The 115343-nt window shown below is 27.6% G+C and carries 108 protein-coding genes, 1 tRNA gene and 4 pseudogenes (2 of these 113 running past the window's edge); 50 read left to right on the top strand and 63 right to left on the bottom strand.

Features of this window, described 5'->3' with window-relative positions:
• Positions 1 to 164 carry the beginning of a hypothetical protein gene (locus BPP43_RS05390; protein WP_015274393.1) on the bottom strand. The gene continues 418 nt to the left of window position 1, outside the view, so 164 of the gene's 582 nt are visible here — the first part of the coding sequence; the start codon lies at positions 162 to 164; its stop codon lies beyond the left edge, outside the window.
• A 165-nt stretch (positions 165 to 329) separates the two neighbouring features.
• Here BPP43_RS05390 and BPP43_RS05385 point away from each other — a divergent pair, with 165 nt between their 5' ends.
• Positions 330 to 1304 (top strand): aldo/keto reductase, encoded by a 975-nt coding sequence (locus tag BPP43_RS05385; RefSeq protein WP_015274392.1) that lies wholly within the window; start codon positions 330 to 332, stop codon positions 1302 to 1304.
• Positions 1305 to 1407: 103 nt separating this feature from the next.
• Here BPP43_RS05385 and flcA read toward each other — a convergent pair whose 3' ends face one another.
• The 4 genes from flcA to BPP43_RS05365 all read right to left on the bottom strand — a co-directional run bounded on the left by flcA (position 1408) and on the right by BPP43_RS05365 (position 6160).
• On the bottom strand, positions 1408 to 4887 hold the full coding sequence (gene flcA / locus BPP43_RS05380) for a periplasmic flagellar collar protein FlcA (protein ID WP_015274391.1): 3480 nt from the start codon (positions 4885 to 4887) through the stop codon (positions 1408 to 1410).
• A gap of 100 nt (positions 4888 to 4987) precedes the next feature.
• Complete coding sequence (locus BPP43_RS05375) at positions 4988 to 5326, bottom strand: F0F1 ATP synthase subunit delta/epsilon (RefSeq protein ID WP_252832421.1); 339 nt, start codon at positions 5324 to 5326, stop codon at positions 4988 to 4990.
• A gap of 97 nt (positions 5327 to 5423) precedes the next feature.
• A complete protein-coding gene (locus tag BPP43_RS05370; protein WP_013244811.1) occupies positions 5424 to 5732 on the bottom strand; it encodes a hypothetical protein in 309 nt (102 codons plus the stop codon).
• A 17-nt stretch (positions 5733 to 5749) separates the two neighbouring features.
• Positions 5750 to 6160: an acyl-CoA thioesterase gene (locus tag BPP43_RS05365; RefSeq protein WP_013244812.1), complete on the bottom strand. Its 411-nt coding sequence runs from the start codon at positions 6158 to 6160 to the stop codon at positions 5750 to 5752.
• Between the two features lie 178 nt (positions 6161 to 6338).
• Between BPP43_RS05365 and BPP43_RS05360 the strand changes: the two genes are divergently transcribed.
• Together BPP43_RS05360 and BPP43_RS05355 are read left to right on the top strand one after the other, a co-directional pair.
• Positions 6339 to 7082: a PilZ domain-containing protein gene (locus BPP43_RS05360; RefSeq protein ID WP_013244813.1), complete on the top strand. Its 744-nt coding sequence runs from the start codon at positions 6339 to 6341 to the stop codon at positions 7080 to 7082.
• An 11-nt stretch (positions 7083 to 7093) separates the two neighbouring features.
• Positions 7094 to 7675: a 5-formyltetrahydrofolate cyclo-ligase gene (locus tag BPP43_RS05355; protein WP_013244814.1), complete on the top strand. Its 582-nt coding sequence runs from the start codon at positions 7094 to 7096 to the stop codon at positions 7673 to 7675.
• Here the strand turns inward: BPP43_RS05355 and BPP43_RS05350 are convergent.
• The 7 genes and pseudogenes from BPP43_RS05350 to BPP43_RS05320 form a co-directional block, all read right to left on the bottom strand.
• On the bottom strand, positions 7672 to 8181 hold the full coding sequence (locus BPP43_RS05350) for a chemotaxis protein CheW (protein ID WP_014932661.1): 510 nt from the start codon (positions 8179 to 8181) through the stop codon (positions 7672 to 7674). The genes BPP43_RS05355 and BPP43_RS05350 overlap by 4 nt on opposite strands.
• 366 nt (positions 8182 to 8547) lie before the next feature.
• Positions 8548 to 9201, bottom strand: a complete 654-nt coding sequence (locus BPP43_RS05345; RefSeq protein ID WP_015274388.1) for a DUF4405 domain-containing protein — start codon at positions 9199 to 9201, stop codon at positions 8548 to 8550.
• 539 nt (positions 9202 to 9740) lie between these two features.
• Entirely contained in the window at positions 9741 to 12017 is a 2277-nt protein-coding gene (locus tag BPP43_RS05340; protein WP_015274387.1) for a heavy metal translocating P-type ATPase, read from the bottom strand.
• Positions 12018 to 12205: 188 nt separating this feature from the next.
• Complete coding sequence (locus BPP43_RS05335; RefSeq protein ID WP_015274386.1) at positions 12206 to 12784, bottom strand: hypothetical protein; 579 nt, start codon at positions 12782 to 12784, stop codon at positions 12206 to 12208.
• Positions 12785 to 13045: 261 nt separating this feature from the next.
• Positions 13046 to 15007 carry a methyl-accepting chemotaxis protein gene (locus BPP43_RS05330; RefSeq protein ID WP_015274385.1) on the bottom strand — a complete coding sequence of 654 codons (1962 nt, stop codon included), beginning with the start codon at positions 15005 to 15007 and terminating at the stop codon, positions 13046 to 13048.
• 79 nt (positions 15008 to 15086) lie between these two features.
• Positions 15087 to 16482: pseudogene (locus BPP43_RS05325) on the bottom strand (MATE family efflux transporter).
• 21 nt (positions 16483 to 16503) lie between these two features.
• The gene (locus tag BPP43_RS05320; RefSeq protein ID WP_015274384.1) at positions 16504 to 17469 is read right to left on the bottom strand and encodes a DUF3089 domain-containing protein; all 966 of its coding nucleotides are present in this window, start codon (positions 17467 to 17469) and stop codon (positions 16504 to 16506) included.
• A gap of 207 nt (positions 17470 to 17676) precedes the next feature.
• Here BPP43_RS05320 and recA point away from each other — a divergent pair, with 207 nt between their 5' ends.
• Positions 17677 to 18867, top strand: a complete 1191-nt coding sequence (gene recA / locus BPP43_RS05315; RefSeq protein ID WP_015274383.1) for a recombinase RecA — start codon at positions 17677 to 17679, stop codon at positions 18865 to 18867.
• A 20-nt stretch (positions 18868 to 18887) separates the two neighbouring features.
• On the top strand, positions 18888 to 19352 hold the full coding sequence (locus BPP43_RS05310) for a GNAT family N-acetyltransferase (RefSeq protein WP_015274382.1): 465 nt from the start codon (positions 18888 to 18890) through the stop codon (positions 19350 to 19352).
• A gap of 105 nt (positions 19353 to 19457) precedes the next feature.
• Here the strand turns inward: BPP43_RS05310 and BPP43_RS05305 are convergent, their stop codons facing one another.
• The 3 genes from BPP43_RS05305 to gatC all read right to left on the bottom strand — a co-directional run bounded on the left by BPP43_RS05305 (position 19458) and on the right by gatC (position 20972).
• Entirely contained in the window at positions 19458 to 19790 is a 333-nt protein-coding gene (locus BPP43_RS05305; RefSeq protein WP_013244824.1) for a preprotein translocase subunit SecG, read from the bottom strand.
• Between the two features lie 86 nt (positions 19791 to 19876).
• Positions 19877 to 20611, bottom strand: a complete 735-nt coding sequence (gene lepB, locus BPP43_RS05300) for a signal peptidase I (protein WP_013244825.1) — start codon at positions 20609 to 20611, stop codon at positions 19877 to 19879.
• A gap of 34 nt (positions 20612 to 20645) precedes the next feature.
• A complete protein-coding gene (gene gatC, locus BPP43_RS05295; RefSeq protein WP_013244826.1) occupies positions 20646 to 20972 on the bottom strand; it encodes an Asp-tRNA(Asn)/Glu-tRNA(Gln) amidotransferase subunit GatC in 327 nt (108 codons plus the stop codon).
• Between the two features lie 237 nt (positions 20973 to 21209).
• On the opposite strand from gatC, the gene BPP43_RS05290 reads away from it, so the two are divergent.
• Positions 21210 to 23504 carry a BspA family leucine-rich repeat surface protein gene (locus BPP43_RS05290; protein WP_015274381.1) on the top strand — a complete coding sequence of 765 codons (2295 nt, stop codon included), beginning with the start codon at positions 21210 to 21212 and terminating at the stop codon, positions 23502 to 23504.
• A 156-nt stretch (positions 23505 to 23660) separates the two neighbouring features.
• Here BPP43_RS05290 and proB read toward each other — a convergent pair whose 3' ends face one another.
• A complete protein-coding gene (gene proB / locus BPP43_RS05285; RefSeq protein ID WP_013244828.1) occupies positions 23661 to 24806 on the bottom strand; it encodes a glutamate 5-kinase in 1146 nt (381 codons plus the stop codon).
• A 179-nt stretch (positions 24807 to 24985) separates the two neighbouring features.
• On the opposite strand from proB, the gene rsxE reads away from it, so the two are divergent.
• The 4 genes from rsxE to BPP43_RS05265 all read left to right on the top strand — a co-directional run bounded on the left by rsxE (position 24986) and on the right by BPP43_RS05265 (position 28238).
• Complete coding sequence (gene rsxE, locus BPP43_RS05280; RefSeq protein WP_014932673.1) at positions 24986 to 25633, top strand: electron transport complex subunit RsxE; 648 nt, start codon at positions 24986 to 24988, stop codon at positions 25631 to 25633.
• 2 nt (positions 25634 to 25635) lie between these two features.
• Positions 25636 to 26217, top strand: a complete 582-nt coding sequence (gene rsxA / locus BPP43_RS05275) for an electron transport complex subunit RsxA (RefSeq protein WP_081445696.1) — start codon at positions 25636 to 25638, stop codon at positions 26215 to 26217.
• A gap of 15 nt (positions 26218 to 26232) precedes the next feature.
• A complete protein-coding gene (locus tag BPP43_RS05270) occupies positions 26233 to 27054 on the top strand; it encodes an RnfABCDGE type electron transport complex subunit B (protein WP_015274380.1) in 822 nt (273 codons plus the stop codon).
• Positions 27055 to 27350: 296 nt separating this feature from the next.
• Complete coding sequence (locus BPP43_RS05265) at positions 27351 to 28238, top strand: DUF58 domain-containing protein (RefSeq protein WP_013244832.1); 888 nt, start codon at positions 27351 to 27353, stop codon at positions 28236 to 28238.
• Positions 28239 to 28573: 335 nt separating this feature from the next.
• Here the strand turns inward: BPP43_RS05265 and BPP43_RS05260 are convergent, their stop codons facing one another.
• Positions 28574 to 29752: a peptidoglycan DD-metalloendopeptidase family protein gene (locus tag BPP43_RS05260; protein ID WP_013244833.1), complete on the bottom strand. Its 1179-nt coding sequence runs from the start codon at positions 29750 to 29752 to the stop codon at positions 28574 to 28576.
• A 205-nt stretch (positions 29753 to 29957) separates the two neighbouring features.
• Between BPP43_RS05260 and BPP43_RS05255 the strand changes: the two genes are divergently transcribed.
• Both BPP43_RS05255 and BPP43_RS05250 read left to right on the top strand, forming a co-directional pair.
• Positions 29958 to 30977, top strand: coding sequence for a CapA family protein (locus BPP43_RS05255; protein ID WP_015274379.1), 1020 nt, complete (start codon positions 29958 to 29960; stop codon positions 30975 to 30977).
• A 355-nt stretch (positions 30978 to 31332) separates the two neighbouring features.
• Positions 31333 to 32946: pseudogene (locus BPP43_RS05250) on the top strand (peptide ABC transporter substrate-binding protein).
• A gap of 463 nt (positions 32947 to 33409) precedes the next feature.
• On the opposite strand, the gene BPP43_RS05245 reads toward BPP43_RS05250, so the two are convergent.
• On the bottom strand, positions 33410 to 33742 hold the full coding sequence (locus tag BPP43_RS05245) for a winged helix-turn-helix transcriptional regulator (RefSeq protein ID WP_015274378.1): 333 nt from the start codon (positions 33740 to 33742) through the stop codon (positions 33410 to 33412).
• A 121-nt stretch (positions 33743 to 33863) separates the two neighbouring features.
• Between BPP43_RS05245 and BPP43_RS05240 the strand changes: the two genes are divergently transcribed.
• Positions 33864 to 34421 (top strand): flavodoxin family protein, encoded by a 558-nt coding sequence (locus BPP43_RS05240; RefSeq protein WP_015274377.1) that lies wholly within the window; start codon positions 33864 to 33866, stop codon positions 34419 to 34421.
• Between the two features lie 274 nt (positions 34422 to 34695).
• On the opposite strand, the gene BPP43_RS05235 is transcribed toward BPP43_RS05240, so the two are convergent.
• Positions 34696 to 35376 (bottom strand): HAD family hydrolase, encoded by a 681-nt coding sequence (locus BPP43_RS05235; RefSeq protein ID WP_015274376.1) that lies wholly within the window; start codon positions 35374 to 35376, stop codon positions 34696 to 34698.
• Between the two features lie 8 nt (positions 35377 to 35384).
• Positions 35385 to 35918: a peptide deformylase gene (def, locus tag BPP43_RS05230; RefSeq protein ID WP_013244839.1), complete on the bottom strand. Its 534-nt coding sequence runs from the start codon at positions 35916 to 35918 to the stop codon at positions 35385 to 35387.
• A gap of 152 nt (positions 35919 to 36070) precedes the next feature.
• On the opposite strand from def, the gene BPP43_RS05225 reads away from it, so the two are divergent.
• Positions 36071 to 37261, top strand: coding sequence for a sensor histidine kinase (locus BPP43_RS05225; RefSeq protein WP_013244840.1), 1191 nt, complete (start codon positions 36071 to 36073; stop codon positions 37259 to 37261).
• Positions 37262 to 37264: 3 nt separating this feature from the next.
• Positions 37265 to 38605, top strand: coding sequence for a sigma-54-dependent transcriptional regulator (locus BPP43_RS05220; RefSeq protein WP_013244841.1), 1341 nt, complete (start codon positions 37265 to 37267; stop codon positions 38603 to 38605).
• Positions 38606 to 39037: 432 nt separating this feature from the next.
• Here BPP43_RS05220 and BPP43_RS05215 read toward each other — a convergent pair whose 3' ends face one another.
• The 8 genes from BPP43_RS05215 to BPP43_RS05180 form a co-directional block, all read right to left on the bottom strand.
• Positions 39038 to 39502 carry a PTS sugar transporter subunit IIA gene (locus BPP43_RS05215; RefSeq protein ID WP_013244842.1) on the bottom strand — a complete coding sequence of 155 codons (465 nt, stop codon included), beginning with the start codon at positions 39500 to 39502 and terminating at the stop codon, positions 39038 to 39040.
• 81 nt (positions 39503 to 39583) lie between these two features.
• Positions 39584 to 40651 carry a DNA replication/repair protein RecF gene (gene recF, locus BPP43_RS05210; protein ID WP_015274374.1) on the bottom strand — a complete coding sequence of 356 codons (1068 nt, stop codon included), beginning with the start codon at positions 40649 to 40651 and terminating at the stop codon, positions 39584 to 39586.
• Between the two features lie 71 nt (positions 40652 to 40722).
• Entirely contained in the window at positions 40723 to 41010 is a 288-nt protein-coding gene (locus BPP43_RS05205) for a putative quinol monooxygenase (protein WP_013244844.1), read from the bottom strand.
• Positions 41003 to 41599 (bottom strand): aminoacyl-tRNA hydrolase, encoded by a 597-nt coding sequence (pth, locus tag BPP43_RS05200; protein WP_015274373.1) that lies wholly within the window; start codon positions 41597 to 41599, stop codon positions 41003 to 41005. The genes BPP43_RS05205 and pth (BPP43_RS05200) overlap by 8 nt, the downstream gene beginning before the upstream one ends.
• The gene (gene pth, locus BPP43_RS05195) at positions 41596 to 42195 is read right to left on the bottom strand and encodes an aminoacyl-tRNA hydrolase (RefSeq protein ID WP_014932684.1); all 600 of its coding nucleotides are present in this window, start codon (positions 42193 to 42195) and stop codon (positions 41596 to 41598) included. The genes pth (BPP43_RS05200) and pth (BPP43_RS05195) overlap by 4 nt, the downstream gene beginning before the upstream one ends.
• Positions 42196 to 42223: 28 nt before the next feature.
• On the bottom strand, positions 42224 to 42820 hold the full coding sequence (locus BPP43_RS05190) for a 50S ribosomal protein L25 (protein WP_013244847.1): 597 nt from the start codon (positions 42818 to 42820) through the stop codon (positions 42224 to 42226).
• A gap of 26 nt (positions 42821 to 42846) precedes the next feature.
• A complete protein-coding gene (locus BPP43_RS05185) occupies positions 42847 to 43800 on the bottom strand; it encodes a ribose-phosphate diphosphokinase (RefSeq protein WP_014932685.1) in 954 nt (317 codons plus the stop codon).
• A 24-nt stretch (positions 43801 to 43824) separates the two neighbouring features.
• Positions 43825 to 43896 (bottom strand) — tRNA-Gln (locus BPP43_RS05180).
• A 223-nt stretch (positions 43897 to 44119) separates the two neighbouring features.
• On the opposite strand from BPP43_RS05180, the gene BPP43_RS05175 reads away from it, so the two are divergent.
• The 4 genes from BPP43_RS05175 to BPP43_RS05160 all read left to right on the top strand — a co-directional run bounded on the left by BPP43_RS05175 (position 44120) and on the right by BPP43_RS05160 (position 47878).
• Positions 44120 to 44503, top strand: a complete 384-nt coding sequence (locus BPP43_RS05175) for a RidA family protein (protein WP_013244849.1) — start codon at positions 44120 to 44122, stop codon at positions 44501 to 44503.
• Positions 44504 to 44602: 99 nt separating this feature from the next.
• Positions 44603 to 45460 (top strand): DUF368 domain-containing protein, encoded by an 858-nt coding sequence (locus BPP43_RS05170; RefSeq protein ID WP_013244850.1) that lies wholly within the window; start codon positions 44603 to 44605, stop codon positions 45458 to 45460.
• Between the two features lie 85 nt (positions 45461 to 45545).
• A complete protein-coding gene (locus tag BPP43_RS05165) occupies positions 45546 to 46823 on the top strand; it encodes a tetratricopeptide repeat protein (RefSeq protein ID WP_014932686.1) in 1278 nt (425 codons plus the stop codon).
• A gap of 14 nt (positions 46824 to 46837) precedes the next feature.
• Positions 46838 to 47878 (top strand): tetratricopeptide repeat protein, encoded by a 1041-nt coding sequence (locus BPP43_RS05160; RefSeq protein ID WP_013244852.1) that lies wholly within the window; start codon positions 46838 to 46840, stop codon positions 47876 to 47878.
• A 48-nt stretch (positions 47879 to 47926) separates the two neighbouring features.
• On the opposite strand, the gene BPP43_RS05155 is transcribed toward BPP43_RS05160, so the two are convergent.
• Positions 47927 to 48292, bottom strand: coding sequence for a helix-turn-helix domain-containing protein (locus BPP43_RS05155; protein ID WP_013244853.1), 366 nt, complete (start codon positions 48290 to 48292; stop codon positions 47927 to 47929).
• A gap of 254 nt (positions 48293 to 48546) precedes the next feature.
• Here BPP43_RS05155 and BPP43_RS05150 point away from each other — a divergent pair, with 254 nt between their 5' ends.
• From BPP43_RS05150 to BPP43_RS12110, 3 genes are read left to right on the top strand one after another with little or no spacing between them, the layout of a single operon-like run.
• Complete coding sequence (locus BPP43_RS05150; protein WP_015274372.1) at positions 48547 to 49344, top strand: undecaprenyl-diphosphate phosphatase; 798 nt, start codon at positions 48547 to 48549, stop codon at positions 49342 to 49344.
• A 20-nt stretch (positions 49345 to 49364) separates the two neighbouring features.
• Positions 49365 to 52037 carry a DNA translocase FtsK 4TM domain-containing protein gene (locus BPP43_RS05145; protein ID WP_252832416.1) on the top strand — a complete coding sequence of 891 codons (2673 nt, stop codon included), beginning with the start codon at positions 49365 to 49367 and terminating at the stop codon, positions 52035 to 52037.
• A 19-nt stretch (positions 52038 to 52056) separates the two neighbouring features.
• Positions 52057 to 52956, top strand: a complete 900-nt coding sequence (locus tag BPP43_RS12110) for a DNA translocase FtsK (protein WP_252832420.1) — start codon at positions 52057 to 52059, stop codon at positions 52954 to 52956.
• 66 nt (positions 52957 to 53022) lie between these two features.
• Here BPP43_RS12110 and BPP43_RS11715 read toward each other — a convergent pair whose 3' ends face one another.
• Both BPP43_RS11715 and BPP43_RS05140 read right to left on the bottom strand, forming a co-directional pair.
• Positions 53023 to 53172: a hypothetical protein gene (locus BPP43_RS11715; RefSeq protein ID WP_013244856.1), complete on the bottom strand. Its 150-nt coding sequence runs from the start codon at positions 53170 to 53172 to the stop codon at positions 53023 to 53025.
• Between the two features lie 97 nt (positions 53173 to 53269).
• A complete protein-coding gene (locus tag BPP43_RS05140; RefSeq protein ID WP_015274371.1) occupies positions 53270 to 53488 on the bottom strand; it encodes a hypothetical protein in 219 nt (72 codons plus the stop codon).
• A 115-nt stretch (positions 53489 to 53603) separates the two neighbouring features.
• On the opposite strand from BPP43_RS05140, the gene mutL reads away from it, so the two are divergent.
• The gene (gene mutL, locus BPP43_RS05135) at positions 53604 to 55418 is read left to right on the top strand and encodes a DNA mismatch repair endonuclease MutL (protein WP_041752816.1); all 1815 of its coding nucleotides are present in this window, start codon (positions 53604 to 53606) and stop codon (positions 55416 to 55418) included.
• 458 nt (positions 55419 to 55876) lie between these two features.
• Here mutL and BPP43_RS05130 read toward each other — a convergent pair whose 3' ends face one another.
• From BPP43_RS05130 to BPP43_RS05120, 4 genes are all read right to left on the bottom strand, one after another.
• Complete coding sequence (locus tag BPP43_RS05130; RefSeq protein ID WP_015274369.1) at positions 55877 to 56032, bottom strand: hypothetical protein; 156 nt, start codon at positions 56030 to 56032, stop codon at positions 55877 to 55879.
• 81 nt (positions 56033 to 56113) lie between these two features.
• Complete coding sequence (rpmE, locus tag BPP43_RS05125) at positions 56114 to 56278, bottom strand: 50S ribosomal protein L31 (protein WP_435369423.1); 165 nt, start codon at positions 56276 to 56278, stop codon at positions 56114 to 56116.
• Positions 56232 to 56333, bottom strand: a complete 102-nt coding sequence (locus BPP43_RS12755) for a 50S ribosomal protein L31 (protein ID WP_015274368.1) — start codon at positions 56331 to 56333, stop codon at positions 56232 to 56234. The genes rpmE and BPP43_RS12755 overlap by 47 nt, the downstream gene beginning before the upstream one ends.
• Positions 56334 to 56420: 87 nt before the next feature.
• Positions 56421 to 56753: a rhodanese-like domain-containing protein gene (locus BPP43_RS05120; RefSeq protein WP_013244861.1), complete on the bottom strand. Its 333-nt coding sequence runs from the start codon at positions 56751 to 56753 to the stop codon at positions 56421 to 56423.
• 134 nt (positions 56754 to 56887) lie between these two features.
• On the opposite strand from BPP43_RS05120, the gene tyrS reads away from it, so the two are divergent.
• The 4 genes from tyrS to BPP43_RS05100 all read left to right on the top strand — a co-directional run bounded on the left by tyrS (position 56888) and on the right by BPP43_RS05100 (position 64896).
• Positions 56888 to 58084, top strand: coding sequence for a tyrosine--tRNA ligase (gene tyrS, locus BPP43_RS05115; RefSeq protein WP_015274367.1), 1197 nt, complete (start codon positions 56888 to 56890; stop codon positions 58082 to 58084).
• 32 nt (positions 58085 to 58116) lie between these two features.
• Entirely contained in the window at positions 58117 to 61029 is a 2913-nt protein-coding gene (locus tag BPP43_RS05110) for an LPS-assembly protein LptD (protein WP_041747843.1), read from the top strand.
• A gap of 15 nt (positions 61030 to 61044) precedes the next feature.
• Positions 61045 to 62400 carry an ankyrin repeat domain-containing protein gene (locus BPP43_RS05105; RefSeq protein WP_015274366.1) on the top strand — a complete coding sequence of 452 codons (1356 nt, stop codon included), beginning with the start codon at positions 61045 to 61047 and terminating at the stop codon, positions 62398 to 62400.
• An 87-nt stretch (positions 62401 to 62487) separates the two neighbouring features.
• Positions 62488 to 64896 carry an ankyrin repeat domain-containing protein gene (locus tag BPP43_RS05100; protein WP_015274365.1) on the top strand — a complete coding sequence of 803 codons (2409 nt, stop codon included), beginning with the start codon at positions 62488 to 62490 and terminating at the stop codon, positions 64894 to 64896.
• On the opposite strand, the gene BPP43_RS05095 is transcribed toward BPP43_RS05100, so the two are convergent.
• The 8 genes from BPP43_RS05095 to rpmF all read right to left on the bottom strand — a co-directional run bounded on the left by BPP43_RS05095 (position 64890) and on the right by rpmF (position 71003).
• Positions 64890 to 65477 (bottom strand): hypothetical protein, encoded by a 588-nt coding sequence (locus tag BPP43_RS05095; protein WP_015274364.1) that lies wholly within the window; start codon positions 65475 to 65477, stop codon positions 64890 to 64892. The genes BPP43_RS05100 and BPP43_RS05095 overlap by 7 nt on opposite strands.
• Positions 65478 to 65874: 397 nt before the next feature.
• Positions 65875 to 66447 (bottom strand): RnfABCDGE type electron transport complex subunit G, encoded by a 573-nt coding sequence (locus tag BPP43_RS05090; protein ID WP_013244867.1) that lies wholly within the window; start codon positions 66445 to 66447, stop codon positions 65875 to 65877.
• Positions 66444 to 67535: an RnfABCDGE type electron transport complex subunit D gene (locus tag BPP43_RS05085; RefSeq protein WP_013244868.1), complete on the bottom strand. Its 1092-nt coding sequence runs from the start codon at positions 67533 to 67535 to the stop codon at positions 66444 to 66446. Before BPP43_RS05085 ends, BPP43_RS05090 begins: the two co-directional genes overlap by 4 nt.
• Positions 67536 to 67539: 4 nt before the next feature.
• On the bottom strand, positions 67540 to 68847 hold the full coding sequence (rsxC, locus tag BPP43_RS05080; RefSeq protein WP_013244869.1) for an electron transport complex subunit RsxC: 1308 nt from the start codon (positions 68845 to 68847) through the stop codon (positions 67540 to 67542).
• 52 nt (positions 68848 to 68899) lie between these two features.
• Positions 68900 to 69754: a 3-oxoacyl-ACP synthase III family protein gene (locus BPP43_RS05075; protein ID WP_013244870.1), complete on the bottom strand. Its 855-nt coding sequence runs from the start codon at positions 69752 to 69754 to the stop codon at positions 68900 to 68902.
• Between the two features lie 14 nt (positions 69755 to 69768).
• On the bottom strand, positions 69769 to 70188 hold the full coding sequence (locus tag BPP43_RS12105; RefSeq protein WP_252832415.1) for a phosphate acetyl/acyltransferase: 420 nt from the start codon (positions 70186 to 70188) through the stop codon (positions 69769 to 69771).
• Entirely contained in the window at positions 70163 to 70789 is a 627-nt protein-coding gene (locus BPP43_RS12100) for a phosphate acyltransferase (RefSeq protein ID WP_252832414.1), read from the bottom strand. Before BPP43_RS12100 ends, BPP43_RS12105 begins: the two co-directional genes overlap by 26 nt.
• Before the next feature lie 19 nt (positions 70790 to 70808).
• Positions 70809 to 71003 (bottom strand): 50S ribosomal protein L32, encoded by a 195-nt coding sequence (rpmF, locus tag BPP43_RS05065; protein WP_013244872.1) that lies wholly within the window; start codon positions 71001 to 71003, stop codon positions 70809 to 70811.
• A 223-nt stretch (positions 71004 to 71226) separates the two neighbouring features.
• Between rpmF and BPP43_RS05060 the strand changes: the two genes are divergently transcribed.
• The 3 genes from BPP43_RS05060 (at position 71227) to plsY (ending at position 73891) form a co-directional block, all read left to right on the top strand.
• On the top strand, positions 71227 to 71661 hold the full coding sequence (locus BPP43_RS05060; protein ID WP_013244873.1) for a hypothetical protein: 435 nt from the start codon (positions 71227 to 71229) through the stop codon (positions 71659 to 71661).
• Between the two features lie 123 nt (positions 71662 to 71784).
• Positions 71785 to 73254, top strand: a complete 1470-nt coding sequence (gene der, locus BPP43_RS05055) for a ribosome biogenesis GTPase Der (protein ID WP_015274363.1) — start codon at positions 71785 to 71787, stop codon at positions 73252 to 73254.
• Positions 73244 to 73891 carry a glycerol-3-phosphate 1-O-acyltransferase PlsY gene (gene plsY, locus BPP43_RS05050; protein ID WP_014932705.1) on the top strand — a complete coding sequence of 216 codons (648 nt, stop codon included), beginning with the start codon at positions 73244 to 73246 and terminating at the stop codon, positions 73889 to 73891. Before der ends, plsY begins: the two co-directional genes overlap by 11 nt.
• A 144-nt stretch (positions 73892 to 74035) precedes the next feature.
• On the opposite strand, the gene greA is transcribed toward plsY, so the two are convergent.
• Entirely contained in the window at positions 74036 to 74500 is a 465-nt protein-coding gene (greA, locus tag BPP43_RS05045) for a transcription elongation factor GreA (RefSeq protein ID WP_013244876.1), read from the bottom strand.
• A gap of 174 nt (positions 74501 to 74674) precedes the next feature.
• On the opposite strand from greA, the gene BPP43_RS05040 reads away from it, so the two are divergent.
• Positions 74675 to 75727, top strand: a complete 1053-nt coding sequence (locus BPP43_RS05040; RefSeq protein ID WP_014932706.1) for a DegT/DnrJ/EryC1/StrS family aminotransferase — start codon at positions 74675 to 74677, stop codon at positions 75725 to 75727.
• A gap of 4 nt (positions 75728 to 75731) precedes the next feature.
• Here the strand turns inward: BPP43_RS05040 and BPP43_RS05035 are convergent, their stop codons facing one another.
• The 4 genes from BPP43_RS05035 to dnaN all read right to left on the bottom strand — a co-directional run bounded on the left by BPP43_RS05035 (position 75732) and on the right by dnaN (position 80750).
• Positions 75732 to 76574, bottom strand: coding sequence for a hypothetical protein (locus tag BPP43_RS05035; RefSeq protein ID WP_015274362.1), 843 nt, complete (start codon positions 76572 to 76574; stop codon positions 75732 to 75734).
• Positions 76575 to 76720: 146 nt separating this feature from the next.
• On the bottom strand, positions 76721 to 78205 hold the full coding sequence (locus tag BPP43_RS05030; protein ID WP_015274361.1) for a hypothetical protein: 1485 nt from the start codon (positions 78203 to 78205) through the stop codon (positions 76721 to 76723).
• A gap of 20 nt (positions 78206 to 78225) precedes the next feature.
• Positions 78226 to 79014 (bottom strand): hypothetical protein, encoded by a 789-nt coding sequence (locus BPP43_RS05025; RefSeq protein ID WP_015274360.1) that lies wholly within the window; start codon positions 79012 to 79014, stop codon positions 78226 to 78228.
• A gap of 608 nt (positions 79015 to 79622) precedes the next feature.
• Entirely contained in the window at positions 79623 to 80750 is a 1128-nt protein-coding gene (gene dnaN, locus BPP43_RS05020; protein WP_013244881.1) for a DNA polymerase III subunit beta, read from the bottom strand.
• A 168-nt stretch (positions 80751 to 80918) separates the two neighbouring features.
• Between dnaN and hdhA the strand changes: the two genes are divergently transcribed.
• The 3 genes from hdhA to tmk all read left to right on the top strand — a co-directional run bounded on the left by hdhA (position 80919) and on the right by tmk (position 83668).
• Positions 80919 to 81719, top strand: a complete 801-nt coding sequence (gene hdhA, locus BPP43_RS05015; RefSeq protein WP_013244882.1) for a 7alpha-hydroxysteroid dehydrogenase — start codon at positions 80919 to 80921, stop codon at positions 81717 to 81719.
• Positions 81720 to 81862: 143 nt separating this feature from the next.
• Complete coding sequence (gene mraY / locus BPP43_RS05010) at positions 81863 to 83011, top strand: phospho-N-acetylmuramoyl-pentapeptide-transferase (RefSeq protein ID WP_013244883.1); 1149 nt, start codon at positions 81863 to 81865, stop codon at positions 83009 to 83011.
• 45 nt (positions 83012 to 83056) lie between these two features.
• The gene (gene tmk, locus BPP43_RS05005; RefSeq protein ID WP_013244884.1) at positions 83057 to 83668 is read left to right on the top strand and encodes a dTMP kinase; all 612 of its coding nucleotides are present in this window, start codon (positions 83057 to 83059) and stop codon (positions 83666 to 83668) included.
• Here the strand turns inward: tmk and BPP43_RS05000 are convergent.
• Together BPP43_RS05000 and BPP43_RS04995 are read right to left on the bottom strand one after the other, a co-directional pair.
• On the bottom strand, positions 83637 to 84053 hold the full coding sequence (locus tag BPP43_RS05000) for a single-stranded DNA-binding protein (RefSeq protein WP_014932711.1): 417 nt from the start codon (positions 84051 to 84053) through the stop codon (positions 83637 to 83639). The two genes, tmk and BPP43_RS05000, sit on opposite strands and share 32 nt — an antisense overlap.
• A 103-nt stretch (positions 84054 to 84156) precedes the next feature.
• Positions 84157 to 84810 (bottom strand): DNA-formamidopyrimidine glycosylase family protein, encoded by a 654-nt coding sequence (locus tag BPP43_RS04995; protein ID WP_013244886.1) that lies wholly within the window; start codon positions 84808 to 84810, stop codon positions 84157 to 84159.
• A 177-nt stretch (positions 84811 to 84987) separates the two neighbouring features.
• Between BPP43_RS04995 and BPP43_RS04990 the strand changes: the two genes are divergently transcribed.
• From BPP43_RS04990 to BPP43_RS04970, 5 genes are read left to right on the top strand one after another with little or no spacing between them, the layout of a single operon-like run.
• Entirely contained in the window at positions 84988 to 86472 is a 1485-nt protein-coding gene (locus BPP43_RS04990) for a hypothetical protein (RefSeq protein ID WP_015274359.1), read from the top strand.
• Between the two features lie 28 nt (positions 86473 to 86500).
• On the top strand, positions 86501 to 87391 hold the full coding sequence (locus tag BPP43_RS04985; protein WP_013244888.1) for a patatin-like phospholipase family protein: 891 nt from the start codon (positions 86501 to 86503) through the stop codon (positions 87389 to 87391).
• A gap of 18 nt (positions 87392 to 87409) precedes the next feature.
• On the top strand, positions 87410 to 88000 hold the full coding sequence (locus tag BPP43_RS04980) for a histidine phosphatase family protein (protein WP_013244889.1): 591 nt from the start codon (positions 87410 to 87412) through the stop codon (positions 87998 to 88000).
• Between the two features lie 19 nt (positions 88001 to 88019).
• On the top strand, positions 88020 to 89000 hold the full coding sequence (locus BPP43_RS04975) for a cobalamin biosynthesis protein (protein ID WP_015274358.1): 981 nt from the start codon (positions 88020 to 88022) through the stop codon (positions 88998 to 89000).
• Between the two features lie 38 nt (positions 89001 to 89038).
• Positions 89039 to 89548 carry a nitroreductase family protein gene (locus BPP43_RS04970; RefSeq protein ID WP_015274357.1) on the top strand — a complete coding sequence of 170 codons (510 nt, stop codon included), beginning with the start codon at positions 89039 to 89041 and terminating at the stop codon, positions 89546 to 89548.
• A gap of 398 nt (positions 89549 to 89946) precedes the next feature.
• On the opposite strand, the gene recN is transcribed toward BPP43_RS04970, so the two are convergent.
• From recN to BPP43_RS04950, 4 genes are all read right to left on the bottom strand, one after another.
• The gene (gene recN, locus BPP43_RS04965) at positions 89947 to 91674 is read right to left on the bottom strand and encodes a DNA repair protein RecN (RefSeq protein ID WP_015274356.1); all 1728 of its coding nucleotides are present in this window, start codon (positions 91672 to 91674) and stop codon (positions 89947 to 89949) included.
• 2 nt (positions 91675 to 91676) lie between these two features.
• Positions 91677 to 92549, bottom strand: coding sequence for an NAD(+)/NADH kinase (locus tag BPP43_RS04960; protein WP_013244893.1), 873 nt, complete (start codon positions 92547 to 92549; stop codon positions 91677 to 91679).
• Positions 92550 to 92987: 438 nt separating this feature from the next.
• Positions 92988 to 93716, bottom strand: a complete 729-nt coding sequence (locus BPP43_RS04955; protein ID WP_013244894.1) for a hypothetical protein — start codon at positions 93714 to 93716, stop codon at positions 92988 to 92990.
• A gap of 135 nt (positions 93717 to 93851) precedes the next feature.
• A complete protein-coding gene (locus BPP43_RS04950) occupies positions 93852 to 94286 on the bottom strand; it encodes a PepSY-like domain-containing protein (protein ID WP_013244895.1) in 435 nt (144 codons plus the stop codon).
• Between the two features lie 299 nt (positions 94287 to 94585).
• On the opposite strand from BPP43_RS04950, the gene BPP43_RS04945 reads away from it, so the two are divergent.
• Both BPP43_RS04945 and BPP43_RS04940 read left to right on the top strand, forming a co-directional pair.
• Positions 94586 to 94978 carry a MarR family winged helix-turn-helix transcriptional regulator gene (locus BPP43_RS04945; RefSeq protein ID WP_013244896.1) on the top strand — a complete coding sequence of 131 codons (393 nt, stop codon included), beginning with the start codon at positions 94586 to 94588 and terminating at the stop codon, positions 94976 to 94978.
• A 2-nt stretch (positions 94979 to 94980) separates the two neighbouring features.
• Complete coding sequence (locus BPP43_RS04940) at positions 94981 to 95640, top strand: YczE/YyaS/YitT family protein (RefSeq protein ID WP_015274355.1); 660 nt, start codon at positions 94981 to 94983, stop codon at positions 95638 to 95640.
• Positions 95641 to 95746: 106 nt separating this feature from the next.
• Here BPP43_RS04940 and glyS read toward each other — a convergent pair whose 3' ends face one another.
• Positions 95747 to 97834, bottom strand: a complete 2088-nt coding sequence (glyS, locus tag BPP43_RS04935; RefSeq protein ID WP_015274354.1) for a glycine--tRNA ligase subunit beta — start codon at positions 97832 to 97834, stop codon at positions 95747 to 95749.
• A 154-nt stretch (positions 97835 to 97988) separates the two neighbouring features.
• On the opposite strand from glyS, the gene BPP43_RS04930 reads away from it, so the two are divergent.
• On the top strand, positions 97989 to 98987 hold the full coding sequence (locus BPP43_RS04930; RefSeq protein WP_013244900.1) for an aldose epimerase family protein: 999 nt from the start codon (positions 97989 to 97991) through the stop codon (positions 98985 to 98987).
• Positions 98988 to 99023: 36 nt separating this feature from the next.
• Positions 99024 to 99659, top strand: a complete 636-nt coding sequence (locus tag BPP43_RS04925) for a class I SAM-dependent methyltransferase (RefSeq protein ID WP_015274353.1) — start codon at positions 99024 to 99026, stop codon at positions 99657 to 99659.
• Between the two features lie 411 nt (positions 99660 to 100070).
• Here BPP43_RS04925 and BPP43_RS12665 read toward each other — a convergent pair.
• Positions 100071 to 102495: pseudogene (locus tag BPP43_RS12665) on the bottom strand (TIGR03960 family B12-binding radical SAM protein).
• A gap of 13 nt (positions 102496 to 102508) precedes the next feature.
• Positions 102509 to 103213, bottom strand: a complete 705-nt coding sequence (locus BPP43_RS04915; protein WP_015274352.1) for a B3/B4 domain-containing protein — start codon at positions 103211 to 103213, stop codon at positions 102509 to 102511.
• Between the two features lie 269 nt (positions 103214 to 103482).
• On the opposite strand from BPP43_RS04915, the gene BPP43_RS04910 reads away from it, so the two are divergent.
• The gene (locus BPP43_RS04910) at positions 103483 to 103944 is read left to right on the top strand and encodes a hypothetical protein (protein ID WP_013244904.1); all 462 of its coding nucleotides are present in this window, start codon (positions 103483 to 103485) and stop codon (positions 103942 to 103944) included.
• Positions 103945 to 104059: 115 nt separating this feature from the next.
• Positions 104060 to 105871, top strand: a complete 1812-nt coding sequence (gene lepA / locus BPP43_RS04905) for a translation elongation factor 4 (protein ID WP_013244905.1) — start codon at positions 104060 to 104062, stop codon at positions 105869 to 105871.
• 131 nt (positions 105872 to 106002) lie between these two features.
• Here the strand turns inward: lepA and BPP43_RS04900 are convergent, their stop codons facing one another.
• From BPP43_RS04900 to BPP43_RS04880, 5 genes and pseudogenes are all read right to left on the bottom strand, one after another.
• Positions 106003 to 106806, bottom strand: a complete 804-nt coding sequence (locus tag BPP43_RS04900) for a metal ABC transporter permease (RefSeq protein WP_015274351.1) — start codon at positions 106804 to 106806, stop codon at positions 106003 to 106005.
• Positions 106807 to 106829: 23 nt separating this feature from the next.
• Positions 106830 to 107567 (bottom strand): metal ABC transporter ATP-binding protein, encoded by a 738-nt coding sequence (locus tag BPP43_RS04895; protein ID WP_015274350.1) that lies wholly within the window; start codon positions 107565 to 107567, stop codon positions 106830 to 106832.
• Positions 107568 to 107584: 17 nt separating this feature from the next.
• Positions 107585 to 108439, bottom strand: a complete 855-nt coding sequence (locus BPP43_RS04890; protein ID WP_013244908.1) for a metal ABC transporter solute-binding protein, Zn/Mn family — start codon at positions 108437 to 108439, stop codon at positions 107585 to 107587.
• A gap of 82 nt (positions 108440 to 108521) precedes the next feature.
• Positions 108522 to 109190 carry a flavin reductase gene (locus tag BPP43_RS04885; RefSeq protein ID WP_014932732.1) on the bottom strand — a complete coding sequence of 223 codons (669 nt, stop codon included), beginning with the start codon at positions 109188 to 109190 and terminating at the stop codon, positions 108522 to 108524.
• A gap of 74 nt (positions 109191 to 109264) precedes the next feature.
• Positions 109265 to 110264: pseudogene (locus BPP43_RS04880) on the bottom strand (glycosyltransferase family 2 protein).
• Between the two features lie 125 nt (positions 110265 to 110389).
• Between BPP43_RS04880 and BPP43_RS04875 the strand changes: the two are divergent.
• Both BPP43_RS04875 and BPP43_RS04870 read left to right on the top strand, forming a co-directional pair.
• Complete coding sequence (locus tag BPP43_RS04875) at positions 110390 to 111046, top strand: NYN domain-containing protein (protein ID WP_015274349.1); 657 nt, start codon at positions 110390 to 110392, stop codon at positions 111044 to 111046.
• 183 nt (positions 111047 to 111229) lie between these two features.
• Entirely contained in the window at positions 111230 to 112066 is an 837-nt protein-coding gene (locus BPP43_RS04870; protein ID WP_015274348.1) for a prephenate dehydrogenase, read from the top strand.
• Between the two features lie 152 nt (positions 112067 to 112218).
• Here BPP43_RS04870 and pyrG read toward each other — a convergent pair whose 3' ends face one another.
• A complete protein-coding gene (pyrG, locus tag BPP43_RS04865) occupies positions 112219 to 113838 on the bottom strand; it encodes a CTP synthase (RefSeq protein ID WP_013244913.1) in 1620 nt (539 codons plus the stop codon).
• A gap of 145 nt (positions 113839 to 113983) precedes the next feature.
• Between pyrG and BPP43_RS04860 the strand changes: the two genes are divergently transcribed.
• The 3 genes from BPP43_RS04860 to BPP43_RS04850 all read left to right on the top strand — a co-directional run.
• A complete protein-coding gene (locus tag BPP43_RS04860) occupies positions 113984 to 114490 on the top strand; it encodes a hypothetical protein (protein WP_015274347.1) in 507 nt (168 codons plus the stop codon).
• 129 nt (positions 114491 to 114619) lie between these two features.
• On the top strand, positions 114620 to 115021 hold the full coding sequence (locus BPP43_RS04855; RefSeq protein WP_015274346.1) for a hypothetical protein: 402 nt from the start codon (positions 114620 to 114622) through the stop codon (positions 115019 to 115021).
• Positions 115022 to 115132: 111 nt separating this feature from the next.
• Positions 115133 to 115343 carry the start of an ABC transporter substrate-binding protein gene (locus tag BPP43_RS04850; protein ID WP_015274345.1) on the top strand. Its footprint extends 2378 nt past the window's final position, so 211 of the gene's 2589 nt are visible here — the first part of the coding sequence; the start codon lies at positions 115133 to 115135; the stop codon falls past the right edge of the window.

Genomic DNA, 115343 nt, shown 5'->3' with positions numbered 1-115343 from the left:
ATGTTATTATTTTCTTTTGTTTCAGATTTATCATTATTTTCGTTGTTATTAATTTCTGTTTTATTATTATTATCTTTTATATTGTTACTTTCTTTGGCAGTTTCTAGAGTTCTGCATCCAACAGTACATAAAATAATAATAAAAGTTATCATCTTTTTGAACATTGATTCTAAACCTCCAAATTATTATATATATAAATCAAAAATAATAACTATTGTAAAAAAATAATATATATATTTTCGGTAAAATATCAAAAATGTATATAATTATTTAAATTTACAATTTTTTAAAAATATATTAAAATATTAATATAGAGGGGTTATTAAATTATGAATAGATATGATAATATGATTTTTAATAGGTGCGGTAAAAGCGGTTTAAAATTACCTATAATATCTCTTGGTTTATGGCACAATTTTGGTGAGAATTGTGATTATAACAATATGAAAGATATTATAAATACTGCTTTTGATAATGGTATAACACATTTTGATTTGGCTAATAATTATGGTCCTCCATATGGTGCTGCTGAAATTAATATGGGTAAAATTTTAAATGACGGCTTTAATAAATATAGAGATGAAATTATCATAAGTACTAAAGCAGGCTATGATATGTGGGACGGACCTTATGGAAATTGGGGAAGTAAAAAATATTTAATAGCTAGTATAAATCAAAGCTTAAAAAGATTAAACCTTGAATATGTTGATATATTTTATCATCATAGAATGGACAGTGAAACTCCTCTTGAAGAGACTATGGAGGCATTAACTAGAATAGTAAAGAGCGGTAAAGCCTTGTACGTTGGTCTTTCTAATTATGACGGAGCTACTATGGAGAGAGCTTCTAAAATATTAACTTATGCTAATGTGCCTTTTATAATCAATCAAAATAGATATTCTATATTTGACAGAACAATAGAAAGTAATGGGCTAAAATTAAAAGCAAAAAAATTGTCAAAAGGAATAATAGCTTATAGTCCTCTTGCTCAGGGACTTCTTACAGATAAATATATTGACGGCATACCTAATGATAGCAGAATAGCAGTAGATGGAAGATATTTAAAAAAAGATGCAATTACGAGAGATAGATTAAGACAGATAAAAGAGCTTAATGACTTAGCTAAAGAGAGGGGAGAGACTTTAGCACAAATGGCTTTGAGATGGGTATTAAAAGACGAAGAGATTACAAGTGTTTTAATAGGAGCTTCTAAACCTAGCCAAATAATGGAAAATCTTAAAATAATTAATAAAAATAATTTAACAGATTTAGAGCTTAAAAAAATTGATGATATAACTTTATAAGTAGGGTAGAGATAATATAATTGAAATAGCTAAATAAAAATATTATATAATAAAAGCCTATGATACAAAAAATATATCATAGGCTTTATTATTTAATAGATTTTTACTTCAAATTAAACATAGTCTTTGGTATATAATCATCTATAATAACGCTATTTTTTAAGTTTCTTTTGCTTTGTATAGCCATCATATTATATTTTGAAGCACCAATATTTTGATTGTCTATATTAACAGTTCTTTTTTCAGCCATATCCAAATCTATATTAGATGTTCTTAATTGGTCAAAATATTCACTAGCAACAACAAAATTCTTAAATGCCATCTGTTCATTTTCTATTTTGTTGCTTACAACAGAATTATAAGCATAAGATACACCTATGTTGTTATGTAAACTAGCTAAATAGCTAATAAACATAAAGTCTTTTTCTGTACGCATTTCAAATTTGTCTCTTCTGCTTTCTAATGCCTTATTCAAAGCGTTTCTATAAAAACCATTAGCCAAATTAGCTCTATCCAAATGAAGAAGAGAATTACCTAAAGCATATGATACAATGCTGTTATCAGGATTTTTGTAGAATAAATCATTAAATCCTTGAAAAGCTAAATCATATTCTCCATCTAAATAATATAACCAAGATAAATTATAAAGTAATTGGTCGCTTCTCAAATCTGGAGCTAAATTATCATAAGCTATCTTATAATGTTCTTTTGCTTTTTTATAATCATTATCTTGATAAAAATACAAATTAGCTAAATTAAAATTAGCATCTGGATACAAGCTATTTTTTTCTAATGCTAATTTGAAATTATTAATAGCACTTCCATATTCTTTTAAATTATAATATATTTGTCCAAGCATATTGTATACATATTCCTCTCCAACATTATAAGGATTAGAAGTGTATAGAGGAAGAGCTGAATTTATTAATATCTCTTTAGCTCTGTCATAATGCTTTAATCTAGCTTCATAATCTGCATATCCAACAATAGATTCTAAATTGTTTGTATATTTTGCTAATAATTTTTCAAACAATTTTCTAGCACCATAGAAATCATCTTTATCTAATAAATATTTTGCTAATTTAGGATAAACATCATCATCTATATATCCGTTTTTTAATCTATTTATATGATTTTGCAAATCTTTAACATCTTGATAATTATCTTGATATATTTTTATAAGCATTACTCTCTTTCTTGGTATAACATTATCTCCAAATTTGTTTATCATTTCTCTGTAGTTTTCATAAGCATTGTTATAATAATTAGGTTCTACTAGAGTTTTAGCTCTGCTTATCATAAGAACACCAAGATCATCGTATATTCTCTTTAAGTCTTTTTCTTTATCAGTATATGTCATTAAATTATTATACAACTCTTCACCGCTGTTATAATCTTCTTCTGATAATTCTTTTTCACCTTTATTTCTGTAGTAATATCCAAATAAAAGTCTAGTATCAATATTTCTAGGTTTTATATCTACAGAAGTTTCTAATTTTTTTAGTGCATAATCAAAAGCAGACCTATCTATATATTCTTTTGCGTATTTGTTGTACCATTTAATTTTTTTAGGAGTTAATCTGTCTCCCTTAGCAAAATTTCTTTCTGCTTCATCAAATTGACTGTTATATATATTTTCTAAACCCATTTTGAAATATCTATTAGCTAAAACAGGCTTATATATAAATTGATATGAAAATAATACTACGCCAACAAATAATACTAAAAATATTGCGGCAATCCTTATTATTTTAGCATATTCTTTTAATGAGCTAGGAATAGGTATAATATCTAATAATCCGCCTCTAGAATCTGAAATACTTAAACCTAATTCATTATTTATAAAATCTGTTATATATTCATTAGACTCGCCTTTCTCTAAAGCTTTTAATAATTTTTGCATAGAGTTTTTGGAGAGTTTTTCATTTAATATCGCATCTAAAACATGATATCTAGTAATAGGAGATAATCTTTTGATGTTGTCTATAACTTCATCATCATTTATGTCTTTGTCAACATCTTCGTATTTTGATTCTCCTAAACTATCAGCAGAATCCGGAGAAGGTAATGTGTTTTCTTCTTCGATTATTCTTACATTACCAGCAACATTTTCAACCATCAAATTATCGTTATTTGATTCTAAGCTATTATTGTCTATGTTGTTTTCTAATTCGTCTGCATCTTGAGTTTTTATATTATCATCTAATGCAGTTTCTAAATTATTATTACTCTCTTCTTTAGTGTTATCATCTAATATACTATCTAAATCGTCTAAATTATCAGTATCTTCTTGTTTAGGTTCTTCTTTTTCATTAGTATCATCATCTAATATACTATCTAAGTCGTCTAAATTATCAGTATCTTCTTGTTTAGGTTCTTCTTTTTCACTAGTATCATCATCTAATATACTTTCTAAGTCGTCTAAATTATCAGTGTCTTCTTGTTTAGGTTCTTCTTTTTCACTAGTATCATCGTCTAATATACTTTCTAAGTCGTCTAAATTATCAGTGTCTTCTTGTTTAGGCTCTTCTTTTTCACTAGTATCGTCGTCTAATATACTTTCTAAGTAATCTAAATTATCAGTGTCTTCTTGTTTAGATTCTTCTTTTTCATTAGTGTCATCGTCTAATATGCTTTCTAAGTTATCCAAATCATCTAAATTACTATCATTATTAATAATTTCTTCTTCTAATGTATCATCTAAATCATCTGGTAAATTATCTGCTAAATTGTCAATATCATCTGTTATTGTTTCTTCTATACTATCATTACTGTCATTACTATAATCATCTAAACTTTCAGGTAAAGGTAAATCATCTAATATAGGTAAATCAGGAATATTGTTATTTAATTTACTATTGTAAGAATCATTAATTTCAGAATTAAGCTTGTTTTCTAATTCTTTATCTTTAGGTAAATCTAAATTAGTTAAATCTGTATCATTATCTAATTTTTTATTATCATTTTTTATATCATCTAAATCATCAGGCAATCCCAAGTCATCAGGCAAGCCTAAATCATCATCAATGCTATCTGGTAAATCTAAATTATCTAACTCTATCTTTTCATCATTATCATCTAAATTATCAGTTACACCTAAATCATCAGGCAATCCCAAGTCATCAGGTAAGCCTAAATCATCATTAATGCTGTCAGGTAAATTATCTAATTCAGTATTATTATTGTCTAAATTATCAGCTGTATTCAACTCTTCAGGCAACCCCAAATCATCAGGTAAACCTAAATCATCATTAGTGCTGTCAGGCAAATTATCTAATTCAGTATTATTATTATTGTCTAAATTATCAGCTGTATCCAATTCTTCAGGCAACCCTAAATCGTCAGATAAACCTAAATTGTCATTAGTATTATCATCAGGCAAATCTAGGTTATCTAAATTATCTAAATCATCTATAGACGGTACATCATCATCGTTATTTGGTGTAGAATTCGCCATATATTCGTCTGTAAATACTGACTTAAAATTGTTATAGTCTTCTTGTGATAATTCTTTTGGTAAGTTTTTGTTTCCTATTATAAAAGCTAAACTTCCTAATCTTTCTAAATCTTCGATTTTTGGCATATTCAATATCTATAAACTGTATTCACATATTGATTATAGTAAAATATAAAAAATATGTCAACTTCATTATCGGTTAATAAATAAAATTCAATAGAATATTTTATTTATTAACTTTATTAACTATTTCAATTTGTTTTTTACATTTATCTATTTCAATATTGTTTCTTCTCTTCTCTTCAATATTAATAGTCATCTGTTTGCTTAATTTTTCTATCTTCTCATTTAATATTGAAACATCAATGTCTTTTGGATATATAGCTTTTTCCACCAAAACACCAATAACATTTTGTGTTACTTCAGCAATACCGCCTTCTACATATAAATTGATTAATTTGTTCTCTTCATCATATATTCTAAGTTCTCCATAGGATATACTTACTATATATGGACAATGGTCTGTATATATGGAAACATACCCATTTACAGAAGGCAGTTCTATATGTTCTATTTTTATAGACCTTAAAATAGGTCCTTCTTTAGTTATTACCGAACATACTAATGTTTTTTATTATTTTTTGTAGCCATAATTCTAAACTCTAAATTATTTTTTTATATTTTAAAACAATAATAAAAAATATCAATGATAGTATAAACAAAATAAAAAATATAAAAGATACTATAAGTAGAAATTTTATAACAATTTTTAATGAATTAATCTCTTTGCTGAAATAATCTATATATCCATTCATTTTGGCATCAACTCTTTCAAGCATAAGTTTTTCAGTTTCATCTAGCCTTTTATACATATTTTTGGCTTTATTTTCTAAGCTAGTTCCTTTTATAATATCGCCGACCATATTGGCAGAAGATAAAACAGTAAGTACTATATTAATCCATTTCATCATATTTTTTATTATCCTTTTTATTTTCCTTTAGCCATTATATTATATAAATAATCATCAGGTTTAACTATATCTCCGTTTTTGTTTATGAAAGGATGAAGTGTGTAGCCAGTAGTGTGTAGTATATCAGGGTTATTTTTATTTCTAATTTCATATTTTAGTTTTAATGAAACGTTTTTTAATTTATCTACAGATGTATGAACAACTATTAAATCATCATATTTTATTGATATTTTATAATCTACAAAAACTTCTTTTACAGGCAAATATATTCCATAAGCTTCCATTTCTTTATATGAAATTCCTAATTCTCTTAAAAGCTCTGTTCTTCCTATTTCAAAAAACTTAAGATAATTAGCATGATAAACTATTCCCATTTGGTCGGTATCAGCATATATGATTCTTATTTCAGTTTTGTTAATATGCGGCATATTTTGTTGTATTCTCCTTAAAAAATAGTATTTATAGAGTATATAAAATTATTATAACATAATTATAAAAAATTATAATAGTCATTTATTTGAAATAGAAAAAATATTTTACTATAATAGTATTGTATAATTATTTAAATATGTTATAGTTAATTTAATTGTATATAAGGAGCAAGGAATGGATAAAGTAAAGGCTGTATTAATAGAAAGCGACTCTAATATTGTAGATAAATATAAAAATGGGCTTTCAGAATCTTTTGATATAAGCACTTTTAAAGATACTCATTCATCTATGTCATATATTATCAAAAATAATATAGATATTTATTTTTATATGATTAGATATAATGAAAAAGATGAAAATAGTATTAGTTTTTTTGCTGATAAAATCAAAGATATTAATCCGCAAATAAAATTAGTTATTATAGAAGCGGAAGATGATTTTGATAATAATAAATATCCTTATGCTATAATTTTTAATAAGAAATCTGAAATGAGCCATGTTAATAATGTTCTTTTGCAGCATGTTAATAATAATGATAGTTCTCAGAGAAGACAATATTCTAGAGTAAATTGGCCTTTAAATGTTATTGTGTCATATAAAGATAAAATGCGCGGCACTATGGAGAGAAATATTCTGTCTATTAGCGGTAATGGTGCTTATATTCGTTCTGATATTAATATTCCAAATAAGGGTGATATGTTAGGTCTTACTATTTCTTTTAAGGATTTTAAATTATTCACTGAAGCTAAAGTTGTTTTCATTAATAACGGCACAGAAAGACCAAATTTCCCTAAAGGTTTTGCTGTACAATTTATTGATATAGGTGTTGCTTCTCAAAAGATTATTGACCAGATTATAAGAGATAAATTATTACAAGAAATATTGATAGAATATGAAGATGAAAACTTCTCATCATAATAAAAATTAAAGTGCTTATAAAAGAAGAGAAACAAATTTTAAGAAAATCATTAAAGCTTATACGAAGTAAGTTAGACAGCAGTTTTATAGAGAGTAGGGCTTTAGCTATTACAAATAAATTTTTTAATATAGTAGATATAAATAAATTTAGAGAAGTTTGTTTGTATATAAGTTTTGCTAATGAAGTTCCTACCAAAAATATCATTGAAAAACTATTAAATAAAAATATTAAAGTATCTGCTCCATATATAATAGATGACCATAATATGACATTAAAATATATAGAAGATTATAGCAAGGATATTAATTTTAATACAAAGTTTGGTAATGGTGAGCCATTTGCACATTGTAAAGATTGTAATGTAGAAAATGTAACAATGTTTATAATACCAGCTTTAGCTTTTGATGAAAATTGCAACAGACTAGGCTTTGGAAGAGGGTATTATGATAATATTCTAAAAGAGAATAAAAATGCTTTAAGAATAGGGCTTTCGTATGATTATCAAATACTTCCAATATTACCTAAAGATGATAATGATGAAATATTAGATATTATAATAAGTGAAAATAAAGTAATAACAGCAATATTTTAAGCTTCTATATTTTCTTCAGTCTCATCATCATCGCCGACTATTAATTTTTCCAAGTCAAGAACAACCAATAGTTTGTCTTCTAGTTTAGCAACACCTTTAATGTATTTTTGACCTATTCCTGACAACATAGGAGGAGGAGGCTGTATGTTAGAAGTGGCAATAGATACTACCTTAGAAATAGCATCTATAATAATACCCATATCTACATCATCTATTTTTACTATAATAATACCAGTATTTTTTTCACCGTCATTTTCTTCTAAATTAAATCTTTTTTTAAGATCAACTATTGGAATAATATTTCCCCTAAGGTTAATAACTCCCTCAACATAATCTGGGGCATTAGGTATTAATGTAATTTTTTCCATTTTAATAATTTCTTTAGCCTGCATAATGTCTATAGCATATTCATTATGACCCAATCTAAAAGTAACTAGGTTAATACTATTTTCTACATCAACCTTATTTTCGTTATTTTCAATAGGTTGTTGTTCTATTTCAGCCATATATAATGCCTCCATATATTTTTGCAGTTATTAGATTATCGGAAATATATTTGCAAAATTAATAAATATTGTTTTAATCATTAGTGGCATATTTTATTATGTTTTTATTAAAAAGTCAATAAAATATGTTTTGATGATATTGTAGTATGTATTATTAAAAGCTATATGTATTTATGAATATAATAATACCATAGAGATAAAATTTTATCACTATGGTACGGAGTAGTATGATTTATTTGGTTTTTTAAAAAAAGTAAATCTCTAAATATGTATATTTTTATAATTAACTATTTTTAAAAATCATTCTATTTTTTATATAAGCTATTAAATTATTTATAAACCCATTTAACACAATTTTATAATCTTTTATTGATTAACCTTATTTAATTTAGTGCTTAATCTGCATAAATAATAAGTAATAAATATAAATAGCCCCATTATAGCAATATGGTCCATAAAGAAAAATGCAGCAGGCTCATCATAATTATTAAGCTTTGTAATTAAAAATATTACATTGTGTAAATCTCTTTTTATGAATGAAACTATTCCATATATAGCTATTAATAAAGCGATTGTTATGCATATTGGTTTTTTTATATTTATAAATTTTTTACTCATATTTATAAATATACCCCAATGCATTCCTAAATGTGCTGACATGAATATAAATCCCCAGTAGCTGCAAATTACATGTAGTTTTTTATTAATTACTTTGATGCTGCTAAGATTAAAAAATTCTACTAAATCTTTATTAAATAATATACCAGTTATAATTAATCCAAGCATACATATAAAAAGCATAACATTTATAAATGTATTAAATGTTCTAGTTAAATTATATTTTCCTTTAAATAGATTTTTGCACCAATTAAAGTTTAGTATATGATGAACTATAAAGAATGCAAAAATTAAAAAACCTAAATATTCATGTATTGTACGGCCTGTTAGATTATATGCTAATAAAATGAAAAAGAGAATGGTCATTATTATATCTATAAATATTTTTATTATATTTTTCATCTATAATTTACCTCCTGTTACAAAATTAGTTAATTTGTAAGTTACAAAGTAATTTTTTATTGAGATAATATAGCATGCTATTTACTTTATTAGACGAATTGAATGATTAAAAGTTTCTTATAATTTGTTTTTTTAATAAATTTTGTATAAAAAATTATGATTGTTGTATTAATTTATGATGAATATATTTTATTTATTTTGATATAGATAAAAAATAAATTTCATTTACATGCCCGCCCTTTTATGTTTGATGCTTAATTTAGAATTATTATTTTAATTTATTTTACTGCTAAATGATAAATTATAGCACCCGCCCCAATATTAATTAAATTTGCATATCTATTAACGCACGGTAAATAAAATTTTATTTTTTATAAAAATTTGAATAATAATTTATTATTATTTATTAATTTCACACTGCGTGCGTTGAACAATATAAAAAATATAAAAAAAATAATCCATGTAAATTATCAAATTAAATTCACATGGATTAATGGAGTAAAGTATGAATAAAAAACTAAGTATATTAAAAAATAAAGTTATTTACTAGGTTTAAAAAAGTTTAATCTCAAAGCATTAGTAACAACAGAAACAGAACTTAAACTCATAGCAAGAGCAGCAAATATAGGATTTAAAAGCAAATCCTTACCCATAATAGCAGTTAAAAATCCTCCTATAGAAGAAGCTATTAAAGGCTCTCTAAATACATGCAAAACTCCTGCAGCAATTGGTATTCCTATTACGTTGTAGCAAAAAGCCCAGAATAAATTTTGTTTTATATCTCTCATAGTAGCTTTGCTTAATTCTATGGCAGTAACAACATCATTAGTATTTGATTTTACCAATACTATATCAGCACTTTCAATAGCAACATCAGTACCGCTTCCAATAGCAATACCAACATTGGCCTGAGTGAGGGCAGGGGCATCATTTATACCGTCACCTACCATAGCAACAGTAAAACCTTGTTCCTGAAGTTTTTTTACTTCATTAGATTTCTCTTCTGGAAGAACTTCGGCAAATACAATGTCAATACCAGCTTCTTTTGCTACAGAATTAGCTGTGTTTTTATTATCTCCTGTAATCATTGCAGTTTTTATTCCAAGTTTATGAAGTCTGTTTATTGCCTCAATGCTTTCTTTTTTTAATTTATCAGCAACTGCTATTATTCCTAAAAGTTTATTATCATAGGCAACATACATAGGAGTTTTACCTTCTTTTGAAAGTTTATCCATATATGAATTGTAATTTTCTATATTGATATTTTCTTTATTTATTAGTTTATCATTGCCCATTAAAACTTTTTTATTATCAATATATGTTTCTATACCAAAACCTGATATAGCTTTGAAATTTTCTATACTAAGAAGTTTTATATTTTTTTCTTTAGCTTCTCGCACTATTGCCTCACCTAAAGGGTGTTCGCTTCCATTTTCAGCACTTGCCGCTATTAAAAGAAGTTTATCTTTATCATCAGAAATAATATCTGTAACATAAGGTTTGCCTTCTGTAAGAGTACCTGTTTTGTCAAACATTACAGCATTTATTTTTTGAGATACCTCTAAAGCCTCAGCATTTTTAAAAAGTATTCCAAGTTCAGCACCTTTTCCAGTACCAACCATTATTGCAGTAGGTGTAGCAAGCCCCAAAGCACAAGGACAAGCTATAACAAGTACAGATACAAATACTGTTAAAGAGAATACAAAATTGTGAAGAGCTATAAACCAAATTATACCGGATATCAAAGCTATAGTTATTACAGCAGGTACAAAGTATGAAGAAACAACATCGGCAATATGTGCTATTGGAGCTTTTGAACCCTGAGCATCTTCTACAAGTTTTATAATCTGAGCTAATGCAGTATCAGCTCCTACTTTTTGAGCTTTGAATTTGAAACTTCCTGTTTTATTTATAGAAGCACCAACCACTTTATCACCAACGCTTTTTTCAACTGGTATACTCTCACCTGTAAGCATTGATTCATCAACACTGCTGTATCCTTCTATTATTTCTCCGTCAACAGGAATCTTCTCTCCAGGACGAACTAATACTATATCATCAACTTTTACATCTGAAATTTTTATCTCTTTTTCTTCTCCATTTTGGATTATAGTAGCAGTTTTAGGCTGAAGCCCCATAAGTTTTTTTATTGCTTCTCCAGTTTTTCCTTTGCTTCTAGCCTCTAAATATTTACCAAACTGTACTAATGTGATTATAACAGCAGCTGATTCATAATAAAGATTATCTCCATGAGGATTAAGTCCCATAAATGATAAAACAGTAGAGTAAATACTATAACTAAATGCAGCAGTTGTTCCTATTGCTACAAGTGAATCCATATTAGGCGAACCTCTAAAAAGTGCAGGAAAACCTAATGTGTAAAATTTATAACCTGATATCATAACAGGTACACATAAAAATATTGCTACTATAGAAAAAACTTGCGGATTAATGTGATGCACCAAAAAACTAGGTATTGGAAACTTAACAAAACTTACCATTGGTGCCATCGATATATAAAACAAAGGTATAGAAAATATTGCTGATACTATAAGTCTTATTTTCTGCTCTTTTATCTCTCTTGCTTTTACAACAGCAGGGTCTTCCTCTTTACCTAAAACCTGATACCCAGCTTTTACTACAACATTAACTATATCATCATACTTAAGCTTTTTTTCATCATAGTTAAATACAGCTTTTTCAGTAGCTATATTAACATTGGCCTCTTCAATGCCGTCAGTTTTTTTTAATGCTCTCTCTACTGCTCTTGAACAAGCAGCACAGTGCATTCCGCCTATTTTTAAAGTCATTTTCATATATATAAACCCCTATATAAAACGTAATTAATTTTACTATCTTTTATAAAATGTTACAATAGTCTAACAATATAATTATAATATATTTTTAATAAAATTCAAGTAGGGTATAGGGGTATATATAAAATAAATTAAAAAGAGACTCTATAATAAATATAAAGCCTCTTTTTAATTATTTATTAATAAAATTAATTATTTTTAAATTCTGGTAAACTATCTGCATCAAAATGATATGAGTAGTGAGCATCTCTTATACTTAATCTAAGATATGCAGTATTATCATCATTAATTTTTAAATATAAATTATATGTAGCATCATTATAATATTCAGTAGATTTATATTCTTTTTCAGATGGCCTTTCTATTGTATCAAAAAAGAAAGTTGCCCCAGAAGATACAACTATATAATCTTCATATATTTCAACATATATATTTTCATCTGATGCCTTAGTTACAACAGCATCATCTAATGTTTTTACATAATATTGAGCAACACCTCTATACATATGTAAATAGTTATCTAGCGGAGGAAGAGGAGGCTTTTCTTCTGTATTATTTCCTGAATTATTGCCATTGTCTGTTGGGTTATTATTATCTGTATTTCCATTATTACCGGAACCGCTGCCATTGTCTGTTGGAGTTTCTACATTGCCTAATTCTGTTTTTTCTTTTACTCCTTGGCTATTGTTTGGATTAGTATTATTGTTTGAGCATGAAATTATAAGTGCTATTACAATTAATATTAGCAGAGGTATCTTATTGTTCATTTTTTATCCTTAATATGATTATATATTAAAAATATTATAGCATATTTTAAAAAAATCAATTTTGAACATTGTTTTTTAAATAAAATATTTTTAAAATTATTAATTTGAACGCACGTTAAGCTTATTTTTATATATTAATAAAATTATTATTTTAATAGAGCTAAGTTTTTATAATTTTTTTTACCGTGCGGTTAGACTTTTATATAATAAAAGGGCATGCTTATATTATAAACATACCCTTTTTTAATTTATTTTTATAAATTATTCTTCTTCTCTAAGTTTGAAATATTCAATAGAATCTATTAAATCTTTAGATTCATCTAATAGAGATTGTGAAGCAGCAGTAGCTTCTTCTACTAAAGCAGCATTTTTTTGTACAGAGCTATCCATTTCCATAATAGCTAAGTTTATTTGTTCTACGCCTCTTTTTTGTTCTTGTGAAGCATTATTTATTTTTTGCATAATATCTGCCGCTTTATCCATTTTCTCTTCTAACTCTATAAATATACTTTGAGATTCTTTTACACTTTCAGTAGCCAAAGTAACTTTATCATTACTATCATTAATAAGATTAGTAATATTTTTTACAGATTCTTGAGCATTCTGTGCTAAGTTTCTTACTTCACTAGCAACAACAGCAAATCCTCTTCCTTGCTCACCAGCACGTGCAGCCTCAACAGAAGCATTCAAAGCAAGTATATTTGTTTGGAAAGCTATATTTTCTATGAGTTTAGTTATATCCATGATTTTGCCGCTAGCTTCATTAACGTCATTCATTTTTATAACACTTTCTTTAACTATATTTCCAACTTTGTTAATATACTGTTTAGCCTCCATAACCATTTGAGAGCTTTTTAATACTCCATCAGCAGACTCATTTATATTGCTTGCTATTTCATTCATAGAAGAAGCAGTCTCTTCCAAGCTTGAAGCCTGCATTTCTGTTCTGCTTGCAAGGTCATTGTTACCGCTTAAAACTTCATTTGCCGCAGTAGATACATGGTCAGCAGAGTTTTTAACAGTATGTACTATTTTATTAAGATTATCTAAAGTAGTTTGTATACCGTTAGCTATAATTCCCCATTCATCTGTTAACGCTAAAAACTGTTTTGGAGGAGTCCAAGATATATCTCCATTTGATAGTTTAACCATATCTTGTGCTAATAGATAAATAACATTACTTACTTTTTTCTTTATTATAAGAGGTGTAATTAAAAATGCTACAATCATTATAATTAATGAAATAATGATTATTCTATTTCTTATATTATTGCTTTCTCTAAATATAACATTGTTTGGAACAAGTAGTTTTAATCCCCAATATTGTCCTGATGTAAGTTCCAATGGTACAAATGTATATGTAACATTCTTTTTTAATTTTTCACTATAAGCAGAGAAGTTTGTTGCTGTTCCTTTATTAATTACATCTAATACATTATATTGTTTATAATAATCATATGCTGCATATAATTTTTTAGTTACATTATTAGTATCTTGTGCATCATATAATATATTTCCGTCGCTATCAAATAAAGAAGCTTCTGCACCTTCAAAAGGCTGTATATTTGCTACTAAAGAATTAATAGAAGAAACTAATATATCTGTAGTTATAACCCCAATAACATTTCCATTATTTCTAATAGGTACACACCAGCTAAATATTTGCTCTTTTTTAGTTCCAAACAACAAATATTCATATATAGGTGTAATATAAGGTTTTCCTGTTGATAATGGTTTTGTTATATAATCTTCTGTTAATTCTTGAGATGTAAAACCTCTAGATTCTTTTTGATTTCCGCTTCTAGCAACATAATAGCTAAATTGACCATTTGCTGCAGAATATTTTGGGTCATTTATGTAATTTATGTCATCTCCTACATAATTTGGTAAGAATGTAATAGACATTCCGCATACATTTGGATTCATTTTATCCAAAAAGTTATTTATCATGTTTTCGTATACTGTTCTTGTTCTAGTACCATCATTATATAATGTTTCAACATCATATTGTAAACCTGTTGTATATAATAATTCCTCTCTCAAGAAAAATTGTAATATAGTAGCTTCACCTGTAGAACTTTGTTCAAGAACTTTATATGATAAATCTTTAGTGATAGTGCTTACAGATTTTACATTTATAGCGCCGGAAACAATAATCATCAGCAAAAATGGAATTAAGATAACGGCACTAATCTTTACCTGTAAATTTAATTTTTTAAACATACTTCTCTCCAATATATTTTACTAAAAAATACATATTTATATATTTTCGTCATTAGTTTTTTAAAATAAACTACATCTATTAAATTGTTGTTATTCTAAACTTTTTATCATTTTTTTCAATATTTTTTATAAGTTTTTTAAAGAAAATATAGAACATAGTTACAGTAGTTAATACGGCTATAATATCTGCTATAGGCTCAGCTAAAAGTACAGCCATCACTTTGTTTTCAATAAATATTGGCAATATGAATATTAGAGGTATTAATAGTATAACTTTTCTTAAAATAGCTAAAAAAGCTGAAATTTTAGCATTACCCAAGGCTACAAAAGTCTGCTGACATGCTGATTGAGCACCAAGTATAAGGGAGCTTGCCATATATATTCTCAAAGCCCAAATACTATAGTTAATTAAAGTTTCATCGCTTGTAAATATCCTCACAAATAAATATGGAAAAAAGATAGAAATTACCCACATTAAAGTAGAAAACATTACACTGCTTATAAGAAGTATTTTGAAAGTAGCTTTTACTCTGTCAATATTGTTAGCTCCATAATTATAGCTTATTATAGGCTGAGAGCCTTGTGTAAGACCATATATTGGAAGAAAAGAAAATTGCATTATACTGCTTAATATAGTCATAGCACCAACAGCCAAATCTCCTCCATATTTAAATAGAGAAGTATTAAAACATACAAATAAAATACTCTCTGTAAATTGCATAATAAAAGGCGAAAAACCTAATGCTAAACATGGAAGTATTACATTAGGAGATATTTTTAAATACTTTATTCTTAATTTTAATATAGTTTTTTTAGAAGTCATGAAATATAATATCCATAAACAAGATACAGCCTGTGAAATTATAGTAGCAAGTGCAGCACCTCTCACATTCATATTAAAGCCAAATATAAATATAGGGTCTAATATTATATTACAAATCGCTCCTATTAAAACTGTAAACATACTAGTTTTTGCCTTTCCCTGTGCTGTAATGAATGCGTTTAATCCTAATGCTAATTGTACAAATATAGTTCCTATAGAATATATTCTTAAATATCTTAAAGCATATATAATAGTGTTTTCGCTAGCTCCAAAAAACAAAAGAAGCGGCTTAGCAAATATTAATAGAAATATTGTAATAGTAACAGCTATAATTATCAAAGCCATAGCAGAATTGCCTAATATCTCTTCTGCTTTGTCATAACTTTTTTTACCCATCATAATTGAAGAGCGGGGTGCTCCGCCCATACTAATAAGATATGCAAATGCTGATACTGCCATTATTATAGGCATAGTAACCTCCAACACCTGTTAAAGCAATAGCTCCAATATCTTCAATATGCCCTATATACATTCTATCAACAACATTATATAAAACATTAATAATCTGTGCTAATATAGCAGGTATCGATAATTTGAATAATAATCTTCCAACAGGTTTAGTGCCTAATTCTATTTGTTTCGTATTTTCCATTAATTTAATATACCTTTATTATTATTTCCAAAAAGCTCCGACTCTTTTTCTAGCATTTTCTTTTAAGTCATTATAGTATAATGCTATATCATATACATGATAATTGCCTTTTTCAAACATACCATCAATATAAAAATCATCTGCGTTAATAGAATCACATTTTATAACGCCTCTTTTTTTGTCAACTTTAGCACTGGCAAAATTTTTTACAACGTTAAAATTAGTGCCGGCAAAGAAACAAGAGCCTAAACTTTCTTCTTTTGCAGCTTTATCTTCTTCTAATGTCCATGTAATAGAGTTAATAGCTATAGCTCCTTCAAGAAGGGTAGGGTTATAACCATTAAATTCTGGGCTTTCTACATCATAAGAAATTATTACACCAGTATCATATTCTCCTTTTGCAAATCTTAAATGAGGGTTCTCTATTAAATCATTTGTTGTAACAGAATATCCTATAATATATGCAGCAACCAATCTGTTATTTAAGTTTTCATTAGTTTTGAAATAGTCTTTCAATATTTCTTTTATCATCATAGCACCTTGTGAATGCCCCATTAATATAAAAGGTTTATTGTTATTGAAATTTTTAATAAAATAATCAAATGCTGCTAGTGCATCTTTTTTTGGTATGTCGTTAAAATATTTTTCTTTGTTTTTTATATTATTATTTGTATCTAATATATATAGAGCATCTGCTTGTCTATAAAAAGGCGCATATATGTTTCCTACTTCTTCAAATATAGTGCTTTGAGATATTAAGGCATTAGTAGCATTTTCTCTCATAGGCTTAAAATCTATAGGGCATACAAAGTCTTTATTAGTGCCCTCACCATACCATACTGTTGGGTACAAATAAAATACATCAACTTCATTATTTTTATCTTCTGATATTTGAAGCCAATTATTTTTATCTGAGTAATCTATATTAGTTTCTTTACAGCTATATAGTAAAATGCTTAACAGTAGTAATAACAACAATTTCTTCATAAATTAATTTCCTTAAATAAACTTTTTTATTATTATTTTATCGCTATATATTATAAATTATAATTTGATATTTTAAATAATTTTATTTATATAAAATGATTATTTTTTAGTTTTATTTATAATAATATCTTGACAAAATAATGTATTTTTGTACAATATAATAAATTTTATAAATGATATTTAAGTTAATAATTTTTTGGAGAGAATATGGCTACTAAGAAGAAAGAAACAGCTGAAGTAAAAAAAGACGGTAAAAGCGAAGCAATAGAAGCTATTACCGACCAGATAAATAAAAAATACGGACCAGGCTCTTTTATGAGGCTTGGAAGCAATAAAACTGTTAATGTTGATGTTATCTCTACAGGGGCATTAACTTTGGACCATGCTTTAGGAGTAGGTGGAGTTCCTCGCGGTAGAATTATAGAGATTTACGGGCATGAGGCTTCTGGTAAAACTACACTCACTTTACACATTATAGCAGAAGCACAAAAGGCAGGCGGTTATGCTGCTTTTATAGATGCTGAACATGCTTTAGACCCAGTGTATGCCAGTGCTTTGGGGGTTGATATTGATAATTTATATATTTCTCAGCCAAACTCTGGTGAAGAGGCTCTTGAAATATTAGAAAAAGTTGTGTCTTCTACTGCTTTTGATATTGTTGTTGTGGACTCTGTTGCAGCATTAGTTTCAAAGGCAGAACTTGCAGGAGATATAGGGGACGCTCATATTGCTTTACAGGCTAGACTTATGAGCCATGCTTTAAGAAAACTTACTGCTATAATAAGCAACACAAATACTGCTGTAATATTTATTAACCAATTAAGACAAAATATTGCAACTACTGGTTATGGTGCTGGTCCTACTGAAACTACTACAGGCGGTAAGGCTTTGAAATTCTATTCTTCTGTAAGGCTTGATATTAGAAGAACTGAATGGATTAAAAAAGGCGATGATACTATAGGTCATAAAGTAAAAATAAAAGTGGTTAAAAATAAATTATCTTCACCGTTTAAAGTGGTTAATCTAGAGATAATATTTGGTAAGGGTATATCTTCTGAGGGACTTTTAATAGATTTAGCAATGGAAGCAAAAATCATCACAAGAAGTGGTGCTTGGTTCTATTATAATGGAGAGCAGATTGCACAAGGTAAAGAGAAGGTAAGAGAACTTCTTGCAGCAGACCCAAAAATGCGTATGGAACTTGAGATACAGATTAGAGAGGCTCTTAATATGGGCGGTGTAGACAAGGTTAAAGAAAAATTAGAAGAATATCTAGAAAATAAAAACCCTGCTGTTGATAAAAATCAAAAAGAAGAGAAAAAAGAAGAAGAAAAGCCTGTTAAAAATACAGATGACACTGACCTTTTGATGAGTGCTGAAGAAGCTTATAACGAATAAATAAAAAATTGAGTAACAATATGAATTTAATTATAAGAAAAGCTAATATAGATGATGTATTTTATATAAGTAAGCTTCATGCTATATGTTGGAAGCAATCTTATAAGGATATTGTATCAGAAGATTTTTTAAAAAAGATATATTTAGATGACTGGTGTGAGGAGTTTTCTGAAGGTATAAAAACAAAGACAAGAGAAGTGCATATTGCTATATTAGATGATAATATTATAGGTGCTATATCTTGCGGTAATAATAGATACAACATAGAAAACTATGGAGAGATAATGTCTTTATATGTTCACCCAGTTTATCAAGGCTCTGGTATAGGCAGTGAATTATTAAATCATTGTATATCATATATGAGAGATAATGGGTATAAAAACTTATGTCTTTATGTTTTTGATAAGAATGAAGAGGCTAAAAGATTTTATATAAAAAACGGATTTAAAGATTCTGGTACAAAAAAAGATATTAAAAATAGATGATAATAATAATATAGAAGAAGCATTATATATTTATGATAATATATAAATACTTCTTCTATTATTATTTATTTTACAATTAAATATTTCAATTCTTAAATTAATCAATTAATTATTAGTATTCAAATTAGTGTTTGGTAAAGTATTATTTGTTGCTGGCACTTGTTGTGTTGTTGGTATATTAGGAGTAGTAGTTGCTTGGTCAAAAGCTGTTTTTTGAGTGCTTATAGCCATAGATATAAGTAAAGCTCCAACGATAAATATTGTAGATAAAATAGTAGTTGCTTTAGTTAGAGCATTTCCTCTTTGGCTTCCAAGTACATTTGCTTGAGCACTAGAAAATAAGCCTTCTGCTTTACCGCCTTGTATTATTATAAGTAAAAGTAGTAATACACAAATTATTGAATAAACGATTATTCCTAAAGTTAGTAAAGCATTCATAAATATATATCCTTATAAAAAATTATAATTTTCAGTTTTTAATTAAAATATTATATCATTTATATAATATTTTTCAAGCATTTTATTTAATAAGATATAACCTTGCCGTCTATGAGTGAGAAATGAATACTTCCAAAGTCTCTGCTGTCGTATGCATAGTCTCTATTGTCTGATAATACAAAATATTCATTATAGCCTATAATATAAGGACCAAAATTATCCCTTGAAGATATATTACTTTCTAATATTCTATTATCTTTTCCAATATTTGCCCAAGGTTCATTTAATTCAGTTCCATTTATATATACAGTTTTGTTCTTTATTTCTATGGTTTCATTTGGAAGACCTATTACTCTCTTTACTAAATATCTTGTGTTGGATATATTAACATTTCCAAAAGTGAAAAAATAAACTGTATATGATATAAACTTTTTAAAAATATTTTCTTTTTTGCTTCTAGGATCAACTATAAAGACTATATCTCCCCTCTCAGGTCTAGAAAATACTATAGTTTTTCCTGTTAGTTTTGATACGAAAGGCTTTATTGCGAGGGCATATCTTAATTTTGAGGTAATAACAATTTTATTTGGTTCAATGGTATTCATCATAGTTGAACTTTTCATCTTATCAAAACGTACAAAAAGCGTAATGATTCCAAAGAGTATAAATGCTATAATAAAACCTAAAATAAGCCTTGCTATAGTTTTATATAATAAATTATTGCTTCTATAATATATAAATATAAAAGGCTTTAATATAGATTTTAATGCATTTTTCTTTTCTTTTTTTATGCTTTCTCTGTCATCATAAGAATAGTTCATTATGAGTATTTGAAACCTTATTATAAATTATTTTTTAATTAGATTTTTTAGCTTGGTGTTCGCTATTTTCTAAAGCAGCAGGTACAGCAGGAACTACTATATAACCATATTCACCGCTTCTGCATAAATCCATTATCACTTCATTTTTTAAAGTGTCTCCTGCAACATCTTCTCTCAAATATTCAGGCAAATCAATAACATGATATAAAGGATCTATATTATCAACATTTACATCAAATAATTCTTCTATAAAAGCTAAATCTTTATTTAATCTATTTAACATTTCATCTTTTTGATTATCTTCTATTTTTAATCTAGTTTGATATAAAAGAGCTTCTAATTCTTCTCTGTTAGTTGTCATAAAAAAGTCCTTATTTTTAATAATTGAAATAATATTATAATAAAAATGATATTTTTTCAATATTATTATTATAATAATTTACAAACTAAGATATAAACTAATTTGATTTTTTATTATAAATTATTACTAAAAATTAAAAAAAATTATTAATAAAAAATAATTTATAATATAGAAATTCATCTAATATCTTATATACTATATAAGTAAAAGTTATGTAAACTAATACTGAGAGGATTTATGAAAAAATATAAACCGCAAACAAAAGAAGAATTAAAAAATTTAGTATTTACTGATGGTATAAAACTTAGTTGTGTAGATACAAGCCTTATTACAGATATGAGTTATCTTTTTCAGAAAAGTGAAAGAAAAGATTTTGAAGGCATAGAAGAGTGGGATACTTCTAATGTTACAAATATGAAAGGTATGTTTAGTTTTGCTAAAGCATTTAATCAGAATATAAATAATTGGAATGTTAGTAAAGTTGAAGATATGAGTTATATGTTTAAAGCATGTGATTCTTTTAATCAGCCTATTAATGATTGGGACGTATCCAATGTAAAAACTATGGAAGCTATGTTTCATTCTGCTCTTTTTTTTAATCAGCCTTTAGATAAATGGAATACTTCAAAGGTTGAAAACATGTATGAGATGTTTTGCCGATGTAAAAAGTTTAATCAGCCTTTAAATAGTTGGAATGTATCTAATGTAAAAACTATGGAATCTATGTTTTATTCTGCAGATTCTTTTAATCAACCTTTAGATAAATGGAATACAAAAAAATTAAGTAAAATGTACTCAATGTTTAAATATACTGACAGCTATGACTCTTATGATTCATTAGCAAATTGGGATTTAAGTAAAGTATCAGATATTAGTGATTTTTGTGCTAACTATGAAATATTATATAAAAAATTACCTTTAAGATTTAGAGTATATATGCAGGCATTTTATGGTTCTCACAAAGTTTATGTATCTATAGGAAATAATGAAGAATATGATTTAGTATCAAGAGATTATATAACTATCACAAAAGAGAATGTAGGAGAAGTATATAATGCTATATCAAAAGATACAAATAAAAAAGTTTTGGCATTAAAAAAGAAATTAGAAACAGAGTTTACTGAAGAGCTTTCATCTGTTACTAATAATTATAATTTCAAAACCATAGAAGAAGCAGAAAAGTATGTGGAAGATAATTATAATAAAAAAGATGATAAAAAGGTAAGCTTTATAAATGATTATAAGGTTTTAATAAAAGATAAATCGAGAGAAGTTGATAATAAAGTTTTAAAATATATATATTTAGAATATTTGATTCTTAAGAGAGATATTAAAAGATTAACACAAATTGATAATATAATTAATTTACTTGATAAAGATTCATTTATAGAGTTTATTAAAAATGTTTATGATAAAACTAATAAAGAAACTGCCGCTATTATTTATTGTATATATGGAGGAGATGATGCTCTGTATAATGTATATAAAAAAGAACAAGATACAAAACTTTCTCTTTTAATAATTAAATTAAATATTGAAAGTAAGTATGCACTTAGGTTATTGTATAAAATATATACAAGCACAAAAAAATCTGAAGTTCGTTATGAATCTGATAAATTGATTGACGAAGTGATGGAAAAAATGGATATTGACTATAATGAGTTTCAATTAAGATTCTCTTCAAATCTATTATTTAATTCTGAAGGAGAGATTCTTTTAAATAAGGATTATAAATTAATTTTGAATAGTGATTATACTCTCAGTTTATTTGACACAAAAAATAATAAAGAATTAAAAAAGATTCCTCAAAACTTTTATGAGAATTTAAAAGAAGAGATAAAAAGTTTAAGAAAAGAAGTTGCTGACTTTATAAAAAATACTTCTCATCTTTTAAGTGTATTGTTAATAGAAGGAAAAACATATAGTTATGATTTTTATAAAGATGTTTTTGTTGATAATACAATGATGAATAAGTTTGCTTCAACATTAATATGGAATCTATATGATAAAGATTATAAGTTTTTAACAACTTTTAGATATTCAGGAGACGGAAGCTATTCAAACTTTAATGATGAAGAAATAAAAATTGATAATAATAGTTTTGTGGGTTTAGCAAGTCCTGTAGAAATGGACGATGAAACTATATCTAAATGGAGAAAACAGCTTGAAGATTATGAATTATCACAGCCATTAGAGCAGTTATCTCTTATAAAACTAGATAAAGATAATTTGCAAAAAGAAATAGAGAAAATTCAAAATGCTGAAATAAGCTATATTACTTTTAAGAATTTTGGAAGCAGATATGATATGGATGCAGATTTTTTAGGATATAAAGTTATTAAGTCATATTCCTTTGAGTCAGATAATGGGGATAGTTTTTTAATAACAGCAGATGTTAATGCAAATACAAACTACAGCGATAAAGTAAAAATAAATGTTTATTTTGAAAATGGAGGAGAGACAAGTAAAAGATTTATTTATAGTTTGTTAATATTAATGATTCATGACTTTAGATTAACAGATTTATTTTAATTAAAAAATAATTTGCATATATTTATCTACTGCTGTGTGTATTTTATAGTATTTCAGTTTTTTTTACTACCAATTACTATTAATTTGCAATTTTTGCGTAGAGAAAAAGTTAAATAAAAACTTTTATTAATAATATAATTGTTTAGATATATTATTTTATAATAACACTATATAATCTCTTGTAATTAGAGCATCATAGTTCTTGTAGCCTAATATCTCTAATATAGAATCAGAATGTTTGCCTATTATTTTATTTGTATCCTCAGAATTATAATTAATAATGCCTCTTGCAAACTCTTCACCATCTTCATCTATAATGCTTACAATGTCGCCTTTCTTAAAATTGTTTACAACCTTTGTTACGCCAATAGGAAGAAGACTAGATTCTTTTTCTATTATAGCTTTTTTAGCACCAGCATTTACAACAAGTTTTCCTATAATAGTTGTAGCATAAGCAATCCATCTTTTTTTTGTGTTAAGTTCATTATTTTCTTCTACAGGGTAGAATATAGTTTTTTCTTTTGTATTGAATATATTATTTAAAATGTTTGGAGTTTTTCCATTAGCAATAATTAAACCGCAGCCTGACCTTGTAACAATTTTAGCAGCCTGCAATTTTGTTTTCATTCCGCCTCTTCCGCCTTTAGAAGCATCAAGACCTAAACTTTCTATCTCTTTTGTAACCTCAAAAACTTCATGTATAAAATTAGCATTTGGGTTAGTTTTAGGGTTATCATCATAAAGCCCATTGATATCAGAAAGTATTATAAGTAAATCAGCATCAAGTTCACTAGCTACTAATGCAGATAGTTTATCATTATCAGAAAAACTTATTTGAGTAACATCATATAATAATTTAAGCTCATCACTAGAAACAGTATCATTTTCATTTATTATAGGTATTACATTGTATTTTAATAATGTATCTAAAGTAGAACGCAAATTTAAATATCTTCTTCTGTTTGAAAAGTCTTCTTCTGTAAGTAGAATCTGTGCTGTAACAATATCAAACTTTGAAAATCCATCTTCATAAATAGACATAAGCTGTGATTGCCCAATTGCAGCACATGCTTGTTTTAGTGATACTTCGCTTAAATCTGTTGCATTAATTTTTTTCGCTCCCAAGCCAACAGCTCCAGATGTAACAACTAAAACTTCTTTGCCCATTTTTTTATATTTAGCTATAGCCTCTATAAAAGAATATATTCTAGCTAAAGAAATATATCCTTCATCATTTCTTAATACATTAGTTCCAAATTTGAAAACTATTCTTTTTATGTTGTTTAAATCTATATTTTTCATGCAAAACATTATAATTAAAAAATAAAAAAAATAAAGTTAATAATTATGAATATTTAAAAATATTGTAAAAAAATATTGATAATTATATTTTAGTAAATTATTTGCTCGTGCTTGAAATTATACTTATATATGTTAAAATAATAGAAAATAATCTTAATTAAATCAGGGTTAAATTAATTATGAAAAATTCTAAAATCTTTATTGATGGAGTATGGAAAAATAATCCTACTTTCGTACAGATTCTTGGAATGTGTCCTAGCTTAGCAGTAACAAATAGTGTTATGAATGCCATTGGTATGTCTGTGGCTACAATATTTGTACTTGTTTGTTCATCAGCTTTAATTTCTATAGTAAAAAAGATTTATGCTAATGAAGTAAGAATTATGGGATACATTGTAGTAATAGCTGCTTTTGTAACTTTAACAGATATAGTTATGAAGGCTAAGTTTTACACTTTATCATTGGCATTAGGACCATATATACCGCTTATTGTTGTAAACTGTATAATATTAGGAAGAGCAGAGGCTTTTGCTAATAAGAATGGTGTTATACCTAGTATTTTTGATGCTTTAGGTAATGGTGTAGGTTTCTTTATGGCTTTATTATTATTAGGTTCTATCAGAGAGATTTTAGGTAATGGTACTTGGCTTGGATTTGACATAGTTGGAACTGTAAGAGGTTTTGTTGAATCTGCTATGCCTTTTGCTTTGAATGCTTATAACGAAATTACTACTCCTTGGATTGTTATGATATTAGCTCCTGGTGCTTTCTTTACTTTGGGAGTATTAATAGCTATCAAAAGAACTATAGATGCTAGAGTGAGGTAATTATTATGAATTTAGTACTTCTTTTTGTTGCTACTGTATTGGTTAATAATTTTGTATTAACTAAGTTTTTAGGGATTTGTCCTTTCTTGGGAGTTTCTAATAAATTAGATTCTGCTGTGAGTATGGGTATTGCGGTTACATTTGTACTTGTACTTACTGCTGCTGTTAGCTGGATGATACAGTATTATATATTAGTACCATTTAAAATTGAGTTTTTGCAAACTATTTTGTTTATTATAGTAATAGCTGCTTTAGTACAATTTGTAGAGATGGTGGTAAGAAAGACTAGTGAGAGTTTATATTTATCTTTGGGTATTTATCTTCCTCTTATTACTACTAACTGCTGTGTATTAGGTTTGGCTTTATTTGGTGTTTTATACAAATATAATTTTATACAAAATATAGTATTTGCTTTAGGTGCTGGAATTGGTTTTACATTAGCATTAGTAATAATGGCTAGTATTAGAGAGCGTTTAACTACTGCAAACATACCAGAAGCTTTTAAAGGACCTGCTATGCCTTTTATTACAGCTGGTATATTAGCACTTATATTTTATGGTTTTTCAGGTATCATAAAAATCTGATAAAGGATAGTAAAAATGGTTACATCTATATTAGTGGCTTCAATATCTTCTGCTTTAATAGCTTTGATATTGGCTGTTTTATTAATATTTTCTTCTAAAATCTTTAGAGTTGAGGTTGATGAGAGAGTTACAGAAGTGACAGAGATGCTTCCGGGTGCTAATTGCGGAGGATGCGGTTATCCTGGTTGTGCTCAATTTGCTAAGGCTTTAGTTGCTGATGAAGCTCCTGTTGACGGCTGTTCAGTGGGCGGTGCTGCTACTGCTGAAGCTGTTGCTAAATATTTAGGTAAGGTTACTCCGCCTCAAAAAGAGAGAACTAGGGCTTATATATTTTGTCATGGGCATAAGGATATAGCTAAATCTAGTCAAGTTTATAATGGAGCTCAGACTTGTGTTTCTGCTGTTATGGCGGGAGGAAACAAGGACTGTTCTTATGGTTGTGTTGGTTTTTATGATTGTATGAAGGCTTGTGATTTTGGCGCTATTATAAAAGATGAAAAGACTGGTATGCCTGTGATTGTTGAAGATAAATGTGTATCTTGTAATGCTTGTGTTAAGGCTTGTCCTCAAAAACTTATAGAGATTCACCCTGTATCACAAAAGTTTCATGTATATTGTAAGTCTAAAGACAAAGGTCCTATTGCTAAAAAGGCTTGTGATAGGGCTTGTATTGGATGCAGTATTTGTGTAAAAAACACTAAAGAGGGCGGCATGAGAATGGACAATAATTTGGCTATAGTTAATTATGAAGATTATGCTATCACAGAAGAGAGTATAGCTAAATGTCCTACTAAAGCTATTACTGACGAGAGAGTTAATTCTGTAGTGAATCTGTAATCAATAAACATTAATAATAAATTAACAAGGGTATGCTTGAAAAAGTGTGCCCTTGTTTTTTATATGCATTGAAATTATTATATGATTGAATAAATATATTTTGTAATTTTTATTTTATTCAAATTTTTCCAGCCTTCGCCCTAAAGCTACTTCCTTCGGTCGCAAAAGAAGAGGGGTGCTACCCTCATGGCAAATTTCGCATGGTGCAAAGCCACCACAAATATTTAAATTAAAAAATATAAAAATTGACAAAACCTCAAATCTTTTGTATAGTTTAAGTATTAAAGGAAATAAATATGTTTAGAGATAGCACAGTAACAACCAAAGACATACTAAAATCTGTTAGACAAATAGAAATAAAAACTTCGCGTATAGTAAACTCTTATTTTTCTGGGCAGTATCATTCTGCTTTTAAGGGGCATGGTATAGAGTTTGATGAGGTGAGAAAGTATAATATTGGCGATGATGTGAGGGCTATGGATTGGAAGGTAAGTGCTAGGTATAATGAGCCTTTTATTAAGAGATTTAGAGAAGAGAGGGAGCTTAATGTTGTTATATTAGCTGACTTTTCTGCTTCTACTGATTTTGGACTTACAAAAACTAAACATAATCTTATTGTAGAGCTTAGTGCTTTACTTTCTTTTTCTGCTTTAAAAAACAATGACAAAGTAGGGCTTTTAATATTTACTGATACTGTTGAAAAGTTTATTCCTCTAAACAAAGGGAAAAATCATGTGCTTAGGATTATTAGAGAGCTTATAGAGTTTGAACCTAAAAGTGCTGAAACTAATATTGCTAATGCTTTAGAATATTTTAATAAGATACAAAAAAGAGACAGTATTACATTTCTTATAACTGATGCATGTTCTGATTTGCCGAAAAAACAGATAGACATTACAAGAAAGAGAAATGATTTTGTTGTGTGTTTGGTTAATGATAGATTAGAATATGAAATGCCTCATTTGCTTGGTACATTAGTTTTATCAGATTTAGAGAATGATGAGTATGTTTATTTTGATATGGGCAATAAGAATGTGAGAGAGGCTTATATAAATGAGCAGAGTAAAATGCTTGAAGATAAATTACAGTTTTTGAAAAGAAATTCTATAGAAAATATAGTATTAGACACATCTAGTAATTATATTAATGAGGTTATGAAATTTTTTATCAAGAGAAGAAGATAGTGATTTTTTTGTTGCTTAGTAGAATCATGTAGTTTATAAAACGTAGGAAGTGTCTTCGGTATTGCCACAAAGAAACAAAAATGCTGTATTTTTAATTAGCTTTAATACTATAATATAGGATATCTATTATAAAAAATATTAACTATAATATTTGCGTTTTTTGCAACTTTTTTGTAGCGACAAAAAAGTTAGAATAAAAAACTTAATACAAACAATAAAACTAAAACAATGTAAATATTTATTAATATGTTATTATCAATAACTGTATATAAATAAAAAAGGAAACAGTGTTATTTACTGTTTCCTTATTTTATTTTTTAGATTATTTATTTTAATTATCTTCTTTTAATGAATTTTCCTATAGGTATAAAGTCTGCAGGGTTTAATGCCACTCCGTTTCTTCTCACTTCAAAATGTAAATGGCTTCCTGTAGAATTACCAGTGCTTCCCATTCTTCCTATCATTACACCCACACCTACATTAGCACCAACTGTAGTAGTGATTTTATTTAAGTGTCCGTAGTATGTAGTATATCCTTTATCATGACGAACTATAACCAAATTTCCAAATCCACCGCTGTATCCTGCAAATATAACCTTTCCTTTTCTAGCAGCATATATAGGAGTGTTTAAACCGCCAGGTATATCAACACCTAAATGTTTTCTTCTTACACCTGTAATTGGATGTACTCTATATCCAAATACACTGCTTATTCTTGTTACAACTGTAGGTAAGCTGAACATTTGACCAAACTTATCTATTCTTTCATCTAATGTATATTTAGCACCTGGTAAAAATATTTCATCACCAGTGTTAATGTTATCTCTATCTATTTTATTGAAGCTCAACACTCTATTAAGTTCAACATCGTATCTGTCACTAATCTCTTCTAATGTTTCATTTTTCTTAACAATATAAAGCAAACCATTTCTATTTGGTATCATTATAGTTTGTCCTGGTCTTAATTTATTAGCATTGCTTATTTTATTAACGCTAACTATAGTATCTAAATTAGCACCTATTTTTTTTGATATGCTAGTTAAATTATCGCCTTCTTCTATTGTATATTCATCATATTTAAGACTAATAGTACCATCACTTACAAGAGAATTATCAGAAACCAAATAATCATAAAAAGCATCAGATGCCTTTTCTACAGAAGCAACGGGAGTTGAAGCTACTGCTGGTATGTCTTTTATATCTTCTTCTGTAACAATATTATTAGTTTCTATTTTCATTTCTTTTACTTCATCTAATATTTTATTATATACTTCAGATGTGCTTTTTGAATTATCTGTGTTTTGAGCATATAAATTGTTATTAGAATTTCTTTTTGAACCAAGTATTAAAAAGTTAATTAAAACTATGAACATTATAAATGATATAGCTATTAATAATGATTTTTTTAGAAAATATGGAAAAAGATTTTTATCACTATCTTCTATTAAATATTGTTTTATTTTCTTTATAATATTTTGTTTTCTTCTTACTCTTGTGTATTTAAATTTTCTCATGGCAGTTAGTTCTTTTTATTAATTTTAGATTATTAAATTATTAAAATTGTTATTAGTATAATACTAAATTTTTATATATTGTCAAGCATATAAAATGTAAATATTATCTAACTTTATATTAACTCGGTAAAAAAGAAAAAACTTTTAATATAATTTGTAAACATAATATTGAATTTATTTATTTTTATGGTAAAATCATATTATTATGAGAAATTTTACTTTATTATTAATATTATTATTTCAATTTTCTTTATATCCAGAAATAACATTATCTTTTGTAGGCGATGTTATGACAGGAAGTGACCATCCAGATAAAAGTTATTTGCCTCCTAATGAAGGAAAAGATGTTTTTAAAAGTGTATCATCATTTTTAAAAGCTTCAGATATAAGTTTTGCAAATTTAGAAGGGGCTATAGCAAACTCAGAAACAAAATCTGCTAAAACAGGTAAGCGTTCATATTCTTTTCGTATGCCTCCATATATGGCCGATAGAATATCTGAGGCTGGTTTTGATATAGTTGCTGTTGCTAATAATCATTCTAGAGATTTTGGTGCTAAGGGTTATAGTCAGACTCAAGAATATGTAAAAAAAGCTGGTATGGAAGTTGTAGGCAATGTTTTAAATCAGGCTTCTTTTATAGAAGTTAAGGGTAAAAAAATAGGATTTTTGGCTTTCTATTATTTTTCTTATGCTAATAATTCTATACAGGATATTGCAGCTGCTAAGGCTTTAGTTGAAAAAACAAAAAAAGAATGCGATTTTTTAGTTGTAAGTTTTCATGGCGGAGCTGAGGGAAGCAGTATGTTTAGAGTACCTAAAACAACTGAGTATTTTTATAAAGAAAATAGGGGAGATGTTTATAAGTTTGCAAGGGCTGTTAGCGATGCGGGAGCTGATTTAGTAGTTGGTCATGGTCCGCATGTACTTAGAGCTATGGAAATGTATAATAATACTTTTATTGCTTACTCTCTTGGAAATTTTGTTGGATATAAACAATTCTCTTTGTCTGGAAATAATGGAATTAGTGCTATATTACAAATTACTTTAGATGATGATTTAAAAGTTTCTAAAGCAAAAGTTATACCTGTACGTTTAGTAAATGGCGGTATACCTAGTGTTGATCCTGCAAATACTGCTATAAAAAAATTAAATGAATACGCTGATTTAGATTTTCAAAAGACAGGCGTTAAGTTTAATGATGATGGCGAGTATTTAGTTAAATAAATTTATATTTTACTCTTGTTATATATTTCTTTTATTTCTTAATTTATAAAAGATTATTTTAGTATTTAAATACCGCACGCTGTATTTATTAAAATTATATATAGATGTTTCTATAATATAAATTTTTTTGTTTCTTAATTTTCTTACCGTGCGGTTAATAGGTAAAAAAAATAACTATATAATTATTTTTCATATAATTATTTTTCATATAATTATTTTTCATATAATTATTTTTCATATAATTATTTTTCACTCAATTAAATACTAGATAAATTGATATGAAAAAATATTGATATTTACTATAAATCATTATAAAATCATCAAACATAAAAAATATAGGAGTCTTTTTATTATTATGAAGATTAAGTTATTATTATTTATTTCTTCTTTGTTTTTGTTTGCATCTTGCGGAGGCGGAAATAAATTCGAAGAAGGAGTTTTACGCTTGAATGTTGGGCCAGAGCCTCAAAGTATAGACCCAACATTGAACTCTGCAATAGACGGAAGTATGTATATAATACATGCTTTTGAGGGTTTAGCACAGAAAGATAAAGAGGGTAAAATTGTAGGTGGTGTTGCTGAGAGTTGGGATATTAGTGAGAATGGCACTAAATATGTGTTTCATATTAGAAGCAATGCTAAGTGGTCTGATGGTAAGCCTGTTGTAGCTGATGATTTTGTATATAGCTGGAGAAGGGCTGCTGACCCTAAAACTGCTGCTAATTATAGTTATCAAATGGAGCCTTTAAAAAATGCTAAAAAGATTACTGCTGGTGAGATGCCTGTTGAATCTTTAGGTGTTAAGGCTATTGATGATAATACTTTAGAGGTTACTTTGGAAGCTCCTACTCCATATTTTGACCAGCTTATGGCTTATCCTGTATATTTCCCATTAAGAAAAGATATTATAGAAGCTAATCCTGATACTTGGACTATGAGTGCTGATACTTATATTGGAAATGGTCCTTTTAAAATGACTGAAAGAGAGATAGACAGTAAAATAGTAATGGAAGTTAATACTAATTATTGGAATCGTTCTATTATAGTTCCAAAGAAATTAATTTTTATATTGATGGATAATCCTACTTCTGTTGTTGCTGGTATAAAAGACGGTTCTATATATTTCTCTGATAGAGTACCTACTCAAGATATGGATACATTAAAAGAAGAAGGATATTTAAAAATAGAACCTTATCTTGGTTTGTATTATTATAGTTTAAATATTACTAATGAAACATTAAAAGATAAGAGAGTAAGAAGAGCATTAGCTTTGGCTATTGACAGAAATTATATAGTATCTCAAGTTACAAGAGGAGGGCAAACTCCTGCTGCTGCTGTTGTACCGCCTCAAATATCTGATGTTACTGGAAAGTTTAGAGAAAATGGACAAGATAGTTTTAGTTTAAAGGCTGAAGATTATCAAAAAAATATAGAAGAGGCTAAAAAATTATTAGCTGAAGCAGGCTATCCAAACGGAGAAAATTTCCCTGTACTTGAGTTTAAAACTAATCCAGGTGAGCATACATCTATATTTGAAGCTATTCAGCAGATGTGGAAAAATAATTTAGGAATAGATACTACTATAGTAAGTGAAGAGTGGGCAGTATTTCAATCATCACGCTATAGCAGAACTTATGTTATAGCAAGAAATGGTTGGATTGGAGATTATGATGACCCTATGTACTTTTTTAGGTATTGTTTTTAAGTTACAGTCCTACAAAATGTGGAAAGTTATAATAGTGCTATATATGATAGATTATTAGCTAATGCTTCTGCTACAGATGACAATACTATAAGAATGCCTTTGCTTCATAAGGCAGAAGAATTATTTATGGAAGATATGCCTATCATTCCTTTATATTATTACACATTGCCTTTATTGGTAAATGATAATTTAAAAGACGTTCAGTATGATGTGCTTGGCAAACATAAGTTTTTCTATGCTTATTATGACAACACTGAAAAATAATATATTATAAACTAATAAATTAAAGAGAGCCTTTTGAATAGTCAAGAGTCTCTCTTTTTTTAAAATTATTTACGCACCCCGCCCTATAAGTTTTTTGTTTTCAACTGCAAAATCTAACTTTCATTAATTTTATTGTTTTAAAAGAAGCACACCCGCCCTAGTTATTATTATTTTTTTAAGTTTTAATTCCGCACGCTGAGCTTATTTATAAACTTAGTTAAAATTCTTTTTTTAATACGATTAAATATTGTTACTTAGCCTACCGTGCGGCAGATAACGCATCAAATTTAAAAAAATCTTGGGTGGGGGCAGAAATTAGAATTTAAAGCAAAAAAGAAAAATGACGCAAAAATTAGAGTGAATGCAGAAAATCTATAGGGAGGGGTATGTAAATTAAATTTTAAAACACAACAACTTTTATTTATTTTATTTTAAACTTTATTTGTACAAAATTTTAATAATATCATTTTCTGTTTTTCTCGCCCCAAACACATATGGCATCTAATATTGGTATTAAAGATTTGCCTCTTTTTGATAAGCTATATTCTACTTTAGGAGGTATTTGAGGATATTCTTTTCTGCTGATTAAATCATCTTTTTCTAATTCTTTTAAAGTTACACTTAACGTTTTATGAGATATGCTTGATATTATTCTTTTTAATTCATTATATCTTACAATTTTTAATTCTGATAATATATATAGTATTATCATTTTATATTTACCAGATATTAAAGACATTGTATAAGCGAATCCTGTATCTTCCATATATTTTTCTTTTAAATTATCTTTTTTCATAAAATATATCCTTATACTTTACTTTTAGTTAGTATATAACATTTTTGTTAGTACTTGATTATAATAATATATAATACTATAATTATAATATCAATAGTAATTTGATAGATAGGAGCAAAAAATGAAAAAAATATTAATTTTAAATGGCAGCCCAAGATTAAACGGCAACACTTTTTCTTTAATAGAAGAATTTACAAAAGGTGCGAAACTTAATGGAAATGATGTAATTAGATTTGATTTAGACAGAATGGATATACATTGCTGTAAGGGCTGTTTGAGAGGAGGTAAAAATCCAGATAGCCCTTGTTCTCAAAAAGACGATATGTTAAAAATATACCCATATTATAAAGAAGCAGATATACTCGTTTTAGCTTCACCTATGTATTATTGGGCTTTTTCTGCTCAGTTAAAAATAGCTATAGACAGATTATTTGCTGTTACAGAAATAGACCCAAATTATAAGACTCCGTATAAAGAGTGTTTTATGCTTATGGCAGCAGAGGGAAATGATGAAAATAATTCTAAACCTGTTATAGAATATTATCATTACTTACTAAATTATCTTGGATGGAAAGATTTAGGGTATTTGATAGCTGGAGGAGTGTTTAATGTTGGGGATATTAAAGATAAAAAAGAATTATTAAATAAAGCATTTGAAATGGGAAAATCTATATTATAAAAAATTAAAGAGAGGCTTTTGTATACTCAAGAGTCTCTCTTTTTTAAAATTATTTACGTACCCCGCCCTATAAGATTTATTGCTTAAAACTAATAATATGAATTTCATTAGTTTTATTGTTTTCTTAAAATAAGCACACCCGCCCTAGTTATTATTAGTTTTTTAGGTTTTCACTTCGCACGTTGAGCTTGATTAAAAATATAATTAAAATTGTTTTATAAATAGAATAAAATATTTTGCTTAATTGACTGTGCGGTAGAAAGTATAGAAAATTTTACTTGTTGTAAGCTAATACAAAATCTTCTACTTCTTTGAAACTGTTTATATAACAATCATTTTTTAAATTTAGTAATGTTTGTTTGTCTGTAATGCCGTATAAGGCAATTAGTGCTTTGATATTGGCGTTTTTGGCAAACTCATAATCTGGAACACCATCTCCCACCATAATAGTTTCTTCTTCTATTAGGCTATAATCTTTTTTTAAGTTATACCAAATGTTTACATCTGGCTTTCTATAAGGATAGATTCCATCGCCTATAACAGCTTTAAAATAATTAAATATATTTAGTTTTTTTGCTGTTGTAATTGTTATCTCGTTTGGCTTATTTGATATTATAAACATATTAATATTGAGTTTATAAAGTGATGTAAGCGTTTCTAATACATTGTCATAAAGCTTTGTATTGTCTGTAGAGTGTTTACTATAATAATCAATATAAAAATTATACACATCATTTTCAATACTTTCTAAATATTCTTTGTCATATTTATCAGCAAAATGATTTAATACTCTATTTATTAAAAGCCTAGCACCATTGCCAACATATTTTTTTGTGTATTCTATATCTAAACTTGGAAATTTTATATGTTCCAAAGTTTTGTTTACACTGGCATTTATATCTGGAATGGAATCTATCAAAGTGCCGTCTAAATCAAATATTATATTTTTTATCATAACATATTTTATGCAGAAACAGTTTTTTTATGAGTGTTTCTAAGCTCTTTTAAATCTTTTTTTAATCTTCTTTTTTGATATGATTCAAGCCTATCTATAAAAGTAATTCCATTAGTATGGTCTATTTCATGCTGAAGAACTTTAGCTATATAATCTTTAGCATCTAATATTTGTTCTTTATTTTCTGTGTCTATATATTTTACTTTTATTTCTTTGTATCTTGCAACCTCATCGCTTATTTTAGGAAAAGATAAACAGCCTTCTTCTAATATTTCAGTATCTTCTCCATGCCAAATTATTTCAGGGTTAATTAAAGCCAACTTAAAATCAGGTTTAGTTTCATCATCAAAATCAGGTACAGATATTACTATTACTCTTTTTAATACACCCACCTGTACAGCAGCAAGTCCAACCCCATTAGCCTTATACATAGTTTCAAACATATCATCTATTAAAGTTAAAATCTCTTCATCTACATTTTCTACGTAAGATGATTTCTCTTTTAATCTATCGTCTCCGTAAATTACTAATTTTCTAATCATATATTTTTTATACTCCTCGTAAAATCCGCTTCTTCTATTAATAATACTTATTATATAATAATAAACTTTTTGTTTATAGTCAAGTGGCAAAAAGTAATATTCTAATTAAATATTAGTATTGAAGTTTTTTGTTTTTTTATTATACTTTTAGAATGAATAGAAGAAATCAATTTTTTGATAAGATAATAAAAAACTTCGATAAAGTTTCGGATATAGAAAAAAAAAGAATAATTGAAAGATTAGCTTTGCTTTCAAATTCTCAAAATATAATAATAGAGAATTTAGAAGAAGGCATAATAGCAATAGATATCAACGGTATAATTCAAGGTATAAATAAAAAAGCATGTTTTTTGTTATCTATACCAAGAAACTCTGAAGATAAAGCAATTTCAAAATGTATAAATAACACCAATATAGGAAGATTAATATTAGAACTATTAGAAGCAAATAATACAGATACGAAAATTATAAAAGATGATAAAAATGACAGAATGCTTCAAATAGATATTTTGCCACTTGGAGATTCTGGAATCATTATAGGAACTTTAATAAAAATATTTGATATTACAAAAAGCTATGAAAGTGCTCAGAAGCTTAAACGTGCTGAACAGTTGGCATCTTTTACAACGCTTGCAGCTGGGGTTGCTCATGAAATAAAAAATCCTCTAGGCTCTATTTCTATATATGTGCAGTTGATAGAAAAAATTATTAAAAAAAATATGGACAATGATTGCCAGTGTTATAATGAGTTTAGAGATTATTGTAATATTATTAAAGAAGAGATTAGCAGGCTTGAAGATACCATTAATTCGTTTTTATTTTCTGTTCGTAAATTAGTTCTTAATTTGGAAGATATTAATATAAACTCTTTGATACTTTCTACTGTTGATTTTTTGAAATATGAAATAGAAAATAATAATATAAAAATAGATATAAAATTTGATATAGAAAATTTAATTTTAAAAATAGATGAGAAATATATAAAACAATGTTTAATTAACATAATACAAAACTCAATAGATTCTATTATAGAAAAGAAAAAACATAATAAATCAGATGAGAATAATATATCAATAAAGTTAAAATTATTAGATAATTATGCTTTAATATCAATTAAAGATACAGGCATTGGTATAAAAGAGGAAGAATTATCAAAGATATTTGAGCCATATTTTACAACCAAAAGAAACGGCACAGGCTTGGGACTTACGAATGTTATACGAATAATAGAGGCACATAATGGAAGTTTTAATATAGAGAGCAAATATGGTTTTGGAAGCGAGGCTATTATTAAACTTCCTTTGATGCTTGAGAATCAAAAATTTTTGGAGAGTGATTTTTAATTTATGCCTAAGATATTAGTTATAGACGATGAGAAAAACATAAGAGACGGTATAAAGAAGTCTTTAGAGTATGAGGGCTATGAAGTAGTTACTGCGGAGAATGGAGAGAAGGGAATAGAAACAGTTTATAAAGGCGGAATTGATTTAGTTATTACAGACTTAAAAATGCCTGAAAAGACTGGAGAAGAGTTTTTGCATGACATATTAGAGTTTGATAAACATATACCCGTTATAATACTCACAGGGCATGGCAATATAGAAACAGCTGTTGATATGATGCGTCTTGGTGCTTATGATTTTATGACTAAACCTTTTAACATAGACAAAATGCTTCTTATTATAGCAAGGGCATTAGAAAATAAAAACATAAAAAAGACAAATGAAACATTAGAAAAAAGAGTTGACTATCATGAAAGTTTTTATGGAATGATAGGTCATAGCAGTAAGATGCTTAAAGTATATGAAGCAATAAAACAGGTGGCAAGAACAAAAGCTACTGTACTTATAGAAGGCGAAAGCGGAACTGGTAAAGAATTAGTTGCTAATGCTATTCATCAAATATCAGACAGAGCCAAACAGCCCTATATTACTGTGAACTGTGCTGCACTTTCTGAGGGTGTTTTGGAGAGTGAATTATTTGGTCATGAGAAGGGTTCTTTTACTGGTGCAATAGATAAAAAAATAGGTAGGTTTGAGGCTGCCAATAAAGGTACTATATTTTTAGATGAGATAGGTGAGATTAATCAGGTTGTTCAGGTAAAGCTTTTGAGAGTACTTGAAGAGAGAGTGATAGAGAGGGTAGGTTCTAATACTCCTATTAGTGTTGATATTAGGGTGATTGCTGCTACAAATAAAAAATTATCTGAAGAAATAAAAGAGGGTAGGTTTAGAGAGGATTTATATTATAGGCTTAATGTTATAAAAATAGAAATGCCTCCTCTTAGAGAAAGAAGAGAGGATATACCTTTACTTATAGATAATTTTATTAAAGAGTTTTCTCAGGTTCATAATATAGAGATTACTAATGTAGATAAAAAAGTATATAAACTATTATCTTCACTACAATGGGAAGGTAATGTACGTGAGCTTAGAAACACTGTAGAGACTATGGTTGTGATGTCTAAAGATGGCAAGATAGATGAAAGCAATATTCCTAATTGGGTTTTAACATCTAGCACAGATGATTTTATTATAGATAAAGAGATGACATTAGAAGAGCTTGAGAAAAAATATATAAATCATCTTTTAAGCAAAAACAATTTTAATAAAGCACAAGTAGCAAAGATTTTAGGTATAGAGCGAGCAACACTTTACAGAAAGCTTAAAGATTATAATGTTGATTAATTGTATCTAGTTCCAACATATAATAAAAAATATAAAAAATTTATTGTTCTTTTTCCCGCCTTACGCGGTGCGTACTTCGTCAAAGAACCTTATATCCTTCAGATACGCTTCGCGAAAGTGCAAATGTTTTAGCTTTATATTTTGGGATATATAAAATAATGTCTATATTCTGTATATACATCAAAAGCTATACTTCATTAAATGCAGCCTTTTTGCTTCTTTGGGTCACGCCTTACCTAAAGGTACTTCCTACGGTCGCCCTGAAGGACTCCCTTTGGTCGCCGGCACTTCCTTCAGTCGCAAAAGAAGTGGGGGTGCGTACCCTAAGGGCACGCTTCGCAGGGGGGGGGGGCTAGCCACCGCAATAATTAAAAAAAATATATAATAAAAGGGGCTTTTAAAAGCCCCTTCATAAATTCATTTTTCAAAAAATTATTTTACAGCTGTCATTATAATTTCAGTTGTATTTACTTCTCTTGGGTCTGTTTTTGTAAGTGATTTTAATTCGCTGTAATTTGAAATTATTATAGGAGATGTTATATCATATTCTTTTTCAACTTCTTCCTTTTCAAATTCTATAAGTAAAGTACCTGCTTTTACTTTATCTCCTTCTTTAACATGAGCTTTAAAATATTTTCCGCCAAGTCTTACAGTATCCATTCCTATATGTATTAATATTTCAACTCCTCCAGCTAATAAACCTATAGCATGGTTTGTATCTATCATAGTAATAACTTCACCATCTACAGGAGCATATACTTTACCTTCAGAAGGTATAATTGCCATTCCATCTCCAAGTGCTTTGCTTGAAAAGGCTTCATCTTTTACTTCTGTAATATCAATTAATTTTCCATTAATAGGTGCTTTTATTTGAATTTTTTTAGAGAATAATCCCATAATATAACACTCCGTTTTTTATTGATTATTTGTAATAAGTTTAACATAAACAATTATAATGTAAAGAAGTTTATTAAAAATTTAATTTTTTATATTAACAATATCAAAAACTCTACTCTCTTCAAATTTTGATAACTTTTCTTTTTCAGTAACTGTAATAAATACTTGACCTAATGTTTTTATATATTCTAAAATACTTTCTCTTTTAATGTTATCAAGTTCAAGCATAGCATCATCTATTAATAGTATTGGGGATTTTTTTCTGTATTCATATAATATTTTTTCACTTGCCAGTTTCATTATAAGAGTAAGCATTCTTTTTTCACCTTGAGAAGAAAATTTTCTTGATAGAGAATCCTTATAAAAGAATTGATACTCGGCTCTATGTATACCAAAATATGTAGTACGCATTTTTATCTGCTCTTTTATTGTACTTTCTAATTTTTTTATATATTCATTTTCATTTGCTATATCTTCTATTGTAGATAAATATTTTATTTTGTATGGGTTATCATTTTGAAAAATAGTTCTGTATATTTCATTCATCTTTTCTTCTAAAAGCATAGAATATTTTTTATTTTCATTAGCAATATATAAAGATAATTTTGCTATATCTTCATTATAAATATGAGCATCATTTGGACTTGTTGTCAGATAAATATTTCTCATTTTTAGAAGTTTGTTGTATTTTATGAGTGATAAAAGATATTCATTTGAAATGCTTGATATTAGCATATTAAAATAATCTCTTCTAAGTTTAGGCTCTGATGTTACCATATCAGTGTCATTAGGAAGAAATATAACATAAAGTATTTTGCCTATTAAATTTTTTCTTGAGGTAATTTCTTTTTTGTTTATAAATACTTTTTTTGTTTTTTTTTGATATACTATTTCTATATTAGTGTCATAATTCAAATCATCTTCTTTGAATATTCCTCTTAAAAAATAATTATCATTTCCATATTTTATTAATTCTCTGTCTAAACGAGTTCTAAATGATATTCCATTTCCAAGAATATATATAGCTTCTAGTATATTAGTTTTTCCACAACCGTTTATTCCATATAGTATATTAATATGCTTTGAAAATTCGAATGTATTTTCATTATAATTTCTAAAAGAACGTAACGTTAGTTCTTTGAGTATCATAAATATCCTTAAATATAATAATTAATGATTATACACTATAATTATAAAAGTTTTAATATATTTAATTATTTTTATATATTTATTTTTTTGTATAATGTTACATCCATTTCGCCGTCAAGAAACTCAGCTAATTTAGGAACTATAGTTATAAAATGATTGCTGCTGTTATGAGACTTTATAGCTTCTTCATCTTTCCATTCTTCTATAAAAGTTAAACATAATCCGTCTATGCTTTCATAAATATCATAAGCTATACATCCATCTTCTTTTCTGCTTTCTATTATTAATTCTTTAGCCAATTTTAAAAAATCATCTTTTTTATCTTTTTTTATATAGTTTTTGGCTACAATTTTAATCATTGTTTGTGTCCTTATTATTTATTCTTTTATTATATTTGTTTTGTGCTATAGTGTATGATTCAAATAATATAGTTTTTATAGCCTCTATTACATTTTCACCCAAATCATTATCTATATTTTCTCTCTCACTTTTACTAAAAGAAGATAGAACATAATCATTAACCTTTTTTCCAAAACTTGGTCTTCCTATTCCAACTCTAAGTCTTATAAAATCATCAGTTTGTAATTGTGCTATTAAACTTTTTATTCCATTATGCCCGCCAGAACTTCCGCCTTTTTTTATCTTAAAAATTCCAAACGGTATATCCATATCATCATATATTACTATTATATCTTCTGGTTTTATATTGAAAAATTTTGATATATAAATGGCAGATTCTCCAGAGAGATTCATAAAAGTTTGAGGTTTTAATAGTATAAAATCTGTGTTATTAAGTTTTGCTCTTGTAAATAATGATTTTTTTTTGTTATTGTCGAATTTGAGAGATAGGTTTTGTGCTAATTTGTCAATAATAATAAAACCTATATTATGCCTATGATTTTTATATTCTTCGCCCGGATTACCAAGCCCAATTACTAATTTTGTCATAGATACTTCTTTTTAGATGTTTTATTATTAGATTCAAATAAAACCTTACATATAGCATCAACTACATCATCAGTTATATCTTTTATTTTTTTTCTTTCATCTTTTGTGAAAGGGGATAAGACGAAATCAGCTATTTCTTGACCTTCAGCAGGTGCACCTATACCAATACCAACTCTAGTAAAATTATTGCTTTTTAATGACTCTTCTATGCTTTTGATACCATTATGTTTTATAGGACCTTCTTTTTCTTCATTGTCATTATCATCAGCATCATTTTTAGCGATTACAAGTTTGAACTCGCCTACAGGAATATTCATATCATCATATATAACAATAATATCATCAACTGCGATTTTCATGAAGCTAGCCATATATAAAGCAGCCTCACCAGAAAGATTCATAAAAGTTTGCGGTTTGAGGAGAAGATATTCAATTTTACCATATTTAGCCTTACCAAATACAGTTTTCTTTTTTTTAATATCTAATTCTACATTAAGTTTCTTGGCAACCTTATCGAGTATCATATAACCGACATTATGTCTATGATTTTGATATTCATTACCAGGATTGCCAAGTCCCATAACTAATTTCATCATAAAATAAGATTATCCTGTAATTTTATTATTATGCTTCAGCAGCAGCACCTTTGTTAGGAGTATCTTCATCTTGTGTAGTAACAACAGTAACAACAGCTTTAGAACCGTCACCTACAGGGTCTACACCTTCTGGGAATTTAATATCACTTATGTGTAAGCTGCTTCCAACTTTAAGTTCTGTAACATCAACAGTAATTTCTCTAGGTATAGAACCAGGGAAAGCTTTTATAGGTAATTCATATTCAACTTGTTCTAATGTACCGCCGCCCAAACGAACACCTTCAGGTATTCCTTCAATACGAATAGGTACGAAAGTTTTGATTTTTTTGTTTCTATCTATTTCATAGAAATCTATATGTCTGATAGTTCTTTTGATACCATCTAATTGATAGTCTTTAACTAGAACTTCTCTTTTTTGATCGTTTTGTATATCTAAAGTAATAATATCATGCTGTCCAGCTAAAGAGAATATTTTTACGAATTCTTTTAATTCTACAGCAATAGCATATTCTTTGCCTCTTCCGTAAAGAGTAGCTAAAGCATATCCGTCATTAATTAGTTTATGACCAACGCTTTTTTTAGTAGTATCTCTTTGTAAAGCTTTAATAGTGTAATTTTCACTCATTTTAGTTTCCTTCAAAAAATAATGTTTTACTGATCAAATAAAACGCTTATAGAACGTTCTAAATGTATATATTTAATAGCATTAGCAATAACAGGAGCAACAGAGAGCACTTCTATTTTACTGCCTAATCTGTCAGTCATTACTTTTAAGCTATCAGTAATATAAAGTTTTTCTACTTCACTAGCATTGATTCTCTCGTAAGCATCACCAGAACATACTGCATGAGTTATAAATATATATATTTTTCTCATACCTGCTTTTTTAAGAGCTGCAATACCTTTAAGTAATGTTCCGCCGGTATCAATAATATCATCTATAATGATAGCATCTTTACCTTCTACATTACCAATAACATTCATAACCTCGCATTCATTTGCTCTGTCTCTTCTTTTATCTATAATAGCAATATCGAGATTAAGAGTTTTTGCTATAAATCTAGCTCTTCCTACACCGCCTATATCAGGTGAAACAACCATAGCATTTGATATATCTATATCCTTTCTTATTTTTTCTAAGAAAACATTTTTAGAAAGCATATGATCAACAGGTATATCAAAAAAGCCTTGTATTTGAGCTGCGTGCAAATCAAGAGCTAAAACTCTGTGAACGCCAGAAGCTTGCAAGAGGTTAGCTACTAATTTAGCAGTTATAGGCACTCTAGGTTCATTTTTTCTATCTTGTCTAGAATATCCGTAATATGGTATAACAGCAGTAATTCTTTTAGCACTAGCTCTTTTTAAAGCATCTATTACACAGAATAATTCCATCCAACTTTCATTGCTGGAAGGTCTTCCTGTAGGCTGAATTATGTATGTATCTTTATTTCTAGCAGTTTCTTCTATTTGTACGAAGGTTTCACCATCAGCGAATTTGCGTATTTGCATATTGCCCAATTTAATGCCTAAATTATCAACAACATCTTTAGCAAGCTGAGGGTTAGCTGTACCGCTTAAAACTAATATTTCTTCTTCTATACCCATAATTACAACCACATTAAAGAAAAGTTGGGGTGGGAGGATTCGAACCCCCGAATAAATGGACCAAAACCACTTGTCTTACCGCTTGACGACACCCCAGTATTGATTTTTTTATTTCTAAAAGCTTATGAGTACCGAATTATACTACATAATAAAAAATTGTCAAGAGGCTTTATTGTTAATTAATAAATATATTTTATATTTTATTATATAAAATAGTATAAAGTTTTATATTATTTGCTTGATATTTTGTAAAAAATTATTATAATTCTTTCAATAAAATGGTGATTAAATTAAATAATATAAAAAAGGAGAATCTTTTATGGAGAAAAAAATAATAAAAACTCACAAAGCACCACAAGCTATAGGTCCTTATTCTCAAGCTGTTAAAAGCGGAAATTTTATATTTGCTTCAGGTCAGATACCTCTAGACCCTGTTAGCGGTGCTATGGCTGAAAACAATATTCAAGCACAGACAGAAAGAGTAATGGAAAATATTAAAGGTTTATTAGAATCTGAAAACTTAACTTTTGCTAATGTTATTAAAACTACTTGTTTCTTAAGCGATATGGCTAATTTTGCTGCTTTCAATGAAGTATATGCTAAATATTTCACAGAAAACCCTCCTGCAAGAAGTACAGTAGCTGTTAAAGCTTTACCTAAAGATGCTTTAGTAGAAGTTGAAATTATAGCTGTTGTAGAGTGATTTTGACTATTAAAGCCATGTGTTTTGATGCATGGCTTATTTTATTTAAGCACTTTAATAAAAAATAAATCATAAAAAAATCTAAACAAAGAGAATAAAATGAACATAAGAAATTATATATCTTACCTTATTAAGGGTATGGCTATAGGTGTGGCAAATGCTATACCTGGTGTTTCTGGCGGTACTATAGCGTTTGTACTTGGAATATACGAAAATCTTACTTATGCTATATCTACTTTGCCTACTGCTATTATTAAATTAAAATGGAAAGAGGTAGGGGAGAGCTTAAAAATATTAGTACCTGTTTTTTTGGGTGCTGGAGTTTCTATAGTACTTTTTTTAAATATTATTAATTATTTATTTCAATATTACCCTATACCTACTAAAATATTTTTTGTAGGGCTTATACTTGGTTCTTTTCCGTTTGTTACTAAGACTATAGATAAATTTGATTTTAAAGTATTTATATCTTTTTTTATAGGTGCTTTTATAATGGCAATATTTGTTTACTTCGATATTAATAAGCCTGCTGGAGAGACTACTTATACTGGAGATTTTTCTATATTTTATGGAATTAAATTATTTTTCTGCGGTATAGCTGCGGCTGTTGCTATGGTGATACCTGGTATATCTGGTTCTTTGCTTTTATTAATATTGGGTGAGTATGAGAATGTATCTAATCTTGTATCTACTCTTACTAAAAATTTTGCTAATGTATATCCATTAATGTTTTTAGGTCTTGGGGTTGCTATAGGAATTTTTACTATATCTAAACTTGTTACTATTGTTATACAAAAACATAAATCTATATTATTTGGTTTTGTACTTGGTATAATAGTTGTATCTTTTTTAAGTTTATGGCCTAATATTACTACTTTAAGTTTGGGAATGCTTACTGCAACAGTTTTATCTATGTGTTTTGGCTTTTTAATTGCTATGATTATGGAAAAAATATAAAGTTTTTATTTATTTTTTTATAGCATAGTGTAAAATTTATAATATATGCATCCGACTATTATAATAGTACAAAGAGGATAATAAGATGAAAAGATTAAAAAACAATAAATTATATCTATTATTAACTTTAGTATTAGTAGCTTTTGCATACTTATACACTAGTTTGATTGCTCAGACCTCTTCTGATAGAATTAGTATAGAAAATTATAATGATTTGCCTAACTCTAGAAGACTTGTAACTAAACTTAATATTAAACATATAGAAGAAAATAAAGTGGAAGTAAGTTGGGTTGGTATTTATCATCCGAATTTGATGTATTATGTTTATAGAAGTGAAGACCCTATTTTAAGTAAAACAGTGCTTACTAATGCAAAAGTGGTAGCTTCAACAAAAGCAACTAACGCTTCTACTACATATACTATCTATGATAATTTACCTAAATATGATAAATATTATTATGCTGTAATATCATATATAGATAATATTAATTTCTACACTGCTACAGAAAATATGGATTTGATGCAGTTTGAATATTATGACCCATTTAAAAATGATATGACTAATATCAATAATGAAATAAATACTAATGAAATCATTACTAATAATATTATTACAAATGATATTATAACTAATGACCTTAATACTAATAATACTTACTTTACAAATGATATGCTTACAAACATAGTAAGTAGTAATGATTTTTTAAGTTATTATCCGAATACTAATTTATTTGATACAAATTATACTATATTGCCTCCTACAAATTATGTTGATCTCTATTACACTACTAATAGAATAGACTCAAATAGAGGAATAGTTTTCAGTACAAATTATTACAATTATACTAATTATTATAACTTGACTAATAATTATACTAATTACTATAACACTACTAAAATATATATAATTAATCCTACTAATGATTCATTGACTAATGAAATTAATACTAATGATTTTGTTACTAATGACTTTACAAATCAAAGCCGTATGGTTGAAAACGTTACAAATGAATTAAAGGTTACTAGTTTTACAAATGATAAGAATGAGAATATTGTTAATGTTGAGATAAAAAAAGATAACACTAAAAAGACTCCAACTGAATATCAAAGATATAGTTCTGAATATCAGAGGGCTTTGGCTCAGTTTAAGGCTAATAATTATGCCGGAGCAATTAAAATTTTAGAGCCTATATCAAGAAAAAAAGTTGATAGTGCTTTATATTATGATATTAATTTACTTCTTGGTAAATCCTATAAGAGTGCTGGAAGAAAAAAGAATGCTTTAGATACATTGAAAAAAATAAAATCTATTAATCCTAATGAAGTTAATTTCTGGATTAATCAAGTTTTAAGTGATTTATAATAAAAGGAGAGATTATGAAAACTTATGCAGCAGTTTTAGCTTCTGTTATTACAGTTGTAGCTATATTGATAGGTGTTTTTATTACTAAAGTTTCTACCTTGTCTTCTCCTGAAAGATATTTCCAGAAAGGAAAAAGATATTATGAATTAGAAAATTATAATGAAGCTATCAATAATTTAAATGAATATTTGTCTATAGACAGCAGGTCAAAACCTGTAAGCAATGTAGCAGAATCTTATTTTATTGTAGCTGATTCATTAAAGAAAATGAAAAATTATAATTTAGCTAAAAATCGTTTATCTGAAATAATAGACGGTGTGGGTTTTGAAGCTTATCAGCTTGATGCTATAATAGCTTATGCAGATATAGCAAGATTACAAAACAGTGCTGACCAATATATCATTGCTAAATTACAAAATAATTTAAAACCTGCTGATAAATCTTTAGCTTCTACTATAAATATGCAATATGGATATCAGTTGTTCTTTGAGAAAAAATATGGTGAAGCTTTAAGTTATTTTTTAAGGTCAGATGGTGAGTTAGCAGTTTTGGGAAGAGCTAGAGTTTATTTTGCTATGAATGAATATGACAGAGCTTTTGAAATATATGAAGATTTCTTAAAATATTATAATACTAGCATTTATTATAATGAGGTTTCAAGAACTTATCTTATTCAAGTACCTGCTATAGCTCATAGAATGTATGTTCAAAAGAATTATGTTAAAGCTAGAATGTATTATAATAAAATAGCTACTCTTTTCCCTAGAACAAAATATCAGGAAGAGGCTTTATTTAAAATTGGTGAGTCTTATTATAATGAGAAAAATTATAATAGTGCTGTAGATTATTTTAATAGAGTAAGATTAAATAATGTTTATACTCTTGATGCTGAAGCTTTGCTTTATATTGGATTATCATACTTCAAAGTTGGAAGATATTCTGATTCTTATAAAGCTTTAGATACATTTGTTAATACTTATCCAGATAATCCAAATGTTTCAAGAGCTAAAGATTATATGGCTGCTTTACAAGAAACATTATTAGCTATTAATTAAGTTAATAACTTTTAATAAATAAAAGACCTTGAGCAAATTAATTTTTGTTTAAGGTCTTTTTTTATTGTTTTCTGAACTTGATAATTTATTTATATCGTCTATTAAATTGGATATGATATCTAATTTATTTGATTCAACTTTTTTTAATTTTTCATAAGTGTTTAGAAGTTTATCATCTCTATTTTCTAGGTTGCTGCTTTTTATAGTTAATAGACTTTCTGGAGTTGTTTCTAAGGCTCTTGCTATTTTATTTAATCTTTTTACTGATATATTTCTATTACCAACTTCTATGCCTTGCAAATATTTACTTGATACCCCTGCATGTTCTGCTAGGGCGTCTATAGTCATTTTTTTGCTTTTTCTAAGTAATCTTATGTTGTAACCTAAATTATATAATAAGATTTCATTTTCCATATATAAAGTCCTTTTATAATAGAATATTTTATATTATATGAATTTTTAATCTTTAAAAAAACAATATATAAGTTGTATATTGCATGAAAATACCTATTTTTTTGTTTGAAATGTAGTAGATTCATATTAAAAAGTTGCTCTATAAAAATATTAATTAGAGTTTACATAATTTTTTTGTGTTGTTTTTTTTAAACTATCCGAGAATTATAACAGTATTATGTAAACAATTTATAAAGAATAGGGGTAGTTTTTTAATGGTAAAAGCAATTATATTAGGATTTATTCAAGCAGTTACTGAATTTTTGCCAGTATCTAGTTCAGGTCATTTGAGAATAGCAGAATATTTCCTTCAGTTTAATACAGAAAACATATTATCTTTTGAAATAGCACTTCATTTTGGTACATTTTTAGCCACTTGTTTGGTATTTCGTAAGGATATTATTAATGCAATAGTTGGTTTCTTTTCTGGATTAAAAGATATTAAATATTCAAGCAAAAATAGCGAAGGTTTCAGGGTTGGGCTTATGGTAATTATAGCTTCAATACCTGTTGCTATAGTGGGTTTGTTTTTAGAGGAATATTTAAGCAATATTGATACAAAGAGAGTAGGGCTTAATCTTATTATAACTGGTTCTATACTTCTTCTTACAAAAAAAGCTGATAGAGGAATTAATAAAGATGCTCTTACAACAACATATTATAATGCTTTATTGATTGGTTTTGCTCAGGCTATAGCAGTTTTCCCTGGAATATCAAGGTCTGGTATGACTATAAGTGCTGCTTTATTTTTGGGGCTTAATAGAGATTTTGCAGGAAGATTTTCTTTTTTAATATCTTTGCCTGCTATATTTGGTGCTTTGCTTCTTTCTTTAAAGGATTTAACAGACTTTAATGTTACTTATGTGATAGTTGGTCTTCTTACTTCTTTTATATTTGGAGTTATTGCTTTAAAGTTTTTAATGTCTTTTCTCAAAAAAGGAAAGCTTTATTACTTTAGTTTTTACTGCATAATAGTTGGTTTAGCTGTGTATATATATTTTATTAATGCTTAAAAATAGCTGGAGTTTTTATAATGTTTACTAAAAGAAAATTAAACATACAAAAAAGAGCTGAGAGTAAAAATGTTTATCAATCATATGATGATAAAAATAGAAACCCTATATATGATATTATTGGTTTTTTATGCATACTTTTTGCTGGTATATTAATTTTATCATATTTGAGTGCTAATATAGGAGAGATGAATACTTCTCTTGCAACAAATAATTTACTTGGTAAGTTTGGTGCTTATATTGCTGAGTATTCATTTTCTGCTTTTGGTGTTTCTTCTTTTGTAATACCTGCATTTTTTATATATGCTGGAGTAAATATTATATTAAAAAATTCTGTTAAAAATATTTTGATGTTTGCTCTTCTTTTATCATTTGTGATGATGTTGTCTAGCATACTTCTTGATATATTACTTGGAGATAAGGCTTTTTATTATAAAGGCGGAATGATGGGAGAGGTTATAGGAGGCTCTCTTGCTTCATTATTTGGAAATATTGGTGCTGTAATAATAACTTCTGCTATACTTCTTATTACTATAATAGTATTTGCTAAAGTTTCACTGCTTGATTTAGTTAATTATTGCAAAGATATGGTAAAAAAAATAGATTTAAAAGATGTTGAGAGAAAAATATCTGATACTATAAAAACTAAAAAAGAAGAAATGAAAAGAGATGAAATGAAAGAAGAAGGAAATGAAAAAAATTATAAAAAAGAAAATAATAAAAAAAGTTCTTCTATGGATTACTTGCCTATATTTAGTAAAAAAGAAGTATCTGATTTTGAGTTTAGCAATACTCCATTTATAGAAAAAATATCTTTCAATCATTATAATTCATCTGAGAGAAAATATAATAAAAATGAAAATATAAATGATAATCTAATGGACGACTTTTTTAATAAGAGAAATGATTTTGATGATGCTAAGAATAAAGAATTAGATTATATGGTTGAGAGTTTAAATAATTTGAAAAGAGATAATTATGGAAGGATTAATGTTAATGCAATAGAAGATAGAGAAGAGGATATGGGCAATTCTTTATTTGAGGCTGCATTTGGAAATAATATAAAAACTGATATAAAAAAAAAAGAAGATGCTTTCAATCAATATAATGAATTAAAACAATATGATGATGAATATAATAAAAATGTTCATGAGGCAATAGAAAATATTGATTGGGATTTTAGCATTAATAGAGCCAAAAAGTCAGATTTTAAAAAGGCTGCTTACGAAGGTAATATTAATTATTATGATACAACAGAAAATTTTTTGAGAGCTAAAAATAGTATAAATAGCGATTATGATGAGAGTGTGATACTTGAAAATATATATAAAAACAGAGAGAGAAAGTTTAAAGAGTTAAATAATAATGATGAGAAAATAGAAAATAACAAAATAGAATATATTGAAGATTTAGATAAATTATATAAAGAGTATAAAGAAAAAACTCTAAAAAAAGAAAATACTATAAATCAGCCTATTGATGATTTTAATGATACTGATGCCTTATATAAAACTAATAGCTCTTTTAAAACTGATAATAAAGAAAATATATTAGATAAACTAAGAAGAGTTGCTAATGAAAATAAACAATTAAAAGAAATGTATGACAGAGAGCATGGCAAAATAAAAAGAGGAAGCAATAACAAAGAACAGTTAAATTATTCAGAAACAACAACTAATAAGAGCAGTCACTTTGAGTTTCCTATGGGTTATGCTTCAAAGAGAGCTTATAGAAGAGAAGACCATATACCAAATTACAATAACAATAATATTATTGATGATGATAGTATATTAAATTGTTTTGATTTGGACGAAGAAGAGCTTTACAATGTTGATAAATCTTATAATGATATAGAAGATGTAAAAATAAAAGATGATTTGAGAGAGCTTCATAATTTTTCAAATGATTCTAAATATTATGATAATACAAGCAATAATGAAGAAGAATATGATGTTGAAAAAGAACTTCAGAAATATGCTGAAAAATTAAACTCTATAGAAGATATAAAAAATGATAATGAAACTAATAGCGGTTTTATAAATATAGAATCAGAAAAAAAAGTAAACACATTAAAGGAGCCTCAAAAGCCAATACTATATAAAAATCATAAAAATGATTTTGACTTAATACAATCAAACTTTGACAGCAAGTATGTAGATAAACATTATAAAGCTCCTCCATTTGATTTGCTTAATAGATCAATTCCTGTAAATGATAATGCAATGCTTGAATCTATAAAACAAACAGCAATACAATTAGAAAATACATTGCTTGATTTTAATATAGAAGCTAAAGTTACAGGAGTATCAAGAGGACCTGTTATTACAAGATATGAGCTTGAATTAGCGGCAGGTACTAGAGTGTCAAAAATATCAAACTTAACGGACAATATTGCTTTAGCACTTGCTTCAGAGAGTGTGAGAATAATAGCACCAATACCAGGTCGCTCTGTTATAGGTATAGAGATACCAAACAAAGTGAGAAATGCTGTATTTTTAAGAGATGTATTAGAAAGCAGCGATTTCAGACAATCAAAGCTTGATATACCATTTGTACTTGGAAAAGGAATATATGGAAACAATGTTGTATCAGATATGTCTGAAGCTCCTCACTTGCTTGTTGCTGGTACTACTGGTTCTGGTAAAAGTGTTTGTTTATCTACAATAATACTTTCGCTTTTATTACAAGTTTAGACCTGATGAGCTTAAGTTTATATTTGTAGATAAAAAGAGAGTTGAGCTTTCTATATATAACGGCATACCGCATTTAATGTCTCCTGTTGTTTCTGATGAGAAGAAGGCTACTATAGTGTTGAGATATATTGTAGACATAATGGAGAAAAGATACGAAAGAATGGAGAGATTCTTCGTTAGAAATGTTAAGACTTACAACGAAAAAGTAAAACAGCTTCTTAAAGAGGGAGAGACAGAGTTTAACGGAGAGCCTTTAGAGTTGTTCCCATATATAGTTTTAGTGATAGATGAGCTTCACAATTTGATGGTTGTTGCATCAAAAGAGGTTGAGGATTTAATATCACGTTTGGCTGGTATGAGTAGGGCTGTTGGTATACACTTAATAATTGCCACACAAAGACCTTCTGCAGATGTTGTTACTGGTGTTATAAAGGCTAATTTACCTACTAGAATTGCATTCCAAGTACCTAACAAAACAAACTCACGTATTATAATAGATATGTCTGGTGCCGAGCAGTTATTGGGTAAGGGAGATGCTTTATTCTGTTCTTCTGGAAGCCAGATGCCTGAGAGGGTTCAGGGTGCTTTTGTTTCTGATAATGAAGTTAAGAAGGTGGTTGATTATTTATCTGGAGAGATGTCTCCTATGTTTGATGAGAGCTTGATTGCGGCATTAGAGGGAAGCGATGATGACAAAAACACTGATGAAGAGGATATATTAGACGAAGAGCTTTGGGAAGATGCTGTTGAACTTGTTGCTAGAACAGGCAAGGCTAGTGCATCATTCTTACAAAGACGTTTAAAAATAGGTTATAACCGTGCTGCTAGAATAGTAGAGATTATGGAGCGTCAGGGTATTGTAGGGCCTGAAAACGGCTCTAAGCCAAGAGAAGTGCTAATTACATTAGATGACAGATAATAAAATTTTAAGGCTCGTTTACAGTTGGTAGGCGGGCTTTTTTAATACAAAGTTTATATAAAAAACTTATTTTGAATTGCTTTCTACTATTTTAGTTATATATTCATCGTCTTGCAATCTGTTGTTTATATTGGCTTCTTTATTATCTTTGTCATTGCAAGAAACAATAAAACTAAATAATATTAGAGTTAGTAATAATAATATTTTTTTATACATAAAAACTCCTAATATTACTAAATATTATTTAACATACTTCTATATTATCGGAATATGTATTATACAAAATTAATGTATTATTATAATAAAACTATAATTATTTTTTATTTATGATAATAAAAGATGGAATAACTATAGAAAAAAATACTAATGAACAAAAAAGAAAATCTTCTATTGTAATATTATAGCTGTATTTTATAAAACTTTTGTCATGTCTAAATGGTGTAGGCTTGGAGTCTCCATCTGGGCCTTTACATTCTTCTTGAGAGAAGATAACTATAATAGATAATATTGCTATAAATAAAAGTTTTTTCATAAATTAAACCAATGATATTTTTTTATCATAATATATATTAAAAAAATATTCAATTATTAGTATTATAATAATTAAAAAATTTTATTTTTTATTAGAAATATAATATAATGCAACAATGAAAAAAAGTATAATGAAGCTTCCAAAATCTGTAGCAAATCGTATAGCTGCCGGAGAGATAATAGAGAGACCTGCATCAATGCTTAAAGAGCTTCTTGAAAATGCTGTTGATAGCGGAGCTGATAATATAGAAGTGAGTGTTGAAGAGGCTGGAATAAAAACTATGATAGTAGAAGATAATGGAAGTGGTATAGCTTTTGAGGAGCTTCCATTAGCTATTACTCATCATGCTACTAGTAAAATTTATTCTATAGAAGATTTGGATAATATATACACTCTAGGTTTTAGAGGGGAGGCATTGGCTTCTATAGGAGATGTTACCAATTTAGAAATAGTTTCAAAGAGTATTGATGAAAAAACTGGCGGAAAAATTGTTGTTGAGGCTGGAAAAATATTAGAACATAAGCCTTATGCTTCTGTTAATGGTACTAAGATTACTGCTAAAAATCTTTTTTTTAATATACCTGCAAGATACAAGTTTTTAAAGCATATATCAAGAGAGTTTTATTTAGTTAAAGAAGTATTTGATATGGAGGCTTTGGTTCAGCCTAATATCACTATGAAGCTATATAATAACGGTAAGCTTGTAAATAGTTATTTGAAAGTTGATAATTTAAAAGATAGAATTGAAAATTATTTGAATGACAGTAACATTTTTTCAAATTTAATAGAATTAAATATAGAGAAAAATGATATAAATATATATGGGCTTTTTTCCAATTCTAAAATAAGTCAGTCTATGAGGAAGAATAATTTTATATTTTTAAATAATAGACCAATAGAAAATAGAGTTATTGCCTATGCTATAAAAAATGCCTATTCTAACTCAATACCAAAAGAGAGATATCCGTTTTTCTTTTTATATATTAATGTGGATACAAATAAAGTTGATGTTAATGTGCATCCAAGTAAAAAGGAAGTTAGAATAAAAAATGAAAGAGATATTTCTGGTATAATTTATAATGCCATATACAATAATATTAATAGCGTAAATAATTTCTCTTCTGTTAATATTGAAGTAGATATTGATAAAGACATCACTCCAACATTTCCAATACAAAGTAATAATATCACTGCTAGTAATTCTGCTAATAATTTTAATCACACAGAAAATAATTATTCTCATACTGTATTTAATAATAATGAATTAGTTTCTAATGTTTCTTATGATAATGTGCTTAATAGAGATGATATAAATAATAATAACTTAGAGCCTCAAAAAAATAATATAGAGTTTGGTGAGTATGTAAAAGCAGTAGGGCAGGTTTTCTCTTCATATATCATAGCCGAAAGAGGAAATGAAATGTATATTATAGACCAACATGCAGCATATGAGAGGCTTAATTACGAGAGAATATACAAGACTTTAATGAGCGGTAAATTAGAATATGAGAAACTGCTTATACCTTGTGAAATAGAATATAGAGATTATGAAATAGATATATTAAATTCTTCAAAAGAACAAATAGAATCTATAGGTATAAAGTTTGAATCTAATTCAAAAAATAGTATTATAATAGATGAAGTTCCAATATATATACCAAAGAATCAAAAGATAGATAAAATTATTAAAGATATTTTGGATATATATATTTCCAAAGAGAGTAATAATAGTTTAGAAAAATTAATAAAACATACATGCAGCACAATATCTTGTAAATATTCACCAAAGGCAGGGGATAAACTTTCTCTTAATGATATGCAAACATTACTTGATTTGCTTGAAGAAGAAAATATATTAACTAATTGCCCGCATGGAAGACCATTTGTTTTAAGACTTTCAAAAGATTATCTCGATAAAAAATTACTTTAGATGATTCAGTTATTATATATATTTTAAAAGCGAATTAATGAATATTTATATTGTTTTTAGTTTAATATTACTCATGTAAAATATAGTTAGTATTATTCTCTTAACTTGCACTTTTTGCAACTTTGACGAAGTCCGCACCGCGAAGGCGGGAAAAAGTTGAATAAAATAAAAACTTACATTACAAAATATAGCTGTTTAAATACATGCTAAAATTAAATTTTAAAATTTATTATTTGTGGTGGCTTTGCCCACCACACCCCCAGTTCTTTTTGTGACCAAAAGAAGCAAAAAGACTGCATTTGAGTGAGATAGTATTTAATTATAATCAAAAATACAATATATATTCTGAATAACACTGAAATATTTATACTTTTTATTTTATTATATCTTAATGGATTTATTGCTTTTCTATAGATTCGAAATAACAAGCCATAAAGTCGCCTTCGCCGTTTTCAAAATCAGCTACCATAGAAGAAACTTTCTTTGTTAAGTTCTTTTATCATTTTGTATGCTAATTCGTTTGCTTTGGCTTCTGTTATGTTAGGGTTGGTTTTTAATATTTGAGATATTACTTTGTTGATATTTACTCTTTTGTAAACGCCGTCGCTGTCCATAAACTGCCTTTATCAATAAATAAAGTCTACAAAGTATATAATACAGATATAATACTTTATAGACTTAAATATTTTTTATATTTATTGATTAAATATTATTTTTTTTAAGCCATAACGTTTTTTGAATTTATCAACTCTACCAGCAGTATCTAATATTTTTTGTTTACCAGTAAAGAAAGGGTGACAATTATGACAAATGTCAACGTGTAAAGTTTTTTTGAACTGAATGTATTTTAAAATTAGCACCGCAAGCACAATTTACATCAGTTTCATAGTATTCTGGATGTATATTTTTTTTCATTGATTTATCTCCAAAAAATTAAATTATTCTAAACTATCTGAATTATTATATTATAAGTTAAAGTTTATTGCAATAGTGTAAATTAAATTATTTACTATTTTCTAAAGCAATAGATAGTTCCATATATCCAGCATTCATAAGGTTATTTAAATGCTTGAATCCTTTTTTTAGCATATATTGCGATACAGCAAAAGAACGTCCTCCGCTTGCGCAATATAATAAATATTCTTTGTCTCTGTCTAAGTTTTCAATTGTCTCTATAATTTGGCGGTCGCTAGGGTCTAAAAGCATGCTTCCTTCTATAAATCCAGTAGCTTTTACCTCATATGGACCTCTAATATCTAATAGTTGTAAGTCTTTATTTGTTTTTATTAATTGAACTGCAGTTTCTACATTTACGCTATTAACTTGATTTTCCATTTATCTTATCCTCATGTTTTTTTGATTTATTATTATTATAATATATTTTAGATTTTTTTAAATAATTGACTTTAATTAAAATTTACATTATTATAGATTCATATATTTTAAATTTTATAAGGGTTGATATAAGTATGGAAGAGAAACAATACACTTTAGAAGAATCTATAGAATTAATTACAAGAGGAGCAAGCGAAATAATAGGCTTGGAAGAGATAAAAGAAAAACTAAAAAGCGGAAAAAAATTAACAGTAAAAGCAGGTTTTGACCCAACAGCTCCAGATATACACTTAGGACACACTGTACTTTTAAGGAAGATGAGACATTTTCAATTACTTGGACATAAAGTGATATTTCTTATAGGAGATTTTACAGGAAGAATAGGAGACCCATCTGGTAAAACAAAAACACGTCCTAGATTAAGTGAAGAAGATGTATTGAGAAATGCTGAAACTTATAAACAGCAAGTTTTTAAAATTTTGGACCCTGAAAAAACTATAGTTGAGTTTAACTCTAAATGGCTTGGTAAGATGAGTTTTGCTGATGTGCTTGGGCTTACTTCAAGATACACAGTAGCACAAATGATAGAGAGAGATGATTTTTCTAAAAGATATAAAAATGGTCAGCCTATAAGTATAATGGAGTTTTTATATCCATTAGCACAGGGTTATGATTCTGTTTCTTTAGAATGCGATGTTGAGCTTGGAGGTAATGACCAGAAGTTTAACTTACTTGTTGGAAGAACCCTAATGAAAGAATATGGTCTATCTCCTCAGGCAGTTTTAACAGTGCCTTTGCTTGAAGGTTTAGATGGTGTTGAGAAGATGAGTAAATCTTTAGGCAATTATATAGGTGTTTATGACAGTCCTAAAGATATGTATGGTAAAGCAATGAGTATACCTGATGGTTTAATTCTTAAATATATGGAATTAGTTACAGATATACCTATGAATGATATAAGAAATTATAAAAAGGCTATGGAAGAAGGCGATAACCCTAGAAACATTAAGTCTATTCTTGCTAAAGAAATAGTAAAATTATATCATACAGAAGATGATGCTAATAATGCTGAAGAGGAGTTTAAGAGAATATTTAGCTCTAAAGGTGTACCTGATGAAATAGAAGAGATTGTTGTTGGTAAAGATGATAATATTTTAAATATTTTATCTGTATGCATGAAAAATGAAAGTAAATCTAATTTGAAAAGATTGATTTCTCAAGGCAGTGTTACTTTAGATAATGAAAAGATTACGGATATAAACTCTAATATAAATAAAGAGGGTATACTAAAAGTAGGAAAACGTAATTTCTTTAAAATAAAATTTTCTTAAAAAAAGATAAACGTGATTTTTAAGAGGCAATAATGCGAGTCTTGATATTACTATTATCTTTAATAATATTTAATGCATACTTATATGCACAAGATAATAATCAAGATAATAATAATATTAGAACAAATGAAAACGTATTAATGCAAATAAATCAATTTGATGCTAAAAGAAATCCTGTTTCTTTTATCAATATAGTTAATTTTACTCCATATTATGTATTAACAGAATATGCAAGAAATTATGGCATAGAAATTTATCCTTATGATGATGAGGCTAGTTTAAGAGCTAGAATTATCAAAAGGCAAGTCAATGTAGATGTTATAAAAATTACAGGCGAAGATAATATAAAAAATGTAGCACGTGCTAGCATCAATACAGGCGGCGGACAGATAGAGTTTAAAAGTGCTGATTATGTTGAAAGATATAAGATAGAAGAAGCTGGGGAAGAATTAATAGCACTATACGGAAATGTACAGCTTAAAGTATACAACAATATTATGAGTGCAGATAGGGTTGTATATAGTTTGAAAACGGGTGAAATATTTGCTTCTGGTAATTTGAAAGTTGAATCTGGAGATAGCGTTTTAAATGGCGAATGGTTCATGCTCAATAAAGATGATAAGAAGGGTATTTTATATAATGGTAACACAAAATTCCAAAGTTTTACTCTTCAAGGAAATATAATAAAATTTAATGACCCGGATTTTTTTGCCAATGACAGCAGTGTAAGTTTTTCTAGGCTCACCCCAGTAGCACATGACTTTTTAGCATCAAGAGTTTATTTATGGGATACAAAAAAGATATTAATATTTAACAGTATATATAGGGTTGGAAGACAGCCTGTATTCTATTTCCCTTTATTTATTCAAAACAATGTTGGTACTGGTATTATAAGCACTTTCGGTCAAAGTTTGAGGGAAGGTGTTTATATGCAAAACAGTAAGACTTTTGATTTATATGGTGTTAGCCATAGAATAAGGTTTGATGCATATCAAAAGCTAGGTTTTCTTATTGGAGATGAAATTAGATATACCAGCCAGTATCATAATTTGTCTTTAGATGCTATGTTTGCTTTGGGAAGACAATATTATTTGCTTGATTCTTATATATCTTCTAGTATTGGTTTTGGTACTAGATATGTAAACTATTTTACAGGCGGCAAGCCTGGTAAATTTATACCTAGATACAAGTTTCAGTATGACCATACAATACAATTATATAGCGGAGAAAATATTAATGCTTATCTTACTGGTAAATTAAATTTAAATAGTGATTTATATTTTAAGTCTGATTTTTATAACCAAAGAGGGGCTTTGGATATATTGTCATTATTTACTGCTATTACTGGAAATTTAAGTGATATAGGAGATTCATATCCAGAGAGTTATATAGAAAACTCTATATATGTTAATAGTAGTATATATGGTGTTAATTTAAGAGCTGGTGCAGAATGGAATCTTACTGCTGTGAGAAACTTATCTGTAAATTATAATACCAATTTTGACTATTATATGCCTAAACCAAGCAGATTAGTTTTACCATCTTTGTCTGCTAGTTATAGTTCTATTTTTGGCGATGAGACTTCTTATTATTTTCCTAATTTCAATATTAATTATAATATTAGCATGAATTATTCTCACACAATAGATTATAAAACTTCTGAAGGTATAGCATTCTATAATAACCCTAAACTTAATGAACAATTAAATGAGAAATTAGCTGAAAGAAATAATTTACAATTAAACGGTGGATTATCTAGAAGTTTTACCAATTTATTTATGAGATTTACTCCTAATGTTAATATTGATTATGCTTATCAAAAAAGTATTGATCCTAAATCTGAAGACTTAATTTATGATAGAGATAATACATATTTAGGTTTAGCAAGCAGTATGAATCTCTCTGTATTTTTGCCGAACTCAATACTTCCATACAAGCTTGATAATTATTTTTCGCCATCTGTAAGCTGGGATACATCATATAATATTGGATATAGATTTAAACAAAAAGACTCTTCATATACTAATGAAAATCAAAATGGTGATTTTAGCAGTCATAGTATTAACACGAGTTTGAATGTAGGCGGTACAGGTTACAGCATATTTTTTATACCTAATTTAAACTGGGATATTAGAGGAACTGTTAGAACAGGTTATGACCTCATACCAACATATAATGCCCAAACTAAAAATTATGAACTTATACATAACACTAATAGATTCTTAACAACTGAAGTAGGCGGTTCTACTAGGTTATATTATGATTCTTCATATATTTCTTATGATTTATCTAAAAACCTACTCGGTACAAACTTCACTCAAAATGCTATTAATACTCTTATTCACATACCTATTCCTATAGATAATCTTACAGATTGGATATTGGTAAGAAATAATAAAAAGAAATTCTTTGATGGTTATAAAAATGATTTTAGATTTTTCTTTGATATAACATATAAACATGATTTTATTAATTATAAATATAACTCTGCTGCTTTTTCACTTGGGTTTGAATTAAAAATATTAGAACAATTTACTTTTAGTTTTTCTACAACAAGCAGAAATGACAGAGCTTATAGATATATAAAGTCTTATGCTGAAAGAGAAAATGAGACTTGGGTTAATCCTTTCTGGGATATTGTTGATTCATTTAATTTTAGAGATTCTCAAAAAAGGATAGACAGTTTGTTTAAATTAAGTTCTATCAATACTAGTATATGGCATGAATTAGACGGCTGGCAATTAAGAGCTACTTTCTCTATATCGCCTTCTGCTCTTCCTTCAGATATTGCTAGCGGTTCTGTTAAAGGTTCTTATTGGAATAAAGAGTTCTGGATTGAATTCACTCTTACAGATTTTCCTGGTGCTGGTTTGCCTAGAAGAGAATATGACCTTAACTCTACTATTACAGATTTGAGAGATAATAGAACTACTACTACTTTTTAATTTACGGGTATTAAAATGATTAAAAAAATATTTATTTTATTTATTATTATAATATTTTCTAATTTGCATGCTTATGATAATTATGTAAATAAAATATTTAATGCCATTGAAGATAATGATATTAACTATATAAAATATGTATTAGAAAATGATATACAAAGCTTAAAATCAAGGCTTCCTAAAGATTATGAAAACAATTTAGAGGGGGCTACTCCTTTACTTTATGCTATTTATAATGATAAAAAAGATATTATTAAATTATTTATAGATAATATAGATACTTCATATTTAAAAGATAAAGATGATAAAAACTATAATAGTATTATGTATGCTGCTGCTTTTTCTGATATTGATACTTTAAAATTGATATCAGAAAAATCTCCAAGTTTAGTTAATAGTGAAACAGAGTTTAGAGTTAATATACTTCATATAGCAAGCAGTCATAATAATTATGAGGTTATAGAATATATATGCACTAATTTTAATATTGATATTAATTCTCGAGACATTGACGGTTGGACTGCTCTTTATCATGCTGCTAATTCTCAAAGCATTGAATCATACAGGCTTCTTATAAAATTGGGGGCAAATAGTCAGATTACAGACAATAATGGTATGTATCCTTCTACTAGGCTTAGAGAGCTTGTGATGATGAAGTATAATGAATTAAGTGATATTGATAGGGAATTATTTGAGGCTATAAGAGATAATGATATAAAAAAGTTGAAAAAGAGTATAGAAAATGGTGCTAATATTAATGCTGAAGATGGTTATGGACTTAGTGCTTTACATTTTGCTATAAGAAATAAAAATATAAAAGCGGTTGATGTTTTACTTGACTGCGATAATATTAATTTAGAAGCAACTCTTCCAAACGGATATTATACGGCATTAGATAATTTTAGCAGAGAGGCTGTTTATATAGGCGGTGCTACTCCTTTACTTTATGCAATATTTAAAAGCAATGGAGACAGTAGGATAGTAAATAGGCTTATTAAAAAAAATGCTAATATTAACACTTATGATGAAGAGGGGTGGAATAGTTTTTTGTATGCGGCTGCTTTTGGCAATGTTCGTATAATGAATAGTTTAGTAGATAAAAATGAGAATTTAATTAATAGCAAAACTAAAAAAAATGTTACTGCTTTACATATGGCTGTTGTTTATGATAATATAAAAGTAATTAGTTATTTAGTAAAAAGGCTTCATGTTGATATTAATGCTAAGGATAATGATGGTTGGACTGCTCTTTATTATGCTGCTGCTAATAACAAGGCTGAGGCTTACAATTTACTTATAGAGCTTGGTGCTGACAGAGAGATTGCTAATAATGAAGGCTTAAAGCCTGATGATATATTCTTTAATAATTAGTTATCATAATATATTGTTATAATTATTTATTACTATATAATATTATAAATGTTTATAATATTAACTAATCTCGAGAGGTTTTATTTAATGGTTTGTTTAATAAAAAGAAGTTTAATCATTGTATTAGCTATATTTTATGTTTTCTCTTTAAATATATATGCTATAAATCAAAAAGAAAGCGAATTATTTTTGGCTATAAAAGAAAAGAAAAATGAAAGGGATTTGAGAGAGATTTTAAAATATAGGGTAGATTTTTCTGCTACAAATGAAATGGGATTAACACCGCTTTTATATGCTATTGAATGCAACAATGAAAGAGCTTTGAGGGTGCTTCTTGAATATAGTGATGTTAATATTGAATACAGACTTTCTGATGATTTTGCTGCTTATCCTGATATAAATAAATATGAAGGAGATAGCGTTAATATAGGAGGGGCTACTCCTTTAATGTTTGCTATATTTAAAAACAATTCAAGGATAGTTAAACAGCTTATAGACAAGGGAGCTAATGTTAAAGCTAGAGATAATGAAGGAAACTCTGCATTTTTATATGCATGCGGTTTTGGAGACGGTAATATTATAAGAATGCTTCTTCAAAAAGATAAAACATTAGTTAATGATAAAACTCCTAACGGTAATCTTAATGGACTTCATTATGCTGCTGCTTTTAATAATTTGAATACTATTAATTTCTTAATTAAAAATGTTGATATGAATATTAATGACAGAGATTCAAACGGATGTACTGCTTTATATTATGCCGCTTACTATGCAAAAAATGATGCGTATAATCTTCTTATTAAACTTGGTGCTAATAAAGATATAGGTGATAATTATGGAGTTACTCCAGAATATATATTATCAGGAGGAAGTTCTGCTATTGACTTAGAAAACAAAGAAGATAATAATACAAACACTTACAATGAAAACATGTTTATTGCAAGAGTTATTCAAACTTCAGATACTAATGCATTAAGAGATATAATGATGTATTCTAACTTTAATATGAACTCTATTATTATGTCTTATGAAACTCCTCTCACTTATGCTATAGCCCTTGATAAATATGATATGGTTAATGAACTTCTTAAATATAGAGTTAATAATACAAATATTATAAATATAGAAACTTCTTATATACCAGCTGATGAAGTTTATTTTGATGAAAGTAGGGTAGAGTTTACTGGAAATGTATATTTGGGTGATGTTAGCCCTTTACAGTATGCCATATTTAAAAATAACACTAATATAATAAACACACTTTTATATTATGGTGCGGATATAAACAGAAAAGATAGTTTAGGAGATAATGCTTTAATGTATGCTGCTAGATTTTCAAGTGCAGAAGTTATTGATACAATTTTAAATTATAGCAGTAATTCTTATAGGGTTGTAGATATATACGGCAACACCCCTTTACATAATGCATCATCACTTGGAAACACTAATGCTTTAATTGCACTTATGAATAGAACTCCTATTAACATAAATATACAAAATGTTGATGGAGATACTCCTTTGCATTTGGCTGTAAAAAACAATAATAGTAATACTTATAGATTTTTATTATTAAAGGGAGCTGATTATACTATAAAAAATTATGATGGTAAAACTGCTTCAGACTTATTATATGGAGATAGTATAGAAAATATAATGGGTAATTTTGGTGAAACTAATATTTATGATACGAATTCATATAATAATAATAATAATAATAATAATTTAAACGTCATTCAAGCAAATAATATTGTAGAAGATTTTTTGTATGATAATATGCCTGATGATGATACTTCTTATTATAAAAAAGAAGAAGAAAATAATGAATATGCTCATCAATTAGAAAGTAAAATTCTTTTTGATGCAATATATAAAGATGACGCGGCTTTAATACATAATGCTATCTCTAATACAGTTGATCTTAATACAAGAAATCCGGAAGGCTTTACTCCACTTCTTTATGCTATTCATTATGATAAAACAAATGCTCTTAATATACTTTTAAGCTATACAAATAAAATTGATATAAATAAAACATTAGACAATTATACTAATTACTATTCTAAAAAAGGTATTAATTTTAGCGGAGAATTGGTATTTGATAAAACAACCCCTTTAGAATATGCTATATTTAAAGGAAATATTAATATAGTTTCTATGCTTATGGATAATAATGCTGATATATATCTTGAAGATTCAAAAGGATATAATGGAATATTTTATGCTTCTGCTTTTGGAGATTATGCTCTTATAAATAAAATATTACAAAAATACCCTTCTATATATAATTTTAAAAATTCTAATGGCGACAGTGTGCTTCATATTGCAGCAAGCTATGGAAATAATAATGCTATAAGCTTTTATTTATATAATACATTTTTAAGTATAAATACAAAAAATAATGAAGGAAAAACTCCATTAGATTTAGCAAATGAAAAAGGATATACCAACACAGTAGATTATTTAATAAAAGGCGGTGCTAAATACGGCAATCAATAATTATTTATTGATTCAAACCCATCGAATGTGTAGGTGTATGAGCTATTATCAGGATAGGGTGCTATAGTAATTAAAGCTGTATTTGTATGCTTTGTTTCATCAAATGAGCTTAAAGGTATTTTTATAGTTATATTATTTCTAAAAAATAAATGCGAATCATAACCAATCCATATATATCCATTTAATGTTTTTTGTGTATCTTTTGAGTTGTAATCGAATTCTATTTTGTTATCAAATATATATTTTTGAGTATCTATATAGTTTCCTCTCAAAACTCCAGCCTTATCTACGCAAAGATAATAACCATTATTAAAATCGGCAGTATAGCTATAAGTTTTGTTATTTATACTAAAATCTATATCTTTAGCATACATATTATCATATTTTAAGAAAGCCTTATTATTAGACTCTCCCTTTACTCTCACTTTAAGATGCATAGTTTTAGTAGTAGGGTTATTATTATTTGTATTGTTGTTGTTTGTATTATTATTTGCACTGTTATTTGGTTTGTATGAATTGTTACAGCTTGATGCCAATATCAATACTGTGATTAATGTTAAAGATTTAATTAAATTACTCATATAAATAATATAAGATATATATTTTTTTAGTCAATATACAGATATATTTTAATTATTAATATTTATTATGTATGTACTAAAAATTTTTAAATTTATTAAAAAATATTTTTAAGTTTTTTATTTGTGGGGGCTTTACCCCCACTCCCCCAGTTCTTTTATTGGTATAAAAGAACCAAAAGAACTGTATTTAATGAAATATACTTTTTATGTATGGATAAAAATATCTTATATTTATTTATTTATTTATATTTACTAATGTGTAAAATTAAAACATTCGCACTTTTTGGTTCTTTGACTAAGTTCATAGAGTGTAACTGCAGGAAAAACTTGATAATATATATAAAAAAAGAGCCTCATAAAAATGAGGCTCTTATTAATAATTTATTAAAACTATATTTTATTGCAAGAATAAATTAACAGCCTGTTCATTAGCACTATTAACAGCTGTTACAACAGAAGTGCTTGATATAGTAGCTCCACTAATAGCAGCTATTTGAGCATCAAGTGCCTCTTCTGGTTTTATACCCTTTACAACAGTAAGAGGTACAATAGAACTTTTATTAGTAAATTGATTTCTAAAGCTAGGTTCTACAATTTTAGCACCAAGTCCAGGAGTTTCAGCCTGCTCAGTAACAACTATTCCTGTAATTGTAGTAGCATCATCACTAAAACCAACTAATATTTTATTTTGACCATTATATCCGCCTGCAGAAGAAAGTATAGCATAACCAGCTACAGAACCATCAGCCTTTTTACCAATATAATATGGATAAGTAGCATTTTCACTAATAGGACCTTCTATATTGTCAGCATTAGGTATAACAGCCTTAACTCCATTTAATACAGTTTTTTCATTGTTAGCTAAAATATCTTTCTCAAAAGAAGAATAAACGAATGATAATAAAAATCCAGCAACTAGAGCAGTTAATGTAACAGATATTACAGCTTTATAAGTAACTTCTTTTTTCATTGTTTTGCTCCTTGTTGTTTTTCTATATTTATAGCCTCTTTCTTACCAAAAGGTTTAGGACGAGTATACATAGATATTAAAGGCATAAACATGTTTCCTATTAATATAGAATACATAGTATATTCCGGAGAAGAACCAAAAGCTCTAAGTATTGCAAGCACAGCACCTATTAAAAGAGCATATATCCAAGCCCCTAAATGACTAGAAGGGCAAGTAACCATATCAGTAGCCATAAAGAAAGCACCTAAAACAAATCCGCCAGCAAATATTTGATATATAGGAGAAGCAAATTTACCAGGCATAGCAAGACAAAGTACCAAACTTACTGTAAATAGAGATATAAACATTCCTAAAGGTATTCTCCAATCTATAGTTTTAGTAGCAATTAAGAATATTCCGCCTATTGTAAGAAGTATAACAGAAGTTTCACCTATAGCTCCGCCAGTGCTTCCTAAAAGCATTTGAATATAATAGTGAGCTTCAAATTGAATTTGTTCTATTAAAGAAGTACTAATACTATTATTATAAGTAAACTTCATAAAAGTTAAAGGTGTAGCCTGTGATAGAGCAGTCATCATATCCACTGCCTGAGTACCGCCAGTAATAGCATTCATAGTTCTATGCCAATCGGTAATAAATAAATCCAAGAAAGGAACCCTAATAGGAGGGTTATAAGTACTCATTTGAGCAGGGAAAGCAACCTGTAAGAAAGCCCTACCTACCAAAGCAGGGTTAAATATATTAGAACCTAAACCTCCAAAAACTTCTTTAGCAAAAACAATAGCAACAACTCCTCCAATAACAACCATTGTAATAGTAGCACTAGAAGGTAAAGTCATTACCAAAAGTAAAGCAGTAACCACAGAAGCATAATCAGGAAGTACAGGCTGTTTTCTAAGCTTTCTAACAATTATATTAGATAAAATACAAGTAATAATAGAAGCGAGATATAATATAATTACTCTATTACCAAATAATACTACGCTATATATAATAGCAGGTAAAAGAGCAATAATTACTCTTAACATGATTTTTTGTGTAGTATCTCCATCTTTTATATGAGGAGAAGATTCAGTGTATAACTTCATTATCTTATCTCCTTAACAAATCTTTACCATATCTAATCCATTGTACCAAAGGTATTTTGGAAGGACATATGTAAGAACAACATCCGCATTCAAAACAAGTAGCTATATCCAAAGCATTTAATCTGTCTTTAATTTTAGCCTTAGCAGTATGAGCTATTTCAGTAGGAGAAAGATGAAGAGGGCATGCATTAGCACATCTTCCGCATTTAATACAAGGATATTCAACTTCTTTAGGCAATTTATTTTTATCTAAGAATAATAAAGAGTTAGTACCTTTATTAACACATTGCTCCAAATTAGGAACACTAGCTCCCATCATAGGACCGCCTGCTATAACAAGTACATCATCAGAAATAAGTCCGCCGCACTCATTAACTATATGCGAAATAGGAGTACCAAGCGGAACCCAAATATTTTTATGTTCTTTAATAGCATCACCAGATACAGTAACAATTCTCTCTATTAATGGTTTATCTTTAGCAACAGCTTCATATATAGCATATAAAGTAGCCACATTTACAACCAAAACATTAACGTCCATAGGAAGCTTACCAACAGGTACAACTCTGCCAGTAGTAGCATCAATAAGCATTTTTTCAGCACCCTGAGGATAACGAAGTCTTAAAGGCATTACTTCAACATTGTAGTTTTTAGCAACTTTGCCCATCTCTTCAATAGCCAAAGGTTTATTAGCCTCTATACCAATAACAGTTCTTTTTACAGAAGGAATAATTTTTCTTAAGATTTCTATACCTTTGAATAAATCTTCAGTATGTTCCATCATAAGTCTATAATCGCTAGTAATATAAGGCTCACATTCAACGCCATTAATAATTAAAGTATCGCAGTTACCCTTAGCAGCACCATCAACTTTAACATTAGTAGGGAAGGTAGCTCCTCCCATACCAACTATACCAGCGTTTTGAATTTTTTTAGACATTTCTTCAGCAGATAAGGTCATGTAATTATTATTTAGGGTAAAATCAACATTATTAGCTTCAGCATCTAAATTGATTAGAAAAGCACTAGCCCCTCTTCCTAAAGGCGGCGGAGCAATTTCTATATTAGCAATAGTTCCGCTAACAGAAGAAAACACATTTCCAGATACATATCCGCTAGCCTCTCCAATCATTTCTCCTCTTTGAACTTTATCTCCTTTGTTCTTTAACATTTTAGCAGGTGCACCGATATGCTGTGCCATAGATATTAAAACTGATTTAGGAGCTTGGGTCATAGTAGAAGAAGCTATTTGAGCAGTATCTTTGCTATCATGAGGATGTACACCCCCAAAACGAAATTTACCTAACTTCATAATATATGTCCTTATTTTTTACATTTTTATATAAAATTAATATTTATAATATTTAATCAATATTTAATACCGCAACAGCTCTAGTATAACCGCTTCCATAACTGCATAAAGCGAGTTTAGTATTTTTCTTTATACTGCCGTCTTCTAATGCCATAGAAAGAGCAACTCCAGAAGAAGCACTCAATGAAGAGTTAGCATTTTCCATTTTTGTATAAACAATGTCTTTAGGAACATTCAAAGTATTAACAAAAGCATCAAAAGCATTTTTGCTAGAATATGACGGTATATAGTAATTAGGTTCTATGTTATTTTTAGATAAAGTTTCTTTTATGTATAGAGCGGCTTTTTTTGCCTCATCTTCAAATATTTCATTATTTTTTATAGAGATAAAATGTTCTTTGTTATTAACACCTTCTTTAGTGTATGGTTTAGCAGTTCCGCCCATAGGAATGTAACAATTTTCTAAAGCACTGCCGTCTGTAACAGAATCTATGAAAGAAACTTCTATATTTGATTTTTCATTAGAAACTATAGCAGAAACAGAAGCGTCATCAAATCTATTAGTATCATCACAAATATAAAAAGATTCAGTTGCTACTATTAAAATATTTTTATATCTATTACTTTTTACAAAAGCATAAGCAAGTCTTAAAGCAGATATAAAACCAGTAAAATCACTTTCTATATCAAAACAAAAAGCATTTGAAGCATTAATTTTACCTGCTAATATACAAGCAGTAGATGGATAAATATAATCTTTAGTAACAGTAGCACAAATAATAGCATCTATGGATAATGGGTCTATGTCTTTTATGGTATCTTTAATAGATTCCATAGCTAATTCAGATGCAGGCATAGAGGTTTGTTTATTTTTATAAGTAGCTTTACAAGATTTAATATATACCATATATAAAAACCCTTTTAAAAAATTCTTCTTTTTACACCAGAATCTAAAAGTTCTTTAGATATTTTCTCATTTATTTTGGCATCTAAGAATTTATACATATTAAGTACAGCGTTTTTAACACCATTGCCGCCAGTAGTACCATGTCCAACAAAAGCACCGCCGTTTAATCCAAGTAATATAGCAGAGCCATATGAATCAGAACTCATCTGTGTTTTTAAGTTTTTAAATACAGACTTCATCATAACAGCCCCCATCATATTAAGAGGGTTTTTCTTTATTTCAGATTTTAGCATATTTACTATTAAACTAGCACTTCCTTCTATACTTTTTAACACTATATTACCATCAAATCCATCAGCAAGTACAACATCAGCAACATCAGATTTTAGCATACTGTTAGGTTCAACATTACCAATAAAATTTACTTTTTTCATTTTTTCTTAATCTTTCAAAGTATTTTTTTACAGTAGCATTTCCTTTGCTGTCTTCTTCACCTATATTTAGAAGTGCAACTCTTGGATTATTTATGTTCATGTATCTTTTAGCGAATACTCTTCCCATAACGGCAAATTGAGCCATATAATCTGGAGTACAATCAACATTTGCCCCCATATCCATCATACAAAACTCACCGCCTATTTTAGGGAGTGTAGATACTAAAGGGGGACGCATAACACCTTTTAAACGACCTATTTCTGTGAGTGCAGCAGCTAGTGTAGCTCCAGTATTGCCAGGCGAAAAGAAACCTTCCGCTTTTTTATCTGATACCAAACGTGCTGCTACTAATACAGAAGCATTTTTTTTATGTTTTACTGCAACAGCCGGAGTTTCTGTCATTTCTATAATAGAATCGCTATGTTTTATATCTACGCGGTTCTTATCATATTTTAATGAAGATAAAGATTTAACAATATCTTTTTCATTACCAACTAATATTAAATTTACATCTTTATTTAAAGACAATGCTCCAATTGCACCATTAACTAATTCGTCTAGAGGTTTTTCGCCGCTAGCAACATCTATGGATAAATTCATTGATAATCCTAATTATTTATTAACCAGCATTTTGATTTTTATTAGCTTTTACTACTCTATCTTTATAGAAGCCGCATTCAGGGCAAACTCTGTGAGGCATTCTTTCTGCTCCGCATTGAGGACAGATTGATAAAGAACCTAAAAATCTTTTATCGTTAGCAGCTTGTCTTGATCTCTTTTTTGATTTCGATTTTCTATGCTTAGGTACAGCCATTTAATTTCTCCTTAAAAGTTATATATAATTGTCAAACTTACAATACTATATATATTTTACTATTATGTCTTATTTTTGTCAAGTTTTTATTATTGCTGCTTATATACTTATGTGTTAATTTTTAATTTAAGTATAGTATTAGTGGTTTTAGGATATTGTTTATATTTCTAAAAAATATAAAATATGTTAATATTATTATAATATTTTTTATGGATTATGGTTTATGAAAAAGTTTATTTTACTAATTGGTATATTTTTTATTACAGGCTGTAATTTATATGTTAGCGATAAGGTAAGTATACTTATGTTTAATGAAGATGCTAATGGAAATGAGATTACTAATGATACTGTAAATTTTATACTTGTAAAAAGAGATGATACAAATAGTTTTAATAATATTACATATATTAGCGGAGTTATAGAAAATAGAATAGGCGAGCAGAATATAACAAATATAACTGAAGCACAATATATAGAAGATATCAATAATACTAATTCTGTAAAAAATCTAAATTTAGATGATTATAATATGACTATAAATTATAATAAAAAAAGTATTATTTTTATAGATAATGACGGCACAAAATATACTCTTCCTTTAAATAATTCTGAAGATACTTGGTTTTATAAATTAATAAAAGGTGCTACTAATTCATAAATTATTAAATAATAATATTTTTATTATTTTATTGATTATGTATTTATTAAAATAAAATATAATAGCAATATATTATATTTTATGTTATTATAAAAATAGTATAAGATTTAAGGTTATAAACAGATGAAGAATATTGCTATACTTGGCAGACCTAATGTAGGTAAGTCCACTCTTTTTAATAGATTTGCAGGAAGAAGAAAATCAATAGTTGATCCTACAGCTGGAGTTACAAGAGATATCAGCATAGCTAAAACATATATTGATGATATAGCTTTTAATGTGTTTGATACAGGCGGACTTCTAGATATGAGTGAAGATGTATTAAATGAAAAGGTAAGAGAAAAAGCATTAAATACTGCTACAGATGAGGCCCACTTGCTTTTATTTGTAGTAGATGCTCATCAAACTCACCCAGATGATAGGCATTTTATTAACACTATAAGAAAATTAAATAAACCTATTATACTTGTTATAAATAAGATAGATTCTGATTCTCATAACAATTTAATTAATGAATTTTACTCTCTTGGTATAAAAGATATTGTTGCTATAAGTGCTGAACATAATAATGGTATTGATGATTTGAGAGAAAAAATACTTGAAGTTTTTGAAAGAATAGGAATTGATTTAGAAGCTGAGAGGGAGGCTACTCAAGAAAATAATAAAGAAGATAATGTTGTTATTAATGATGAAGAGATATTTGAAGAAGATGATTTTGATGAAGAGTATGACGAAGATGCAAGTAAAGAAAGCAAAAAGCAATACAGACTTGATGAATATATAGCAAAAAAGAAAATTATAAATATAGCTATAGTAGGAAAACCAAATGCTGGGAAATCTACTTTATTAAATACATTAATTGGAAAAGACAGAAGCATTGTATCAAATATTGCAGGCACTACTAGGGATTCTATAGATGAAACATTTAACTTTAAAGGTGATGATATTTGTCTTGTAGATACTGCTGGTATAAGAAAAAAGAAGAATGTTAATACAGATGTTGAATACTACAGTGTAAACAGAGCAATAAAAGCAATAGAAGCTTCTGATGTGTGCATACTTATGCTTGATGTTTTTGAAGGTTTAACAGACCAAGATAAAACTATAGCAAACCTCATAATAGAGAGAAGAAAGGGTATAATAATTGCTGCTAATAAATGGGATATAAGAGAGAAGGGCACTACTTGGAATGATTATGAGTCTTATATGAAGTCTGCTTTTCCTGTGCTTAATTATGCTTTTTATGCTAGGGTTTGTGCTACGAGAAAAAATGATGCTGAGAAACTATTATCTTTAGCCATCAGGGTGGCAAAAACAAGACTTCAGAGATTTGAAACTCATGCACTTACTGAAACTATGGTGAGAGCTACAAGGGAGTATTCTATATCTGCTGGAGGTAATCCATTTAAAATTTTCTATGTTACTCAAACAGGTGTTAATCCGCCTGCTTTTGCCGTATTTTGTAATCACCCGCATAAATTAAATTCGCATTATAAAAGATATTTAGAAAATAGATTTAGAGAGATGTTCGATTTTAGAGGAACACCTATTATACTTAACTTTAGAAAGAGAGGAAAGAAATATGATAATTAAAATTCTAATAAGTGTAGTTGTATCATATATAATTGGTGCTATACCGTTTTCATTTATAATAGGAAAAGTTAATGGTCATGATGTGAGAAAAGAGGGTAGCTGTAACCCAGGGGCAAGTAATGTGCTTCGTGTTTGCGGTAAAAAGGCTGGTATTGCTGCTTATATTTGCGATATAGGTAAGGGAATGATTGCTGTTATTATACCTAGTTTTATTCTTTCTGATATCATTTTAACTCATAGCTATATTTTAATTGTTTGTGCTGTAGCTTCTATACTTGGGCATGTATTTTCTATATTTTTAGGCTTTAAAGGCGGCAAGGGAGTTGCAACTAGTGCTGGTTCTATGTTTATGCTTGCTCCTATTAGTTTGCTTATCACTATGATATTTTTCTTTATAGGTTTATTTGCTTCAAGAAAAACAGTTGCTATTGGCTCTACTTTTGGTGCTTTGGCTTTTCCTATTGTGCTTAGTTTTTTATATTTTAAGGCTAATTTTTTATACAGAATATTTTTTAATGTTAATTATATAGCTTTATTTCCAATAACAATACTTCTTGCGGTGTTTATTATAATAAAACATATACCAAATTATAAAAGAATATTGAAGGGTGAAGAGAATAGCTTTTCAAAGAAATAATTACATGCTTTAATAATACATTTGTTTAGTGAAAAACAAAAAAAGTGTGATTGTTTTTATATTTATATAAAAATAATTAAAAAGGCTTGAGTATAAAATAATATTTATATTCAAGCCTTTATTAAAATATTCAAAAATTATTTATTATAGACTAATTTCTAATATTTCTAATACCTTATCTCCAGCAGGCACTTTTATAGTAACAACATCTCCAACTTTTTTTGTAAGAAGTCCTCTAGCAATAGGTGTAACTATAGTAATCTCATTTTTAGACATATCTGCTTCTAGCTCTCCTACAATTCTATATTCAGAAACTGCATTAGAGTTTTTATCTTTAACTTTTACTCTTTTACCAAAAGTTACAATGTCTTTATTCATCTTTGATGGGTCTACTATTTCACATACTGCCAAATCACTTTCTAATTTAGAGATTTGTGCTTGAAGAAGTCCTTGTTTTTCTCTTGCAGCATGATATTCTGCATTTTCTTTCAAGTCTCCTTTTTCTCTTGCTTCAGCTATTATAGCAGGTAAAGTATCAAATTCTGCTTTTAATTCTGATAGCTTTTCTTTTACTTTGTCATATCCTTCTTTAGTTATAGGTTTTCCCATAATTAATATATCCCCTCACAGACTTATTGTATATAAAACTCTATTATATAATAATTTTTAATATTTACAACCTTAGAAATAACAAATTGTATATTTATAATATATTCTGTATTGAAAATTATTGTAATTGATATATTATAATACCAAATAAAAAATATATATGAGGAACAAAAATTGATACGCCATTCTAGACCTACTATAAGAAAAAAAGATTTAGAATCTGCTTTAAGAGTAATGATTAGTGATAATCTTGCTACTGGAGATATTATATATGAATTCGAAAGAACTTTTGCTAGTTATTTCGGCAAAAGCTTTTCTGCTATATTTGTAAATAGCGGTACTAGTGCTTTAGAGTTAATATTAAGACATTTAAATGTTGGAGAGGGTGATGAGGTAATTATGTCATCATTTTTAAATAGTTCTCCTCTTCAGGTTGTTACAAATCTTAAAGCTACTCCTGTATTAATAGATATAGATGAAGACAGTTTTCAAATTTCTATGGATAATGTTATAGAGGCTATTAATGAAAAAACTAAGGCTATTATTGTTTCACATATGTTTGGTAATTGTGCTTTAATAGACGAGCTTGCAGATATTAAAGTTCCTGTGATAGAAGATGCTTCACATAGTTTGGGAGGCAAATATAGAGATACTTTGCTTGGAAGTTTTGGAGATTATGCTTATTTTTCATTATCTGCTACTAGAATGATTACTTCCGGCGGTGCTGGCGGAATGATACTTACCAAAAAAAAGGGTATGGACGCTATAAGAGATATTATCAATTATGATAAAAAAGATAATTTTATTCAGAGATTCAATTATTGTGCTACAGATTTGCAGGCTTCTATAGGTATGGAAGAGCTTAAACATCTTGAGAGAATGGTTGAGGTGAGAGCTGATATTGCTTCTTTTTATGACAGTGCTATATTAGAAAGCAATTTAATAAAGTTATCTACACATGACAGTGAAAGTCCTTCTTATTATAGATATGTTTGCATGCTTAATGGTTCTATGAATATTTATGATGTAATAAAGATGTTTGAGCGTCATAATGTTGAAGTGGCTAGACCTGTATTTAAGCCTTTGCATCAGTATTTGAACTTACCTAATGAGGATTTTCCTAATACTGAAAATGCATATTTAAAAAGTATATCTTTCCCAATATATCCAACATTGCAAAAAAGTGAGGCTGAACTTATTTGTAAACTTATAAGACAAATAAGATAAAATATTAAATAATTTTAAATACTAATGCTGCATCCATATTAAGATAAAGCTTGCCTGTATATGAAGGGTGTGATATATACTGACCTATTTTTAAGTTCACTTCTGTATAAAATCTATTTAAAAACTCATATTCAAAATGAGCATATGCTCCTATAGAATGCCAAAGCTGTTTTGTATTATTCATATAAGCTAACATATAGTTAATTCCTACTGAAAGCGGATACAAATCAAATAATATCATACTGTCAAGCTTATAAGATATATCATTTTGTTCACGTACAAGAAGAAGTTCATAATCTAAATAATATTTTCCATTATTAATATATGCATATTTGAATGTCAAACCTGCTTGTATTATTAAACCTGTACCATCAAATAAATTATTAAACAAAGGAACTATAAAAGTAGGAGTTGCTTCAGCTTCAAAGGATATATTATCTGTTTTTAATGCTTTATTTATGGCATTAGTATCAACTGCAATATTTGGACTGTCAAAGTTAACAAAACCTCTTTTTCCTGCAGTATAATAATTAACTAAAGAAGCACTTACATTTATATTAAAATATTTTGAAATAGAAGAGTCTATATATACTTTAAGTTTATTTCTCTCAGCATCTAAATGGTCGCTTATACCAATATCTGTTCTTACACCCTCCCATATATAACCAGGAAAAACATCTGTAATAAATCTATAGTATAGAGATAACTGTCCTCCTCCGTCTAAATATGGAAAAAAGTATCCATCTAAATCACCTCTAATATAAAGCCCTGGCTGTATATTGGTTTGGGCATACACTATTGATGTAATAATTAAATATATAACAATTAAAAACTTTATTAACTTCATTTACAAAACTAAAAAATATTATATGTATATTATATAATATATTAGAAAAAATTGCATATTTGTTAAAAAAATGGGGGATAAGTTTTTAAAAAACCTATCCCTTTTAATACATTTATTTAGTAGAAAAATTGAAAAAAGATAATGTCTTATAGTCTATAAGAAAGCTGAGCTCCCCAAGAATCTATACCCAATAAACTTGGTGATGGAGTAGTAGTAGCAGTATTACCTGCACGAGCAGCCAAGTATAAGTCAATAAAGAAATCTTCACCAACTATGAAGCCCATACCAGTATATAAGTTCATTGTAGATTCAAAGCCATTATTATAATTGAAAGTTTTATATTTTCCGCCAGTTAATGCTTCATATGAACCAGTAGTCATAGCAAATCCTAATCTATAGCTAACACCAGCTCTAAACTCAAACCAATCAACAGGTTTGAAAGCAGTACCAATAGGAAGCTCGATATAAGGAATAATTTGTACTAATGAACTTTTTGCTCCAGAAGTAGTAGTAGTTTCTAATGTAGTTTGATCTGTAATTTCTGTTTTTTCTACAACTTTTACATTACCAGCATTTGTAACATTAATAGCTAAACCAACTTTTGGTTCCATTATTAATCTTACTCTGTTATCAGCTAAGCTCCATTCTAAAGTAGGATAAGCATTAATATCAGCATTCATATTAAATACGCCTTCTTGATTTGTAACTGCACTTTGTTTTCTTTCTGTAGTAGTACCATTTACAGGAGTATTTTTGTATGTACTGTAATAAGCTGATTTTTGACCCATACCATATATATCAAAACCTAAAGTAAGACCAAAGTTTAAACCAGTCATAGGACCAGCTACTAAAGGCATAGAAAACTCTGGAGCTATAGAAAGATTCATAGTATTATTGCCTGTATTTGTAGAGCCTGTTTGTGTTTCTTCAGAATATTGATTAGCAACATCTGTTTTTGTTAAACCATATTGTTTTGAATAAGAGTTTCCAGCATCGTTTATAGTTAATCTTACAGGTATTTTTAATTTCATTTCACCAAATACTAAACCTACTGCTACTTCATGTACCCATTGAGAGTTGCCTGTAGTATTTGTAATAGCTGATAAGTTTTTATCATCAATAAAACTTGTATATCCTTCATTTACTTGTTTGCTGTTTCCTCTTGCTATTAAATAATGAATAGATACCATATCATTGATTTTGAATACTGGTCTAATAGCAAAAGTAGAACCTGTAGTAACTTCTTTACCAAGAGTAATTCCATTTTGAGATGGTGTAGCACTATATGGGTTATAGTCAACTCTTGTTTCATTCATAGAATAAACACCAGCAACACCAAAATACATAGCATTGTTTAATATAGGTACACCAAAGAATGCTTGTACAGCAGTAGAATCACTGGAGTTAAAACCAGGTACATAACCAGCTGAGAATATTGTTCTATTTAAGTCGAATACATCTTTAGCGTTTAATTTATCGCTGTCTGTAGAAAACTCACCTGCAGTAGCTCTTTTTACAGCAGAACTATCCAAGTTATCTATAAAAGTATTCATATTAGCAGTAGGAATTTGTGCGAAAGAATATGCAAAAGTTATGCATAAAGCAGTAAGAATTAATATTAATTTTTTCATTTTCAATCTCCGTTTTTATATTAATAAAGCCATAATTGATAATTGTTATTTTGTGTTGCACCTGGTAATGATGCTGATTGTATTATTCCATCAGCAGGTACTATTCCATAGTAATATGTATTCATATTTATATCTTTACATATATAAGTTTTACCAGCATCATTTTGAGTTAATGTTATTATATTACCAGCTTCAATAGCACCTTCTTTAGTTGGTTTTTCTGAAATTTGATATACGTCCATATATTGATATTTTATTGTTATATTTCCACTTAAAGCTGTGTTATAAAATGTTATTGTATTTCCACTAATACTTTTAATATCAGTAGTTATATCGCTTCCTTGATAAGTTACAGATACTATTTCAAATAAGAATTGGAATGTAGTATCATTTATAGTTGCAGTGCTTTCGCCACTACCAGTAGTTACTTGGATATTATTAAGAGTCATTTCTTTTATAGGTGCTATTGCACTTTTAGTATATTTATATATAATGCTTCCAGTAGTACTAGTAGCAGTAGTAGTAAATTGATATATGCCGCCGTCTGAGTTTTTTGTAGTAACTGCTGCTTTATCTACGCCAGCATCACCACTTACTTCAAGTATTTCTGTTACTTTCTCGCCTGGTAACGCAAAAGTTGAAACATCTACAGTACCGCTAGAAGTATTAACATTGTAGACTTCTTTTGTTCCTGAAGATATTTCTGTTTTTTGGCTTTTGTAAGCGTCTGTTGGTTTTGTTGCGTCTGCTCCGCAGCTTATAACGAATAATGATGATACAAGCATTAGAGCTAATAAAGTGTTTTTCATTTTTCTTTTCTCCTTGATTTTTTTACTTTATTTAAATATTATTGTTATAATAATATCTAGCAGTAGAATAGCTTTTAAAATGCAAAATGCAGCATGTTTTTTGTGTAATGCTGCATTTTGCGTGTGCAATGAAAGTTTGTAAATCTTTATGAAAAAAATAAGATAATTGTCAAAAAAATTTAATGATGATGTGTTTTTGGTTATAGAATTAGAGTGTAGTGTAGTGTAGTGTAGTGTAGTGTAGTGTAGTGTAGTGTAGTCATAGTAGTTATCCCAATAACTATATCTGTAATTTTATTAATGGTATTTTAATATAAAAATTTTAAAAGTCAAATAGAAAATTCATATTTATTGGATTTTTTTTTAAAAAAAAAGCATTTTTTTGTAGACTTTTTTAAAAACTTTCTTAAATTTAACCTAGAAGTATTATAAAAAATTATTTTAAATGTAAAAAATGTTTTGTAGTAACATTAAAAAATTTTTATTTTCTAATTTAATCACTACTTTTTAAAAAATTATATATAGATAAAAGATATACAATTACTGTTATTTAATAGTTTTATAATATATTTTTACAAAACTATTAAATAAAATATTTATGATAAAAATTACTCTTCGCCAATGCTCATAGGCATAATGATGAAATAGTAATCTTCTCTCTCTATTTCTCTCACTATAGTAGGGCTTGAGTCCTTATTAACCATAAATGTAACTATTTCAGAATCTATTTGTTTTATTACATCTTGAATATAAGTATAATTGTAAGCAACAGAATGCTCTTCACCTGTATATTTAATGTCTATTTCTTCTAAAGATTCTCCCATTTCTTGGTTTATACCTTTAACTTTTAAAGACTCTTCAGAAACAGTAAGTATCATTCTCTTAGAGCGAACATCATTAATCATAGGAACTACTCTTCTAATAGCATCGAGTAAGTCATTTTTGTTTACCCTAAAACTATAAGCGAACTCTTTAGGTATAACCTGTCTGAAATTAGGATATTTTCCTTCTATAAGGCTAGATACAAAGTCATATTTACCAACTTGGAAATATACCTGCTGACCATCAACACCCATTTTTACCTGCTCAACTTCATCATAATTAGCTGTAACTAGTATCTCGTTTAATACTTTAGGCTCTATGATTATTGAGAAAGAACCAGCATCAATGCCTTCAAACTCTCTTTCTATAATAGCCATTCTTCTTCCGTCTGTAGCAACTGCTAAAAACTTAGAATCAGTTTTTTCAAAGCATATACCCCTTAAAGCAGGCTTAAAAGGCTCTTTAGCTATTGAAGATATTGTTTTATTAATCATAGTAACCAATTCTTTTGTAGGAAGCATTATATAGTTAATATCTCCATTGCTTTCAGGATAAGAAGGGAAATCATCAGTTTTCATACCAATGATTAAGTGTTTAGTTTTACCGTTTTCAGATTCTATATTAATTTTTTCGTTTTCTTCAACATTTATAGTAATCATACCGTCAGGCATCTCTTTAAGTATAGAGCTTATTTTTTTAGCATATACAGCAACAGTGCCTTCGCCTTCATAATCATCAAGCATAATTCTGCTTCTTGCCCAAACAGAACCGTCAGTAGCAGTTAATGTAAGCATATTGCCTGCAAGATGAAAAAGCACATTACTTTCTATATTGTATATTACTTTTCCTTCAACAACATTTTCTGTAACTCCAATAGATTTTACTATATCTTTTTTTAAACATCTAAATTTCATCGCTTCCTCTTTATTATAAAAAATATTGTATAAAACTTTATATAAGGCATTATTTTAACATAAAAAACTTTTTTTACAATATATTATTATATTATTAATTTATGTTATTGACCTATAAAAAATATTGTATATATTATAATTGATAGATTTGAAATAAAGGAGTATAGTATGAAACTAGTAGAAAATAAAATAGCATTAGTAACTTCATCAACTAGAGGTATTGGTTTGGAATGCAGTAAGAAGTTGGCAGAAAATGGTGCTAAAGTTTATTTGGCAGTGAGAAGACTTGATGCGGGTAAACAAATAGCTGATGAGATTATAAAAAACGGCGGTAAGGCAGATGTTGTTTATTTTGATGCTACAAAAGAAGAGACTTTTACTTCTATGGTAGAAGATGTTATAAAAAAAGAAAGCAAAATAGATATACTCGTTAATAATTTCGGCACTACTGATGTTAGTAAAGATTTAGATTTAGTTAATGGAGATACTGATACATTTTTTAAAATTGTAAATGAAAATATAAAAAGTGTTTATTTGCCTTGTAAGGCTGCTGTAAAAAATATGAAAGCAAATGGTGGAGGAAGTATAATTAATATTTCATCTGTTGGAGGATTATTTCCAGATATATCTCGTTTAGCTTATGGTATATCAAAAAGTGCTATTAACTTTTTAACTAAAAACATAGCTGTACAATATGCTAGAGACAATATAAGATGCAATGCTGTGCTTCCTGGATTTGTTGCAACCGATGCTGCTATGGAGAATATGTCTAAAGAGTTTTTAACATCTTTTTTGAAGAATGTGCCATTAAATAGACCTGCTACAACAGAAGATATAGCAAATGCTGTATTATTTTTTGCTAGTGATATGTCTTCTTTCATTACAGGAGAGACTATGCCTGTTTCTGGAGGTTTTGGTGTTCCTTCTCCTATGTATAGTTTATATCAGGATATGATGAAAAAAGGATAATAAAACTTTTATATTAACATAATTATTTTTATTGACAAAAAATAAATTTATAATACTATTTAATAGTTTATTTTTAACTAATTTTACATTTTTGTTAAAGTTATATTTATAATAATATATTTTTATTTAAAGGCTATCACTTTATGCTATATGAGATTTTTTATCCGCTTCGAGAGAGTTTTTTTGGTTTCAATGTTTTTAGATATATTACTTTTAGAACTGCAGGGGCTGTTGCTACTGCATTGATTTTGGTGTTGGTATTTGCTCCTAGTATAATAGAAAAATTAAAGAGGCTTCATTTTGGTCAGGTTGTAAGAGATGATGGTCCAGAGACTCATTTAGTTAAAACTGGTACACCTACAATGGGCGGTATATTTATAGTAGGCAGCGTATTAATAAGTATATTATTATGGGGAAAATTGGATAACATAAAAATTATACTTCTTACAATATCTTTAGTTATACTTGCTATAGCAGGCTTTTTAGATGATTTTCTTAAAATTAAATACAAAAACTCTAAGGGGCTTCCTGGTAAATATAAAATTGTGTTTCAGGTGATAGTTGGTTTAATAATAGGAATATATTTATATTATTTTGATAAATCCACTTTTTTAATGAAGTTTGATTTGGAGAAGGGCATAAGTGTTTTAGAGGCTGTGAAGGTTGCACAGGTTCCTTCATCTACTTTATTTATACCATTTTTTAGTAATGTGTATATAGATTTAAAAATGCTTTATATACCTTTTTCTATATTTGTAGTTGTGAGTATGAGTAATGCTGTTAATCTTACAGACGGATTAGACGGTTTAGCTATTGGGTTATTGATAATAATGTCTATGGCTTTTGCGGTGCTTTCTTATGTATCTGGTAACTCTCTAATAGCAACTTATTTAAAAATACCTTTTATATCTGATGCTGGAGAGGTTACTGTGTTTGTAGGGGCTTTGATTGGGGCTGGTTTAGGATTTTTATGGTTTAATGCTCACCCTGCGCAGGTTTTTATGGGAGATGTTGGAAGTTTATCTCTTGGTGGGGTTTTAGGTATTATTGCTTTATTTATCAAGCATGAGCTTTTGCTTGTGATAGTTGGAGCTGTTTATGTGTCTGAGGCTTTTAGTGTTGTTGTGCAGGTATTTTCTTATAAACTATTCAAAAAAAGAGTATTTAAAATGGCTCCCTTGCATCATCATTTTGAAAAATCCGGCTGGAAAGAAACTCAAGTTGTTTTTAGATTTTATATAATAGGTATAATAACTGCTTTGATTGGTATAGCAACTCTAAAAATAAGATAATATGTTTTTGATAATTTATATATTTATGTAGGTATGTGAAAGATTATGAAAGGTAAATTAATAGTTATAGAAGGAATAGACGGAAGCGGTAAGTCTACAATTGCAAAAAAATTAGCAGAAACATTAAATAAAAACAACATAGAAACAATATATACATTTGAGCCTACTAATGCATATTATGGTGCTAAATTAAGAGACACTATGCTTTCTAAAGATATGGATTTAGATAGAGAATTAGAGCTTTTTGTAGATGATAGAAAAGAGCATATAAGACTCATGATAAAACCATCTTTAGAAGAAGGTAAAACAGTTGTTCTTGATAGATACATGTATTCATCTATTGCCTATCAAGGTGCTAAGGGTATTGATATAGAAAAAATAAAAAATATGCATGAGAGCTTTATTTTAATTCCAGATATAGTTTTTATTTTTCATCTGCCTGTAGAAAAATCTTTAAATAGAATTATGGAAAAAAGAGGCTTTATAGACAGATTTGAAAATGAAGAATATCTAAAAAAAGTAGATAGCATATTTAGTAGTTTTAATGAGCCTTTTATATATCATATAAATGCTGATAAGTCTATAGATGATATAAATAAAGAACTCATTGAAATATTAAAACAATCTAAAATACTTGCTCCAAACCCTCTTCAATAACATCTGATACAATTTGATTATTGGCATTGTTATAATAATTATTTTTTTCTATAGTTTTTTTGTCTAAACTTTTTACTTCTAAAGCAAGTATATAAATAGAGTTTTTTCTACTTCCATCTTTAGCGATATAAGAGTTTTGTCTTAATTCTCCATTTACTAATATATGTCTTCCTTTAAGAAGGTTAATAGCAATTTTTTCTGCAGTAAAGCCCCAAGCTATTAAATCAAAAAAGTAAACTTCCTTTTGCAAGCTTCCGTTAACATAATAATATCTATTGTTTGCTATAGAGAATTTGCATAAAGATTTACCGTTTTTAGTTTTTATATATGAAGGGTCTCTTGTTAGTCTTCCTTCTACAACAATAATATTAGCATTTCCAGACATAATTTTTACTCCTAATTTTTATTATAATATTAGTTAAACAAAAATTATGAAAAAATATGCCTGAATTTATTTTTTATATTTGTTAATTTTTAGAAAAATAATATTAATCTTCAGAATCTTCGCTTTCTTCTTCGTCTCTATTTCCAGAGGCCTCTCTCAATACTTGTTTTATAGCGTCAAAAATTTCTCTTGCTTTTGCTTTGTTTATATCTGTAGTTTTAGTTCTTTTAGTAATAGAAGCCCTTTTTAATATCATATCTCCGTAAGTATCTCCTATACCGCTTATTATGAGAGGGTTTTTAATAAGTTTTTCTACAGTTGTGGCATTATCTGCAAGTAATTGACAAAATAAATTATAATTAAATTGTTTAGTGAGAGGGTCATAACCTACTTGAGGCATTGTAGTATAATCTTTCCATATAGGTATAATATGTGTAGCATCATCTTTATCTTTACTCTCATCTACAACAAAGAAATTGCCATTATCAGTTTCTAATTTGATTATTGCATTTTTATAAGTGTTGTTTTCTGTAAGTACAAAAGAGCCTCCAGAACCCAAGTCTACAAGCATAGCATCTTGTGAGAATTGAAAATGCATATATCCGCCATGTCTTAATACATCTATAATTTTTTGTCCTTTAACTTCTTCAAGCTCTTTATATTTTTTGTCTAAAGCAACAACATTATTAATATAAGAATAACAAATCTCGCCCTTCAATGCATTAATTAAATTGATTAAATATGGTAGTTCTTTCATACACTACAACCCCGCATATATTATGTTTACTTTGATTTTAACATTTTTGTAAAAAAAAGCAATCTGAATAAGTATTATATATTGTATTGTAATGCTATTTATTAAAATTATGTATATTATAGTTTATTGTGAAAAAACTACAAAAATAGTATAATAAAAGCACTTTAAGGAGTATGCATGAACCTAACTATTCCCTATGAAAATAAAATAAAAGAAGCTGATAAAAAAATAATAGAAGAATATATAGAAAATAATGTAGAAGAATATAAGAATAATTATGCTAAATTAACAGAACTTACAATGGATGCTGTATCATCATTGAGTGCTTCTAAATCTAGAACACAATTTATTGCTAATCAAGGTTTTATAAAAAATATATTAAATACAATTACAGGACAAAACAGAAAGATAAGATACGAAATTGATTATAATTATTCTATAGTAAAAAATGCTTCTATTAAGATGATAGAAACTTTAGCAAGGCAAAATAAAATAACTTATGAGGGAATAATATATTTAAATAATAAACTCAATAACATAGAAAAAGATGTAGATGAAGAATTAATAGCAGTATGCGAAAATGTAAGAGAGTCATTTAATGTTTTACTAAATAAAATAGATGAGCAATCAAACAGAATAGATAATATAGAAAAAAAAGTTCAATTGTTAGAGTTTAAAGCGGCTAAAAATATATTGGAGTATAATGGATTAAAATATATTGAGATGGATAACATAGAGAGATTAATATGCTTATCTAATGACTTGTATCATAGTATAACTTCAAATAATAAAAAAGATAATTTAGTATTTAAAGATAATATTTTTATGATTAAGTCTATATTATTTGATTTTGATATAAACTTAGAAGGAAGTACATGTTTAAAAGATTTTTATCTTAAATTTATGGAGAAACCTTATTTAATAGATAAAATATTTTCTTTAATTGATATTAATAATGATGTTTCGCAAATATTTATTCCTATACTTGGAGCTGTAAAAAAATTAGAAAAATTAAATAGCGAAGAGAGTTATGTAGTATCATCTATATTAGAGAAACTTACTTCTTCAAATATAGAAGCTAATATAACAGATATAAAATTTGATTTAATAAAAGAGTATGGAAAGAATATTTCAAATTTCAATTATGAAACAACTATTAATAATTATGAGCTTATTGTTTTAATAATGAATGAATTAAAAATAATATCAACAAAAACAGAAACTAAAGCTATAAGTTTAGAAAATAGTTTAGAATTAATAAAGAAGTATTATTCTTCAAAACAATATTTAAAAGTTATATTAGAATGTAACAAAATAAAAGATAGTAATGAAGAGATTTTAAATATAAAGCTAGATTCTATATATAAGATATTAATAAAAGAAGTATCTAAAACTAAAGACTATAAAGAGATTGCAAAAATATATTTAATGAAAAGAGATTATGATAAGTCTATAAAATATTTAAATAAATATTTTGAAGAACATTCTAATAATAAGGAATTGTATAGATATAAAAATAGATTAAAAGAGCAGTATGATAAAATAAAAAAATATCAAGATAAAATATCTAAGCAGATAGATAAAACTAAAGATAATAATAAAAAAGAGTATTTAGATTTTTTGAATGATTTTTGGGGACTTTATTTAAGTAAGATTAAATAAGGTATGTAACTTTTTTGGAGAGCATATAATGAATAAATTAGGATTAGTTTTAGGAGGGGGAGGAGGACTTGGAAGCTATGAGATAGGTGTATGGAAAGCTTTAAGAGAATATAATATTGATAAACAGATAAAGGCTATATCAGGTGCTTCTGTTGGAGTGCTTAATGCATGTTTAATGGCACAGAATGATTATACTATAGCTGAGCATATTTGGACTAATGAAATAGAAGATAAAATATTATCTAAAAAAAAGATAGACAGCAAAAATAAAAGCATATCAGCAAATGGAATATTTACTAGAGAGGGGTTGCTTGAGATTATAGATAAATATTTGAATATAGAAGTTGTATCAAATTGTGAGTATCCAATATATGCTGCGGCAGTTAATTTGGATAGTATTGATGTTGAATATTTTAAGCTCAATGGAAAGAGTGTAAAAGAGATAAAAGAGATAATGATGGCTACTAGTGCTATACCGATAATATTTGGAAGGCAGAAAATTAATGGAGTTAATTATATTGATGGGGGAGTTGAGTTTTTAAATGGAAACAATTTACCTCTTACTCCTTTATATGAATATGGGTGTGATGAGATTATAGTTGTTAATTTGTATAGAGATGCTATAGTAGAGAAGTCTGAAACTTGCAAGGTTTATGAGATAGTGCCTAATGAAGATATAGGAACTTTTACTAATGGAGGATTAGATTTTAGTTTAGATGGAGCGATGTATAGAATAGAGAGAGGATATATTGATACTATGGAGATATTGAAGGCTGTATTTGAGTTTAAGAGTATGGAAGATGAAATTAATTATATGAGCAGTAAAATTAAAGATTATAATATAAAAAGCTGCAATGATAGAAGCAAATTAAAAAGCGAATTGTATAGAGCTATAGATGATTTAAAAATAGATGATTAATAAAAGATGGAGTAGTATATGAAAATTTTATTTATAAGACATGGTCAAACAAAAAACAATGCAGAGCAAAAATGGCTTGGTTCTACTGATGTTTCTCTTTGGGAAGAGGGAATAAATGCTTTATTAAAAAATAAAAGTAATATAGATAAATATAAGCCTTTTGAGAAATTGTATTCAAGCCCGATGAAAAGATGTATTGAGACGGCTAAGATATATTTTGATGATATGAACTTTGAAATTATGAATGATTTAAGAGAGAGAGCTTTTGGAGATTTTGAGGGTATGACTCATAATGATTTGAAAGATAATCCTTATTTTAAAGAGTTTATGAAAACATCTTGGAGAAGTGAAGTGCCTAATGGAGAGATATCTGAGAAATTTTTTAACAGAGTATACAATGCATATTTATCTATAATAGAAGATATGAAAAAAAATAATTTAACTTATACAGCAGTAGTTACTCATGGCGGTATAATTATGACTATATTAGATAAATATAACATAGAAAAACTTCCTTTTTATGATTATCTTTTACCTAATGGTTGCGGATATCTTACCGAAATTATAGAAAATAACAATTTAAAAATAATAGATAAAATTCTATTATAAAATAACGGAAATTGATTTTATGCAAACTTTATTAATACTTCCTATATCATTTCTTTTAAATATTTTTGTATATAGGTTTAAAATTGATATATTTCAGTATATAAGAATTCCAATAGAAAAATTGCAATATTTATTGAAAGATAAAGTTTATAAAAATAATGAAATATTAGAGCTTATTTTAGGTATAGTAATTTCTTTAATAATTTTATCTATATCTTTTATTGTGCCTTATTTTTTATTTTATTTTTTATATAAAATTCATTTTTTATTAGGAATTATAATAGAGCTTATAGCGGCATATATTATAATAGGAATAAGAAAACCTTTTGAAGTTAGTTCTTCAATATATTCTTCTATAAAATATACAAACTTAAATGCTGCAAAAGAAACCCTAAAAGAAAACACTAATATAGATGTTAATGATATTAATAGAGAAAATATTATTAAAAAGACTATAGAATATTCTTCTATTAGTGTGGGAGAGGATTATATATATACTTCTATTTTCTTTCTTTTAGGAGGATTGCCTCTTTGTTTTATGTATAAAGTTTTGTGTATGCTTTCTGATATATCATCAGATAATAATATTGCTATTGATGAAAATAGAGTGAAAGATAAATATGGTATGTTTAATATTAATTTTGCTTATTATATTAATATGATACCTTCTATATTTGCCTTTTTATCATATGCTGTAGGAAGTTTTCTTTTGGGGTATGATATAAAAAAGGCTTTTAGAGTTTTTAAAAGAGATGGAAATGATAATAAGGCTAGGCTTGAATGTGCTGTTGCGGGTGCTTTGGATATAGAGCTTGGAGGAGAATATTTTAAGGATTCTGAAATTTATGATAGAATTTTAGTTGGAGATGCTATTAATAAACTTGATTCTAGCTATATAGTGGCATCTAATAAAATACTCATTATGGGAGCTATAATTGCTTTATTTGTATTAATAGTTTTAAAATTATTATTTATGTTGTTGGGTATTATAATATTTTAATAAATTATTTTTTTATTATTTATATGGGGGGATTTTTCATGCAAGAAGATATTTTATTTACAAGAAGAAGTATAAGAAAATATATTAAAGACAAGGCAGTTGAAAAAGAAAAGATAGAATATATATTAAAGGCTGCTATGTATGCTCCTTCTGCAAACAATAAAAGAAACTGGGAGTTTATAGTTGTAGAGAAAAGAGAGACATTAGATAAAATAGCTGATGTTCACCCTTATGCTAAAATGCTATATACTGCAACTTTAGCTGTTATTGTATGCGGAGATTTATCTGAAGAATCTGGACAACTTTATTGGCAGCAAAACTGTTCTGCGGCAATAGAGAATTTAATGCTTGCTTGTAAGGCAAAAGATTTAGGAAGTGTATGGCTTGGTGTTGCACCTCGTGAAGAGAGAATGAATGATATTATCAAATTGTTTAATTTACCAGATCATATAAAACCTCTTGGAATAGTTGCTGTGGGCTATCCTGACGGCGAAGTTGCTATGCCTGATAGATTTGAACCAAACAAAATTCATTATGAGGCTTATTAATTTTGTATAAGTCTTATTTAGGTATATACTAAAAATTTTTAACTTTATTTATTTTTATTATTTGCAGGGCTTTGCCCCCTGCGAAGCGTGCCCGTAGGGTAGCACCCCTACTTCTTTTGCTACCGTAGGGAGTGCCGGCGACCGTAGGAAGTACCTTTAGGTAAGGCGTGACCCAAAGAAGTAAAAGTACTGTATTTTTAACTTAAATTCAGGATTGGCACTGCATTTATAATATATGTTCTAATCATACGAAGTTAAAACATTTGCATTTTTTGGTTCTTTTGACGAAGTCCGCACCGCGTAATGCGGGAAAAAGAACAATAAAATTAATAAGTTTTTTAGTATTTGAGAAGACTAGCCCCATCAAATAATTAAAATATAAAAATTTTCACTGTATATTAAAATAAGTCTGATGATTTTTTGGCATGTTCCAACAATTCTTCGGCATGCTTTATGCTCGCATCTGTTATTTCTTTGCCTGTTATCATTCTTGCTATTTCATTTACTTTATTAGAATCATTTAACTCTTCTATTGTTGAAGTAACTACATCATCTTTTTCATTTTTTATTACTTTAAAATGATTATTGGCATATATTGCAATTTGTGCTAAATGAGTAATGCTTAATATTTGTTTTTGTTTGGATAATGCAGCAATTTTCTCTCCTATAACTTCTGCAATCCTTCCGCCAACCCCAACATCTATTTCGTCAAACACGCAAGTCTCGCAGTAATCTCCGCTAGAAAGCACGCTTTTTAATGAAAGCATAATTCTTGATATTTCGCCTCCAGAAGCGATTTTTCTTAAAGGCTGAAACATAGCCTGCTTATTTGGTGCTATTATAAACTCTATATTGTCTATGCCATTAGAGTTTGCTTTTAAGTTTGTGCCGTCTATATTGAGTATGCCGTCTTCATCATCTTCATCGTATGTAATCTCAACATCAAATTTTGTAGAAGTCATTCCCAAGTCGCACATTTCTTTTTCTATAGCATTTATAAAAACATCTTTTTTGGACTTTCTTATATCAGAAATCTCTTTTGCTAATATTGATGTTTTTGTTCTTATGTTTTCTATTTCTTCTTTTAATTTTAATACATCTTCTTCAGAGAAATTAAGAGAGTCTAATTTTTCTTTAGCCTCTTTTGCATAATTAATAATTTCTTTTATATTGTTTCCATATTTCTTTTTTAATGTGTTTATAAAGAAAAGTCTTTCATTTAGAGCTTGTAATTCTTCTGGGTCGAATTTGGCTTTTGCTCTTATCTCAGTAAATACTGTTTTTATATCTTCAAGGTTTAATGATATAGCTTCTATCTGTGATGCCAAATCTGAAAGTCTATCATCATATTGAGAAATCGATTGTAATGTATTAATGCTTCTTGTAAGTTTTAAATAAGCACCAGATTCGCTTCCAAATATATCTTTATTTATAATAGATAGGGCAGATGCTATGTTTTCTGCATTAGACATCATTGCTATATCATTTTTTATCTCTTCATCTTCATTATATTTTAAGTTTGCTTTTTCTATTTCTTCTATAGCATATTCTAAAAAAGATTTTTCTTTTAATATTGTATTTTTATTTTGTGATATTTCATTATATTGTTTTATTAGTTTTGTAAGTTTATTATAATGCTCTCTATAAACTTGCAGCTTATCTTCAATATTTAAATAAGCATCATAAAAATTAATATGATTTGCCGCATTAAAAAGCGATTGATGTTCATGCTGTCCGTGTATATCTACAATTAAATCTCCTAACTCTTTTAACTCTGCCACACGCACACCAATATTGTTTATAAAAGAGCGGCTTTTACCGTCTTTTGTAATTTCTCTTTTTATATTAAGCTCATTTCCTGTTATTTCTATGTTCCATTCTTTTAATTTATTTTTTACTATATTTAATGATGATTGCAAAAAGAAAGTGCCTATTACAGTTAACCTGTCTCCATTTAAGCCAACCATTCTTGTAGAGCCTTTCTCTCCCGTAATTAATTCCAATGCACTTATTATAATACTTTTTCCAGCACCTGTTTCACCTGTTAAAACATTAAATCCATTTTCAAAATTGATTTTTACTTTATCTATTAATACAAAATTTCTAATATCCAAATATTTAAGCATTATTATATGCCCCAGTTAAGTTTGTTTCTAAGTATATCATAAAATAGTCTATTTGCACTTTGAAATATATAGCAATTCTTATCGCTTATACTAGCTTTTACTGTATCAGTTTTTCCGAATTTATATATATCATAACCGTCTATTGTTACCATACCCTTTTTTGATTTTTGAGAAAGCTTTATTTCTACGCTGTCTCCTTTAGGTATAACAAGCGGTCTAAATGTGAGAGAATGAGGTGCTATTGGTACGAATGACATAGCATCTATTGTAGGAACAATTATCGGACCTCCTGCACTCAAAGCATAAGCAGTAGAACCTGTAGGAGTAGCTACAACAACACCGTCTCCTATTATAGATGATACTTTCTTTCCAGATATGTTTATATCCATATATAAAGTTCTTCCGTCTAGTTTGCATAATGCAAGTTCATTTATTGCTAAATATTTTTTTGTAGTTTTTGATGTTTTTATTTCTATATCTAAAAGTATTCTAGGCTCTATTTCGTATAATGTTTTTTTATTATTAAAATATTCTTCTATAATAAGATATGCTTCTTCTGGCGGAATTTCTGATATAAAACCTAATGTGCCGTTATATATGGGTAAAACAGATATATTATATTTAATAGCTATTTTTAATGCTGATAATAATGTGCCGTCGCCTCCTATGGATATAAGCATTGACACATTTTTTAAAGTTTTTATTGCTTTATTTATATTATTATAAGATGATATATCATAATCTATAGATATTGCCTCTGCATTATATTTATTTATAATATTTTTTAATTTTTTTACTATGCTATCAGTATTATTTCTGCTTTTATTTATTATAATACCTATTAACTTCTTTTCTATATTATTATCTTTTTTCATCTTACTTTTCTTAAAATAAATATTTTTAATGAAAACATTATATAAAACTTTTATCAATATATCAAGTAAAATAAAAAATATATAATGTATTTAGTAGACACAAAATATTATTTTTTATATTCATCTAGGTTTTTTACATATTTTAAATCCCCGCCCTATTTAACCTTTTTGCGTTAATAAAAAAAATTTGTTTTAATATTTGATAATGCCTAATAAAAAAAAGCATTCCCACCCAAGATTTTATTAGCTTGTTATATTATAATACCGCACGTTAAATAAACTAATAAATATAATTGAAATGCATTTCAAATTAATTTATATTTCTTGTTTAGTTTAGCGTGCGGTTAGTAGGTATTAAATTGAAAAATATTTTGAGATAAAAATATTTATATATATATTATAAAAAAGGGGATAAAAATCCCCTATTAAATATTTTATTTATTTAACTTCTTTTAAAGTACCTTTTAATGTAAGAGTATCATTTTCAAAAGTACCTTGTAAATCTCCTTGCCAATAAGCAACTCCATCTTTTGCTTTATCTGTAACCATTTCTATATTTGCAAAATCAATATCATTAGAAATTTGTAATTTACTCATTTTGTTGTTTTCTAAACCATAACCAATTTTAAATATTCCATTAGTGTCTGATTTTAATTCATAAGCCCAAGGATAAACAGTAGGACCTCCTGCATGTGCATATCTGATAGTGATAACACCAGTTTCATCTTTTGTAACGCCTGTTCCTGTAACTTTTGGTCCATTAGTGCCGTCTAAAGTTTTTTGTGATATACCAGTTCCTGTCATACCGTCAAAGTTATATGTTTTAGATGGTGATACCCCATATAATACAAAGAAACCTAATCCTCTTTCAATTTTATTGTTAGCAAATTGTTTATTTTGATATCTATATGAATCCCAAGATTTTGTAGCTCCTGTAGGTGTTGAAGCTCCTGTAACAGCATCTACTTTAGCATCAATATCCCCATAACTTCCTGTAACTTTTAAATATGAGTTTTCCATTATAGTATTATCATCATTTGCTTTATCACCAAATATAGCCTTAAAGTCTATAGTAAGTGTTGCAGGCTCTGTTTTATTATTTGTTTCTGTATTGCCTCCGCATGATATAATAAAAATAGAGAGTGCTAAAATTATTAAATGTTTCATGAATATTATCCTTATATGTATTTTTGATTTATTATATATTATATACAAAAAAAATAAAATATTTTTGAAATTTTAATAAAAAAAGAGAGAAGCATAAAAACCTCTCTCTTTTTAATGTTTAATTTCTATTTTCTATTAATCTAATTTGTCTCCTACAATTTTACCGCTATTATCTACATAAACTTCTCTATTGTTTCCTAGTTTTAATTTGTAGCTATTATATTCTTTGCTTATTTCTAAAACAGGAACTTGAGGATATTTAGTTTCTACTGCTTTCATTACAGTTGTTGGTATGAATTTTGTAGGCAAAGGCATTTTAGCAGATACATCAGTCCAATCTCCATTTCTATCGAAGTCTATTTCAACTCCGCTAGCTAATTCCACTTTAAAGCTGTTTCTGTCTTGTTCAGCATAAACTATTTGGTCGTTTGCGAAATTAGCTGATACAAAATCTTGTGCTTTTTTTGGAAGCTGATTAGCCTGTATAGGCATATCTGCAGCAAATACTGTAGCTATAGAGAGCATCATAATAGAAGCAATTAGAATAATTTGTTTTACTTGTTTTTTCATTTTATTCTCCTTAACGGTTATATTTAAGTATAATAATAGTATAGTATATTATTAATTTTTTGTCAAGTTTTTTTACAGTTTTTTGTAAAAAAGTAAATTATTTTTACAAAATATTTGTAGTCTTTTTTGTTTGTATGTAATTTTTTACTATCCAAAATCAAAATATCCTGTTTTTTATAATGCTTATAGGTAATAATAATTCATTTGACATTTTTTTTAGTAGGTATATAATAAGCTATCTCATTATAACAATACTTATTATAAGGATACTCACATTGGAGAATCTACACTATTTACTAATGAAAGCTAATTCTATGTTTGCAAAAAGAGTAATGCTGGAAGCAAACAAAATAGGGCTTACATCTGGTCAGCCTAAAGTATTATACTTTTTATCTAAATTCAAAGAAGCAGACCAGAAAACTATAGCCAATTATTTGGAAATAGAGCAGACAACTGTAGGAAGCATATTACTAGGTATGGAAAATGCTGGGCTTATTGTAAGGAAACAGCATAATGGTAATAGGCGTTCTCTTTATGTTTCTCTAACAGAAAAAGGAGTAGAAGCTTCAAACTATATGGATAAAGTTTTTGAAGATATAGAAAGTATTGCTGTTAATGAAATATCAAAAGAAGATGAGGAAAAATTAAAAGAACTGTTAATGAAAATGTGTCAGTCGCTTAGGGGAGTTTAATTATGAAGAGAGAAATTTTTAAAAATCATTTTATTGAAAGATGTATAATATTATTAATAGGGCTTTATATTATGTCCTTAGGTATAGCTTTTTCTATTAAAGCTGCACTTGGCACTTCTCCAATTTCTAGTGTGCCGTATGTTGCAAGTACAATATCTGGTTTATCAGTAGGAGCAACAACTATTATTATCAATCTTGTTTTTATATTGATACAAATATTACTTCTTAGAAAAAAGTATGATTTATTTCAGCTATTTCAAATACCGGCACTTATTTTATTTGGACTTATGATTGATTTTTCTGCTTATCTAATAAAAGATATAACATATACAAATTATTTTCAGCAATGGGCTTTATGTATATTAGGTATAATATTAGTTGGTTTGGGCGTAAGCATAGAAGTAATGGCGAAGTTGGTTACTACACCTGGAGAGGGAGTTGTTTTAGCTATTTGTAAAATATTTCCTTTCAAATTTGGCAATACAAAAATGGCATTTGATATATTTTTAGTTGCAGTATCAATTGTTACAGTATTATCATTTTTAGGACATTTAGAAGGAGTAAGAGAAGGTACTATTGCGGGTGCTGTGTTTGTAGGTTTATTGGCTAAGCAATTTAGTAAGCCTTTAAAAGCCTTAGAAGAGAAGTATTTGTTATCGTAAAATATTTTAATATAATTCCATTTATCCTAATCAATTATTTTTTATATAAAAAAGGAGCTCTATTGTTATTAATAAAGCCCCTTTTAATTTATAATCTTATTTATTATTATTTTACCAAACTAGAGAAGTCAAGCATATTCTTGAAAATCTTATCTACTGATGAAAGTAAAGCTATACGGTTATTTTTTATTTTCTCATCATCTACATTTACCATAATATCTTTGAAGAACTTGTCTAATGGCTCATAAAGACTAGCTAATAAAGCAAATGTTTTTTCGTATTCTCTCTTTTCCATAAGCTTATTAACTTCATTTAATTTCTCTTTATAAATATTGTATAAAGATTTTTCTGCTTCCTCTTTTAATAATGATTCATCTAAATTAACTTCTTTAGCAGATTTAATCATATTTTTTACTCTCTTAAACACTAATAAAAGATTAGAGAATAGTTCTTCATTTTTCTTTCTAAATGCATCAATAGCTTCTATCTTTAAGTAAGCATCATACATATCATCTATACCAGTAGAAAGAACACCCGCAACAGAATCTTTTGCAAAGTCAATATCATTTTCAAAACGAGATTTAAAGAACTCAAATATATCATTTAGTAAATCATTACTTTTGTTTACTCTAGCATCTTTAGGCATAGAGTTAATAGAATCTTCTATTAATTTTTTAAGATTAACATGCTTTTTAGATTTTATAAGAATGTTTACAATACCAAGAGCCTGTCTTCTTAAAGCATTAGGGTCTTGAGAGCCAGTAGGTATATCAGCAACATAAAAACCAGCTACAATATTATCCATCTTATCAAGTATAGCTATAGCCTTACCAGTATCATTTGAAGGTATATTGTCTGTTGCAAACAAAGGTCTATACTGTTCATTAATAGCTAAAGCCACATCATCATTAAGATTCATAGACTTAGCAAAATATCCTCCCATTATACCTTGAAGCTCTGGGAAGTTGTAAACCATATTACTTACCAAATCAGATTTCATATATTTTATAGCTTTAAGTATATTTTCTTTATTCTTCTCATAGCCTAAAAGCTTAATTAAAAGTTCAGAGTTTTTCTCAAGTCTTTTTACTTTATCAGCAACACTTCCAAGCTCTTTTCTAAACATAAGCATTTCAAGTCTTTCATTCATCTCATCCATTCCTTTTCTAATATCTTCTTGATAAAGGAATCTTCCGTCAGAAAGTCTTGCTGTTAATACTCTTATGTTTCCTGCTATTATTTGAGGAGTTTTAGGCTGATTAGCAGTTATTACAAATATATTAGTTAAAGAGCCGTCTTTTTTACATAATGGGAAGTATTTCTGGTGCTCAATCATTTCACTTGTTAAAACTTCTTTAGGCACTTCCAAAAATTTAGAATCAAACTCAGCAGTAAGCAAATAAGGCTCTTCTACCAAATCCACAACTATTTCAGAAACTTTTTTCTTTGATACAGCTTCAAATCCAAGTTCATTTTCTATTTTTTCTAATTGACTTACTATATTTTCTAATCTTTTCTCTCTTGAAACAATAACATGTTTTTCAGCTAAAGTTTTTTCATAATCTTTAGGGTTATTAATTTCTTTAAAGTCTGGAGAGAGTAATCTGTGCCCTGTTACTTTATTGTTAGTTTCTATTCCAGCAACAGTTGTTTTTATCACTTCATTTCCAAATAAAGCTAACACATTTCTAATAGGGCGTACAAATGCAAAGTCCTTATTTCCCCATCTCATCTTCTTTTTAAAGTCTATTTTAGATACAATATCTTCCAATACTTCTTCAAATAATTTTTTAGTATCTACGCCTTTTTTTTCTTTCTTTACAAATAAATATTTCTTTCCGCCAACTTCTTTTATATATGCTTTATTAAAATCTTCTTTTTCGTCTATGTTTTTAATGTTGTCAATATTATGAGATTTTAAAAATCCTTCTCCTGCTTTTGTTAAAGAGCCGTCTTTTATAGCACTTTCTAGTAAAGGTCCTCTTGACTCTACAATTTCATCTTTTGACTTTTCTTCTACTTCTTCAACAAGAACTGATAATCTTCTTGGTGTTGTGTAGGCTATTATGGATTTGAAACTTATACCATTATTTTTTAGAGTATCTTCCATAATTTTCTTAAAACTCATACTTGCAGGATAAGCAAAATCTGCAGGTATCTCTTCAACTAATATTTCAATAAGTAAATCTTTCACTTCTATAATCCTTAAAAATAATTATGTTCTATATTTTATATTCACTATGTAAAAAAAACAATATTTTTTATCACAAATATAAATTAAAATTATCTTGAAAACTAGTGATTTTTTTTATATAATTTTCTTTATAATAAATTGGAGAATATAAAAGATGCAAGTAAAAAACTTTAACAATGGCTATTTACTTTATGAATTAAAAAATAAAAATGATATGGTATTAAAACTCACAGATATTGGAGCTTCAATAGTTGGTGTGTTTGTAAAGGATAAAAATAATAATGATGTTCAGGTTTCTTTTGGAAGCGATGATATTAATTTTTATCTTCAACCTCATGATTATATAGGTGCTTCTGTTGGTAGAGTTGCAAATAGAACTATAGATGCAGAGTTTACATTAGACGGTGTAACATATAAATTAGCTAAAAATGATAACAATAAACATCATCTTCATGGTGGTGTTGAGGGTATATCATTTAAGAAATTTGATTCTAAATGCATTAATGATAAAAGCGTATTATTTTCTTATTTTTCAAAAGACGGTGAAGAGGGCTACCCAGGAAACGTAAATATTAATATTACTTATACTCTTACAGATGATAACGAAATAATAATAGATTATTTTGCAAATACAGATAAAAAAACTCCTTTGAACTTTACTAATCATGCTTATTGGAATCTAAATGGAGACGGCACTATATATGAGCATGAGTTATTTATAGATTCAAAATATTACCTTCCTGTAACAGATGAATGCGTATCTACTGGAGAGATTTTAAAAACAGAGAACACTCCTTTTGACTTTACAAAAAATAAAAAAGTAGGGCTAGATATAGAAAAATGCGGAGGATATGATAATTGTTTTATATTTGCTAATAATGATATAAACAAATTAAAGGCCAAGGCTTATAGTGAAAAAACGGGTATAAGTTTAGAGTTTTACACAACACAACCTGCTATGCATTTTTATTCTGGAAACATGCTTAATAATAGAGAAGTGAGAAACACTGTATTAAATAAACATATGGCTTTTTGTTTTGAGAGTGAGTATTTACCTGGTGCTTTGAATTTTTTACATTTTCCTAGTATAATATATTCTCCTGATAAGGATTATAAAGAGAGAACTATATATAAATTAAGTTTAAATAAATAATTACATAAATTTATAAATAAAGAGAGATTATATTTTATGGAAGAAAGCAGAAAATCTATAATAGTTGATCATTATATAAATAGAGTAAATGATTTAAATATACCAGATTATAAAGTAGTTGATTGGGAGTCTGAAGAAGCACAGAATTTAAGATTTAAGGCATTAATAGAGCATTTTAATATGAGTGGCAATGTTTTGCTTGATGTTGGGTGCGGAGTTGGAAGTTTGGCTGAATATATAGATAAAAACAATATCAACTTATACTACATAGGTATAGATATTATGCCAGAGATGGTTGAGAGAGCTAAATCAAAAACTTATAAAAATATTAGCCCGCAGTTTATGACTATGGATTTCTTTAAAAAGACTGATATAAAAGATGATGTTGATTATATATACACTTCTGGAATATTTAATTTAAACTTGGGAAACAATGAAGAGTTTTTAAAAGAGGCTATAGAAGCATTTTTGTTGGCAGCAAGAAAGGGAGTTTGCTTTAATTTACTTGATATATCTTGCAAAGAAAAATACGGAGATAAATATTATTATTATAAAAAAGATGATATACTTCTGCTTACTCAAGATATATTAAAAAAGCTTAATTTAAGTTATAAAATACACATAGAAGATAAATATTTACAAAACGATTTTTCTGTGTTTATAGATTATTAAATTAAATCTATTTATAGTAAAAATTTTTAAGTTTCTTAATTGATGCACTTTAATAGAATTATCAACTTTTTTGCCACACAAAAAAGTTTTTACCCTATGGGTACGCTTTGCGAAAAACTCAATTACTAGAATTTTATATTAAAAATATATGTATTAAATGTAGGATATGACCTAAATTTATACTAAAAATGCAGTTTTTTTGGTTCTTTTATACCAATAAAAGAACTAGGGTCTGGGGCAAAGCCCCAGATATAAAAACAAGAATATAAATTTATTTTTGACAAAATGTAGTTGTTTAGGTATGTAATTTTATATCAACTTTTCCCGTGGCAAAAGTTGCAAAAGCACATATTATTTTTTATTATACAGTGAAATATTAATAAAAAATTAATACCCCAATAAAAACAATGATTATACTAACTTCAGCTTTCTAATATTTTTTATATTAATAGTATTCTTTAAAAGATAGCTCTTAATATCTCTGATTCTTATAGGTTTATTATCATTTTGAAGTATAGTTATAAATATTTCATTATCTTTTTTGTTTAATATATAATCTCCCAAACGCTCTTCACTTTCTTTTAGTGTTTCTTTATTTGAAAGTAAATTAAATGCTTTATCATTATCATTCGTATTCATTTTATATAAAATATTTTTTGGAAGAGTTTGTATTTTTTTTAAGTTCGTAGCTATAAAATTAGCTTCTAATATTTCTATTCCTATATGAGAAAGTAAATTATTAATTTTATTTTTTAATAAATCTATGTCTATATTATCTGTTAAACTTACTTCCATATATTCAGCATCACTTTCGCAGGCAAAAGGAGTAGGGGGAGTAAACACTATTTTTTCAAGAGGGTGAAAGCCTCTGCTTAAAGATATACTAGCCCCTGCGATTTTAAAAGCACAAACCATAACACGTGATAAATCATGCATACCCAAAAGAGATGATATGCCTTCTTTTTTAAACTTCATAAATACTTTATAGTTTACAGCAAATATATCTCTTTTCTTTAGAGTTTTTAATTCTTCAACCATTTGAGTAAAGTTTGTATTTAAAACTTCTTTTTTGTATTTATGGCAATATTGTTTATAATCTATACCGCAGTTTTGGCAGTTTCCTGTAAAGCAGTAGTCTGTAAACTTTCCGTTTTGAAATCTTTCGTATTCCTTGTCAAAGAATTGCTGACTTACAAGAGTGTCAATGCATTTCCAAGGCATATTTATTTTTTTGCTTAATAGTTCTTTTATGGTGTATCCGCTCTCTTCTATCACTTCCTTCCAAACATCATATTTGAAATGTTCAACCCAAGCATCAAATCTTGCACCTTTTTTATATGCCTTATAAATAATCTCTCCTATTTTTTCATCGCCTCTTGATATTATTCCTTCAATTTCTGCCATTCTTGGAGGGTGATATTTTATAGCTACCTTACTTCCTCTAAAATGGTCTCTTACCTTTCCTATATAGTAAATAGCTTCTTCATCTGTAAGCTGATTATTATTTTCTAAAGGTGTATGAGGCTTTGGTATAAACACATTAATAGCAGCATTTATTTTTACTTTCTTTTTTGTATACTTCAAGCATTTTTTCTAATGCTTCTATTATTTCATCGGCCTCTTTTTCTGGGTTATCAGTAAAACCTATCATAAAATAAATCTTTACTATCTTCCAGCCCATTTTTTGAACATCTGCAAGTATATTATAAATTGCATCTTCGTCCATTGATTTGTTTATCTTTTCTCTAAGTTCATGGCTTCCAACTTCTAATGCAAATGTTAAACCTGTTTTTCTAAACTGTGCTATTCTCTCGGCAGTTTCTTTATCAAATGAATCAATTCTTAATGAAGGAAGAGATAGAGAAAAACCTTTATGCTCTCCAAGTGTTTGCAAATATTCTATTAATTCACCAATATGCGGATAATCATCAGCAGAAAGAGAGAATAAATTTAAAGTGTTTGCACCAGTGGCTTCTAATGACTCCATTGCTATATCAACAATTTTTTCTATAGTGCGGTTTCTTACAGGTCTATAAGTAATTCCTGCCAAACAGAATCTGCAGCTATGAGTACAGCCTCTAGCTATTTCAACAGATATTCTGTTTTGTATACCTTCAACAAGAGGAACTAAAGGTTTCTTCACATAAGGCATTTCATTAATGTTTTCAACAAATATTCTCTTTACATGCTCTCTTGGATATTTTGGTACATAAGCATATTCAAGTTTTGAAAGCTCTTTTAATATATCATCTCTTTTAGCTCCGTTTTTTTTGAGATTATAAATTATATCCACAAAGTTTTTCATCTCAAAATCAAATTCACCAAATAAAAATACATCAATAAAGTCAACCAAAGGAAAAGGATTAAATACGCTTGGTCCGCCTGCAGCTATTATAGATACATCTTCTCCTCTTTCATCTCTATGTATAGGTATCTGACTTAATTCCAAAACTTGAAGTATATTCGTATATATAAGCTCATACTGCAAAGTAAATCCCAAAACATCAGCATCTTTTACTTTGCTGAAAGTCTCCAAAGTATAAAGCGGTATATTTTTTTCTCTTAAAAGTTTTTCAAAATCTTCTGCAACAGCATACACTCTCTCGCAAGAAGCATATTCAATAGAGTTAATAACCTCATAAAGTATAGAAAGCCCCAAATTGCTAATGGCTACTTCATACATATCCGCAAAACACATAACAAATTTAAAAGGCATATTAGGTTTTATTATAGCGTTTATCTCACCGCCTAAATATCTGGTAGGTTTTACTATGTCCTCGCTTTTTACAAGATTTAATATCTCTTCTCTCATGCTGCTGTTTAAATTATTATTCATAAATACCCTTTAATTAAAACTCTTCAGATTCATTATTTTCTTTGCTTAAAAAACCTTTTGTAGTGGTGCAATTAAATAATTCTTTTAAAATACTTTCAAGCTCATCTCTAGCCTCTATTACTTTTTTATCGTTAACCCCAACAAAGCCATCTATTGGAAAAATAATATTAGTTGTAGTCTCTACAATCTTTCCGTATTCGCTTTGTCTCCATATCCATCTTCTTGTTCTTATATCGTTACCAGATGTGTATACAAGTTCATTATCTTCTAATAATTCTATTTCAGTCTCCCCAAAAGGTAAAAACTTATCACCCTTAACAGAATATCTCACACAAAAATCATCATTCATAGAATCAATATCATGCGAACCCATAGGAAGCCTGTATTTTATAGATAAAGCATTAACTAAATCTACTATTTTATTTATATGAGGGAAACCTTTACCTTTTGAAACTCTTGTAAGTATAGCCTCTATTGAAGATAAAAACTTATTAGGGTTAATAGATAATTTTTCAAAAGCATTTCTATAACATAATATTTCGCTGTATTCTTTTATCTTTATATTTTCTAATTCTTTTTGAGCTTTTGATAAGTTATTATCAAGCAAATCCATAACATACTTATCATTTTCTCTGTTGTCTATATTTTTAGCTACAACAAATGCTATGCATAAATTGTCTAGAGTGTTAAATACTTTTTCTTCTATTTTGAATTTCATATTAATCCTTTATGTAATTATATTTATTATAATCTCATAAAGAATATAATAAAATGCTTCATTTGTCAAAGTATTAAAAAACATAAAAAAATATAAAAAAAATAATTTTTCGGGAACTTTTTTTGTAATATCAATCGTCTAATATAATACACAACTTAAGAATAATTACTCATAATTTACTCAGAAACTCCGTGTAATGTTTTTCATTATGCGGAGTTATTGAATTTATTTTTACTATTTGTATAATTAATATATACGGAGGTAAAACAATGAAGAAATTATTTTGTATATTTTTTATACTATCAATTAATTTATTTTCACAATATTATTATTCTCCAACACCAAGAGTAGGCAATGTAAAACCATTAATACCTAATCAGAGAATACCAATGTATCAGCCTCGTTATGATTTGTATAATCAAAGATATAAAAATTATGGATACACAAAAACATATTATAAAAATGGAAGATTCTATAAATTTGGAAACGGATATATGACTTATCAGGAGAGAGAAAAACTAAAAGCAATAGACGGCAGATATTCTCCAAGAATTAGAATGCTTGAAGATAGAATGAGACTAAATAATTCTAAAATACTATCAGAAATATATCAGAAATCTCCAAATAATAATTCTGTAAATAGTGCTGTTAATGATAATTTTAGAATACAGATGCAAATACAGATGATAGAAACATTAAGAAATCTAGATATAGACAGAAATTTTAAATAGATATTTTACTATACAAAACTATTTGCAAAAAGCCCTTTGCTATATTATAATATATCATCTAAATATAATTTTATTATCAAAAATATTTTAATAATATAAGGATATATTTTAATAAATGTCATACGCAGAGAAAATTAGGAATTTTTGTATTATAGCACATGTTGACCATGGAAAAAGCACTTTAGCCGATAGAATTATAGAACATACTAAAGCAGTATCAAGCAGAGAGATGAAAGCACAAATTTTGGACTCTATGGATATAGAAAGAGAGAGAGGAATAACAATAAAAAGCCAAGCTGTAAAACTTTCTTATCAGGCAAAAGACGGAGAAGTGTATACTCTCAATTTGATTGATACACCAGGACACGTTGACTTTAACTATGAGGTTTCTCGTTCGCTTGCTGCTTGTGAGGGTGCTATACTTGTTGTTGATGCTGCTCAAGGGGTTGAGGCTCAAACTATTTCTAATTTTTATCTTGCTTTTGAAAATAATTTGGAGATTGTACCTGTTATAAACAAAATAGATTTACCTGCTGCTAATATTGAACTTTGTAAAGAGCAGATGGAAAAAGAGTTTGGTGTTAATAAAGATGATATAGTTTTAGCAAGTGCAAAAAATGATATTGGAATAGATGAGATACTTGAAGCGGTTGTTAAGATGATACCAGCTCCTAAGGATAATACTAATAAAAAAACAAGGGCTTTGATATTTGATTCTTATTATGACCCTTTTCGCGGTGCTGTTATGATAGTGAGAATATTTGACGGCTCTATAAAGAAAGATGATAAACTTCTTTTAATGGAGACTAAAGCAGAGTATGAAGTTGAAGAATGCGGCACACTTTTGCTTGGGCTTAAATCTGCTAATGAACTTAAAAGCGGTGAAGTAGGATATATTATTGCAGGTATTAAAAATATATCTGACATAAAAATAGGAGATACTATCACACTTGAAGAAAATCCTTCTGATGAACCTTTGATAGGATATAAAGAAGTTTTACCAATGGTATTTGCTGGTATTTTCCCTGCAGAAGATGAAGATTATACAAATCTACAAAAGGCATTAGAAAAATTAAAACTTAATGATGCTTCTTTGGTTTATGAGCCAGAGCGTTCTATAGCTTTAGGATTTGGATACAGATGTGGTTTCTTAGGACTCTTACATTTAGAGATTGTACAAGAACGCCTTGAAAGAGAGTTTAATCTTAACCTTGTAATAACTAGCCCTTCTGTAGAAGTTAAATTAAAACTCACAAATGGAGAAGAAAAACTAATTGATAACCCTGCAGATTTTCCTTCTGCACAATATATAGAAAAATGTTATGAGCCTTTTATTAATGCTCTTATAATAGTGCCTACTGATTATTTAGGAAATATTATATCTCTTTGTATAGACAGAAGAGGCACTCAAACTTCTCTTACTTATTTAGATGATAAAAGAGCAGAAATAAAATTTGACTTGCCTTTAATAGAAGTAGTGTATGACTTTTATGATAAATTAAAATCTATATCAAGAGGCTATGCTTCTTTCGATTATGATTTTTCAGATTTTAGAGAAAGCCAAATAGAAAAAATAGACATACTTGTTCATGGCGAAGTAGTGGATGCCTTATCATTTATGGCTCATAGAAGCAATGCAGAAAGCAGAGGAAGACAAATTATAGAAAAATTAAAACATCTTATACCAAAGCATATGTTCCAGATTCCTTTGCAAGCAGCAATTGCAGGACGCATAATAGCAAGAGAAAATATAAGTGCATTAAGAAAAAATGTTACAGCTAAATGTTACGGCGGAGACATCACAAGGAAAAGAAAATTATTAGAGAAACAAAAAGAAGGTAAAAAGAGAATGAAAGCTATTGGAAGTGTAGAGATTCCGCAGGATGCATTTATTAGCGTACTTAAAACTGATGATAATAACAAATAAATTTATTTAATTTTTTAACCGCACGGTAAACATATTCTTATTTATTGTTTAGATTATAATTAAAATATTGTTTATATTTTAAATTTTACTCTGCGTGCGGGATACAAGTATTATTTAAATATAAATAATTTTTATTTTTTGTTTAAGAAAAATTTTATTATCGCAATTAATACAAAACTTATCACACTTATTAAAACTATAGTAGAGCCCGGTTTTAATCCTTGATAATATGAAATAAATATTCCTAAAATAGTAAAAATTAAATTAAATAACACAGCATAAATAATAGTTTTTTTATAGCTATTAGCAAGCTGCATAGAACAAGCAACAGGAACTACCATCATAGATGATACAATCAAAGCACCAACAGCCCTCGCAGATATAGAAACTACTATTGCTGTAAGTATTGTAAAAATAAAGTTTATCCTGTTTACAGGAACACCAGAGAGTTTTGCAAGCCTTTCATTGAATGTTATATAAAAAATCTCTTTGTATAAAAATATAAATATCAATATAGAAATAATACTTATAATTACGACTAGCTTTAATTCAAAATCACTAATAGCTACAATGCTTCCAAATAAAAAACTATTAAAATTAGCATTATTAGAAACGAAACCAGATAACAACCCAGCAAGACCAATAGCAAAAGACATAATTATCGCTATAGACATCTCACCATATCTTGCAATTTTTTTTCTTATAAACTCTATAGATAAAGCAGATAAAACACAAAATATCATAGAAGCAAGTATTGGATTAATATTAAACACAAGCCCAAAAGTTACTCCCGCAAGAGAAGTATGTGATATAGCATCTCCTATCATAGAAAGCCTTTTTAATACAACTACAACCCCAATAGAAGGTATTATAATAGCTAAAAGTACTCCCACCGAAAAAGCCCTACGCATAAACTCATATTGAAATATTTCCATTTATAAACAACCCTTTATATATATTAACAAGAACAACTGCTTCCATCTGGATGCTTGTGCTTATGTGATAATTCCATGTTTATTTGATTTTTATCAAGTTCTACTAATGTGCCGTTTTCAAAACAGAACACTCTATTTGAGATTTTTGACATTCTCTCAATATCATGTGTAACCATTACAATAGTTATTTTTTTATTTTTATTTAGAGTTTGAAGCAAATCATATAAAAAATTAATAGTTTCAATATCAACACCATTAGTGGGCTCATCTAATATTAATATATTAGGGTTTTGTACTAAAGTTCTTGCCAAAAAAACTCTCTGTATCTGTCCGCCTGAAAGTTTTGATATAAGTCTATCTTTATAATCATACATACCTAAAAGTTTTAATGCTTCAAATACTTTTTCTTTATGCTTTTTATTTGGAAACTTAAATAAACCAATATCTGCAAACATATTAGACATTACTATCTCATAAACAGTTGCAGGGAAATTTAATATTTTGTAGTATGCATTCTGTTCTAAATATCCAATCTGCTGCCAATTCTTAAATTTCTTAATATCTTCACCGTATAGTTTTATTTCGCCTCTGTATTGATTAATTTCACCTAAAATAAGTTTTAATATAGTGCTTTTTCCTGCTCCATTAGAACCTATAATAGAAACAAAGTCTCCTTTATTTATATCAAAACTTATGCACTTTAATATATCCTCTTGAGTGTATCCGAAATGCACATTCTTAAAACTTATTATATTTTCCATTATAGAACCTTAATTATTTAATTATTAAGACCATTTGTTATAGCTTCTAGATTCTTCTGCATTATAGAGAAATAGTCTTCTCCAGATTTAATATATTCTTCACTTAAAGACTCTATAGGGTTTAATGCACTCACTTTTACTCCTGTTTCTTTTGCAATAGAATCTACAAGCTTAGAACTTGAGAAGTCTTCATAAAATATAGTTTTAATATTATTGTTTTTTATGAAATTAATTGTTTGAGCCATGGCTTTAGCGTCAGCTTCATCTCTTGCTATTGCAACTTGATTAAGATTATATTCTTTACAAAAGTGTCCGAATGCAGGGTGAGTTACAACCAAATTAGTATTTTTTATGTTTTGTAAATTATCTCTAAAACTCTTATCAAGCTCATCTAATTTAGCAGCATATAAATTGTAATTAGAATTATAATAATCAGCGTTTTTACTGTCTAATTCTGCAAGTACATTTTTTATATTTTCCATTTGAACTTTTGCTTTTTTAGGTGAAAGCCAAAAATGAGGGTCTAATTCTTCGTTATTGATATTTGAAGAAGCCTCTAAATATTTTAAATCTTTTATTGTATCTTTAACAGTGTCTGCCCAATGCTCCATTGAAGCACCATTATATATAAATAGATTAGCCTTGCTTAAATTAGCCATATCTTTTGATGTAAGCTCAAAGTCATGAGGCTCTGAACCTGCTGAAGTTATATTATAAATATCTATTTTCTCTCCGCCAATTTTTTTAGCGAAATCATAAATAGGATATATACTTGCATATACTTGAAGTTTGTCAGTTGTGTTTTGATTATTATTATTGTTACAAGAGATTAAAGAAAGTAATATTAGTAATAAATAAAAAACATTTTTCATCTGTATTTATCCTTATAGTATTATAATGTTTGGATATTATAATACTATAAAAATAAATTTCAATGTTTTAATACTATAACAATTATTCTACCTTTTCAAAATTGCTTTTAGGCTCTCCGCATATAGGGCATTTCCAATCGCTAGGAAGCTCTTCAAATGGAACACTTCCTTTATATTCAAATCCGCAAGTTTTACATCTATAAACTGCTTTAGGTTTTTCTGCTTCTTCTTTTTTTTCTTCTTTGTTTTCGTATGCATTTGCAGTAGAAGCGTTAGGAGGAGTTTTTCCTTTTATTACTGTATGATAATAAGAATAAGTCATAGAGTTAGTATTATTATCAAATATGTCAGCATCTACCAATTCACCTATAAATAAAGTATGAGTAAATACATCGAAACTATTTACAACTTTACATACAAAATAAGCATTAGTATCTTTTATAACAGGCAAACCTTCTTTCATCTCATAATTAACATTTTCAAATTTATTAGCATCTCTTGAACTTCTAAAACCAAATCCGCCTATTAAAGCAGGGTCGCTTTTTTCTGAAAGAACTGATAAAGCAAATTTACCGCTTTTTTTAATGCATTCATTGGTATAATTATTTTTGTTTACACTAATCATAATTGTAGTTGGAGTTGATGTTATTTGTGTAGAGGTGTTTATAGTACAGCCTACTGGCTTATCACCGTCCATTGTAGTTAAAATATACATTCCATAAGATAGTTTTGTTAATGCAAATGTATTCATAGCTTTTACTCCTTATTAGTAATAATTATTATTAATTATACAATATTAATTTATTATATCAATATTATATTATGTTAAATATTATCATTTTTGTATAATTTATATCTGTTTTCTTTATACCTAATTGAAACATTTTGCTTGAAAAATCTAAATCTTATGTAGTTGTATTTGTATTTGATAATAGAGTAGTATTCTTTAATTGTATTTGATTCTATTAAACATATAAACTCTTTAGAAAAATATTGATAATCATCTTTATTAATATTAATCATTATTTTTTTTAATATATTTTTCATCATATCAAAAACTTTTCTCTCATCATCTTGAGTAAAGTTTTTTGTTCTAAATGCCAAGAAAGCCTCTTGCTCTACAAACTTAGCAAAAGATAATGATTTAGTTTGCCAAAAATTATACTTAGTATAAAATTCATCTAAGATATCAAACCACTGCTTTATAGCGTTTAATAATATTTTTGGTTCTTTTACTGCTTTTGATGAATCTTGTCCTTCTCTTTTAATATAATGATAATGAGTATTATATTCATAACTTATATTTTTTGCATACATTAAAAGTTTATGAGAGAATATACCGTCTTCTCCAGGCTGAACATTTAGAGGATATCTTAAATTATTATTATTTTTAAGAATACTTGTTTTTATAAACATAGAACAAGTAGGAAGAGCTGAATGATATTTGTTTGTAGCTCTTTTATCAAGTCCCCAAAAATTACTTAGTATAACCAAATCACTGTTGTTTTGTTTGGCATTATTATAAAATACTTCCAAAAAATCTTTATCTATATAATCATCGCTATCTAAACAAAATAAGTATTCACCAGCTGATTTTTCTATTCCGTCATTTCTAGCAGCGGAAACTCCAGCTATTTTTTTTATTTATTATTGTTATCCTTTTATCTATTTTTGCATATTCTTCAAGTATAGAAAGTGAGTTATCTGTAGAACCATCATTAATACATATTATTTCTAAATCTTTATATGTTTGACCTATTACACTATTCAAACAATCTCTCAAATATTTTTCTACATTGTATACTGGTATAATTACACTAATCATAAATATATATTATCAAAACAATAAAAAAACTCAAGTTATGTTATATTAATTATTCTATTTATAGTATTGTTTTTTTTGAAATTAATTTATAAAATATAATAAAATTATACTGCTATGGATAATTTATGAAAAGAATAGGTATTTATATAGATTTAGAAAATATTGCTCATTTAAAATTTAATGTTAATTTTAAATTGATTCTTGAAGATATAATAAAGTTTTATAGAAGCAATTTAAAAGATAAAGATATTTACTATTCAATAAAAAAAGCCTATGGAGATAATAAATCTATAAAGCTATACGAAAAAGAACTTAGAGATTTGCATATAGATATAATTCATTCTGTGCATATAAATAAAGCAAAAAATATGTCTGATATGATTTCTTCTATAGATGCTTTTGAAGATTTTGTTTTTAATAAGAACATAGATATAATAGTATTTGTAAGCAGAGATGTTGATTATACTATTGTGATGGAGAGATTAAAAAGGCATGGTGCTATAGCTGCTATAGTTACAACTATTACTAATGCTAATAGAGATATTTTTCAAAATGTTTCTAATAAGATTTTTAAGATAGAGAAATATAAAGCTAAAGAAAATGATAAAACTAATCAATTAGATGAATATAGTTTAGAGTATTTAAAGTTTTTTTATAACAGGGTTATTGAAGTTTATAATAATACAGAAAATAAGAAATTTTCTATATCTGATATATGCAATAAAGTAAATATGGATTTTAAATTAGAGCGAGGGAGAGAGTGCTATAAGAAAAGACTTTAATTTAAAAAGAATAAAAAGTTATTTAAGTATTTAATAGAAAATGATATAGATATAAAAGTAGATAGAGATTATTTTAGTATAGATGATATTGAAAAGCTTCACTATTTTTTTAGAAGTTTAGATTAGATATTATTGAGATGTTTATTATCAATGAAGTTATAATATATATTAGGAGATTTGTTTATGATTAATATTGCTGTTATTGGTTTGGGTTTAATGGGGGGCTCTTTAGTTAAGGCTTTAAATGGTTATAATGTATGGGCTTTGGATACTAATAAAGAAGCAGTAGATAATGCTTTGAAAGATAAATATATACAAAAAGGAAGTTATGATTATTCAAATATAGAAGAGATGTTTTCTTGGGCTCATATTATTATGATATGTACTTTGCCTTCTATAGCTTTGGATATAATAAACAAATATTCTTCATTTATAACAGATGATAAAATACTATCAGATTTCTGCGGGGTTAAGACTGATATATTTAATGCTGCAAAAACAAAAAAGTATGTATCACTTCACACTATGGCGGGTAAAGAGAAAGGCGGCTATAACAACTCAAGCGAATCATTATTTAAAAACTCTAATGCAATAATAATAGCTAATGACAATGCTAATAAAGAAGACATAAAAAAAATAGAAGATTTGGCTTTAAATATAGGCTGTAAAAATATAATTGTATCAACAGAAAAAGAACATGATAAAATGATAGCATTCACTAGTCAGCTTATGCATATAATAGCTTGTTCTATAGTTAATCATAAAGATTTTTTAGCTTCACTTGGTTTTGAAGGAAATAGTTTGGGGGATCATACAAGAGTAGGTACAATAGATGCTAATATGTGGAGTGAACTTTTTGCAAGAAATTCAGAGTATTTATCTTTATCTTTAGGTGAATATATAAAAAGATTAGAAGATTTTCAAAATGCATTGCAAAGTAAAGACAGAGAAAAACTTAGAGAATTAATGCTAAGTTCTAATAGCATAAAAGAGAAATGGAATAATTTTAAAAGCAAATAATTTTTTTATACATTGAAAATTTTTAAGCTTGTTAATTTTAGAATTTTTATATTTTATTATTTTCTAGGACTAGTATCTGAAAACATTAATAATATAAAAACTAAATTTAAACAAACTTAAAAATTGTTAGTATTTATAATTCAAATCAAAAATCACTTATTTTTAAATTTTTTAGCAGCGTCAATAAAGCCAACAAATATAGGGTGTGGATTTGTTATTCTTGATTTTAATTCTGGGTGAAACTGAACTCCTATCATAAATGGATGGTCTTTTACTTCCGCTATTTCAACTAAATCAGCATCTTTTGTTTTACCTGTAATCATAAATCCTGCTTTTTCCATTTTATCTATATATTTATTATTAAACTCATATCTATGTCTATGTCTTTCACTTATTGTTGTAGAATTATAAAGTTTATGAGCTAAAGAACCTTCTTTTATATTACACTCAAAAGCACCAAGTCTCATAGTACCGCCTTTAAGCATAATCTTTTTTTGTTCTTCCATCATAGTGATTATTGGATTTTTGCAATTTTCATTCACTTCTATAGTATTTGCATCTTCAAGCTTTAATACATTTCTTGCATATTCTATACTCATAAGCTGCATACCCAAACATATTCCAAAATAAGGCATTTTATTTTCTCTAGCATATTTTATTGCCTTCATTTTACCTTCAAGTCCTCTCTCACCAAATCCGCCAGGTATAATAAGTCCATTAACATCTTTGAAATATTCAGATATATCATCTTTGTGTTCTAATTCTTCAGCATTTATCCATTTTATATCAACATTAATATCATTATATATTCCGCCATGATTTAATGCCTCTATTAATGATATATAAGCATCTTTCATAGATATGTATTTTCCAACAACAGCAATAGTAACTTTTTCATTTTGTATAGCTATATTTTTTTGTTTAGCTACCAATTCTGTCCAATGAGATAAATCTATTTTAGCTGTTTCCAATTTGAAATGTTTGCATACCACATCAGAAAGTCCTTGTGCCTCAAGCATTAGTGGTACTGCATATATATTAGGTTCATCAAAATTCTCAAATACATTTTGTTTAGGCAAATTACAGAATAATGCTATTTTAGATTTATGAGATTCTTCTAAATGTTTATTTGTTCTGCATACTAATATATCAGGTATAATACCGCTTTGCATAAGTTCTTTTACACTATGCTGAGTTGGTTTTGTTTTTATCTCTTCAGATGAACTTATAAAAGGTATTAACGTAACATGTATATATAAAACATTATCCTGTCCTAATTCTGTTTTTACTTGTCTTATAGCTTCAATATACGGCAATGATTCTATATCTCCAATAGTTCCGCCTATTTCTGTGATTACTATATCAGTTTTTTTAGTATCATTTTCTCTGTATATTCTTCTTTTTATTTCATTTGTAATATGAGGTATAACCTGAACAGTTTCTCCAAGATATTTACCTTCTCTTTCCATATTTATAACATGCTGATATATTTTACCAGTAGTAACATTGCTGTATTTATTTAAATTTTCATCAATAAATCTTTCATAATGCCCAATATCCAAATCTGTTTCAGCTCCGTCATCAGTAACAAAAACTTCACCATGCTGAAAAGGACTCATAGTACCCGGGTCAAGATTGATATAAGGGTCTAATTTTTGTATAGTTACACTTAAACCGCGAGCCTTTAATAGTCTTCCAAGTGAAGCAGCTGTTATACCTTTACCAAGTCCAGATACAACTCCGCCTGTTACAAATATGTATTTAGTATCCATAGTTTCCTCTGTTATTCCTTTAATAATTTTGATTATAAACAATATCATTAAAAAAACATAAAATCAAGGTAAATTTTTTATTAATTTTAATATTTTTTGTTATATATTAAAAATAAAAAATAATTATTTTTAAGAGGTGTTAGTTATGATGAGATTGTTTATTAGTTTAGTTACAGTTTTGTTTTTAGCTTCTTGTACAGCTTCAAACAAGAAAGAAGAAGATAATGCTGTTTCAGAAGTTGTTGCTGATTATGTTCAAGTGGATTCTCCAAACTCTTTTATTCCTTTAGGCATAGGAATTACAGTAGCTCCTCCAGAACACGGACAAAATGCTAAATATTTTATAGCTAATAAAGATGTTGCCGAAGTTAATTTTGACTATATGAATAATAATTATACTTACAGAGCTTCAAAAAATACTAATAATTTACTTTCTTTTTATGGTGATTATATTAATAGCGGAAAAAACTTTACAGAAGAAGAAAATAACATTGTTGTAGAATATAATACCACTTCAAATAATGAAAAGTTTACATTATGGAGAGTAGATGATATTTATTATATATTGTCAACACAGGCAGAAGATGATAAGGATTTAACTAATCTTTCATCGCTTTATATCAAGTCTATACACTGGAATAAAAATAAATAAAAATATAAAAGATTAAATAATAGAATATAAAAGCAGGCATATAGATTTTTTATCTGTATGCCTATTTTTATTGACAATTGATATTTTTATACTATAATTTTTATTATTATAAAAATATTGGAGTATAAAATGGGGATTTTTGGAGTAGGTGCTACTTTTAATAATACTGAAGATGTAAGTAAAGACTTTATCGATAATAATATTGCTGGAATAGGTTGGGGTGAAAAATATGCTCCTGATTTATATCAATTTATACAGTCTTTAAAAGTTGGTGATATTATTTATATAAAATCATTTGCTCCAAAAAGTCAGATGATTACAATCAAAGCTATTGGAATAATAATTGATGATAAAATTGTTAAAAAATTCTCTATTGGAGAACATAAAATAGGAATTGGAAGAAATATTAAATGGCTTAATAAGAAAACTTTTACAATAAAAAATCCTCAAGGTAAGCATAATGTAGTTAATAATAGTTTTTATGAAGAGTTTAATCCTGAAATTCAAAAAGCTATTATAGATAGAATTTAAATTTGATTTAAAAATTTTTTCTTTATATATAAATTTATTATTTTATTGACATTTATTTCTTATGTTATATATTATGTTAAGTTGTATTATTGCATCTAATTGGGGATTAAAATGAAATATAATAATAAATTCTTTTTTTTAATAATATTCACTATATTAATTTCATGTTCTAATAATAATCAAGAAGAAATAAGCGAGATAGATAGAGGCGGGGCATTAATAGATAAGATAATATATGAAGTGAGAACCGATATGACAATAGCTATTAAAGATGTGGCAGATGGACGTGCTGATTTAATGGCTAGCGGAATAGATGGAAGCA

This window comes from Brachyspira pilosicoli P43/6/78 (assembly GCF_000325665.1).
GTDB lineage: Bacteria > Spirochaetota > Brachyspiria > Brachyspirales > Brachyspiraceae > Brachyspira > Brachyspira pilosicoli.
The sequence above is the reverse complement of the archived record's forward strand: the minus strand, read 5'-3'. Positions and strand labels throughout refer to the sequence as shown.

Coding starts and splice junctions, on each gene's coding strand:
- BPP43_RS05110 (WP_041747843.1), top strand. CDS start 58,117: ATGCGAGTCTTGATATTACTATTATCTTTAATAATATTTAATGCATAC.
- BPP43_RS05335 (WP_015274386.1), bottom strand. CDS start 12,784: ATGAACAATAAGATACCTCTGCTAATATTAATTGTAATAGCACTTATA.
- pyrG (WP_013244913.1), bottom strand. CDS start 113,838: ATGGATACTAAATACATATTTGTAACAGGCGGAGTTGTATCTGGACTT.
- BPP43_RS12755 (WP_015274368.1), bottom strand. CDS start 56,333: ATGAAAAAAAATATACATCCAGAATACTATGAAACTGATGTAAATTGT.
- BPP43_RS05340 (WP_015274387.1), bottom strand. CDS start 12,017: ATGAAAATGACTTTAAAAATAGGCGGAATGCACTGTGCTGCTTGTTCA.
- BPP43_RS05385 (WP_015274392.1), top strand. CDS start 330: ATGAATAGATATGATAATATGATTTTTAATAGGTGCGGTAAAAGCGGT.
- BPP43_RS05290 (WP_015274381.1), top strand. CDS start 21,210: ATGAAAAAATATAAACCGCAAACAAAAGAAGAATTAAAAAATTTAGTA.
- BPP43_RS04945 (WP_013244896.1), top strand. CDS start 94,586: ATGAAAGCTAATTCTATGTTTGCAAAAAGAGTAATGCTGGAAGCAAAC.
- BPP43_RS04990 (WP_015274359.1), top strand. CDS start 84,988: ATGAACCTAACTATTCCCTATGAAAATAAAATAAAAGAAGCTGATAAA.
- BPP43_RS05245 (WP_015274378.1), bottom strand. CDS start 33,742: ATGAAAAAAGATAATTTAAAAGAAAAATATATGGAAGATACAGGATTC.
- BPP43_RS05105 (WP_015274366.1), top strand. CDS start 61,045: ATGATTAAAAAAATATTTATTTTATTTATTATTATAATATTTTCTAAT.
- BPP43_RS05085 (WP_013244868.1), bottom strand. CDS start 67,535: ATGAAGTTATACACTGAATCTTCTCCTCATATAAAAGATGGAGATACT.
- BPP43_RS05150 (WP_015274372.1), top strand. CDS start 48,547: ATGGTAAAAGCAATTATATTAGGATTTATTCAAGCAGTTACTGAATTT.
- BPP43_RS05260 (WP_013244833.1), bottom strand. CDS start 29,752: ATGAGAAAATTTAAATACACAAGAGTAAGAAGAAAACAAAATATTATA.
- BPP43_RS04925 (WP_015274353.1), top strand. CDS start 99,024: ATGGAAGAAAGCAGAAAATCTATAATAGTTGATCATTATATAAATAGA.
- BPP43_RS05120 (WP_013244861.1), bottom strand. CDS start 56,753: ATGGAAAATCAAGTTAATAGCGTAAATGTAGAAACTGCAGTTCAATTA.
- BPP43_RS05165 (WP_014932686.1), top strand. CDS start 45,546: ATGAAAAGATTAAAAAACAATAAATTATATCTATTATTAACTTTAGTA.
- BPP43_RS05030 (WP_015274361.1), bottom strand. CDS start 78,205: ATGAAAAAATTAATATTAATTCTTACTGCTTTATGCATAACTTTTGCA.
- BPP43_RS12100 (WP_252832414.1), bottom strand. CDS start 70,789: ATGAATTTATCCATAGATGTTGCTAGCGGCGAAAAACCTCTAGACGAA.
- BPP43_RS04995 (WP_013244886.1), bottom strand. CDS start 84,810: ATGAAAGAACTACCATATTTAATCAATTTAATTAATGCATTGAAGGGC.
- BPP43_RS04895 (WP_015274350.1), bottom strand. CDS start 107,567: ATGGAAAATATAATAAGTTTTAAGAATGTGCATTTCGGATACACTCAA.
- BPP43_RS04885 (WP_014932732.1), bottom strand. CDS start 109,190: ATGAATACATTTGCATTAACAAAACTATCTTATGGAATGTATATTTTA.
- BPP43_RS04870 (WP_015274348.1), top strand. CDS start 111,230: ATGATTAATATTGCTGTTATTGGTTTGGGTTTAATGGGGGGCTCTTTA.
- mraY (WP_013244883.1), top strand. CDS start 81,863: ATGCTATATGAGATTTTTTATCCGCTTCGAGAGAGTTTTTTTGGTTTC.
- BPP43_RS05170 (WP_013244850.1), top strand. CDS start 44,603: ATGAACATAAGAAATTATATATCTTACCTTATTAAGGGTATGGCTATA.
- plsY (WP_014932705.1), top strand. CDS start 73,244: ATGATAATTAAAATTCTAATAAGTGTAGTTGTATCATATATAATTGGT.
- rsxC (WP_013244869.1), bottom strand. CDS start 68,847: ATGAAGTTAGGTAAATTTCGTTTTGGGGGTGTACATCCTCATGATAGC.
- BPP43_RS05140 (WP_015274371.1), bottom strand. CDS start 53,488: ATGAAAAAACTTTTATTTATAGCAATATTATCTATTATAGTTATCTTC.
- BPP43_RS05255 (WP_015274379.1), top strand. CDS start 29,958: ATGAGAAATTTTACTTTATTATTAATATTATTATTTCAATTTTCTTTA.
- BPP43_RS05090 (WP_013244867.1), bottom strand. CDS start 66,447: ATGAAAAAAGAAGTTACTTATAAAGCTGTAATATCTGTTACATTAACT.
- BPP43_RS05320 (WP_015274384.1), bottom strand. CDS start 17,469: ATGAAGAAATTGTTGTTATTACTACTGTTAAGCATTTTACTATATAGC.
- BPP43_RS05215 (WP_013244842.1), bottom strand. CDS start 39,502: ATGGGATTATTCTCTAAAAAAATTCAAATAAAAGCACCTATTAATGGA.
- tmk (WP_013244884.1), top strand. CDS start 83,057: ATGAAAGGTAAATTAATAGTTATAGAAGGAATAGACGGAAGCGGTAAG.
- recF (WP_015274374.1), bottom strand. CDS start 40,651: ATGATACTCAAAGAACTAACGTTACGTTCTTTTAGAAATTATAATGAA.
- BPP43_RS05095 (WP_015274364.1), bottom strand. CDS start 65,477: ATGAGTAATTTAATTAAATCTTTAACATTAATCACAGTATTGATATTG.
- hdhA (WP_013244882.1), top strand. CDS start 80,919: ATGAAACTAGTAGAAAATAAAATAGCATTAGTAACTTCATCAACTAGA.
- BPP43_RS05155 (WP_013244853.1), bottom strand. CDS start 48,292: ATGGAAAATGAAATCTTATTATATAATTTAGGTTACAACATAAGATTA.
- BPP43_RS04940 (WP_015274355.1), top strand. CDS start 94,981: ATGAAGAGAGAAATTTTTAAAAATCATTTTATTGAAAGATGTATAATA.
- dnaN (WP_013244881.1), bottom strand. CDS start 80,750: ATGAAATTTAGATGTTTAAAAAAAGATATAGTAAAATCTATTGGAGTT.
- recN (WP_015274356.1), bottom strand. CDS start 91,674: ATGCTTAAATATTTGGATATTAGAAATTTTGTATTAATAGATAAAGTA.
- greA (WP_013244876.1), bottom strand. CDS start 74,500: ATGGGAAAACCTATAACTAAAGAAGGATATGACAAAGTAAAAGAAAAG.
- BPP43_RS04910 (WP_013244904.1), top strand. CDS start 103,483: ATGAAGAAATTATTTTGTATATTTTTTATACTATCAATTAATTTATTT.
- rsxE (WP_014932673.1), top strand. CDS start 24,986: ATGAAAAATTCTAAAATCTTTATTGATGGAGTATGGAAAAATAATCCT.
- tyrS (WP_015274367.1), top strand. CDS start 56,888: ATGGAAGAGAAACAATACACTTTAGAAGAATCTATAGAATTAATTACA.
- BPP43_RS04980 (WP_013244889.1), top strand. CDS start 87,410: ATGAAAATTTTATTTATAAGACATGGTCAAACAAAAAACAATGCAGAG.
- BPP43_RS05365 (WP_013244812.1), bottom strand. CDS start 6,160: ATGCCGCATATTAACAAAACTGAAATAAGAATCATATATGCTGATACC.
- BPP43_RS04985 (WP_013244888.1), top strand. CDS start 86,501: ATGAATAAATTAGGATTAGTTTTAGGAGGGGGAGGAGGACTTGGAAGC.
- BPP43_RS04930 (WP_013244900.1), top strand. CDS start 97,989: ATGCAAGTAAAAAACTTTAACAATGGCTATTTACTTTATGAATTAAAA.
- BPP43_RS04975 (WP_015274358.1), top strand. CDS start 88,020: ATGCAAACTTTATTAATACTTCCTATATCATTTCTTTTAAATATTTTT.
- BPP43_RS05240 (WP_015274377.1), top strand. CDS start 33,864: ATGAAAAAAATATTAATTTTAAATGGCAGCCCAAGATTAAACGGCAAC.
- BPP43_RS05220 (WP_013244841.1), top strand. CDS start 37,265: ATGCCTAAGATATTAGTTATAGACGATGAGAAAAACATAAGAGACGGT.
- gatC (WP_013244826.1), bottom strand. CDS start 20,972: ATGACAACTAACAGAGAAGAATTAGAAGCTCTTTTATATCAAACTAGA.
- BPP43_RS04875 (WP_015274349.1), top strand. CDS start 110,390: ATGAAAAGAATAGGTATTTATATAGATTTAGAAAATATTGCTCATTTA.
- BPP43_RS05145 (WP_252832416.1), top strand. CDS start 49,365: ATGTTTACTAAAAGAAAATTAAACATACAAAAAAGAGCTGAGAGTAAA.
- BPP43_RS05350 (WP_014932661.1), bottom strand. CDS start 8,181: ATGGCTGAAATAGAACAACAACCTATTGAAAATAACGAAAATAAGGTT.
- pth (WP_015274373.1), bottom strand. CDS start 41,599: ATGACAAAATTAGTAATTGGGCTTGGTAATCCGGGCGAAGAATATAAA.
- BPP43_RS05235 (WP_015274376.1), bottom strand. CDS start 35,376: ATGATAAAAAATATAATATTTGATTTAGACGGCACTTTGATAGATTCC.
- BPP43_RS05035 (WP_015274362.1), bottom strand. CDS start 76,574: ATGAAGTTAATAAAGTTTTTAATTGTTATATATTTAATTATTACATCA.
- BPP43_RS04970 (WP_015274357.1), top strand. CDS start 89,039: ATGCAAGAAGATATTTTATTTACAAGAAGAAGTATAAGAAAATATATT.
- BPP43_RS05100 (WP_015274365.1), top strand. CDS start 62,488: ATGGTTTGTTTAATAAAAAGAAGTTTAATCATTGTATTAGCTATATTT.
- BPP43_RS05185 (WP_014932685.1), bottom strand. CDS start 43,800: ATGGGTATAGAAGAAGAAATATTAGTTTTAAGCGGTACAGCTAACCCT.
- BPP43_RS05075 (WP_013244870.1), bottom strand. CDS start 69,754: ATGGTATATATTAAATCTTGTAAAGCTACTTATAAAAATAAACAAACC.
- pth (WP_014932684.1), bottom strand. CDS start 42,195: ATGATGAAATTAGTTATGGGACTTGGCAATCCTGGTAATGAATATCAA.
- BPP43_RS04860 (WP_015274347.1), top strand. CDS start 113,984: ATGATGAGATTGTTTATTAGTTTAGTTACAGTTTTGTTTTTAGCTTCT.
- BPP43_RS11715 (WP_013244856.1), bottom strand. CDS start 53,172: ATGTATAAAAAAATATTATTATTACTAACTCTAATATTATTTAGTTTT.
- BPP43_RS05330 (WP_015274385.1), bottom strand. CDS start 15,007: ATGTTTAAAAAATTAAATTTACAGGTAAAGATTAGTGCCGTTATCTTA.
- BPP43_RS04915 (WP_015274352.1), bottom strand. CDS start 103,213: ATGAAATTCAAAATAGAAGAAAAAGTATTTAACACTCTAGACAATTTA.
- BPP43_RS05310 (WP_015274382.1), top strand. CDS start 18,888: ATGAATTTAATTATAAGAAAAGCTAATATAGATGATGTATTTTATATA.
- BPP43_RS05190 (WP_013244847.1), bottom strand. CDS start 42,820: ATGAGTGAAAATTACACTATTAAAGCTTTACAAAGAGATACTACTAAA.
- BPP43_RS05305 (WP_013244824.1), bottom strand. CDS start 19,790: ATGAATGCTTTACTAACTTTAGGAATAATCGTTTATTCAATAATTTGT.
- BPP43_RS05130 (WP_015274369.1), bottom strand. CDS start 56,032: ATGGACAGCGACGGCGTTTACAAAAGAGTAAATATCAACAAAGTAATA.
- BPP43_RS05205 (WP_013244844.1), bottom strand. CDS start 41,010: ATGATTAAAATTGTAGCCAAAAACTATATAAAAAAAGATAAAAAAGAT.
- BPP43_RS05360 (WP_013244813.1), top strand. CDS start 6,339: ATGGATAAAGTAAAGGCTGTATTAATAGAAAGCGACTCTAATATTGTA.
- BPP43_RS05175 (WP_013244849.1), top strand. CDS start 44,120: ATGGAGAAAAAAATAATAAAAACTCACAAAGCACCACAAGCTATAGGT.
- BPP43_RS04955 (WP_013244894.1), bottom strand. CDS start 93,716: ATGAAACATTTAATAATTTTAGCACTCTCTATTTTTATTATATCATGC.
- BPP43_RS05225 (WP_013244840.1), top strand. CDS start 36,071: ATGAATAGAAGAAATCAATTTTTTGATAAGATAATAAAAAACTTCGAT.
- rpmF (WP_013244872.1), bottom strand. CDS start 71,003: ATGGCTGTACCTAAGCATAGAAAATCGAAATCAAAAAAGAGATCAAGA.
- lepA (WP_013244905.1), top strand. CDS start 104,060: ATGTCATACGCAGAGAAAATTAGGAATTTTTGTATTATAGCACATGTT.
- proB (WP_013244828.1), bottom strand. CDS start 24,806: ATGAAAAATATAGATTTAAACAACATAAAAAGAATAGTTTTCAAATTT.
- BPP43_RS05265 (WP_013244832.1), top strand. CDS start 27,351: ATGTTTAGAGATAGCACAGTAACAACCAAAGACATACTAAAATCTGTT.
- recA (WP_015274383.1), top strand. CDS start 17,677: ATGGCTACTAAGAAGAAAGAAACAGCTGAAGTAAAAAAAGACGGTAAA.
- BPP43_RS05160 (WP_013244852.1), top strand. CDS start 46,838: ATGAAAACTTATGCAGCAGTTTTAGCTTCTGTTATTACAGTTGTAGCT.
- BPP43_RS12105 (WP_252832415.1), bottom strand. CDS start 70,188: ATGAAAAAAGTAAATTTTATTGGTAATGTTGAACCTAACAGTATGCTA.
- BPP43_RS05000 (WP_014932711.1), bottom strand. CDS start 84,053: ATGTCTGGAAATGCTAATATTATTGTTGTAGAAGGAAGACTAACAAGA.
- der (WP_015274363.1), top strand. CDS start 71,785: ATGAAGAATATTGCTATACTTGGCAGACCTAATGTAGGTAAGTCCACT.
- BPP43_RS04950 (WP_013244895.1), bottom strand. CDS start 94,286: ATGAAAAAACAAGTAAAACAAATTATTCTAATTGCTTCTATTATGATG.
- BPP43_RS05025 (WP_015274360.1), bottom strand. CDS start 79,014: ATGAAAAACACTTTATTAGCTCTAATGCTTGTATCATCATTATTCGTT.
- BPP43_RS04855 (WP_015274346.1), top strand. CDS start 114,620: ATGGGGATTTTTGGAGTAGGTGCTACTTTTAATAATACTGAAGATGTA.
- def (WP_013244839.1), bottom strand. CDS start 35,918: ATGATTAGAAAATTAGTAATTTACGGAGACGATAGATTAAAAGAGAAA.
- lepB (WP_013244825.1), bottom strand. CDS start 20,611: ATGAACTATTCTTATGATGACAGAGAAAGCATAAAAAAAGAAAAGAAA.
- mutL (WP_041752816.1), top strand. CDS start 53,604: ATGAAAAAAAGTATAATGAAGCTTCCAAAATCTGTAGCAAATCGTATA.
- BPP43_RS04960 (WP_013244893.1), bottom strand. CDS start 92,549: ATGAAAAAAGATAATAATATAGAAAAGAAGTTAATAGGTATTATAATA.
- flcA (WP_015274391.1), bottom strand. CDS start 4,887: ATGCCAAAAATCGAAGATTTAGAAAGATTAGGAAGTTTAGCTTTTATA.
- BPP43_RS04900 (WP_015274351.1), bottom strand. CDS start 106,806: ATGGAAATATTTCAATATGAGTTTATGCGTAGGGCTTTTTCGGTGGGA.
- BPP43_RS04890 (WP_013244908.1), bottom strand. CDS start 108,439: ATGAAAAATGTTTTTTATTTATTACTAATATTACTTTCTTTAATCTCT.
- BPP43_RS05345 (WP_015274388.1), bottom strand. CDS start 9,201: ATGAAAAATATAATAAAAATATTTATAGATATAATAATGACCATTCTC.
- BPP43_RS05370 (WP_013244811.1), bottom strand. CDS start 5,732: ATGATGAAATGGATTAATATAGTACTTACTGTTTTATCTTCTGCCAAT.
- BPP43_RS05060 (WP_013244873.1), top strand. CDS start 71,227: ATGAAAAAGTTTATTTTACTAATTGGTATATTTTTTATTACAGGCTGT.
- BPP43_RS05270 (WP_015274380.1), top strand. CDS start 26,233: ATGGTTACATCTATATTAGTGGCTTCAATATCTTCTGCTTTAATAGCT.